Source organism: Pseudomonas sp. B21-009 (genome assembly GCF_024749345.1).
GTDB lineage: Bacteria > Pseudomonadota > Gammaproteobacteria > Pseudomonadales > Pseudomonadaceae > Aquipseudomonas.
This window is the reverse complement of the sequence record NZ_CP087199.1, coordinates 2829918-2945260: the sequence shown is the minus strand read 5'-3', so window position 1 is coordinate 2945260 and position 115343 is coordinate 2829918. Positions and strand designations below refer to the sequence as shown.

Annotated in this window: 99 protein-coding genes and 1 pseudogene (2 of these 100 cut by a window edge); 68 read left to right on the top strand and 32 right to left on the bottom strand. The window is 61.7% G+C overall.

All coding sequences use genetic code 11. From position 1 onward, the window contains the following. A protein-coding gene (locus tag LOY34_RS13375) for a PLP-dependent aminotransferase family protein (protein ID WP_195884110.1) crosses the window boundary here: on the top strand, window positions 1-1168 show its 3' portion. Its footprint begins 224 nt before the window's first position; 1168 of the gene's 1392 nt are visible here — the last part of the coding sequence; the start codon falls outside the window, past its left edge; its stop codon occupies window positions 1166-1168. Between the two features lie 12 nt (window positions 1169-1180). Here LOY34_RS13375 and LOY34_RS13370 read toward each other — a convergent pair whose 3' ends face one another. Further along, window positions 1181-2572 (bottom strand): aldehyde dehydrogenase family protein, encoded by a 1392-nt coding sequence (locus LOY34_RS13370; RefSeq protein WP_195884109.1) that lies wholly within the window; start codon window positions 2570-2572, stop codon window positions 1181-1183. A 103-nt stretch (window positions 2573-2675) separates the two neighbouring features. Between LOY34_RS13370 and ptrR the strand changes: the two genes are divergently transcribed. The 3 genes from ptrR to LOY34_RS13355 all read left to right on the top strand — a co-directional run bounded on the left by ptrR (window position 2676) and on the right by LOY34_RS13355 (window position 5099). Beyond that, entirely contained in the window at window positions 2676-3563 is an 888-nt protein-coding gene (gene ptrR / locus LOY34_RS13365) for a putrescine utilization regulator PtrR (RefSeq protein ID WP_093382780.1), read from the top strand. 83 nt (window positions 3564-3646) lie between these two features. After that, complete coding sequence (locus LOY34_RS13360; protein WP_195884108.1) at window positions 3647-4096, top strand: YMGG-like glycine zipper-containing protein; 450 nt, start codon at window positions 3647-3649, stop codon at window positions 4094-4096. Between the two features lie 49 nt (window positions 4097-4145). Next, a complete protein-coding gene (locus tag LOY34_RS13355) occupies window positions 4146-5099 on the top strand; it encodes a Dyp-type peroxidase (RefSeq protein ID WP_258665071.1) in 954 nt (317 codons plus the stop codon). Window positions 5100-5102: 3 nt separating this feature from the next. On the opposite strand, the gene LOY34_RS13350 is transcribed toward LOY34_RS13355, so the two are convergent. Beyond that, a complete protein-coding gene (locus LOY34_RS13350) occupies window positions 5103-6002 on the bottom strand; it encodes a LysR family transcriptional regulator (RefSeq protein WP_195884107.1) in 900 nt (299 codons plus the stop codon). A 212-nt stretch (window positions 6003-6214) separates the two neighbouring features. On the opposite strand from LOY34_RS13350, the gene moaB reads away from it, so the two are divergent. Together moaB and LOY34_RS13340 are read left to right on the top strand one after the other, a co-directional pair. Further along, entirely contained in the window at window positions 6215-6754 is a 540-nt protein-coding gene (gene moaB / locus LOY34_RS13345) for a molybdenum cofactor biosynthesis protein B (RefSeq protein WP_123566881.1), read from the top strand. Window positions 6755-6792: 38 nt separating this feature from the next. Continuing rightward, window positions 6793-7266, top strand: coding sequence for a GNAT family N-acetyltransferase (locus LOY34_RS13340; protein ID WP_195884106.1), 474 nt, complete (start codon window positions 6793-6795; stop codon window positions 7264-7266). On the opposite strand, the gene LOY34_RS13335 is transcribed toward LOY34_RS13340, so the two are convergent. Continuing rightward, on the bottom strand, window positions 7257-8213 hold the full coding sequence (locus LOY34_RS13335) for a site-specific integrase (protein ID WP_195884105.1): 957 nt from the start codon (window positions 8211-8213) through the stop codon (window positions 7257-7259). The genes LOY34_RS13340 and LOY34_RS13335 overlap by 10 nt on opposite strands. A 178-nt stretch (window positions 8214-8391) precedes the next feature. On the opposite strand from LOY34_RS13335, the gene LOY34_RS13330 reads away from it, so the two are divergent. Further along, window positions 8392-9363 (top strand): DNA-binding protein, encoded by a 972-nt coding sequence (locus tag LOY34_RS13330; RefSeq protein ID WP_195884104.1) that lies wholly within the window; start codon window positions 8392-8394, stop codon window positions 9361-9363. Here LOY34_RS13330 and LOY34_RS13325 read toward each other — a convergent pair. Next, a complete protein-coding gene (locus LOY34_RS13325; protein WP_258665068.1) occupies window positions 9348-9869 on the bottom strand; it encodes a GNAT family N-acetyltransferase in 522 nt (173 codons plus the stop codon). The genes LOY34_RS13330 and LOY34_RS13325 overlap by 16 nt on opposite strands. 216 nt (window positions 9870-10085) lie before the next feature. Here LOY34_RS13325 and LOY34_RS13320 point away from each other — a divergent pair, with 216 nt between their 5' ends. The 12 genes from LOY34_RS13320 (at window position 10086) to LOY34_RS13265 (ending at window position 32846) form a co-directional block, all read left to right on the top strand. Continuing rightward, the gene (locus LOY34_RS13320; RefSeq protein WP_258665066.1) at window positions 10086-18995 is read left to right on the top strand and encodes an Ig-like domain-containing protein; all 8910 of its coding nucleotides are present in this window, start codon (window positions 10086-10088) and stop codon (window positions 18993-18995) included. Beyond that, the gene (locus LOY34_RS13315; RefSeq protein ID WP_258665064.1) at window positions 18995-20269 is read left to right on the top strand and encodes a TolC family protein; all 1275 of its coding nucleotides are present in this window, start codon (window positions 18995-18997) and stop codon (window positions 20267-20269) included. Before LOY34_RS13320 ends, LOY34_RS13315 begins: the two co-directional genes overlap by 1 nt. Beyond that, window positions 20259-22430 carry a type I secretion system permease/ATPase gene (locus tag LOY34_RS13310; RefSeq protein ID WP_045200945.1) on the top strand — a complete coding sequence of 724 codons (2172 nt, stop codon included), beginning with the start codon at window positions 20259-20261 and terminating at the stop codon, window positions 22428-22430. Before LOY34_RS13315 ends, LOY34_RS13310 begins: the two co-directional genes overlap by 11 nt. Continuing rightward, window positions 22420-23607 carry an HlyD family efflux transporter periplasmic adaptor subunit gene (locus LOY34_RS13305; RefSeq protein ID WP_195884100.1) on the top strand — a complete coding sequence of 396 codons (1188 nt, stop codon included), beginning with the start codon at window positions 22420-22422 and terminating at the stop codon, window positions 23605-23607. Before LOY34_RS13310 ends, LOY34_RS13305 begins: the two co-directional genes overlap by 11 nt. 171 nt (window positions 23608-23778) lie before the next feature. Continuing rightward, a complete protein-coding gene (locus tag LOY34_RS13300) occupies window positions 23779-25095 on the top strand; it encodes an NAD(P)/FAD-dependent oxidoreductase (protein WP_093382829.1) in 1317 nt (438 codons plus the stop codon). Next, window positions 25095-25505 carry a RidA family protein gene (locus LOY34_RS13295; protein ID WP_003201555.1) on the top strand — a complete coding sequence of 137 codons (411 nt, stop codon included), beginning with the start codon at window positions 25095-25097 and terminating at the stop codon, window positions 25503-25505. Before LOY34_RS13300 ends, LOY34_RS13295 begins: the two co-directional genes overlap by 1 nt. Before the next feature lie 10 nt (window positions 25506-25515). Next, window positions 25516-26190 carry a DUF1028 domain-containing protein gene (locus tag LOY34_RS13290; protein WP_258665059.1) on the top strand — a complete coding sequence of 225 codons (675 nt, stop codon included), beginning with the start codon at window positions 25516-25518 and terminating at the stop codon, window positions 26188-26190. Continuing rightward, window positions 26183-27346 carry an acetylornithine deacetylase gene (argE, locus tag LOY34_RS13285; protein WP_195884098.1) on the top strand — a complete coding sequence of 388 codons (1164 nt, stop codon included), beginning with the start codon at window positions 26183-26185 and terminating at the stop codon, window positions 27344-27346. The genes LOY34_RS13290 and argE overlap by 8 nt, the downstream gene beginning before the upstream one ends. A gap of 16 nt (window positions 27347-27362) precedes the next feature. Beyond that, on the top strand, window positions 27363-28856 hold the full coding sequence (locus LOY34_RS13280; RefSeq protein ID WP_195884097.1) for an aldehyde dehydrogenase: 1494 nt from the start codon (window positions 27363-27365) through the stop codon (window positions 28854-28856). A 76-nt stretch (window positions 28857-28932) separates the two neighbouring features. Continuing rightward, window positions 28933-30372 (top strand): APC family permease, encoded by a 1440-nt coding sequence (locus LOY34_RS13275; RefSeq protein WP_195884096.1) that lies wholly within the window; start codon window positions 28933-28935, stop codon window positions 30370-30372. Next, window positions 30369-31751 carry an aspartate aminotransferase family protein gene (locus LOY34_RS13270; RefSeq protein ID WP_093382857.1) on the top strand — a complete coding sequence of 461 codons (1383 nt, stop codon included), beginning with the start codon at window positions 30369-30371 and terminating at the stop codon, window positions 31749-31751. The genes LOY34_RS13275 and LOY34_RS13270 overlap by 4 nt, the downstream gene beginning before the upstream one ends. A 54-nt stretch (window positions 31752-31805) precedes the next feature. Next, a complete protein-coding gene (locus LOY34_RS13265) occupies window positions 31806-32846 on the top strand; it encodes an ABC transporter substrate-binding protein (protein ID WP_258665057.1) in 1041 nt (346 codons plus the stop codon). 73 nt (window positions 32847-32919) lie between these two features. Here LOY34_RS13265 and LOY34_RS13260 read toward each other — a convergent pair whose 3' ends face one another. Continuing rightward, complete coding sequence (locus tag LOY34_RS13260; protein WP_045200925.1) at window positions 32920-33831, bottom strand: LysR substrate-binding domain-containing protein; 912 nt, start codon at window positions 33829-33831, stop codon at window positions 32920-32922. A gap of 191 nt (window positions 33832-34022) precedes the next feature. Between LOY34_RS13260 and LOY34_RS13255 the strand changes: the two genes are divergently transcribed. Beyond that, window positions 34023-34235, top strand: coding sequence for a hypothetical protein (locus tag LOY34_RS13255; RefSeq protein ID WP_045200923.1), 213 nt, complete (start codon window positions 34023-34025; stop codon window positions 34233-34235). On the opposite strand, the gene LOY34_RS13250 is transcribed toward LOY34_RS13255, so the two are convergent. Continuing rightward, window positions 34232-34939, bottom strand: a complete 708-nt coding sequence (locus LOY34_RS13250; protein ID WP_195884094.1) for an MgtC/SapB family protein — start codon at window positions 34937-34939, stop codon at window positions 34232-34234. The two genes, LOY34_RS13255 and LOY34_RS13250, sit on opposite strands and share 4 nt — an antisense overlap. Before the next feature lie 459 nt (window positions 34940-35398). Here LOY34_RS13250 and LOY34_RS13245 point away from each other — a divergent pair, with 459 nt between their 5' ends. The 6 genes from LOY34_RS13245 to LOY34_RS13220 all read left to right on the top strand — a co-directional run bounded on the left by LOY34_RS13245 (window position 35399) and on the right by LOY34_RS13220 (window position 40998). After that, window positions 35399-37546: an FUSC family protein gene (locus LOY34_RS13245; protein WP_195884093.1), complete on the top strand. Its 2148-nt coding sequence runs from the start codon at window positions 35399-35401 to the stop codon at window positions 37544-37546. After that, on the top strand, window positions 37536-37736 hold the full coding sequence (locus tag LOY34_RS13240) for a DUF1656 domain-containing protein (protein WP_010226052.1): 201 nt from the start codon (window positions 37536-37538) through the stop codon (window positions 37734-37736). The genes LOY34_RS13245 and LOY34_RS13240 overlap by 11 nt, the downstream gene beginning before the upstream one ends. Before the next feature lie 3 nt (window positions 37737-37739). Further along, the gene (locus tag LOY34_RS13235; protein WP_258665055.1) at window positions 37740-38681 is read left to right on the top strand and encodes an HlyD family secretion protein; all 942 of its coding nucleotides are present in this window, start codon (window positions 37740-37742) and stop codon (window positions 38679-38681) included. Between the two features lie 54 nt (window positions 38682-38735). Further along, window positions 38736-39200, top strand: coding sequence for a sterol desaturase family protein (locus LOY34_RS13230; protein ID WP_195884091.1), 465 nt, complete (start codon window positions 38736-38738; stop codon window positions 39198-39200). 79 nt (window positions 39201-39279) lie between these two features. Beyond that, entirely contained in the window at window positions 39280-40197 is a 918-nt protein-coding gene (locus LOY34_RS13225) for a pyridoxal-phosphate dependent enzyme (RefSeq protein ID WP_195884090.1), read from the top strand. Beyond that, complete coding sequence (locus tag LOY34_RS13220; RefSeq protein ID WP_045200911.1) at window positions 40198-40998, top strand: AraC family transcriptional regulator; 801 nt, start codon at window positions 40198-40200, stop codon at window positions 40996-40998. It begins immediately after the preceding gene. 13 nt (window positions 40999-41011) lie between these two features. On the opposite strand, the gene LOY34_RS13215 is transcribed toward LOY34_RS13220, so the two are convergent. Together LOY34_RS13215 and LOY34_RS13210 are read right to left on the bottom strand one after the other, a co-directional pair. Beyond that, a complete protein-coding gene (locus LOY34_RS13215; RefSeq protein WP_195884089.1) occupies window positions 41012-41908 on the bottom strand; it encodes a TauD/TfdA family dioxygenase in 897 nt (298 codons plus the stop codon). Between the two features lie 25 nt (window positions 41909-41933). Then, window positions 41934-42842, bottom strand: a complete 909-nt coding sequence (locus LOY34_RS13210; protein WP_195884088.1) for a bile acid:sodium symporter family protein — start codon at window positions 42840-42842, stop codon at window positions 41934-41936. Window positions 42843-42968: 126 nt separating this feature from the next. Here LOY34_RS13210 and LOY34_RS13205 point away from each other — a divergent pair, with 126 nt between their 5' ends. Both LOY34_RS13205 and LOY34_RS13200 read left to right on the top strand, forming a co-directional pair. Then, window positions 42969-43850, top strand: coding sequence for a Dyp-type peroxidase (locus LOY34_RS13205; protein ID WP_195884087.1), 882 nt, complete (start codon window positions 42969-42971; stop codon window positions 43848-43850). A 182-nt stretch (window positions 43851-44032) separates the two neighbouring features. After that, the gene (locus tag LOY34_RS13200) at window positions 44033-45934 is read left to right on the top strand and encodes a potassium transporter Kup (protein ID WP_195884086.1); all 1902 of its coding nucleotides are present in this window, start codon (window positions 44033-44035) and stop codon (window positions 45932-45934) included. An 8-nt stretch (window positions 45935-45942) separates the two neighbouring features. Here the strand turns inward: LOY34_RS13200 and LOY34_RS13195 are convergent, their stop codons facing one another. From LOY34_RS13195 to LOY34_RS13185, 3 genes are all read right to left on the bottom strand, one after another. Continuing rightward, the gene (locus LOY34_RS13195) at window positions 45943-47199 is read right to left on the bottom strand and encodes an MFS transporter (protein ID WP_195884085.1); all 1257 of its coding nucleotides are present in this window, start codon (window positions 47197-47199) and stop codon (window positions 45943-45945) included. Between the two features lie 31 nt (window positions 47200-47230). Continuing rightward, entirely contained in the window at window positions 47231-48295 is a 1065-nt protein-coding gene (locus tag LOY34_RS13190; RefSeq protein ID WP_195884084.1) for a TIM barrel protein, read from the bottom strand. 104 nt (window positions 48296-48399) lie between these two features. After that, the gene (locus LOY34_RS13185) at window positions 48400-49896 is read right to left on the bottom strand and encodes a PLP-dependent aminotransferase family protein (protein ID WP_195884083.1); all 1497 of its coding nucleotides are present in this window, start codon (window positions 49894-49896) and stop codon (window positions 48400-48402) included. Window positions 49897-50084: 188 nt separating this feature from the next. Here LOY34_RS13185 and LOY34_RS13180 point away from each other — a divergent pair, with 188 nt between their 5' ends. From LOY34_RS13180 to LOY34_RS13150, 7 genes are all read left to right on the top strand, one after another. Next, complete coding sequence (locus LOY34_RS13180; protein WP_258665050.1) at window positions 50085-51065, top strand: quinone oxidoreductase; 981 nt, start codon at window positions 50085-50087, stop codon at window positions 51063-51065. Window positions 51066-51078: 13 nt separating this feature from the next. Next, window positions 51079-51927, top strand: coding sequence for a TauD/TfdA family dioxygenase (locus LOY34_RS13175; protein ID WP_258665048.1), 849 nt, complete (start codon window positions 51079-51081; stop codon window positions 51925-51927). A gap of 45 nt (window positions 51928-51972) precedes the next feature. Beyond that, complete coding sequence (locus LOY34_RS13170) at window positions 51973-53025, top strand: 3-keto-5-aminohexanoate cleavage protein (protein WP_045200889.1); 1053 nt, start codon at window positions 51973-51975, stop codon at window positions 53023-53025. Window positions 53026-53149: 124 nt separating this feature from the next. Then, a complete protein-coding gene (locus LOY34_RS13165) occupies window positions 53150-54427 on the top strand; it encodes an MFS transporter (RefSeq protein ID WP_195884081.1) in 1278 nt (425 codons plus the stop codon). Further along, a complete protein-coding gene (locus LOY34_RS13160) occupies window positions 54424-55077 on the top strand; it encodes a DsbA family oxidoreductase (protein WP_195884080.1) in 654 nt (217 codons plus the stop codon). The genes LOY34_RS13165 and LOY34_RS13160 overlap by 4 nt, the downstream gene beginning before the upstream one ends. Continuing rightward, window positions 55074-55400 (top strand): Rieske 2Fe-2S domain-containing protein, encoded by a 327-nt coding sequence (locus LOY34_RS13155; protein WP_195884079.1) that lies wholly within the window; start codon window positions 55074-55076, stop codon window positions 55398-55400. The genes LOY34_RS13160 and LOY34_RS13155 overlap by 4 nt, the downstream gene beginning before the upstream one ends. Further along, window positions 55397-56407 carry a YeiH family protein gene (locus LOY34_RS13150; protein WP_258665046.1) on the top strand — a complete coding sequence of 337 codons (1011 nt, stop codon included), beginning with the start codon at window positions 55397-55399 and terminating at the stop codon, window positions 56405-56407. Before LOY34_RS13155 ends, LOY34_RS13150 begins: the two co-directional genes overlap by 4 nt. Window positions 56408-56513: 106 nt before the next feature. Here LOY34_RS13150 and LOY34_RS13145 read toward each other — a convergent pair whose 3' ends face one another. Continuing rightward, entirely contained in the window at window positions 56514-57530 is a 1017-nt protein-coding gene (locus LOY34_RS13145) for an AraC family transcriptional regulator (RefSeq protein ID WP_195884077.1), read from the bottom strand. Window positions 57531-57805: 275 nt separating this feature from the next. On the opposite strand from LOY34_RS13145, the gene LOY34_RS13140 reads away from it, so the two are divergent. From LOY34_RS13140 to LOY34_RS13110, 7 genes are all read left to right on the top strand, one after another. Next, the gene (locus LOY34_RS13140; RefSeq protein ID WP_195884076.1) at window positions 57806-58375 is read left to right on the top strand and encodes an alpha/beta hydrolase; all 570 of its coding nucleotides are present in this window, start codon (window positions 57806-57808) and stop codon (window positions 58373-58375) included. Between the two features lie 74 nt (window positions 58376-58449). Further along, window positions 58450-60405 (top strand): DUF1302 domain-containing protein, encoded by a 1956-nt coding sequence (locus tag LOY34_RS13135; RefSeq protein ID WP_195884075.1) that lies wholly within the window; start codon window positions 58450-58452, stop codon window positions 60403-60405. Between the two features lie 21 nt (window positions 60406-60426). Continuing rightward, window positions 60427-61785, top strand: a complete 1359-nt coding sequence (locus LOY34_RS13130; RefSeq protein ID WP_195884074.1) for a DUF1329 domain-containing protein — start codon at window positions 60427-60429, stop codon at window positions 61783-61785. 32 nt (window positions 61786-61817) lie between these two features. Beyond that, on the top strand, window positions 61818-62894 hold the full coding sequence (locus tag LOY34_RS13125) for a YCF48-related protein (RefSeq protein WP_195884073.1): 1077 nt from the start codon (window positions 61818-61820) through the stop codon (window positions 62892-62894). A 15-nt stretch (window positions 62895-62909) separates the two neighbouring features. Beyond that, window positions 62910-65384 carry an RND family transporter gene (locus LOY34_RS13120; RefSeq protein ID WP_195884072.1) on the top strand — a complete coding sequence of 825 codons (2475 nt, stop codon included), beginning with the start codon at window positions 62910-62912 and terminating at the stop codon, window positions 65382-65384. Then, a complete protein-coding gene (locus tag LOY34_RS13115; RefSeq protein ID WP_195884071.1) occupies window positions 65377-67149 on the top strand; it encodes an acyl-CoA dehydrogenase C-terminal domain-containing protein in 1773 nt (590 codons plus the stop codon). Before LOY34_RS13120 ends, LOY34_RS13115 begins: the two co-directional genes overlap by 8 nt. An 11-nt stretch (window positions 67150-67160) precedes the next feature. Then, a complete protein-coding gene (locus tag LOY34_RS13110; protein WP_195884070.1) occupies window positions 67161-68807 on the top strand; it encodes a fatty acid--CoA ligase in 1647 nt (548 codons plus the stop codon). Between the two features lie 77 nt (window positions 68808-68884). Here LOY34_RS13110 and LOY34_RS13105 read toward each other — a convergent pair whose 3' ends face one another. Together LOY34_RS13105 and LOY34_RS13100 are read right to left on the bottom strand one after the other, a co-directional pair. Next, window positions 68885-70651: a GMC oxidoreductase gene (locus LOY34_RS13105; RefSeq protein WP_093382964.1), complete on the bottom strand. Its 1767-nt coding sequence runs from the start codon at window positions 70649-70651 to the stop codon at window positions 68885-68887. 130 nt (window positions 70652-70781) lie between these two features. Next, window positions 70782-71396: a response regulator transcription factor gene (locus tag LOY34_RS13100; protein ID WP_045200862.1), complete on the bottom strand. Its 615-nt coding sequence runs from the start codon at window positions 71394-71396 to the stop codon at window positions 70782-70784. A gap of 115 nt (window positions 71397-71511) precedes the next feature. On the opposite strand from LOY34_RS13100, the gene LOY34_RS13095 reads away from it, so the two are divergent. Further along, window positions 71512-73128, top strand: coding sequence for a hybrid sensor histidine kinase/response regulator (locus LOY34_RS13095; protein ID WP_195884069.1), 1617 nt, complete (start codon window positions 71512-71514; stop codon window positions 73126-73128). Between the two features lie 7 nt (window positions 73129-73135). On the opposite strand, the gene LOY34_RS13090 is transcribed toward LOY34_RS13095, so the two are convergent. Next, a complete protein-coding gene (locus tag LOY34_RS13090) occupies window positions 73136-73453 on the bottom strand; it encodes a hypothetical protein (protein WP_045200858.1) in 318 nt (105 codons plus the stop codon). Window positions 73454-73643: 190 nt separating this feature from the next. Here LOY34_RS13090 and LOY34_RS13085 point away from each other — a divergent pair, with 190 nt between their 5' ends. Continuing rightward, window positions 73644-74048 carry a DUF2251 domain-containing protein gene (locus tag LOY34_RS13085; protein ID WP_195884068.1) on the top strand — a complete coding sequence of 135 codons (405 nt, stop codon included), beginning with the start codon at window positions 73644-73646 and terminating at the stop codon, window positions 74046-74048. 91 nt (window positions 74049-74139) lie between these two features. Here the strand turns inward: LOY34_RS13085 and LOY34_RS13080 are convergent, their stop codons facing one another. Beyond that, entirely contained in the window at window positions 74140-75051 is a 912-nt protein-coding gene (locus LOY34_RS13080; RefSeq protein WP_258665045.1) for a LysR substrate-binding domain-containing protein, read from the bottom strand. Between the two features lie 308 nt (window positions 75052-75359). Here LOY34_RS13080 and LOY34_RS13075 point away from each other — a divergent pair, with 308 nt between their 5' ends. After that, a complete protein-coding gene (locus tag LOY34_RS13075) occupies window positions 75360-76523 on the top strand; it encodes a serine hydrolase (protein WP_258665044.1) in 1164 nt (387 codons plus the stop codon). A gap of 1443 nt (window positions 76524-77966) precedes the next feature. Continuing rightward, complete coding sequence (locus LOY34_RS13070) at window positions 77967-79265, top strand: site-specific integrase (RefSeq protein ID WP_258665043.1); 1299 nt, start codon at window positions 77967-77969, stop codon at window positions 79263-79265. A 502-nt stretch (window positions 79266-79767) separates the two neighbouring features. Here the strand turns inward: LOY34_RS13070 and drt2 are convergent. The 4 genes from drt2 to LOY34_RS13050 all read right to left on the bottom strand — a co-directional run bounded on the left by drt2 (window position 79768) and on the right by LOY34_RS13050 (window position 85659). Continuing rightward, a complete protein-coding gene (gene drt2, locus LOY34_RS13065) occupies window positions 79768-81045 on the bottom strand; it encodes an antiviral reverse transcriptase Drt2 (protein ID WP_258665042.1) in 1278 nt (425 codons plus the stop codon). Between the two features lie 486 nt (window positions 81046-81531). Next, window positions 81532-82851 carry a hypothetical protein gene (locus tag LOY34_RS13060; RefSeq protein WP_258665040.1) on the bottom strand — a complete coding sequence of 440 codons (1320 nt, stop codon included), beginning with the start codon at window positions 82849-82851 and terminating at the stop codon, window positions 81532-81534. Between the two features lie 234 nt (window positions 82852-83085). After that, window positions 83086-83922, bottom strand: a complete 837-nt coding sequence (locus tag LOY34_RS13055) for a hypothetical protein (RefSeq protein ID WP_258665039.1) — start codon at window positions 83920-83922, stop codon at window positions 83086-83088. Window positions 83923-84496: 574 nt separating this feature from the next. Next, window positions 84497-85659 (bottom strand): IS3 family transposase gene (locus LOY34_RS13050; protein WP_258665024.1). Its coding sequence is split into 2 segments (ribosomal slippage): window positions 84497-85404 and window positions 85404-85659, totalling 1164 coding nucleotides; the frame shifts between segments, so codons are not numbered across the junction. A 144-nt stretch (window positions 85660-85803) separates the two neighbouring features. Between LOY34_RS13050 and LOY34_RS13045 the strand changes: the two genes are divergently transcribed. From LOY34_RS13045 to LOY34_RS13010, 8 genes are all read left to right on the top strand, one after another. Then, complete coding sequence (locus tag LOY34_RS13045; protein WP_195884060.1) at window positions 85804-86481, top strand: thermostable hemolysin; 678 nt, start codon at window positions 85804-85806, stop codon at window positions 86479-86481. Further along, window positions 86471-87952: an AMP-binding protein gene (locus LOY34_RS13040; protein WP_195884059.1), complete on the top strand. Its 1482-nt coding sequence runs from the start codon at window positions 86471-86473 to the stop codon at window positions 87950-87952. The genes LOY34_RS13045 and LOY34_RS13040 overlap by 11 nt, the downstream gene beginning before the upstream one ends. Next, a complete protein-coding gene (locus LOY34_RS13035; protein ID WP_195884058.1) occupies window positions 87949-88623 on the top strand; it encodes a TenA family transcriptional regulator in 675 nt (224 codons plus the stop codon). Before LOY34_RS13040 ends, LOY34_RS13035 begins: the two co-directional genes overlap by 4 nt. Further along, window positions 88610-89419 (top strand): SDR family oxidoreductase, encoded by an 810-nt coding sequence (locus tag LOY34_RS13030; protein WP_195885997.1) that lies wholly within the window; start codon window positions 88610-88612, stop codon window positions 89417-89419. Before LOY34_RS13035 ends, LOY34_RS13030 begins: the two co-directional genes overlap by 14 nt. Next, complete coding sequence (locus LOY34_RS13025) at window positions 89416-90060, top strand: tetratricopeptide repeat protein (RefSeq protein WP_195884057.1); 645 nt, start codon at window positions 89416-89418, stop codon at window positions 90058-90060. The genes LOY34_RS13030 and LOY34_RS13025 overlap by 4 nt, the downstream gene beginning before the upstream one ends. An 11-nt stretch (window positions 90061-90071) precedes the next feature. Continuing rightward, window positions 90072-90734: a response regulator gene (locus tag LOY34_RS13020; protein WP_195884056.1), complete on the top strand. Its 663-nt coding sequence runs from the start codon at window positions 90072-90074 to the stop codon at window positions 90732-90734. Then, window positions 90731-92098 carry a sensor histidine kinase gene (locus tag LOY34_RS13015; protein WP_195884055.1) on the top strand — a complete coding sequence of 456 codons (1368 nt, stop codon included), beginning with the start codon at window positions 90731-90733 and terminating at the stop codon, window positions 92096-92098. Before LOY34_RS13020 ends, LOY34_RS13015 begins: the two co-directional genes overlap by 4 nt. 194 nt (window positions 92099-92292) lie before the next feature. Then, window positions 92293-92865 carry a GNAT family N-acetyltransferase gene (locus LOY34_RS13010; RefSeq protein WP_195885996.1) on the top strand — a complete coding sequence of 191 codons (573 nt, stop codon included), beginning with the start codon at window positions 92293-92295 and terminating at the stop codon, window positions 92863-92865. Here LOY34_RS13010 and LOY34_RS13005 read toward each other — a convergent pair. Genes LOY34_RS13005 through LOY34_RS12995 form a run of 3 tightly spaced genes read right to left on the bottom strand, consistent with a single transcriptional unit; the run spans window position 92854 to window position 95836 of the window. Next, window positions 92854-93507 carry a hypothetical protein gene (locus LOY34_RS13005; protein ID WP_195884054.1) on the bottom strand — a complete coding sequence of 218 codons (654 nt, stop codon included), beginning with the start codon at window positions 93505-93507 and terminating at the stop codon, window positions 92854-92856. The two genes, LOY34_RS13010 and LOY34_RS13005, sit on opposite strands and share 12 nt — an antisense overlap. Window positions 93508-93561: 54 nt before the next feature. Then, the gene (locus LOY34_RS13000) at window positions 93562-94917 is read right to left on the bottom strand and encodes an MBL fold metallo-hydrolase RNA specificity domain-containing protein (RefSeq protein WP_195884053.1); all 1356 of its coding nucleotides are present in this window, start codon (window positions 94915-94917) and stop codon (window positions 93562-93564) included. Between the two features lie 31 nt (window positions 94918-94948). Further along, complete coding sequence (locus LOY34_RS12995) at window positions 94949-95836, bottom strand: universal stress protein (RefSeq protein ID WP_195884052.1); 888 nt, start codon at window positions 95834-95836, stop codon at window positions 94949-94951. A gap of 204 nt (window positions 95837-96040) precedes the next feature. On the opposite strand from LOY34_RS12995, the gene LOY34_RS12990 reads away from it, so the two are divergent. Continuing rightward, complete coding sequence (locus LOY34_RS12990) at window positions 96041-96589, top strand: GNAT family N-acetyltransferase (protein ID WP_195884051.1); 549 nt, start codon at window positions 96041-96043, stop codon at window positions 96587-96589. A gap of 59 nt (window positions 96590-96648) precedes the next feature. Here the strand turns inward: LOY34_RS12990 and LOY34_RS12985 are convergent, their stop codons facing one another. Continuing rightward, on the bottom strand, window positions 96649-97575 hold the full coding sequence (locus LOY34_RS12985) for a universal stress protein (RefSeq protein WP_258665029.1): 927 nt from the start codon (window positions 97573-97575) through the stop codon (window positions 96649-96651). A 268-nt stretch (window positions 97576-97843) separates the two neighbouring features. Between LOY34_RS12985 and LOY34_RS12980 the strand changes: the two genes are divergently transcribed. The 4 genes from LOY34_RS12980 (at window position 97844) to LOY34_RS12965 (ending at window position 101851) form a co-directional block, all read left to right on the top strand. Then, on the top strand, window positions 97844-98917 hold the full coding sequence (locus LOY34_RS12980; protein ID WP_195884049.1) for an NAD(P)-dependent alcohol dehydrogenase: 1074 nt from the start codon (window positions 97844-97846) through the stop codon (window positions 98915-98917). Between the two features lie 79 nt (window positions 98918-98996). Beyond that, on the top strand, window positions 98997-99482 hold the full coding sequence (locus LOY34_RS12975) for an Hsp20 family protein (RefSeq protein ID WP_195884048.1): 486 nt from the start codon (window positions 98997-98999) through the stop codon (window positions 99480-99482). Between the two features lie 255 nt (window positions 99483-99737). Beyond that, a complete protein-coding gene (locus LOY34_RS12970) occupies window positions 99738-100538 on the top strand; it encodes a helix-turn-helix domain-containing protein (RefSeq protein ID WP_195884047.1) in 801 nt (266 codons plus the stop codon). Window positions 100539-100609: 71 nt separating this feature from the next. Next, on the top strand, window positions 100610-101851 hold the full coding sequence (locus LOY34_RS12965) for a DUF4010 domain-containing protein (RefSeq protein WP_195884046.1): 1242 nt from the start codon (window positions 100610-100612) through the stop codon (window positions 101849-101851). A gap of 51 nt (window positions 101852-101902) precedes the next feature. On the opposite strand, the gene LOY34_RS12960 is transcribed toward LOY34_RS12965, so the two are convergent. The 3 genes from LOY34_RS12960 to LOY34_RS12950 are packed head-to-tail and all read right to left on the bottom strand — an operon-like array spanning window position 101903 to window position 103061. Beyond that, window positions 101903-102322: a DUF6691 family protein gene (locus LOY34_RS12960; RefSeq protein ID WP_115086608.1), complete on the bottom strand. Its 420-nt coding sequence runs from the start codon at window positions 102320-102322 to the stop codon at window positions 101903-101905. A 2-nt stretch (window positions 102323-102324) separates the two neighbouring features. Beyond that, a complete protein-coding gene (locus LOY34_RS12955; protein WP_115086607.1) occupies window positions 102325-102759 on the bottom strand; it encodes a YeeE/YedE family protein in 435 nt (144 codons plus the stop codon). Next, entirely contained in the window at window positions 102756-103061 is a 306-nt protein-coding gene (locus LOY34_RS12950; RefSeq protein ID WP_115086606.1) for a metalloregulator ArsR/SmtB family transcription factor, read from the bottom strand. Before LOY34_RS12950 ends, LOY34_RS12955 begins: the two co-directional genes overlap by 4 nt. Window positions 103062-103457: 396 nt before the next feature. Between LOY34_RS12950 and LOY34_RS12945 the strand changes: the two are divergent. Together LOY34_RS12945 and LOY34_RS12940 are read left to right on the top strand one after the other, a co-directional pair. Beyond that, window positions 103458-104403, top strand: a pseudogene (locus LOY34_RS12945) (IS3 family transposase). A gap of 51 nt (window positions 104404-104454) precedes the next feature. Further along, a protein-coding gene (locus tag LOY34_RS12940) for an IS3 family transposase (RefSeq protein ID WP_258665024.1) occupies window positions 104455-105617 on the top strand; the annotation gives its coding sequence in 2 pieces (ribosomal slippage) (window positions 104455-104710 and window positions 104710-105617; 1164 coding nt in all). Window positions 105618-106431: 814 nt separating this feature from the next. Here LOY34_RS12940 and LOY34_RS12935 read toward each other — a convergent pair. Continuing rightward, window positions 106432-107331: a MerR family transcriptional regulator gene (locus LOY34_RS12935; protein ID WP_195884045.1), complete on the bottom strand. Its 900-nt coding sequence runs from the start codon at window positions 107329-107331 to the stop codon at window positions 106432-106434. A gap of 156 nt (window positions 107332-107487) precedes the next feature. Here LOY34_RS12935 and LOY34_RS12930 point away from each other — a divergent pair, with 156 nt between their 5' ends. From LOY34_RS12930 to LOY34_RS12900, 7 genes are all read left to right on the top strand, one after another. Beyond that, window positions 107488-107934: a PAS domain-containing protein gene (locus tag LOY34_RS12930; protein WP_115089621.1), complete on the top strand. Its 447-nt coding sequence runs from the start codon at window positions 107488-107490 to the stop codon at window positions 107932-107934. 108 nt (window positions 107935-108042) lie between these two features. Beyond that, entirely contained in the window at window positions 108043-108465 is a 423-nt protein-coding gene (locus LOY34_RS12925) for a nuclear transport factor 2 family protein (protein ID WP_195884044.1), read from the top strand. After that, window positions 108462-109214: an SDR family NAD(P)-dependent oxidoreductase gene (locus LOY34_RS12920; RefSeq protein WP_195884043.1), complete on the top strand. Its 753-nt coding sequence runs from the start codon at window positions 108462-108464 to the stop codon at window positions 109212-109214. The genes LOY34_RS12925 and LOY34_RS12920 overlap by 4 nt, the downstream gene beginning before the upstream one ends. Window positions 109215-109219: 5 nt before the next feature. After that, window positions 109220-110467, top strand: coding sequence for an NAD(P)/FAD-dependent oxidoreductase (locus LOY34_RS12915; protein ID WP_195884042.1), 1248 nt, complete (start codon window positions 109220-109222; stop codon window positions 110465-110467). Continuing rightward, a complete protein-coding gene (locus tag LOY34_RS12910) occupies window positions 110464-111273 on the top strand; it encodes a DUF1365 domain-containing protein (protein ID WP_115089617.1) in 810 nt (269 codons plus the stop codon). The genes LOY34_RS12915 and LOY34_RS12910 overlap by 4 nt, the downstream gene beginning before the upstream one ends. Then, entirely contained in the window at window positions 111248-112507 is a 1260-nt protein-coding gene (locus tag LOY34_RS12905) for a cyclopropane-fatty-acyl-phospholipid synthase family protein (RefSeq protein ID WP_195884041.1), read from the top strand. The genes LOY34_RS12910 and LOY34_RS12905 overlap by 26 nt, the downstream gene beginning before the upstream one ends. Window positions 112508-112524: 17 nt before the next feature. Then, a complete protein-coding gene (locus LOY34_RS12900; protein ID WP_401293958.1) occupies window positions 112525-112998 on the top strand; it encodes a DUF2878 domain-containing protein in 474 nt (157 codons plus the stop codon). On the opposite strand, the gene LOY34_RS12895 is transcribed toward LOY34_RS12900, so the two are convergent. The 4 genes in view from LOY34_RS12895 to LOY34_RS12880 are tightly spaced (at most 23 nt apart) and all read right to left on the bottom strand, a layout consistent with a single transcriptional unit that may run on beyond the window. Continuing rightward, the gene (locus LOY34_RS12895) at window positions 112939-113118 is read right to left on the bottom strand and encodes a DUF2256 domain-containing protein (protein WP_115089615.1); all 180 of its coding nucleotides are present in this window, start codon (window positions 113116-113118) and stop codon (window positions 112939-112941) included. The genes LOY34_RS12900 and LOY34_RS12895 overlap by 60 nt on opposite strands. Further along, a complete protein-coding gene (locus LOY34_RS12890; protein WP_408980908.1) occupies window positions 113115-114626 on the bottom strand; it encodes a cryptochrome/photolyase family protein in 1512 nt (503 codons plus the stop codon). The genes LOY34_RS12895 and LOY34_RS12890 overlap by 4 nt, the downstream gene beginning before the upstream one ends. A gap of 23 nt (window positions 114627-114649) precedes the next feature. Then, a complete protein-coding gene (locus LOY34_RS12885; protein ID WP_195884039.1) occupies window positions 114650-114955 on the bottom strand; it encodes a DUF6482 family protein in 306 nt (101 codons plus the stop codon). Then, a protein-coding gene (locus LOY34_RS12880; protein ID WP_195884038.1) for a DUF3833 domain-containing protein crosses the window boundary here: on the bottom strand, window positions 114952-115343 show its 3' portion. It continues 145 nt past the right edge of the window; only the last 392 of its 537 coding nucleotides appear in the window; its start codon lies beyond the right edge, outside the window; the stop codon is at window positions 114952-114954. The genes LOY34_RS12885 and LOY34_RS12880 overlap by 4 nt, the downstream gene beginning before the upstream one ends.

The following is a 115343-nucleotide window of genomic DNA, read 5'->3' as shown; positions in this document are numbered from 1 at the left end:
CGCCCCGTCGCTCAGTACCAGGGCGGTTGATGCCGGTGTGCCGGGGCCAGCGCTGGCCCCGGAGCCGCAGACATCTTTACCAATGCCCTTGCAGATCGGCTTGCCGGCGCTGGACGCCTTTCCGCGCAAGCTGTGGACGCGCCTGGTGGGGCGTACCTTGCGCCAAAGCGGGGTGGAGGGCCTGGCGTACCCGGACCCTCAAGGGCAGCTTGCCCTGCGCCATGCATTGGCGGGTTACCTGGCGGTGTCGCGGGGCATCAGCTGTACTGCGCAACAGGTTTTCATCTGCGCAGGCTACCGTGCCTGTCTCGACCTGATCTGCTCCAGCCTGCTGGAGGACGGTGACCGCTGCTGGTTCGAAGACCCGGGTTACTTCCAGGCCAGGCGTTTTCTTGAGCACGCCCGGGTGCAGTTGGTGCCGGTGCCGGTGGATGGCGACGGCCTCGATGTCGACGCCGCTATCGCTCGGGCTGCTGATGCGCGCTTTGCCCTGGTCACGCCCCATCACCAGAGCCCTCTTGGCGTCACGCTGTCGCTGCCGCGGCGCCAGCGCCTGCTGGACTGGGCCAGTAGCCAGGGCAGCTGGATCATCGAGGACGACTACGACAGCGAGTACCGTTACCGCGGCCGGCCGGTGCCGGCACTCAAGAGCCTCGACAGCGAGGGGCGGGTGCTGTACTGCGCGACCTTCAGCAAAGTACTGGCGCCGGGCATACGCCTGGCCTATCTGGTGGTGCCCCAGGCCCAGGTAGAGCGCTTCGCCAGCGTGGCCCGGGACATGCACAACCACTGCCCGCAGTTGTTGCAGGCGACGGTGAGCGCATTTATCGAAGAAGGCCATTTTGCCCGGCACTTGCGCAAGATGCGCAGCCTCTATGCCCAGCGGCGCCAGCAACTGGTCGAGGCCTTGCAGGCCGAACTCGGTGAGTATCTGCACCTGGACAATCAGGCAGGCGGCATGCACCTGGTGGCAGATGTGCGCGGCGGCTTCGACGATTGTGCGATTGCCCGCCGCGCGCGGGTGCTTGGCCTGGCGATCGAGCCGCTTTCAGGCTGGTACCGACAACCCGGGCAACGGCGCGGGTTGTTGATCGGCTTTACCAATGTCACCAGCCGCGAACAAGCCGTTGCGCTGGCCAGGCAGTTACGCCTGGCGATGGGCCTTTAGCCGTGGCGGCTGTCAGTTGCGGTCCACCCACACCGTCTGCGCATTGCAGAACTCGCGTACGCCGAAGTGCGACAACTCACGGCCAAAGCCGCTCTTCTTGACGCCGCCGAAGGTCACCCGCGGGTCGCTGGCGCAGTAGCCGTTGATGAACACGCCGCCGGTGTCCAGCTCATCGGCCAGTTGCTCGGCCAACGCAGCATTGGCAGTGTAAATAGTCGAGGCCAGGCCGAATTCGCTGTCGTTGGCCAGTTGCAGGGCATGGCGGGCATCGCGGGCGGTGATAATCGAGGCCACCGGGCCGAACAACTCCTGCTTGAACGAAGTCATCTGGTCGGTGACGTCGGCCAGCACGGTGGGCTGGTAGTAGTTGCCGTTGCCTTGCACCTTGCCACCGCCAAGCAGCAGGGTCGCGCCCTCGGCCAGGGTTGCCTGGACTTGCTGGTCGAGCTCATCGCGCAGGTCGAAGCGGGCCATCGGGCCGATGTAGGTCTCGCTGGCATGCGGATCGCCCATGACCAGCGCCTGGGTGGCCTCGACGAATTTGCGGGTGAAGGCCTCGACCACGCCTTGCTCGACGATCAGGCGCTTGGCTGCGGCGCAGACCTGGCCGGTGTTCTGGTAACGGCCGATGACGGCGGCTTTGACCGCTTCATCAAGGTCGGCATCGTTGAGGACAATGAACGGGTCGGAGCCGCCCAGCTCCAGCACGCACTTTTTCAGCGCGGCGCCGGCCTGGGCGCCGATGGCGGTACCGGCGCGTACGCTGCCAGTCAGGGTCACGGCGGCAATGCGCGGGTCGGCGATGGCCTTGGACACGCCCTCTGGGGTGACGTTGATCACCTCGAACACGCCCTCGGGGAAACCTGCGCGCTGGAACGCTTCGAGCAGCAGGTAGGCGCTGCCCATCACGTTCGGCGCGTGCTTGAGTACATAGGTATTGCCGGCCAGCAACGCCGGCACCGCGCCGCGCAGCACCTGCCAGATCGGGAAGTTCCACGGCATCACTGCCAGCAGCGGGCCGAGTGGACGATATTCGATGCGCGCCTGGCCGACGGGCACCGGGGCCGCTTCAGCCTCGAGCATGGCCGGGCCGTTGGCCGCGTACCACTCGCAGAGCTGCGCGCATTTCTCGATTTCACCCCTGGCCTGGGCCACCGGCTTGCCCATTTCGTCGGTGATCATCCGCGCCATGGCCTCGGCGTTGTTGCGCAGGGCGCCGGCCAGGGCCAGCAGCAATGCGGTGCGTGCCGCTACCGGCGTGCGGCGCCAGGCAGCAAAGCCCTGGGCGGCGCGACTCAGGGCGGCGTCGAGGACAGCGTCGCTTTCGTAGGCATAGTGGCCGATCTGCTCGCCATTGGCGGGGTTGATCGACAAGGCGTGGGTGTGCAAGTTGATCGCGGTCATCACGGCGGTCCTGAGGGGAGGGGAACGGTTTCAGACTACTGCGTTGTGCCTTTGCCTTAAACTGAATAATACTGAGCAAAACATTCACGCAGAGAGAATGACTATGGATCTGGTGCAACTGGAGATGTTCAAGGCGGTGGCCGAGCAGGGCAGCATCAGTGCCGCGGCCCAGCACATCCATCGGGTGCCGTCGAACCTGACCACGCGGATCAAGCAGTTGGAACAGGAGCTGGGTGCCGAGCTGTTCATCCGCGAAAAAAGCCGTTTGCGCCTGTCGCCGGCGGGCTGGAATTTTCTCGACTATGCCCGGCGTATTCTCGACCTGGTGGCCGAGGCGCGGCTGACCGTGGCGGGTGACGAGCCGCAAGGCGCCTTCGCCCTCGGCTCGCTGGAAAGCACCGCCGCGGTGCGCATTCCGACGCTGCTGGCGGCTTACAACCAGGCCTATGCCAAGGTCGAACTGGACCTTACCACCGGGCCGTCCGGGGCGATGATCGACGGCGTGCTGGCCGGGCGCCTGAGCGCCGCCTTCGTCGACGGCCCGGTGTTGCACCCGGCGCTCGAGGGGGTGCCGGTGTTCGTCGAAGAGATGGTGCTGATCGCACCGCTCAACCACACGCCGATCACCCGCGCTGGGGAGGTCAACGGCATGACCATCTACGCCTTTCGCGCCAACTGCTCATACCGTCATCACTTCGAGAACTGGTTTGCCCAGGACCAGGCGGTGCCGGGCAAGATCATTGAGATGGAGTCGTACCACGGCATGCTTGCCTGCGTCAGCGCCGGCGCCGGTCTGGCGCTGATGCCGCGCAGCATGCTCGAAAGCATGCCCGGCTGCAGCACGGTCAGTGTCTGGCCGCTGTCCCAGCGCTTTCGCTACCTGCGCACCTGGCTGGTGTGGCGGCGCGGCACGGTATCGCGCAGCTTGAGGACCTTCGTGCAACTGCTGGAAGAGCGTGGCGAGGTACTCAAGGTCGAGGAACCGGTGTGACCTGATGTGCTGGCCTCATCGCTGGCGAGCCAGCGTCTACAGGCCAGCTACACTGTTGCTACTGTCCGATCCCGGAGTCCATCATGAACAGGTTGTCCTCCATTGGCCTGTGCCTGGCGTTATCGACTGTATGTGCGCAGGGCTGGGCCGAAACCGTGGTGCCGCTCAAGGGCCAGAGCGCCCAGCAGGTGCAGGTCGATATCAACGATTGCCATAACGTCGCCGCCAGTTCCGCCAGCAGTGATGCCCATGTCGGTGGGCGGGTGCGCGGAGCTGCCGTGGGTGCGGCCGCCGGCGCCGCGGGCGCCGAGGTACGGGGACGCCAGCATGATGAGGTCTACGACCGTGTCGATGATGACGTCAAACAGCAATACCGGCAGAACCGTGCCGGTGAAACCGCCGCTGCCGGCGCGGTTGTCGGTGGCGCCCGCCAGCGCCAGGAGCGTCGGCAGGACCGGCGCAGCAATGAGGCCAGCAGCGCTTCGGCCTATACCAGCTGCCTGCAGAACAAGGGTTACCAGGTCACGCCATAGCCGCTGCCGATCTGCTAGGCTGCTGGCTTTGACCCGTGTGCAGGCAGCCATGAACAACGATATTCCCGAACCCCAGGCGGTGGGCATTCCGATCACCAGCAGCGCGATTTTCATGGTCGCCACCCTGGCCCCAGGCAGTGAGGCACTGCAAACCGTGCGTGAGTGGTGCGCCGATATCGCCGGCCTGACCCGCTCAGTGGGCAAGCGCGTGCCGGCTGGCAACCTGTCGTGCGTCTGCGGCTTTGCCTCCAGTGCCTGGGACCAGCTGTTCGGCGGGCCACGGCCACAGGCCTTGCACCCGTTCCGCGAGTTTGGCGTCGATGGGCGTCGCGCGCCGGCGACCCCCGGCGATATCCTCTTGCACATCCGCGCCGAGCAGATGGACCTGTGCTTCGAACTGGCCAGCCAACTGATCACGGCCCTGGGCGATGCGGTCAAGGTGGTGGATGAAGTGCAGGGCTTTCGTTACTTCGACATGCGCAGCATCATCGGCTTCGTCGATGGCACCGAGAACCCGGTCGGCCGCCAGGTGCCCAAATTCACCCTGGTCGGCGACGAAGACCCGGCCTTCAGCGGCGGCAGCTACGTGCTGGTGCAAAAATACCTGCACAACATGAGCGCCTGGAACGCGTTGCCGGTCGAGGCGCAGGAACGGGTGATCGGCCGCACCAAGCTGTCGGACATCGAGCTGGGTGACGAAGCCAAACCCAGCAACTCCCACAGCGCACTGACCACCATCACCGACGCGAACGGCGAAGAGCTGAAGATCCTGCGCGACAACATGCCGTTCGGCCGCCCCGGCGCCGGTGAGTTCGGCACTTACTTCATTGGTTATGCGCGCTCGCCGGCGCCGATCGAGCAGATGCTCGAGAACATGTTCGTCGGTCGCCCGGCAGGCAATTACGACCGCTTGCTGGACTTCAGCAACGCGGTCACCGGCGGCCTGTTCTTCGTGCCGTCGGCCGAGCTGCTCGAAGACCTGGCCGAGCGCACCCCGGGCTAGTGCTCATGCCGGTTTCAATTCACTGTCGAGCAGTGATCGAACTTCGGCAAAACACTTCTCGGCGATGGCCGAACGCGGCTCGGTACGCCGCAGCAGCAAGCCGATCGGTGCATGCACGCTGGCAGCACTGATCGGCACGATATGCAGGTGCTCGCTGAGGCCTTCGAGGCCGTAATCGAGCGGCATGATCGCGCAGCACATCCCGGCGCACACGGCCTGGATCAACTGGTAGCTGGAGTCGCTTTCGAGCACCGCATGGGGCTGCAGGCCGCGGCTGCGAAAGCTCAGGTCGACCGACTGGCGATAGTGCATGCCCTTGCTCAACAGCCCCAGCGGCACGGCGCTGACCGCTTCCCAGGGCAGTTCAGCCTGCTCGAACTGAAAATGGCGCACGTCATACAGCAGGCCCATGCGCGTGGTGCCCAGTTCGATCACTTCGAAATAGGCGCTGTTGATCTGGTCCAGATAGCAGATACCCAGGTCCAGCTGGTTACGGCTCAGGCCATCGGTGATCTGTTCGGAGCTCAAGGACGACAGCTGGAACTGCAGCTCCGGATAGCGCTGGGCCAGGGGCTGGAGAAACTGCATGGGGTTGAAGCTCGACAGCGGCACCATGCCCAGGCGCAGGCTGCCGACGATCTGCCCGCGGCAACTGGCGGCTTCAGCCTGCAGGCCGTCATAGGCGGCCAGCAGGGTGCGAGCCCAGGCCAGGATGCGCTCGCCGGCCTCGGTAAAGCCTTCGAAACGCTGGCCACGGGTTACCAGCACCAGGTTCAGTTCGTCCTCAAGGTTACGCAGGCGCATCGACAGGGTCGGCTGGGTGATATGGCACAGCGCGGCGGCCTGGCCGAAGTGGCGGGTCTGGTCCAGGGCGAGCAGAAACTTCAGTTGTTTGATATCCATGGCGCAGCCTGGCAAGTCAGTAGGGCGGGTGGCAAAACGGTAAAGCAATGCCCCCGGGCCGTCCAATGGGCATTAGTGACCGGCTGATAGAGGCGCTTGATCAATAGACGATAGACCACCTCGATAAGCCGGTCGGATCTATCGATTGGACGCTAATGGTGTTTGCCTCTAGCGTTGGCCGCAACTTCCTGACTGCTGCCAAGGGGCTGTGCATGAGTATCAAACTGGATGCGGTGTTCGTGCCGCTGAACATCGCCGTGCTGACTGTCAGCGACACCCGCAGCTTCGACACCGACACCTCCGGCGAGCTGCTGGCCAGCCGCGCGGTGGAGATGGGCCACCGCCTGGTCGAGCGGGTGCTGCTCAAGGATGACCTGTACAAGATTCGCGCCCAGGTCGCCGGCTGGATTGCCGAGGACGACGTGCAGGTGGTGCTGATCACCGGCGGCACCGGCTTTACCGGGCGCGACAGCACCCCGGAAGCTGTGGCCTGCCTGTTCGACAAGCACATCGATGGCTTTGGCGAGTTGTTCCGCGCCTTGTCGATCCTCGATATCGGCACTTCCACCGTGCAGACCCGTGCCCTGGCCGGCCTTGCCAATGGCACCCTGGTCTGCTGCTTGCCGGGCTCCACTGGCGCCTGCCGCACTGCCTGGGAAGGTATCCTCGCCGAGCAACTGGATGCCCGCCATCGTCCGTGCAACTTCGTTGCCCACCTCAAGCCTGGCACACTGTGCAATACGCGAAACTGATACGCCAGGCAGTCCACATAAAAGCAGGGAGCGGGTAGATGAGCGCGATTGTACTTCGCCAGGCCAGGGCCGCCGATGCGCAGGCCATTTTCAACGTGCACAAGGACTCGGTCGAGTCTCAGTGTGGCGAGCATTACAGCGTCGAGCAGATTCAAATGTGGCTCGATGGCCGCTCACCGGCGACTTATCTGCCGGCCATCGAGCAGGGCAACCTGTGGGTCGCGCAAGCCGGGAGCATTCTCGGCTTCGTCGAGATCGACGGCTTTGAACTCAGCAAGCTGTTTGTCTGCGGTGCGGGTGCCGGGCAGGGCATTGGTGGGCGACTGCTGAACCTGGCGATCGAGCGCATCCGCGCGACGAAGGCCAGCAGCGTTTACCTGGAAGCCACGCGCAATGCTCAGGGCTTTTATCAAGCCAACGGCTTTGTGCCTATCGGCAACGGCACCTTCAGCCGCGGCAACAGTCGCGCGGTGATCGAGATCGTCAAGATGCAGCGCCCGCTTCAGGACTGATCCGTCAGTTGCCCCGGGGCGCTGCCGTCGAGCAGCGCCAGCTCGCCAAACGACACCGACGCATCGATATAGCGCAGCGCCGACTTGGCGTCTTTCCAGCCGACATGGCTCATCAACGCCTTGAGCTCCCAGCCATTGCTGGTGGCCCAGGTGGCAAAGCCGCGGCGCAGCGAGTGCCCAGTATATAACGCTGCCGGTACGCCTGCGCGTTCGAGGATGCGCCGCAACAAGCCGATCAGGCTGTTGCTGTTGAGCGGCTGTTCGCCGAGGTTGCCCCAGCGGTCGAGTTTGCGAAACACCGGGCCGCGGGCAATGCCTGCCACTTCAAGCCATTGCAGGTAAGCCTGGACCGGGCACAACACTTTGAGTGCCGGCGTCCGATGGCGCACGCCCAGCGCCTGGCGGTCGCCCTTGCTGCGCGGCAGGTAGATCGACAGGCCGATACCCGCCTGGGCCTGGATATGCTCGACCTGCAGGCGCGCCAGTTCATCGCCGCGAAACCCGCGCCAGAACCCGATCAACAGCAAGGCCTTGTCGCGGCTGGCGCGCAACAGTGCCGGCAAATCGTGCCCGGCGCGGGCCTGGGCGGCTTCTTGCTCAAGTACGCCAACGGCAGTTTGCAGGTGCTGGATCAACAGCGGCGCCGCCTGTTTGGGTTCGGCCGGGTGCAGGGTGCGGATGCCCTTGAGCAACTGGCGCACCATCGGTGCCTTGGTCGGGTCGGGAAAGCCCTGGCTGACATGCCATTGCCCCAGCGCTGCCAGGCGCTGCTTGAGGGTGCTGATCGAGTGGCTGTGCGCATGCTCGGCCAGGTAGCGGACGATGCTGTCGGCGGTGGCCGGCAGAAAGCCTCCCCAGCTCACTTCGAAGTGCTCGACCGCAGCCTGGTAACTGCGTCGGGTGTTATCGCGCACTGCGGCCTGCAGGTAGCGCTCGATCGTGTTCATTGCCGCGTTCCCGCCAGGCGTACCGCTCTGGGCACATTTACCCGCCATTCTAGCGTTTCACATGCGATAAGCCGTGATTATTTTATCTCAGAACTTGATTGTTTGAGCGTGAGGAAGATCAATAGGATAGTATGTAAATACATGGTACGTATCACAGTACGAAATAGTAGGAGCTGGCATGGCCCGTGGCGGTATCAACAAGGCATTAGTGCACAAGGCGCGGCAGGCGCTGCTGGCCCGGGGCGAGCATCCGAGTATCGATGCCGTACGTATCGAGCTGGGTAATACCGGCTCGAAAACCACCATTCATCGTTACCTCAAAGAGCTGGAAAGCCTGCAACCGGCGGCACCCGCCAGCACGGCAAACCTCAGCGATGCGCTGGCGGCAGTGGTCGAGCAACTGGCCGCGCAGCTGCAGGAGGAGGCTGAGGCGCGTATCGACTTTGCCCGTAGTGCCTTTGAACAAGAGCGCCAGACCCTGCTGGCGCAGGTGCAGATCAGCCAGCAGGCGCTGGCCGCCTTGCAACAGCAACATGAGATCCAGACGGCGGCGCTGGCCAGCGAGTCAGAGGCCCTGGCCACCGCCCGCACCAGCTTGCAAAGCGAGCAGACCCGCAACGCCACCCTCAACCAGGCGGTGGGCGAACTGAACCTGCGCCTGGCCGATAAGGACGAGCAGGTCCGCTCGCTGGAAGACAAGCACCAGCATGCCCGCGATGCCCTTGAGCATTACCGCAACGCCAGCCGCGAACAGCGCGACCAGGATCAACGCCGGCACGAGGCGCAGGTACAGTTGCTGCAGGTGGAAGTGCGCCAGTTGCAGCAGAGCCTGATCGTCAAGCAAGACGAACTGACCCGCCTTAACCGCGACAACGAAGGCCTGCTGGTGCAGGTTCGCACCCTCAAAGAAGCCCAGCGCGGCCTCAAGACCCAGGGCGATCGCCAGCAGGCGAAAATTCACGGCCTGGAGGTCAAGCTTGCGCAGCTCAGCGGTTCACGCGATGAGCTGGAGAAGCAGAACCAGGACCTGGCCTTGAGCCTGGCCGAACGGGTGTCGGAATTGCGCCGCCAGCTGCAGCTGATCGGCAAGCAGGAAGCACAGTTGCGCCAGGCCGAGCGTGCCCGCGAACAGCCTCAGGACAACGGCTGAAGTTTCATGCGCATGGCGCAGCGGCCGATCAGTCCCTGCAGTTGTTCGCGGTTCAACTGTTGGTGCAAAGCCTGGCTCAGTTGCTGTTCAGCGAGTGTCTCGAAGCCCAGGCGGGCATAGAAGGGCGCGTTCCAGGGAACGCAGGCAAAGGTGGTCAGGCTCAGGGCTTCGAAGCCGTGTTCGCGGGCCCAGTCAGCGGCGGCGCCGATCAACCGGCGGCCATAGCCCTGACCTTGCGCAGATTGCGCAACCGAGAGTTCATGAATGAACAGGTCGCGGCCTGCGGGTTGCGCGCAGAGGAACCCCTGCGGCACGTCGTCGGCGTCGGCCAGCACCCACTCATGGCCCTGGTCGATGAACTGGCGGTGCTCGTCGCTGCTCATCACCGGCCCCGTGGCAATCCACTCAAGACCTGGCTGATCGGCAAAAAACCGGGCGGCAGAACGTTCGACGGCGGGTAGCAGTTGCGCGTCTTCGACGCGGGCAAGGCGCAGGGTAACTGACATGGCGAAGGCTATTGAAGGTGGCTTTGCAGTGTCGTCAATCGCCGTTTTTTTCGCAACTGCAAGGGCGCTGCAAGCCTTTTGGACTAACGCCAAAAACGTTTAAGTGCGCTTAGGTATTAAGCCTAAAGCCAGAATCGTTTTTTTTCCCAGAACTGCTATTTCTTCAGGCAGCAGTGTGACCCCTTCGGTCATCTATGGGCAAAAGGACTGTCTAGCATGTCGATCCAGGCGCAGGTTTCCCCCCTCAATCAAAATGTCTCGTCCGCCGCTGTCACTGAAATCCCTACCAACGGCATCCTGAAACTTACCGAAAGCAGCGAAATCGCCCTCGACATCGATCCCGAGGCGGTTGCCAGCTATTCGAAAAGCGATGCCGACCTGGTGGTGCAGCTCAAGAACGGCGAGAGCGTCCGTATTGCCAATTTCTATGCCGAAGGCCAGCCACCCAGTGAGCTGTTCCTGGTCCATGAAGGCAAGTTGGTGGCGGTTAGCCTGCCGCCGGTTGCCGCAGAGGGCATCCTGGCGGCCACCTATGTCGCCCAGGAAAGCGCTGCAGGCTTTGACTCGCTGACCGCTGCCGGGGGCGCCGGTGCCGGTGCGACCGCAGGCGGCCTGGGGGTAGGGGGGATGCTGCTGGCGGGCGCGGCGGTGATTGGTGCGGGCGTTGCGGTGTCGAACAGTGGCGGTGGCGGCGGTGGTGGTGGCGGCGGCAGTGAAACCCCACCGGTGGATACCACCGCGCCGGGTGCAGCGTCGGGGTTGCAGGTGGCCACCGACGGCAGTTCGGTGAGCGGCAAGGCCGAGCCGGGCGCTACCGTCGGCATCGACACTAACGGCGACGGCAAGCCTGATGCAACCGTGGTGGTCGGCGCCGATGGCAGCTTCCAGGTACCGTTGAACCCGCCACTGACCAACGGTGAAACGGTGACCGTGGTGGTCACCGACCCGTCCGGCAACAGCAGCCCGCCGACCCAGATCACCGCACCGGACACCACCGCACCGGCGCCGGCAAGCGATCTGCAAGTCTCCCCCGATGGTACCCTGGTCAGTGGCAAGGGCGAGCCGGGAGCCACGGCGGGCATCGACACCGATGGCGACGGCCATCCCGACATCACGGTGATTATCGGCCCTGACGGCAGCTTCCAGGTGCCGCTTAACCCACCGCTGACCAATGGCCAGACGGTGACCGTGGTGATCACCGACCCGTCCGGCAACAGCAGCCCGCCAGCCCAGGCCAGCGCACCGGACACCACCGCCCCGGCGGCGCCCACGGATGTCGAAGTGGCGCCCGACGGCAGCAGCGTCAGCGGCAATGGCGAGCCCGGTGCCAGCGTTGGTGTCGACACCAATGGCGATGGCCAGCCGGATGTCACGGCGGTGATCGGCAGCGATGGCAGCTTCCAGGTGCCGCTTGATCCACCGCTGACCGATGGCCAGACCGTCACCGTGGTGGTCACTGACCCTGCCGGCAACAGCAGCCCGGGCGTCAGCGTACAGGCCCCCGATTACCCGGATGCACCCCAGGTCAATGCCAGCAATGGCAGCGAACTGTCGGGTACTGCCGAGCCCGGCGTAACCCTGGTGATCACCGACGGTAATGGCAACCCGATCGGCCAGACGGTCGCCGACGGCAATGGCAACTGGAGCTTTACGCCAGGCACGGCGCTGGCCGATGGCACCGTGGTCACTGTGGTGGCCCAGGATGCCAGCGGCCACAGCAGCCCGCCGGCGTCGATCACCGTCGACGGCGTGGCGCCGGCTGCGCCGCAGATCAACCCGAGCAACGGTAGCGAGATCAGCGGTAGCGCCGAAGCCGGGGCGACCATCACCCTGACTGACGGCAGCGGCAACCCGATCGGCCAGGCCACTGCCGATGCCAACGGCAATTGGAGTTTCACCCCGGCCACGCCGTTGCCCGATGGCACCGTGGTCAATGCCGTGGCCCAGGATGCCGCCGGCAACATCAGTGGCCCGGCCAGCGCCACCGTCGACGGCGTAGCGCCTGGCGCACCGACGGTCAACCCGAGCAATGGCAGCGAGCTTAGCGGCAGCGCCGAGCCAGGCAGCACGGTGATCATCCGCGACGGTAACGGCAATCCCATCGGCCAGACCAGCGCCGATGGCAGTGGCAACTGGAGCTACACCCCCAGCACGCCAATTGCCGATGGCACCGTGGTCAGTGTGGTCAGCCAGGATGCGGCGGGCAACACCAGCGCGCCGGCAACGGTCAGCGTCGACGCTGTAGCGCCCGCGGCGCCCGTGGTCAACCCGAGCAATGGCGGTGTCATCAGCGGTACTGCCGAACCCGGTTCGACCGTCATCCTGACCGACGGCAGTGGTAACCCGATTGGTCAAACCAGCGCCGACGGCAGCGGCAACTGGAGTTTCACCCCGGGCAGCCCGTTGCCCGACGGCACCGTGGTCAACGTCACCGCCACCGACGCCAGCGGCAACACCAGCGCCCCCGGCGGTACTGTCGTCGATGCCCAGGCACCGGCCGCACCGCAGGTCAATCCGAGCAATGGCGCGGTCATCAGCGGTACTGCCGAAGCCGGTGCCAAGGTCATTCTCAGCGACGGCAGTGGTAACCCCATTGGTGAAACCACTGCCGACGGCAGCGGCAACTGGAGCTTTACTCCGGGCGCCGCGTTGCCCGATGGCAGCGTGATCAATGCCGTGGCCCAGGACGCCGCAGGCAACAGCAGCGGCCCGGCCAGCGTCACTGTCGATGCCGTCGCGCCACTGGCGCCGACCATCAATCCGAGCAATGGCAGCAGCCTCAGTGGCACCGCCGAAGCCAACAGCAAGGTGATCATCAGCGATGGCAACGGCAACCCGATTGCCGAGGTGACCGCCGATGGCAGCGGTAACTGGAGTTACACCCCGGGCACGCCAATCGCCGATGGCACGGTAATCAATGTGCTCGCCCAGGACGCGGCAGGTAACAGTAGCCCGCCGGCGAGCGTAAGCGTCGACAGCTCGGCACCTGCGGCTCCGGTACTCAACCCGAGCAATGGTAGCGTCATCAGCGGCACCGCCGAAGCCGGCGCCACGGTGCTGCTCAAGGATGGCAGCGGCAACCCGATCGGCCAGGTCACGGCCGACGGCAGCGGCAACTGGAGCTTCACCCCGGGCAGCCCGTTGCCCAACGGTACGGTAGTGGTGGCCACGGCCACCGACCCGACCGGCAACACCGGTGCTCCAGCGGCGACCACGGTAGACAGCGTCGCTCCGGGCGCGCCGCTACTCAACCCGAGCAATGGCAGCGTCATCAGTGGTACCGCCGAAGCCGGCGCCACCGTCACCCTGACCGATGGCAGCGGCAACCCGATTGGCCAGGTGACCGCCGACGGCAGCGGCAACTGGAGCTTTACCCCGGGCAGCCCGCTGCCCAACGGCACCGTGGTCAATGCGGTGGCCACCGACCCGGCCGGTAACACCGGCGCACCGGCTTCTGCCGTAGTGGATGCCGTCGCGCCGCCGGCCCCGACGGTCAACCTGAGCAACGGCAACAGCCTGAGCGGCACCGCCGAAGCCAACAGCAAAGTCATTCTCACCGACGGCAGCGGCAACCCGATCGCCGAAGTCTTTGCCGACGGCAGCGGCAACTGGACCTACACCCCGGGTTCGGCGCTGGTCGATGGCACCGTGGTCAACGTTGTCGCCCAGGATGCTGCCGGCAACCTCAGCGCACCGGCCAGCGTCACCGTCGACAGCTCGGCGCCTGCGGCCCCGGTCATCAACCCGAGCAATGGCGCCACCATCAGCGGCACCGCCGAAGCCGGTGCCACGGTTGTCCTCAAGGATGGCAGCGGCAACCCGATTGGCCAGGTGACCGCCGATGGCAGCGGCAACTGGAGCTTCACCCCGGGCAGCCCGCTGGCCAACGGCACCGTGGTGATTGCCACCGCCACCGATCCGACTGGCAACACGGGCCTGCAGGCCGCCATCACCGTGGACAGCGTTGCCCCGGGCGCACCGGTCATCAATCCGAGCAATGGCAGCACCATCAGCGGCACTGCCGAAGCGGGGGCCAGGATCATCATCACCGATGGTGGTGGCAATCCGATCGGCCAGACCACCGCCGACGGTAGCGGCAACTGGACGTTCACGCCTGCTGCGCCATTGGTCAACGGCGTGGTGATCAATGCCGTGGCCCAGGACCCGGCCGGCAATACCAGCGGCCCGGGCACCACCACGGTGGATGCCGTACCGCCGCCAGCGCCGGTGGTCAACCCAAGCAACGGCAATACCCTCAACGGCACCGCCGAGGCCAACAGCACCGTTACCCTGACCGACGCCAGCGGCAACCCGATCGGCCAGACCACCGCCGATGGCAGCGGCAACTGGACGTTCACCCCCGGTGCGCAACTGCCCAACGGCACCGTGGTCAATGTCACCGCCACCGACGCGGCCGGCAACACCGGCGCGCCCGCTAGCACTATCGTGGATACCTCGTTGCCGTCGATCCCGCAGATCGACCCCAGCAACGGTTCGGTCATCAGCGGCAGCGCCGATGCCGGCAACACCCTCATCATCACCGACGGCAACGGCAACCCGATCGGCCAGGTGACGGCCGACGGCAGCGGCAACTGGAGCTTCACCCCCGGTGTGCCGCTGCCGGACGGCACCGTGATCAATGTCGTGGCGCGCAACCCCAGCGGGGTCGACAGTGCGGCGGCGGTTGCCACGATTGATGGCGTTGCGCCCGCGGCGCCGGTGGTCGAGCCGAGCAACGGCGCCGAGATCAGCGGTACTGCCGAAGCCGGCGCGACCATCCTGCTCACCGATGGCGGCGGCAACCCGATTGGCCAGACCAGCGCCGATGGCAGTGGCAACTGGAGCTTCACCCCGGCCAGCCCGTTGCCCAACGGCACGGTGATCAACGCCGTGGCCCAGGATGCTGCCGGCAACAGCAGTGGCCCGGGCAGCACCACGGTGGATGCCGTGGCGCCTGCCGCGCCGGTGATCAACCCGAGCAATGGCGCGGTCATCAGCGGTACCGCCGAGATGGGTGCCAAGGTCATCCTTACCGATGGCAGCGGCAACCCGATTGGCCAGGTAACGGCCGACGGCAGCGGCAACTGGACGTTCACCCCAGGCAGCCCCTTGCCCAATGGCACGGTAATCAATGCCGTGGCCCAGGACGCGGCCGGCAACACCAGCAGCCCGGTCAGCACTACCATTGACGCGGTGGCCCCGGCTGCGCCGGTGATCGACCCGAGTAACGGCGCGGTCATCGTCGGCACTGCTGAAGCCGGTGCCAAGGTTATCCTCACCGACGGCAGCGGCAACCCGATTGGTCAGGTGACGGCCGATGGCAGCGGCAACTGGAGCTACACCCCGGGCTCGCCACTTGCCAACGGCACGGTGGTCAATGCCGTAGCCCAGGACGCTGCCGGCAACACCAGCCTGCAAGGCAGCACCACGGTCGACGCCGTGGCCCCCGGCGCACCGGTCGTCAACCCGAGCAATGGTACAGCGATCAGCGGGACCGCCGAGGCGGGTGCCAAGGTCATCCTTACCGACGGCAGCGGCAGCCCGATTGGTCAAACCACTGCCGATGGCAGTGGTAACTGGAGCTTCACCCCGGCCAGCCCGTTGCCCAATGGCACCGTCGTCAATGCCGTGGCCCAGGACGCTGCCGGCAACAGCAGCGGCCCGGCCAGCACCACGGTGGATGCCGTGGCGCCTGCGGTGCCGGTGGTCAACGTCAGTAACGGCGTGGTCATCAGCGGCAGCGCCGAAATCGGCGCCAAGGTCGTTCTGACCGATGGCAGTGGCAACCCGATTGGTGAAACCACCGCCGATGGCAGCGGTAACTGGAGCTTCGTGCCAGGCACGCCGCTGCCCGATGGCACCGTGGTCAACGCCGTGGCCGAGGACGCCGCAGGCAACAGCAGCGGCCCGGCCAGCACCACGGTGGATGCCGTGGCACCGGCAACACCGGTGATCAATGCCAGCAACGGGGCAGTTGTTGTCGGTACTGCCGAAGCCAATGCCACGGTGATCCTCACCGATGGCAGCGGCAACCCGATCGGTCAGACCAGCGCCGATGGCAGCGGCAACTGGAGCTACACACCGCTGCCGCCGTTGGCCAATGGCACGGTGGTCAACGCCGTCGCCCAGGACGCCGCTGGCAACAACAGCGGCCCGGCCAGTACGGTGGTTGATGCCGTGGCGCCCGGCGCGCCGGTGGTCAATCCGAGCAATGGTACAGCGATCAGCGGCACCGCCGAAGCGGGCGCCAAGGTCATCCTTACCGACGGCAGCGGCAACCCGATTGGTCAAACCACTGCCGATGGCAGTGGTAACTGGAGTTTCACCCCGGCCAGCCCGTTGCCCAATGGCACCGTCGTCAATGCCGTGGCCCAGGACGCTGCCGGCAACAGCAGCGGCCCGGCCAACACCACAGTGGATGCCGTGGCGCCTGCAACACCTGTGATCAACCCGAGCAATGGTGCGGTGATCACCGGCACCGCGGAAATCGGCGCCAAGGTCATTCTTACCGATGGCAGCGGCAATCCGATTGGTCAAACCACCGCTGATGGCAGCGGCAACTGGAGCTTTGTTCCGGGCTCGCCATTGGCCAATGGCACGCTGATCAATGCCGTGGCCCAGGATGCTGCCGGCAACAATAGCGGCCCGGTCAGTACCACGGTTGACGCCGTAGCGCCGGCCGCACCGGTAATCGAGCCGAGCAACGGCGCGATCATTGTCGGTACCGCCGAAGCCGGCGCCAAGGTCATTCTCACCGACGGCAGCGGCAACCCGATCGGTCAAACCACTGCGGATGGCAGCGGCAACTGGAGCTTCACCCCTGGCGTGCCACTTGCCAACGGCACCGTGATCAATGCGCTGGCCCAGGATGCCGCTGGCAACAGCAGCGGGCCGGTCAGCACTACCATTGACGCGGTGGCGCCTGGCGCACCGGTGATCAACCCGAGCAATGGCGCGATCATCAGCGGTACCGCCGAGATCGGTGCCAAGGTCATCCTTACTGACGGCAGCGGCAACCCGATTGGTCAAACCACTGCTGATGGCAGCGGCAACTGGAGCTTCACCCCCGGCGCGCCACTTGCCAACGGCACGGTGGTCAATGCCGTGGCCCAGGACGCCGCCGGCAACAACAGCGGCCCGGCCAGCACCACAGTGGATGCCGTGGCGCCTGCCGCACCGGTGATCAACCCGAGCAACGGCGCAATCATCAGCGGTACTGCCGAAATCGGCGCTAAGGTCACGCTCACCGATGGCAGCGGCAACCCGATTGGCCAGACCACCGCCGATGGCAGCGGCAACTGGAGCTTCACCCCGGCCAGCCCGCTGGCCAACGGCACCGTGGTCAATGCCGTGGCCGAGGACGCCGCCGGAAATGACAGCGGGCCGGCAACCACTACGGTCGACAGCGTGGCACCGGGCGCGCCGGTGCTGAGCATCAGTGCCGACGGCGCGTTGCTCACCGGTACCGCCGAGGCCAACAGCCAGGTGCGCATCGTGGTCAACGGCGACAGCGCCAACCCGATCACGGTCAACGTCGATGGCAGCGGCAACTTCAGCCTGCCGTTCGCGCCGCCGCTGATTACCGGCGAGCTGCTGTCGGCGGTGGCGGTGGATGCGGCCGGCAACGTCAGCGGCCCGGGCAGCGTCGTTGCCCCGGACCTGGCGCCGCCAACCATCAGCGTGCCGGAAGCCGCCGATACCTGGATCAACGCTGCCGAAATCAGCGATGGCATCCAGGTCAACGTCACGGTGCGGCCGACCATGCAGGCCGGCCAGGTGGTCACCGTCAAGTTCGCCGGCCAGAACGGCTACGAGGCCGAGGTCAGCCATACCCTGACCGCCGGTGATATCAGCGCTGGCAGCGTAATCTTGACCCTGACCCCGCCAGGCGGGCAGGGGCCGTTCCCGCAGGGCGCCTCAACCGTCACTGCCGACATCAACGGCGGCGCCGCCTCGACGCCGGCACCGTTCACCATCGACACCGTGCCACCGGCCACCCCGGTGCTGTCGCTGGTCGGCAACCTGCTGACCATCTCTGCCGAACCTGGCACCGAGCTGACCGTCAACCTGACCGTCGGCGGGGTAGTCGCTACGGTAACGGTAACCGCCGACAACAGCGGGCTGGCGTCGCTGAACCTGCTCACTGACCTGGACATCGACTTCAGCTGGGACCAACTGCTCAGTGCCCAAGTCTCGGTGGTCGGCCGCGATCCGGCCGGTAACCCCAGCAACGTCGCCAGCATCGGCATTGGCGCTAGCATCGAGCAGCCGGTGACCATCGGCGGCTTCGGGGTTGATGTCAGCCTCAACCCGCTGAACCCCAGGTTTGGCTTCAGCGGTACCACCGAGGCCGGTTCCAGCCTGGTGATTCGCGTCATCACCCCGGTGCTGAACGTCGAACTGCTGCCAATCAACGCCGATGGCACTGGGCACTTTGCTCTGAACCTGCTGAGCCCGAGCGTCCTCACCCAGCTGGGGCTGAACATTACCGACATCCTCAACCTTGGCTCGCAGATCTCCTTCAACGTTGTCTCAACCGATGGTCAGGGCAACGACAGCGCTGCCTATGGCATCACCCTGGTGCCCAACGGCCTGTCGCTGAACATTGGTCAGATCGACGTCAACGGCACCGTCGGCGACGACGTGATGGCGGGGGCCAACGGCAGCTCCGAGCATATCAATGGTGGGGCCGGCAGCGACCTGATCTTCAACGTCGGCACCGGTGATCATGTGGTGGCGGGTGACGGCAACGACACCATCCAGATCACCGCCACCAACTTTGTCAGCATCGACGGCGGGGCGGGCTTCGATACCCTGTTGTTCGCCAACGGCATCGACCTGGACTACAACGCGGTGGGGGTCGGAACGCTGAGCAATATCGAGCGTATCGACCTGGGCAAGGGCGATTCGGGCAGTGTGCTGACCCTGACCGCAGCGGAAGTCAACGCCATTACCGATGCCAACAACACCCTGCAGATCACCGGTGAAAGCAACGACACCCTGAACGTGGTCGGGGCGGTGAACACCGGGACCAGCCAGGCGATCAACGGCGTCAACTACGACGTCTACACCTTTGGCGCCAACATCTTGCTGGTCGAGGACAATACGGTTCAGGTTGTCGTGTGATGGCAGCGCGCATGCAGTACGCGCGCAAGGGACGGCGGCAAGCGCAAGTGGCCCTGTGGCTGCTGGCGCTGGGCCTGCCGATGGTTGCGCCAGCCATGCCACTGGACCAGGCGGTCCGGGCAGGGCTGGCGATTCACCCTGAGGTGCGCTCGGCGATGGCCGAAGCCGATCGCGCCGGAACAGAAGTGGAGATTGCCAAAGGCGGCTACTACCCGTCGGTGTCGGTGTCTGGCGGGCCGCAGGAGTTCGATTTTGGCGATGTGGTCTACGACCTGACCGCCTCGCAGATGCTCTATGACTGGGGCCGGGTCAACAGCAAGGTCGACAGCGCCAGCGCCACCCAGCGCAAACTGTCGCAGGCACTGTTGGTGGCCCGCGACGATGCCGCGCTGGATATCGTCGAGACCTACCTGGATGTACTGGCGGCCGAGCGCCGGGTCGAGGCGGTGCGCGAGCACCTGCAGCGCCTCGGCGGCATCCGCCAGATGACCGAAGACCGTGGCGGCGACGGCTATGCCGACCGCAGCGAGCTGGACCGCGCCAACCTTGAACTGGCACGGGCCCAGGAGCAACTGGCGCTGGAGAAGGGCAACCTGCAGGATGCCCGCAACCAGTACGCCCTCCTGGTTGGCCAGGAACCCGATGCCCTCAGCGACCCCGAGCCGCCGTCGCTCAAGCGCTACCTGGCCTCAAGCGACCTGACCCGGGTGATCCACGACGCGCCCTTGCAACGCAAGGCGCTGGAAGACGCCAACGTTGCCGAAGCCCAGGTTCGCGAGGCCAAGGCGTCGTTGCTGCCGCAGCTGAATATCGAAGCCACAGCCTTGCGCCGGGAAGTCGGCGGGCATCCGGAAAGCGACTCGGTGGTGGCCCTGCGCTTGCGCATGGACACCTTCCAGGGCCTGTCCAACTTCCGCCGCCCGACCGCCGCGCAGCAACGCCTGGAGTCGGCGCGCTTTACCGCCGATGCCATGCAGCGCGACATCCGCCGCCAATTGCAGACCTTGTTCGACAACAGCGAAACCCTGGGTTGGCGGGAGAAGTCGCTGCAGCAGCAGGTCACCGAGTCGGCGCAGGTCAGCGAGCTGTACCGCGAGCAGTTCGAGGTGGGCCGGCGCGATGTGATCGACCTGCTCAACGTCCAGCGTGAACGCTTCGAGGCCGAGCGGCAACTGATCAACCTGCACATCGAACGCAAACGCATCGAGTACCGGGCGGCCGCACAGGTCGGCTTGTTGGGCCCACTGGTGGAGAATCGCTTGAATGGAAGCTGACAACAGGATTGCCGACAACGTCGTGGTGCTCAACCACGACCCTCTCAACGATCCGCTGCGCGAGGGCTTGCTGTTGCTGTGCCGGCAATTGGGGCGGCCGCTGGGCGATGCCGAGCTGGTCGACGGCTTGCCGTTGGAGCACGGCCGCCTGCCGCTGCGCATGGTCGCCCGGGCGTTGCGCCGCGCCGATATCACCGCGCGGGTCGATCAATTGCCGCTGGCGCAGATGGACAACTACCTGCTGCCCGCGCTGTTGCTGCTTAACGACGGGCGCAGCCTGGTGCTGGTCAAGCTCGACGCTGAGCACGCTCAGGTGCTGGTACCGCAGAGCGATGGCGGCGGCGAGCGTTTGCCCCTGGCTGAACTGGCGGCGCTGTACAGCGGCACGGCGGTGTTCGCCAAGTGCCGGTTTCGCGCCGACGAGCGGGTAGGGGATTACGCCAGGGCGGTGCCCGAGCACTGGTTTTTCGGCCCGCTGAAAAAGCTCTGGCGTTCTTACGCCGAAGTGGCCGCCGCCGCCCTGGTGGCCAACGTCCTGGCGATTGCCTCGGCGCTGTTCGCCATGCAGGTGTATGACCGCGTGGTGCCCAACGCCGCCTTCGACACCCTGTGGATTCTGGCCAGCGGCGTGGCCCTGGCGATTGTCCTCGACGGCGTGCTGCGGATCATGCGCGGGCATTTGCTCAACGTGCTGGGCAAGCGCCTCGACCTGCAGCTCTCCAGCCTGTTGTTCTCGCGGGTGCTGAGCACGCGGATCGCCGCCAAGCCGGCGTCCATGGGCGCCTTCAGCACCCAGGTGCGCGAGTTCGAGTCGGTGCGCGAGTTCTTCACCTCATCCAGCGCCGCGCTGATCAGCGACTTGCCGTTCGTACTGATCTTTTTGTTGATCATTGCCCTGATCGGCGGCCAGGTGGTCTGGGTACCGATCGTCGCCTGTGTGCTGATGGTACTGCCGGGGCTGCTGACCCAGCGCCTGCTGGGTAATCTGTCGCGGCAGAACCTGCGCGAAGGGGCGATGAAAAACGGCGTACTGCTGGAAGCCTTCGAGCACCTGGAAACGGTCAAGGCCACCCGCGCCGAAGGCCGTTGCCTGCAGCAGTGGGAAACCCTGACCGGCGAGCTTTCGAGCACGGCAATGAAAACCCACGCCCTGGCCTCGAGCCTGAGCTACGCCTCGAGCATCGTCCAGCAATTGTGCTATGTCGGCGTGGTGGTGTTCGGTGTCTACCGCATCAGCGAAGGGGCGATGACCGTCGGTGCCCTGGTGGCCTGTTCAATCCTCGCCTCGCGAGCCATTGCGCCGCTGTCCCAGGCGGCTGGCATTCTCGGGCGCTGGCAGCACACCAAGGTGGCCATGGAAGGCCTCGACCAGTTGATGGCCGCCGAGCAGGAGCGGCCCCAGGGCAAGCGCTTCGTGCACAAGCCGCACTTGCACGGGCACTTTCGCCTTGAAGGCGTGCGCCTGAGCCACGGTGACAGCCCGCCGGTGGTGGACATCCAGGCACTGACCATCCAGGCCGGCGAGCGGGTAGCGCTGCTGGGCGGCAACGGCGCCGGCAAGTCGACCCTGCTGCGCCTGCTCAGCGGCTTGCTCGATGCCCAGGCCGGGCGCCTGCTGCTCGATGACGTCGCCCTCAGCCAGATCGACCCGGCCGACCGCCAGCGCGGTATTGGCTACCTGCCCCAGGAGGTGGCGTTGTTCCAGGGCAGCCTGCGCGACAACCTCAACCTCGAAAGCGCCGCCCTGAGCGATGACGAACTGCTGGAAACCCTCGACGGCGTCGGCCTCGGCGCTTTCGTGCGCAGCCATTCGCTGGGCCTGGACATGCCGCTGCAGGGCAACGCCAGTTTGTCTGGCGGCCAGCGCCAGGCCGTGGGCCTGGCCCGGGTACTGCTGCAAGACCCGCCAATACTGCTGCTCGACGAACCCACCGCAGCCTTCGACCAGACCAGCGAAAAACAGGTGATCGACTACCTGCAGCAATGGCTGGGCAAACGTACCCTGATCATCACCACGCACAAAAAAAGCATGCTTGCCCTGGTCGAGCGCGCGGTGGTGCTGCGCCAGGGCCGGGTGATCATGGATGGCCCGCTGGACCAGGTGGTGCAGGGCAGTCAGGTACAGGCCCCACAGGCCGCAGGAGGTGCACATGGACTCTGAGCGCAAGGCGGCGAAACTGCGCCGCGAGCTGGCCGACCCGCTGCTGGCGGTGACCCACCCGGTGTACCGGCCGCTGTTGTGGCTGTTGCTGGCCTGCATCCTCATCGCTATCGCCTGGGCGGCCTGGGCCGAGCTCGACGAGGTCACCCGTGGCGATGGTCGGGTGGTGCCGTACAGCCGCATCCAGAAGATCCAGAGCCTGGAAGGCGGCATCCTCGACCGCCTGCTGGTCAAGGAGGGCGAGCTGGTGGAGGTTGGCCAGCCGCTGGTGCGCCTGGATGAAACGCGTTTTCTGACCAACGTCCAGGAGTCGACCAACCAGGCCGACGGCCTGCGCGCGGCGATTGCCCGCCTGGATGCCGAGGTGCTGGGCAAGGAACGCATTGAGTTTGGCCCCGGGGTCGACCCCGACAGCCCGTTGGCGCGCTCCGAGCGCGAGCTGTTCAAGTCGCGGCGCGGCAAGTTGCTGGAAAACACCCGCTCGATCCAGGCGCAGATCCGCCTGGCCCAGAGCCAGCTCGACCTGGTGCGCCCGCTGGTGGCCAAGCGCGCGGTCAGCCAGATGGAGGCATTGAAACTCAGCCAGGACATCGCCACCCTCAACGGCAAGCTCACCGAGCTGAAGAACACCTACTTCCAGGACGCCTACACCGAACGCTCGCAGCGCAAGGCCGACCTCAGCGCCCTGGAGCCGATCATCCAGCAGCGCCAGGACCAGTTGCGCCGCACCGAGATCCTGTCGCCGGTGCGCGGGCGGGTCAACACCGTGCTGATCAACACCCGCGGCGGGGTGATCCAGCCGGGCGAGGCGATCATGGAGGTGATCCCGGTAGAAGAGCGCCTGCTGGTCGAGGCGCGAATCAAGCCGCGGGACGTGGCCTTCCTGGTGCCGGGCATGCCGGCCAAGGTCAAGATCACCGCCTACGACTTCTCCATCTATGGCGACCTCAAGGGCACCCTGGAGCAGATCAGCGCCGACACCATCGAGGAAGACACCCCGCGCGGCAAAGAGTCGTACTACCAGGTGCTGATCAAAACCGACGGCAGCCAGCTGAAGAAGGGCGATGAGGTGCTGCCGATCATCCCTGGCATGGTTGCCGAGGTGGATATCCTCAGCGGCAAGCGCACAGTGCTCAATTATCTGATCAGGCCGCTGGTCAAAGCGCGCCTGTACTAGCGAGTCCCTGTGGGAACCGGCCTTGCCGGCGAAGGGCTGCAACGCAGCCCTTAGTTTTTTACTCTCCAACAACCACAAAAATCATAATTTCGCCTTTCTTCGCGCTCTCCCAGAATGCGACCTACACCCTCCCACGGCCACCCGCGTGGGACAACTCAGTAGGGCGCAGACATGACAACCAATAAAACCAAGATCGATACGCTCGTAGTGGGCGCCGGGCAAGCCGGCGTGGCCATGAGTGAACACCTGAGCCGCCTGGGCGTGCCGCACCTGGTGCTGGAGCGCAACCGTATCGCCGAAGCCTGGCGCACCGGTCGCTGGGATTCGCTGGTGGCCAATGGGCCGGCCTGGCACGACCGCTTCCCGGGCCTGGAGTTCGACGGCCTCGACCCGGACGCCTTCGCTGGTAAAGACCAGGTGGCCGATTACTTCGAAGCCTACGCGCGCAAATTCAACGCACCGATCCGCACTGGCGTCGAAGTTACCCAGGTACTGCGCAACAGCGATCGTCCGGGGTTCACCGTGCACACCAGCGATGGCGTGATCGAGGCCCAGCAGGTGGTGGTTGCCACCGGCCCGTTCCAGCGCCCGGTGATCCCGCCGATTGCGCCGAAGCAGTCGAACGTATTGCAGATGCACTCGGCCGCCTACCGCAACCCGCAGCAGTTGCCTGAAGGCGCGGTGCTGGTGGTTGGCGCCGGCTCATCGGGGGTGCAGATCGCCGATGAACTGCAGCGTGCCGGCAAGCAGGTGTACCTCTCGGTCGGCGCCCACGACCGGCCGCCACGGGCCTACCGCAACCGTGACTTCTGCTGGTGGCTGGGGGTGCTCGGCGAGTGGGATGCCGAGACCATGCAGCCGGGCAAGGAGCACGTGACCATCGCCGTCAGCGGTGCGCGCGGCGGCCACACCGTGGATTTTCGCCGCCTGGCCCAACAAGGCATGACCCTGGTCGGCCTGACCAAGGGCTTTGATAACGGCGTGGTCAGCTTTGAAGCCAACCTGGCCGAAAACATCGCCCGCGGCGACGAGAACTACCTGGCGCTGCTCGATGCCGCCGACGCCTACATTGCCCGCAATGGCCTGGACCTGCCGCAAGAGCCGCAAGCGCGGGAAATTCTCCCTGACCCGCAGTGCCTGACCCAGCCGTTGCTGGAACTCGACCTGGCCAAGGCCGGGGTCGGCACCATCATCTGGGCCACCGGCTATTCGGTGGACTACAGCTGGCTGCAGGTCGACGCCTTCAAGGACAACGGCAAGCCCCGGCACCAGCGCGGCGTGTCCAGCGAGCCGGGGGTGTACTTCGTCGGCCTGCCTTGGCTGTCGCGGCGCGGCTCGGCGTTTATCTGGGGGGTGTGGCACGACGCCAAGCACATCGCCGATCACATCGCCAAACAGCGCACCTACCTCAATTACCGCGACGCTTCGCAGCGCCAGGCCGAACAGCAAGCGTCCAGCCAACCAGCCAGCCTCATGGGAGCCCGTTGATGCCTACTCATACCCGTATTCGCATGTTCAATACCAAAGACACCTACCCCAACCAGACCCTGGACAACGACCTGTGCCAGGCCGTGCGTGCCGGCAACACCGTGTATGTGCGCGGCCAGGTGGGTACCGACTTCAATGGCCAGCTGGTCGGCCTGGGTGACCCGCGGGCGCAAGCCGAGCAGGCCATGCGCAACGTCAAGCAACTGCTGGAGGAGGCCGGCAGCGACCTCAGCCATATCGTCAAGACCACCACCTACCTGATCGACCCGCGCTATCGCGAGCCGGTGTACCAGGAAGTCGGTAAATGGCTCAAGGGCGTGTTCCCGATCTCCACCGGCCTGGTGGTCAGCGCCCTCGGCCAGCCGCAGTGGCTGATGGAAATCGACGTGATCGCGGTCATCCCCGAATAAGGAGCGTGCCATGACCTTCTCCATCGTTGGCCGCTGCGCCGAAACCGGCCAGCTGGGCATTGCCATCAGCTCTTCAAGCATCGCCGTTGGTGCTCGCTGCCCGTGGCTGCGCTCAGGCGTCGGTGCGGTGTCGAGCCAGAACATCACCTTGCCGGCCCTCGGCCCGCAGATCCTCGATGGCCTGGACGAAGGCCTGGCGCCGCACCAGGCCCTGGACCGCGCCTTGACCCGCAACGGCTACAGCCAGTACCGCCAGGTGGCAGTGGTCGATGCCCAGGGCCGCACCGCGGTGTTCAGCGGCAATCATGCGCTGGGCATCAACCATGCCGTGGCCGGCGAACAATGCGTGGCCGCCGGCAACCTGCTGGCCAACAGCGCGGTGATCGAGCGCATGGTCGAGGCCTTCGAGCGTAGCGAAGGCTGCCTGGCCGCGCGTTTGCTGACCGCCCTTGAGGCCGGCCAGGACGCTGGCGGCGAAGCCGGGGCGGTGCATTCGGCGGCGCTGTCGGTGGTCGGCGAGCTGGTCTGGTCGATCGTTGACCTGCGCGTCGACTGGGCTGAGGACAACCCCATCGGCGAATTGGGCAAGCTCTGGAACGCCTATGAGCCGCAGTTGCAGGACTACCTGACCCGCGCCCTCAACCCGACCCTGGCGCCACGCTACGGAGTGCCGGGCGATGAGTGAGCTGCGCAGCCGTGCATTGTTGGCCAGCCTGATCGGCTTTGCCACGGTCAGCCGCGATTCGAACCTGGCCTTGATCGAGTTCGTCCGCGACTACCTGCACGGCCTGGGTGTGAGCTGCGAGCTGATCTACAACACGCAGCGGACCAAGGCCAACCTGCTGGCCAGCATTGGCCCGGCAGTGGCGGGCGGCGTGGTGCTGTCGGGCCATACCGATGTGGTGCCGGTGGACGGCCAGGCGTGGACCGTCGAGCCGTTCAGCCTCACCGAGCGCGACGGCAAGCTGTACGGCCGCGGCGCCGCCGACATGAAAGGCTACCTGGCTTCGGTACTGGCAGCGGTGCCGCTGTTTCTTAAAAGCCCGCTGCGCCGGCCGGTGCACCTGGCGTTCTCGTATGACGAGGAAGTCGGCTGCCTGGGCGTACGCAGCCTGCTCGAGGTGCTGCCCCAGCGCATCGCGCAACCGGCCTTGTGCCTGATTGGCGAGCCGACCGAGCTCAAACCGGTGCTTGGCCACAAGGGCAAGCTGGCCATGCGTTGCCATGTACACGGCGCGCCGTGCCATTCGGCCTATGCGCCGTATGGCGTCAACGCCATCGAGCAGGCAGCGCGACTGATCGCTCGCCTGGGCGAGATCGGCCAGCGCCTGGCCGCGCCGCAGCATCACGATCAACGCTTTGACCCGGCGTTTTCCACCGTGCAGGTCGGGGTGATCCAGGGCGGTACGGCGCTGAACATCGTCCCAGCCGATTGCCGCTTCGACTTTGAAGTGCGTGCCTTGCCGGCGTTCGAACCGCAGGCGGTGGTGGACGAGCTGCACACCTACGCGCAGCACACCCTGCTGCCGGCCATGCAGGCGGTCAAGGCTGACACGGCGATCCGCTTCGAAGCGATCTCGGCCTACCCGGGCCTGGCCACCGCACCTGAGAGCGGCGCAGCGCAACTGGTCGCGCAGCTGTGTGGCAGCGATGCCTTCAGCACCGTGGCCTTTGGCACCGAAGGCGGCCTGTTCGATGAGGCCGGAATCCCGGCGGTGGTGTGCGGGCCGGGCAGCATGGAGCAGGGTCACAAGCCGGATGAATTTGTCAGCGTCGAGCAGATGGCGGCCTGTGACCGCCTGATGGATCGCCTGGCCGAATACCTCTCCAACAACGGATAACAACAAGGAGTCTGCAGTGAACGATTTCAACCAGTGGACCAGCCTGGCGCAACAGCAGCGCCTGATCGACAGCGCATTTATTCAAGGCGAGGCCTGTCAGGCCGCAAGCGGGGCGCGATTCGATGTCATCAACCCGGCCACCGGCAAGCTGCTGGCCCAGGTCGCCGCCTGTGGCCAGGCTGAAGTTGACCAGGCGGTAAGCAGCGCTCGCCAGGCGTTCGAACAAGGCCCCTGGGCGAAGATGGCACCCGGCGCGCGCAAAACCGTGCTGCTGCGCCTGGCGCAGTTGATGCTTGAGCACCGCGCCGAACTGGCCTTGCTCGACTCGCTGAGCATGGGCAAGCCGGTGATGGATGCCTGGAACATCGACGTGCCCGGCGCGGCCCATGTGTTCGCCTGGTACGGCGAAAGCCTCGACAAGCTCTACGACCAGGTGGCGCCGACCGCCAGCAATGCCCTGGCGACCATCACCCGCGTGCCGCTGGGGGTGATCGGGGCGGTGGTGCCGTGGAATTTCCCGCTGGACATGGCCGCCTGGAAACTCGCCCCGGCGTTGGCCGCCGGTAACAGCGTGGTGCTCAAGCCCGCCGAGCAGTCGCCGTTCTCGGCGCTGCGCCTGGCAGAGCTTGCAATTGAAGCGGGCCTGCCCAAGGGCGTGCTCAACGTGGTGCCGGGGCTGGGCGAGCAGGCCGGTCGCGCCCTGGGCCTGCACATGGACGTCGATGCCCTGGTGTTTACCGGCTCCACCGAAGTCGGCAAGTACTTCATGCAATACGCCGCGCAGTCGAACCTCAAGCAGGTGTGGCTGGAATGCGGCGGCAAAAGCCCGAACCTGGTGTTCGCCGATTGCCAGGACCTGGACCTGGCGGCCGAGAAAGCCGCGTTCGGCATCTTCTTCAACCAGGGCGAAGTCTGCTCGGCCAACTCGCGCCTGCTGCTGCAGCGCTCGATCGCCGACGCGTTCATCGAGCGGCTGATCGGCAAGGCGCGCCAGTGGCTGCCGGGCAATCCGCTGAACCCGGCAAGCCGGGCCGGGGCCATTGTCGACAGCCGCCAGGCGCAGCGGATCATGCACTACATCGAGCAGGCCCAGGCTGAAGGCGCGCAACTGGTGTGTGGTGGTCGGCAGCTGAGTTTCGACGGTTCGAGCAACTTCATCGAGCCGACGATTTTCACCGGCGTCACTGCCGACATGACCCTGGCCCGCGAAGAAGTGTTCGGCCCGGTGCTGGCGGTCAGCGTGTTCGATGACGAAGACCAGGCGGTGGCCATGGCCAACGATCACATCTATGGCCTGGCGGCGTCGCTGTGGACCGACGACCTCAACCGCGCCCACCGGGTTGCGCGGCGGCTGAATGCCGGCACCGTGTCGGTCAATACCGTCGATGCCCTGGACGTCTGCGTGCCCTTTGGCGGCGGCAAGCAGTCGGGCTTTGGCCGCGATCTGTCGCTGCATTCGTTCGACAAGTACACGCAGTTGAAAACGACCTGGATTCAGCTGCGCGGCTGATGGCCTGTGGGAGCGGGCTTGACCCGCGATGAGGCCAGCACAGGCAACACCTAATAACAACAATTCGGAGCACCCGATGAACAGCAATGCAAGCGTGCAAACCGGCGCCCTGGCGCCGCCTGCAAGTCGCAAGAAACTCGGCCTTACCGCGCTGCTGGCGGTGGCCATCGGCCTGGTGGTGTCTCAGGGCGTCATGGTGCTGATGCTGCAAGGCGTCGGCATCGCCGGCCTGGGCTTCATCGTGCCGCTGGGCCTGGCTTACCTGCTGGCCCTGAGTTACGCCTGTTCGTTCTCGGAACTGGCGCTGATGATCCCCCGCGCCGGCAGCCTGAGCAGCTACACCGAAGTCGCCATCGGCCAGTTCCCGGCGATCCTCGCGACCTTTTCCGGCTATATCGTGGTGGCGATGTTCGCGCTGTCGGCCGAGCTGTTGCTGATGGAGTTCATCATCGACAAGGTCTACCCACACTCGATGCCACCGCTTACCGTGGCCCTGGGTGTACTGGCGCTGTTCACTGTGCTCAACCTGTTCAACATCGACATCTTCGCCCGCCTGCAAACCGTGCTGGCGGTGGTGATGACCGTGGTGCTGCTGGTGATGGGCCTGAGCGCGATGAACAGCGACATCGTCGCGCCCAACCCGGCGCTGTTCGACAGCGCCCACTGGAACCCGTTGGGCCTGGGGGTGATCGCCCTGACCGCGATGGCGGTGTGGGGCTTTGTCGGCGCCGAGTTCGTCTGCCCGCTGGTAGAAGAAACCCGCCGCCCGGAGCGCAACATCCCGGGCTCGATGATGCTCGGCCTGACCATCATCTTCGTGATCATCTGCCTGTACGGCCTGGGCGCCTTGCTCACCGTGCCGCAGGCGGAGCTGGCCAGCAACGGCCTGCCGCATTACCTGTTCGCCACCACGGTGTTCGGGGAGGCCGGCAAAGTGTTTTTGGTTACCGCCGCGATCACCGCCACCTGCAGCACCCTCAACAGTTCGCTGGCGGCGATCCCGCGCATGCTTTATGGCATGGCCCGCAACGGCCAGGCCTTCGGCGTGTTCAAGCGCCAGGGCAAGCGCACCGGCGCGCCCTGGGTGGCGGTGCTGTTCATTGCCGCGGTCACCGGCCTGCCATTGCTGCTGATGCACGACCATGCCGATGCCATCAATCAGCTGCTGTTGTCGGCCGCCCTGGCCTGGCTGCTGGCCTACATCATCACCCACGTCAACGTCATTGCCCTGCGCCGGCGCTACCCGCAGGTGGCGCGGCCGTTCCGCACGCCGTTCTACCCGCTGCCGCAGCTGTTTGGCATCGCCGGCATGCTGTTTGCGATCTGGAACGTCTCGCCCAGCCCGGACATGACCTTTTCGATTTTTGCCTACGCAGGCCTGGTGCTGCTGATCGTCTCGATCATCGCCGTGCTGTGGATCAAGGGCGTGATGGGCAAGCCACTGTTCAAGCCCGAGCCGCTGGCAAGCGTGCTGGGCACTCAAACCGATAAAGACCCGCAAGGAGATTCGCAATGACCGCTCACGTCAAACCTGCCCGTAGCACCGGCGATTACCAGGCAGCGGATGCCGCGCACCACATTCATGCCTTTCTCGACCAGAAGGCGCTGAACGCTGAAGGCCCGCGGGTGATCGTCCGTGGCGAAGGCCTGGCATTGTGGGACAACGATGGCAAGCGCTACCTGGACGGCATGTCGGGGCTGTGGTGCACCAACCTCGGCTATGGCCGCAAGGACCTGGCCGCAGCCGCCAGCCAGCAGCTGGAGCAACTGCCGTACTACAACATGTTCTTCCACACCACCCACCCGGCGGTGGTCGAGCTCTCGGAGCTGCTGTTCAGCCTGCTGCCGGCGCACTACAGCCACGCGATCTACACCAACTCCGGCTCTGAAGCCAACGAGGTGCTGATCCGTACCGTGCGCCGCTACTGGCAGATCCTCGGCAAGGCGCAGAAGAAGATCATGATCGGCCGCTGGAACGGCTACCACGGCTCGACCCTGGGCGCCACAGCGCTGGGCGGGATGAAGTTCATGCACGACATGGGCGGGGTGATCCCCGATGTTGCGCACATTGACGAGCCGTACTGGTTTGCCCACGAGGGCGACCTGACCCCGGCCGAATTCGGCCTGCGCGCGGCGCGCCAACTGGAAGAGAAGATCCTCGAACTTGGCGCCGACAACGTCGCCGCGTTTGTTGCCGAACCCTTCCAGGGCGCCGGCGGCATGATCTTCCCGCCAGAAAGCTACTGGCCAGAAATTCAGCGCATCTGCCGGCAGTACGACGTGCTGCTGTGCGCCGATGAAGTCATCGGCGGCTTTGGCCGCACCGGCGAGTGGTTCGCCCACCAGCATTTTGGTTTCGAGCCCGACACCCTGTCGATCGCCAAGGGCCTGACCAGCGGCTACATCCCCATGGGCGGCCTGATTCTGTCCAAGCGCATGGCCGAGGTGCTGGTGGAGCAGGGCGGGGTATTCGCCCACGGCCTGACCTATTCCGGTCACCCGGTGGCGGCAGCGGTAGCAATTGCCAACCTCAAGGCGCTGCGCGACGAAGGCATCGTCAGCCGCGTCAAGCACGAGACCGGCCCCTACCTGCAGCGTTGCCTGCGCGAAGTGTTCGGCAACCACCCGCTGATTGGCGAGGTGCAGGGCGCAGGCCTGGTTGCGGCCTTGCAGTTCGCCGAAGACAAGGCCAGCCGCAAGCGCTTTGCCAACGAAAACGACATGGCCTGGCGTTGCCGCACCCTCGGCTTTGAAGAGGGCCTGATCATTCGCTCGACCCTGGGCCGGATGATCATGGCCCCGGCCCTGGTGGCCAGCCACGCCGACATCGATGAACTGGTCGACAAGACCCGTACCGCTGTAGACCGTACCGCCCGCGAATTCGGTCGCCTGTAAACCCAAAAGTGGCCGGCGCGCGCGGGCGTGCCGGCCTATTAGAGGAACCGCTTCATGTCCAGATCCTTGCGTTGCTGTGTTCCCTTTGCCCTGGTTGTGCTGTGCAGCGCGGTGTCGGCTGCGCCGCAGAACCTCACCGTCATCTCCTTTGGCGGCGCCACCAAGCAGGCCCAGAACAAGGCCTACTTCCAACCTTTCAACGCCAGCGGCGCAGGACGCGTGGTTGCCGGCGAGTACAACGGTGAGCTGTCGAAAATCAAGGCCATGGTCGATGTCGGCCATACCAGCTGGGACGTGGTCGAGGTCGAGAGCCCGGAGCTGTTGCGCGGCTGCGACGAAGGCCTGTTCGAGCGCCTCGATCCGGCGCGCTTCGGTGACCCGGCGCAGTTCGTCCCGGGCACCCTCAGCGAATGCGGGGTGGCCACCTACGTCTGGTCGATGGTCATGGCCTACGACAACGGCAAGCTGGCCAAGGCGCCGAGTTCCTGGGCGGACTTCTGGAACGTTGCCGACTTCCCTGGCAAGCGCGGCTTGCGCAAGGGTGCCAAGTACACCCTGGAGATCGCCTTGCTCGCCGACGGGGTCAAGCCCGAGCAGCTGTATGAAGTGCTCGGTACGCCGCAAGGGGTGAGCCGGGCCTTTGCCAAACTGGACCAGATCAAGGGCAATATCCAGTGGTGGGAAGCCGGCGCGCAACCGGCGCAGTGGCTGATTGCCGGTGACGTGGTCATGAGCGCGGCCTACAACGGCCGGATCGCCTCGGCGCAGAAAGAGGGCATGAAGCTCAGTATCGTCTGGCCGCAAAGCCTGTACGACCCGGAATACTGGGCGGTGGTCAAGGGCACGCCGAACAAGGCCCTGGCCGAGGACTTCATTGCCTTTGCCAGCCAGCCACAAACCCAGAAGGTGTTTTCCGAGGAGATACCCTACGGGCCGGTGCACCGCGAGGCGCTGAAGCTGCTGCCGGCGAATGTCCAGCAACAGTTGCCGACCGCCGAGGCCAACCTGGCCGGGGCGCGGGCGGTGGATGCCGGGTTCTGGGTGGACCATGGCGAGGAGCTGGAGCAGCGCTTCAACGCCTGGGCGGCGCGCTGAGGCTGATTGGCAAGGCCAGCTCCTATAGGTCAACCGCTGTGGGAGCGGGCTTGACCCGCGATGCGGTTGAACCCTAAGCCAGCCAGGCCGCAAACTGCTCCTTGCAGTAATCGACAAACAGCTGCGCAGGCTTGGTCAGCTGCGCACGCTTGAGCCAGCCGGCCACCAGCGCGGAGCCGGTGACATCCTCGGCAATCTCCACACAGACCACTTCCTGGCCATCATAGGTGCTGTGGCCATGGGGCTTGGTCACCAGCAGGGCGAAGCCAAAGCCCTGGCCGACCATGCCGCGGACCATCTCGATCGACGGCGAACTGAAGACGATGTTCGGGCTCAGTTGCAGTTCTTCGAAAATACTCACGAAATAAGTGCGGCTGGGCTGCACGTCGAGGAGGATCATCGGCTCCAGGGCCAGGTCCCTGATCGAGACCTGCTTCTGCCCGGCAAAGCGATGGCCCGCCGGCACTAGCGCATAGGGGCGCTGGGGCGCGGTCAGGGCTTCGGTTTCAATGGTGCTGTCCAGGTCATGTTCGTAGAAGATCGCCAGGTCGAAGCGCCCGCCGGTCAGGCCTTGCACCAGTTCCTGCTGCTCGCCGTCCTGCAGGCGGATCTCCACCCCCGGAAAACGCTGGCGAAAGCCTGCGATCAAGCGCGGCAGGTAGAGCGGGGCGACGGTCTCGAAGCAGCCGATGTCGATCTGGCCACAGACCACGTCGTTGTCGGCCAGGGCGTTCTGCTCGAACTCGCGGGCCATACGCAGCAGTTCCTGGGCCTTGCGGTAGAAGCGTGCGCCACCGGGGGTCAGCGACACGCCCTGGGCGTGATGGCGGATGAACAGCTGCACGCCGAAGCTGTCTTCCAGGCCCTTGACCGCCGTGGAAATCGACGGCTGGGCGATGTACAGCTTGCGCGACGCCTCGGCGACGCTGCCGCATTCAACGGTGGTGACGAAATACTTCAGTTGACGCAAGGTATAGGACGCCACAGTGCACCTCTGGCTGATTATTTTGCTACACGATACCCCCAGGACGGCCCGGTGCTGCAGCGGATTTTGCTGGCGATTGAGCATATTTACCCGGGCCTGCCGTTGATCGCCTGGGTGGCACTGCGGACCCGCGCACAGCCTCGAACCTGTACGGCGCGCATTTCTTGCGCCGCTCTTGCGAGGTAACTGCCATGAGCCAGCCACGTCCCGACGATGAACCCCTGTGGAAAGATCCGCTGAACAACCCGCAACGCGAGCACGATCCGCTCAGCGACCCGAATGTCTCTGACCCGCAGCGGCGCGACCTGCCCGAGGACGTCGAGCGGGTGCCCGACGACCAGCCCCTGGACGATCGCCTGCCCGAACCCGACCAGCCGACCCCGCTGTCGGACGAACGCCGCTAATCGGCGCTCAGCTCGTGCACTTGCCAGCGCACCGAGCTGACGCCTTTCTCCAGGCTCACCCGGCTGACCAGGCGTTCCAGCTGGGTGGGCGCATCGGGGCTGCCCATCAGCTCGGCGCGTACTTCCAGCTTGGCCGGGTTGTCCAGGTCTTCACTGTGCAGCGACTGCAGGCGCAGGCCGCCGTTGCCGAAGCTGTGCAGCATCAGGCTGCGCACCTGGATTTCATCTTCGGCGCGGCAGGTGATGCGCACCTCGAAGCGCTGCTCGGCCTCGTTGGCCGGCAGCACGTCCTGATGATTCAGACGCTGGGCGATGTCGCGCAGCAGGATATTGGCGCAGAGCACCACGCAGCTGCCCAGCGCCGCCTCCAGCAACAGCCCCAGGCTGCACAGCACGCCAATGGCGGCGGTGCACCAGAGCGTCGCAGCGGTGTTCAGCCCGCGTACGTTGAGGCCGTCGCGCATGATCACACCACCGCCCAGAAAGCCAATGCCCGAGACCACATAGGCGGCAACCCGTGAAGCGTCGGTGGCGGCCATGCCCGGCACTGCCTGGGTCATCAGCACGAACAGGCAGGCGCCGGTGCTGACCAGGGCATTGGTGCGCAGGCCGGTCAGGCGCTGACGCAGTTGACGTTCGGCGCCAATCAGCGCCCCGAGTACCAGCGCGACGGTGACGCGCAGCAGAAATACTTTCCAATCCATAGCAAACCTCGAATCCACGGCAATACGCCGCGTTGTCATCGCCAGTGGGCGATGTACGTGAACAAAGAGAATGCGCAGGGCCACGGGCCTTCAACACCGGTGAAGGTGCAAGGTGTGCGGGAAGGAGAATGAGGATTTGTCATCCACAAGGGATGCGAATCGCCACTGACCGCCATGTTCGGCGTGCCAGTGACAGGGGGAACCTGCTGAACTAGCGCGCCGTGTGGACCTGTCGCAATCGACTAGGGCTACTGTCCAATGCAGGACTCCTGTGTAGGCATGCAAAAATGCGGGCGAGAAACTAACCCTCGGGCAGCGCAGGGTCAAGGGTAAAAACATGACAATTGTTGCATTGGCAGCGGATCGTTGCAGATATGCAACGCTGTGGGTCATCGTGTTGTCTTTCCCAGGTGCGCTTCAAAAGCTACTGTTCCCTGAAAGGACTTTCGAGAGACCTGTGTGCAACCTTTGATCAATTACTGGCGGCTGGTGCTGCATCCCGGTGCGGATACCCTGCGCTTCGCCTTGCGGACCATCGTTGCCTGCCTGTTGACCCTGTACCTGGCGTTCATCTTCGACCTCGACCAACCGAAGTGGTCGGTGATGGCGGTGTTCATCGTCAGCCAGCCGCTGGGCGGCATGACCCTGCAACGCAGCTTCGCCCAGGTGCTCGGCACCACCCTCGGCGCGGCGGTGGCGGTGCTGATCATGGCGGTATTCGCGCAGGCGCCATTGCCGTTCATTATCACCCTGGCCCTGTGGCTGGCCCTGTGTACCGCCGGCGGCACCTTGCTGCGCTACACCAGCTCGCATGCCTTCGTGCTCAGCGGCTTTACCGCCGTGGTGGTGGCGATGCTGGCGATTCCCGAGCAGGACAACACCCTGATGCTGGCCATTACCCGGGTCACCGAAACCCTGCTGGCGGTGGCCTGCGTGTGTGCGGTGAGCCTGCTCAGTGCACGGCCGCAGGCAGTGGCCACGGGCTATTTTGCCAAGGTCGACAACCTCATCAAGCTGATGGCCAGCCATGCCGCCGCGGCGATTCGCGGTGAAGAGAGCGCGGCCGAGTTCAGCAAGCGGCAGATGCAGATCCTTGGCGAGATCAGCGCCCTGGAAGGCCTGCGCCGCCACCTGTACTTCGACGCCCCGCATTTGCGCGGGGCCAACGGCCTGGTGCAACTGCTCGGCAACCAGTTGGTGCTGCTCAGCTCGCGGCTGACGGTGCTGCGTAACCAGAAGCTGATGATCGCCGAGCGCTGGCAGGGCAGTTACCCGGAGTTCATCAGCCGCTTGCTGGCCGACGAGCTGGCTTTTCTCGACCAGCTGGCGCGGCAGGGCCGGGCCTTGCCAGCCGAGGCACGCGAGCATTTCAGCGCCTTGCAGCGGCGTTTCGACCAGGCCGCGCTACAGGCCGAGCAGCTGCAAAGCGACCTGCCAACGCCGCTTCGCTCATTGGCCTGGGCCTTGCGCTGGGAGCAGGCGCGGCTGCTCGAACAGCTCGGCGAAATGCTCGAACTCAGCGATGCCATCCAGGAAGGCCGTGCCGGCGACTGCCTGTACCGCCAGGGCCGCAGCAATCCCTTGCACCTGGACTGGCGCCTGGCGGCGATGAACGCCAGCCGCGCCTTTATTGCCCTGGTCGCGGCCGGGCTGATCTGGATCGAAACCGCCTGGGACGGCGCCCGCGCCGGGATGATTCTGGTGGGCATCCTCTGCTCGTTGATGGCGACCTTTCCGCGCCCGCTGATGGCGGCGCAGAACTACGCCCGCGGCCTGGGCCTGGCGCTGCTGGTGTCGGCGCTGTACCAGTTCTGGCTGATCCCGCAGGTGGTCGATTTCGAAATGCTCGCGCTGTTGCTGTTGCCCTTGCTCTATGTAGTGGCGGTGGGGCTGTCGGGGCCGATGACCGCCGGCATCGGCATGGGCCTGGGCTTGTCGAGCTTCTTGCTGTTCGGCCCGCAGAACATCGGCGCCTGGCAGAACACGGCGATGCAATGGTTCGAATTCGCCGGTGCCTATGTGTGTGGCGCGGCGTTGTCGCTGATGGTGTATGCGTGGATTTTCCCGTTCAACCCGCAATTGCGCATCGAACGGCTGTTTCGTGAAACCCGCGAACAGGTGTATGCCTTGCTCAAGGGCCCGGCCTCGGACGCGCGCCAGTTCGCTTTTGAGAGCCGCATGCTCGACCGCCTGACCCTGATTATCGGCCTGCTGCCAGCGACCCGTGATGAGCGCTCGCGGGGGCTGTTCGAGGTCAACCTGGCGTGCATGGCCCTGGGCGTGGCCTTGCGCCAGTTGCAGGAGCAGGGCAGGGCCAACCCATTGCTGCCCGAGGCCCTGCGCGCGCAGCTTGAGCAGGTATTGCGCAACACCGGCCGCTATATCGCCGGGCGCACCGCGCTGGTGCTGCCAGACTTGCTGCAGACCCTGCAGGCGTTGGGCGAGCGCCTGGACAACCTGCACGGCGAACAACTGCAGGCGCCGGCCGAGCAGTTGCGTTCGTTGTTTCGCATTCGTGTGGCCTTGCTGGTGATCGCAGGCTTTTTGCGTCACTACAGCCCCTACCTTGAACCCGCTGCCGAAGGAGCCCCGGCCCTTGCCCATTGATTTCGAGATTGGCGGCGTCTACCTGCCGCCGATCGCCCAGGCCCTGCTGCTGGCCATACCGCTGTTGATCGCCGTGCTCTGGCTGCTGCAAAAGCTTGGGGTGATGCAGCGGGTCTGGCATCCGGCATTGTTTGAAGGCGCGCTGTACGCCTGCCTGTGCGCCTTGATCATCCTGTACATGGGGAGCTGAACCTTGAACAAACTTGTGGCCCAGGTTTCGACCCTGGTTGTGGTGGTGCTGGCGCTGCTGCTTGGCTGGTTTGCCTGGGAGCATTACACCCGCGCGCCCTGGACCCGCGATGCGCGGGTGCGCGCCGACGTGGTGACGCTGTCGGCGGATGTCGCCGGGCGCATCGTCAGCCTCAAGGTGGCGGATAACCAGCACGTCGAGCAAGGCCAGTTGCTGCTGCAAATCGACCCCGAGCGCTATGCCCTGGCGGTCGAACATGCGCGCCGCGCCATCGAAGTGGCGCGGGCCAGCGAAGGCCTGGCCCAGGCGGCGATCATCTCAAACCAGGCCTTGCTCAAGCAGCGCCAGAGCGAAGAACAACGGCGCCGCACCCTCAAGCAGGGCTTTGCCATCTCCGGTGAAGAATGGGAGAAATCCAGCACCGACGTGGCCGTGGCCCAGGCCGAACTGATGCGCGGCCAGGCCAACCTGAGCCTGGCCACCGCCAACGTGCAACTGGCCACTGCCGCCTTGACCCAGGCCGAGCTTGACCTGCAACGCACACAGATTGTTGCCCCGGTCAGCGGTTATGTGACCAACCTGCTGACCCGCCAGGGCGACTACGCCACGGCCGGCGGACCTTTACTGGCCCTGGTCGACAGCGGCTCGTTCCATATCAGCGGCTATTTCGAGGAAACCAAGCTGCCGCGCATCCACCCGGGCAGCAAGGTCGACATCGCCCTGATGAGCGGCGAACGCTTCCAGGGCACGGTGCAGAGCATCGCCTACGCCATCACCGACCGCGAAAACGCCCCTGGCAACCGCCTGCTGGCCAACATCAACCCCAGCTACACCTGGGTGAAGCTGGCCCAGCGGGTGCCGGTGCGCATCGACATCGACCCAGGCTTTGCCGGCAAAGCCGACCTGCGGGCCGGTACCACGGCGACGGTGACGGTGCGCGAATAGGGTCGAGGTGGTAGGCTTTGCGGCGTTTCTGCCCAGCCACGCGAAGCTCGACGCATGATCCTCAACCTCGCTGTATTTCTCTGCACCCTGACGGCCATGGAGGGCATCGGCTACCTGGCGCATCGCTACATCATGCACGGCTGGGGCTGGTTCCTGCATCGCTCGCACCATGAGCCGCACCTGGGGGCGCTGGAAACCAACGACGTCTATCTGCTGGCCCTGGCCCTGATCGCCTTGGCCCTGGTGGCCATCGGCCGCGCCGGGCATGCGCCGTTGCAGTGGGTAGGGGCGGGCGTGGCGGCGTTCGGGGTGATCTACGTGTTCGTCCATGACGGCATCGTCCACCGCCACTGGCCGTTTGCGCCACGGCCGCGCAACCGTTACCTCAAGCGCTTGTACCGCGCGCATATGCTCCACCATGCGCTGAAGGGGCGGGATAACAATGTCTCGTTCGGGTTCCTGTATGCACCGCCCATGCACAAGATCAAGCAGCAATTGCGCGCGCGGCGCCGGGGTTGAGCCGCAGGCGCGCAATTTCATACAAGATTGTCCGGTGCCGCATGCGTAAGGTAGTAGTGTTCTGTACATGGAGAAGCGTATGAGCCTGCACATCGAAACCCCGTTGATCGCCTCGCGTCCGTTGAGCCTGGCCAGTGGCCTGGAGGTCTGGCTGAAGCTCGACGCGCTGCAGCCCTCCGGCTCGTTCAAGCTGCGCGGCATCGGCGCTGCCTGTGAAGCCTATGCCCAGCAGGGCAAGCGCCGCTTCGTGTCGTCCTCGGGCGGTAATGCCGGCATCGCCGTGGCCGTGGCCGGGCGCATTCTCGGCCTGGCGGTGACCGTGGTGGTGCCGGAAACCACCACCGAGCGGGCCAAGCAACTGATTCGCCAGGAACAGGCCGAGGTGATCGTGCATGGCAAGGCCTGGCACGAGGCCAATGCCCTGGCGCTGTCGCTGATGGGCGAGGATGACGCCTATATCCACCCCTTCGACGACCCGCTGCTGTGGCAAGGCCACGCGAGCATGATCGACGAAGTCGCCGCTACCCGCTTCAAGCCCGATGCGGTAGTGGTCGCGGTCGGCGGCGGTGGTTTGCTGTCGGGGGTCTGTGAAGGCCTGGCGCGCAACGGCTGGGGCCAGGTGCCGGTATTTGCCGTAGAAACCAGCGGCGCCGCCTCACTGGCCGCGGCCATGGCGCAAAAGCAACTGGTGGCCCTGGACGGGGTCAACACCGTGGCCACCTCACTGGCGGCCAAGCAGGTGTGCCAGCGCGCCTTCGAGTGGAGCCAGGAGCGGCCGGTGGTCAGCCATGTGGTCAGTGACCAGGCGGCGCTGGACGCCTGCGAGCAGTTCCTGCTCGACCAGCGCATCCTGGTCGAGCCCGCCTGCGGTGCAGCCCTGGCCCTGGCGTACGCGCCCACGGCCGAGCTCAAGCAGCACCAGAAGGTGCTGGTGATCGTGTGTGGCGGCGTCACCGCAACCCTCGACCAGATCCGCCAATGGCGCGCGGCCTGCTAGTTGGATAGCGTCGTCCATCAGGCTCCCGGGCATCCAGGCGTACGCCTGATCGATGCCCGTTACCAGCAATTTGCCTTTCCCCGGCATTTTCACCTGGAGTACCACATCGGCCTGATCGTCACCGGCCAGCAGCGCTACGCCGCTGGCGGCACGCGCCAGCTGGCCGGGGCCGGGGACATCCTGCTGATGGCCCCGGAGCACGTGCACGACGGCGCCAGTGCCGATGACCAGGGCTATGGCATCCGTATCCTGACCCTTGATCCTGGCTGGCTGGCCGAGGTCAGCCGTGACCTGAGCGACGGCCGCCAGGGCCTGCCCAACCTCAATGCCTTGCAACTGCGCCACCCGCAGTTGCAGCAGCTGCTTAATGGTTTGCACCAGCAGCACGACCCGCTGGCGTTTGCAAGTCACCTGTGGGAAACCCTGGCGCTGCTGCTCGGGCTGGGTTCCACCCTCAAAGTGAACGAGCACAGCAACGGTTTTGATCCACAGCGTTGGCGGCAGTTGCGTGAATGGCTGGAGTCGCGCCTGGATCAGCCGCCGAGCCTGGAAGAAATGGCTGCATTCGTTGATTTGAGCCCGTGGCAGCTATTGCGCCGCTTTCGCAATCACTGCGGCTTGCCGCCCCAGCAATGGTTGACCCACCTGCGTCTGGAGCGGGCCTTGCCGCGGGTGCTGGCCGGGCAGCCCTTGAGTGAAATTGCCCTGGACCTGGGCTTCTACGACCAGGCCCATTTCAGCCGCCTGTTTCGCCGCACCTACGGCGCGCCACCGCGGGGCCTGAAGGTGCTGAAACGCTAACCCGGGCGGATTCTCAGCGCCTGGGCACATCACCGGCAACCGTGGTCCGGAACATCTCGCGGCGCATGCCATGGTAGTCAGCGATCGGCAGGTGCCAGGTGCTGCGGTTGTCCCAGATCGCCAGGGTTCCCTGACGCCAGCGCATGCGGCAGGTAAAAGCGGGTGCGCTGGCCAGGTTGAACAGGTAGTCGAGCAGCGGCCTGGCTTCTTCGCTGCGCAAACCCTGGATGCCAACGGTGTAGGCAGGGTTGATGAACAGCACCTTCTCGCCGGTTTGCGGATGACGGGTCACCAGCGGGTGGCTGCGCATGTCCTGCGAGGTGTCGCTGCCATAGTGGATGGCCATGTTTTCCAGCAGGGCGTTGTGGTTGGCGCCGACCCCGTAGGCCCGCTCGGGGCTGTGCAGTGCATCGAGAGTGTCCAGCAGCGCCTGCATGCCCGCTGACAGCCATTGATAGGCCAGTGCCAGGTTGGCGTAGCAGGTATCGCCACCGTAAGGCGGGATGTCGTGGCCGTAGAGCAGGGTGTAGGCCGGTGGGCGCTGCTGGAAGGTCCAGTCGCTGTGCCAGGCGCCACCGAACACGAAGGGTGCCTTCTCGTCGGCCTCCTTGACCACGTGCACCACGTGCGGATGGTCGGCCATGGTGGTCACGTAGGGCTCGCGGCCGAATTCGCCGAACTGTCGGGTGACCCGTTCAAGGTCGGCAAGGCGCAGGTTCTGCTCGCGAATGAACAGCACCTTGTGTGCCAGCAGCGCCTGGCGCAGTTCGACCCAGCCTGCGTCCTCCAGGTGGTTCAAGTCGAGGCCCTCGACGTCGGCACCGAGGGCGCCGGTGCTGGGCAAGACGCGCAAGTGGCGGTAATCGGCTGCGCGGTTGTGGTCGGGATGGCAGTAGATGAATTCGCTCATGACGGACACTCGTGTGGGCCTGCTGTCATCGGGATTGCAGTTCATCGCGCACTGCGGCTGCAACCGGGTCGGGGTCATGTCCACGGCTCACCCACCAGCCAAAGCCTGCCGCCGTAAAGAACATGATCAAGCTGTAGATTGCCGCCGGTATGGCCATGGTCGAGTTGTTCAGCAGGGTCGGGCTCAGCGCCAGGGCAATGGCCAGGGTGCCGTTATGGATGCCGATCTCCATGCCGATGGCAATCGCCTGGCGCTTGGGGATTTTCAGCAGCCGTGGCAGCCAGTAGCCGATGCCCAGGCTCAACAGGTTGAACAACAGCGCCGCGCCGCCTACCACCGGGGCATAGTCGACGACGGTCTGCCAGTCCTTGACCATTGCCAGGACAATCGTGAATACCAGAAACAGCGCGGCGATGATCTTCATCGGCCGCTCCATGCGCGCGGCAAAGCCCGGCGCCAGGCGGCGGATCAGCATGCCGATGGCCACCGGCACCAGGACAATGGCAAACACCTGCAGCACCTTGGCAAACTGCAGCGGGATGGCCTGGTCGGCGGCCATGAAGTAGGCCAGCGACAGGTTGACCAGCAGCGGCATGGTCAGGATCGCAATCAGCGAGTTGACCGCCGTCAGGGTCACGTTCAAGGCCACGTCACCATGGGCCAGGTGGCTGAACAGGTTGGCGGTGGTGCCGCCAGGGGATGCGGCCAGCAGCATCAGGCCTACCGCCAAAGCAGGGGCCAGGCCAAAGCCCTTGGCGATCAGAAAGCAAATGAACGGCAGCAGCAGGATCTGGCAGGCCAGGCCGATCAGCACCGGCCGGGGGAACTTCACCACCCGGGCAAAATCGGCCAGGGTCAGGGTCAGCCCCAGGCCGAGCATGATGAAACCCAGGGCGATGGGCAGGAAGGCACTGAGCAAGGGCGATGCAGTCATGGCGCGGACTCACAAGAAGGCGGTGTACGCCAGTGTAGGCAAGGATTTCGATATCCATTACGGATCTTGCGGTTTATGCCCGGCAAACAGTAGCATCGGCGCTTTTGCCCCAGGACCCGATACCCGATGCAGTTTCAGCCAGGCATTCTCGCCGCCCCCGTTCCCGCCCAGGCCCGCCACCTGTTCTTCACCTTGCACTCGCCCGCTGCATTGCCGGGCGTGCTCGATGCGCTGCTGCAGCAGGTTGATGGCAGCCGTGTGGTAGCCGGTTTCGGCGCGCCGCTGGTGCAGGCCCTGGGTGGCAGCATCGACGGCCTGCGCGGGTTTCCGCAGCTGACCGCGGCAGTCGACAACCCCTGCACCCAGCACGACCTGTGGCTGTGGCTGCGCGGTGAAGACCGTGGCGAGCTGTGGCTGCACAGCCAGGCGCTTGAGCAACTGCTGGCCCCGGCCTTGAAACGGGTCGAGGCCACCGATGCCTTCCGCCACAAGAGCGGCCACGACCTGACCGGTTATGAAGACGGCACCGAGAACCCGGTAGAAGACGCCGCCGTCGAAGCGGCGATTGTTGCCAGCGAGGTTCCGGGTTTGAACGGTTCGAGCTTTGCCGCGTTCCAGCTGTGGCGCCATGATCTGAATTGTTTCAAAGCTTTGCCGCAAGCCGAACAGGACGACATCATCGGCCGGCGCAAGGCCGATAACGAAGAACTCAACGACGCGCCGCAGTCGGCCCACGTCAAGCGCACCGCCCAGGAAAGCTTCGCCCCTGAAGCCTTTATCGTCCGTCGCTCGATGCCCTGGGCGGATGAGCGTGGTGCCGGCCTGGCGTTCCTGGCCTTCGGTCACTCGTTTGATGCGTTTGAAGTGCAACTGCGGCGCATGAGCGGCCTGGAAGACGGCGTGGTCGATGCCCTGTACCGCTTCAGCCGGCCGCTGACCGGCGGCTATTACTGGTGCCCGCCGCTGGGCGAGCATGGGTTGGATTTGAGCGCTGTGCTCGGGCGCTGAATCAATCGCGGGTCAAGTCGAGTCGTCGCACCGCCGCTCCCACAGGATTGATGCAGACCTGTAGGAGCGGGCTTGACCCGCGATGAGGCCCGTACAAGTGTAAGAAAATTTTACGGACTTTTTACGAAGGTGCGTCAAGCACAAAGCCATACTGCCGGCGCATTTCTTCGAGACGTCTGACCGTGAGCCAAGCCGCAACTTCCGCAAGCGCCCATTCCCCCGTAAAAACTTCGTCACTGAGCCTGTTGATCGCCGCCGCCGGCGTGGTCTATGGCGATATCGGCACCAGCCCGCTGTACACCTTGAAGGAGGTCTTCGCCGGTCATTACGGCGTGCAGGCCAACCATGACGGTGTGCTCGGCATCCTCTCGCTGGTGTTCTGGTCGCTGATCTGGGTGGTGACCATCAAGTACGTGCTGTTCGTGCTGCGCGCCGACAACCAGGGCGAAGGCGGGATCATGGCCCTGACCGCCCTGGCGCGGCGGGCGGCGGCGCCGTACCCGCGCTTGAGCCGGGTGCTGGTGCTGCTCGGGCTGTTTGGCGCGGCCTTGTTCTACGGCGACAGCATGATCACCCCGGCGATTTCCGTGCTGTCGGCGGTGGAGGGGCTGCAACTGGCCTTTGACGGCATCGACCATTGGGTCGTGCCCTTGGCGGTGGTGGTGCTGGTGGCGCTGTTTCTGATCCAGAAGCATGGCACCGCACGCATCGGGATCATTTTCGGCCCGGTCATGGTGCTGTGGTTCAGCGTGCTTGGCGCGCTGGGCATCTATGGCATCGTCCAGCGCCCGGAAGTGCTGCTGGCGATGAACCCGGCCTGGGCGGTGAACTTCTTTATCGTCCACCCGGGCATGGGCGTGGCGATTCTTGGCGCGGTGGTGCTGGCCCTGACCGGCGCCGAGGCGCTGTATGCCGACATGGGCCATTTCGGCCGCAAGCCGATTGCCCGCGCCTGGATCCTGCTGGTGCTGCCGGGGCTGGTACTCAACTATTTCGGTCAGGGCGCGCTGATCCTCGGCAACCCCGAGGCGGTCCGCAACCCGTTCTACCTGCTGGCCCCGGACTGGGCGCTGCTGCCGATGATCGCCCTGGCCACCCTGGCGACCATCATTGCCTCCCAGGCGGTGATTTCCGGCGCCTTCTCGCTGACGCGCCAGGCGATTCAGTTGGGCTACGTGCCGCGCATGTTCATCCAGCACACCTCAAGCCAGGAGCAGGGTCAGATCTACATCGGCACGGTGAACTGGGCGCTGATGGTCGGCGTGGTGCTGCTGGTGATCGGCTTCGAGTCGTCCGGCGCCCTGGCGGCAGCCTATGGCGTGGCGGTCACTGGCACCATGCTGATCACCACCTTGCTGTCGTCGGCGGTGGTACTGCTGCTGTGGAAGGCTCCGCGCTGGCTGGCGCTGCCGTTGCTGTTGGGCTTCTTGCTGGTCGACAGCCTGTACTTTGCCGCCAACGCGCCGAAGATCTTCCAGGGCGGCGCCTTCCCGGTAATCGCCGGTATCGCCTTGTTCATTCTGATGACCACCTGGAAACGCGGACGCAAGATCATCGTCGAGCGCCTCGACGAATCGGCCTTGCCGCTGCCGCTGTTCATCAGCAGCCTGGCTGCGCAACCGCCGCACCGGGTGCAGGGCACTGCGGTGTTCCTCACCGCCCGCGCCGACGCCGTGCCCCACGCGCTGCTGCATAATCTGCTGCACAACCAGGTGTTGCACGAGCGGGTGGTGCTGCTCACCGTGGTGTCCCAGGACCGGCCGCGGGTGCCGGTGGCCCAGCGTTTTGAAGTACAGGCCTTTGGCGAGGGCTTCTATCGGGTCAACCTCAACTTCGGTTTTATCGAAGAGCCCGACGTACCGGCGGCGCTGCAACTGTGCCCCCTCAAGGAGCTGGACTTCAGCCCGATGGCCACCACCTACTTCCTCAGCCGCGAGACGGTGATCCCGACCAGGCGCATCGGCATGGCGCGTTGGCGCGAGGCGCTGTTCGCGTTCCTGCTGAAGAACGCCAACAGCAACCTCAAGTACTTCAACCTGCCGCTGAACCGGGTGATCGAGCTGGGCACCCAGGTCGAGATGTAGCCCGGGGCCTAGGCGGTGGCCGCTGCGGCCAGCGGCGCCGCCTTGCGCACCAGGCGCTGCAGGCGGCTGGCGATGGCAAAGCCGATCAGCGCCAGCAGCATCATGGCGACGAACACATAGTTGTAGCCTTGCTGGCCGGGGAAGTGGTCAAGGAGCGCGCCGTAGCCGACGTAGGCGAACATCCCCGGCGCATAGCCGATCAGGCAGCCGATGCCGAAGGCGGAACCGGTGATGTGCGGGGCGATCCCGACTTCAGCCATCGGCGCCCAGAACACCCCGCGCATGGAAAACACGATGAAAGCGAACGACAGCGTCGCGGCCATGCCGGCATAGATGAAGCCCGGGCTCTTGGGCACCAGAAGGATGATCGCCATCATCGGCAGCAGCGCCAGGAACGCCCACTTCAGGTAGCGGCTGGGGCTCTTGAAGTGCTTGTCGGCGATAAACCCGCCGGCCGGCCCGCCGAGGATCTTCAGCATGTACTGGTTGATGATGCCGTAGGCGCCGACCAGTGCCACCGGCAGGCCGTAGACTTCCTTCAGGTAGGGGATGAAGTAGGTCAGGCCGCAGTAGACGATGTAGACCATGAACACGTTGAAGCTGACCAGCCAGATCGCCGGCACCTTGATTGCCTCCATAAGGTTGGCCAGCGGGTTCTTGGCGCTGGTCTGGGCCTGGGCCTGATTGCCTTTGAGCAAGAACCAGGTCAGCACCCCGGCGGCGATGTCGATCAGCGCGTAGAACAGGATCGCCGCTTTCAGGCCGTGTTCGCCGCTGCCCAGGGCAACGAACACGCCCAGCGCACTAAACGCTACCAGGGTGTCGACCACCCCGCGGCCGCCTTCGAGCAGGCCAAACATGCGCCCTTGCTCCTGATCGTTGCCCAGGCCGCGAATGGCCTTGAGCAGCGCCGGCCAGTAGATGCAGTCGGCGCACACCGCCAGCAGGCAGAACACCAGCATCAGGCTGCTGAACGGCGGGAAGGTGGCCAGGTACAGGCCCAGGGCGCCGGTACCGATCAGGCCCAGGGGGATCAGCTTGCGGGTATCAAAACGGTCAGCGAGCATGCCGCCGACCACGAACAGGCCAGTGGCGATGATGGCGTTGGCGCTGAGCAGCAAGCCGATCTGGGTGTGCGAGAGGCCCATGAACTCCTGCATGGGTACGTAGAACGCATCCTTGAGGTTGGCCAGTTTGTAGACGGTGCCGCCACCGAGGATCAGTATCAGGAACTTGAACCATTTGGCCTTGTTTTGCGCAGTCATTGTTATTCTCCAGGCGTAGTGGGGTAGGGGCTCAAAGGCTGGCAGGGCTGGCCAGGGTCAACTCGGCGAGGGTGCGCAACTCGGCCAGCAAGGTTTTCACGTAGCTGACCTGGTTGTTGGCCCAGCGCTGTTCGCCGGCCAGCATCTGCTCGAGGGTCAGGCCGGCGGGCAGCGGCGTGTCGCTCATTTCCCGGTAGGCAATGAACGGGTCGGCCGGCTCGTTGCGCTGGCGGAAGGCCGGGGCGAGGTAGTGGTTTTCCTGTTCGAGGATGAAGGCGATCACTTGCGGCTGCTGTTCACCGAGCATCAGCAGCTCGAACAGCATGCGCGCGCCGGGCAGCTCGTCCTCGGCGCTGCCCTGCAGTACCCCGCAGTGGCCAAAACCCTGGTCTTCGGCCACCACCCGCACGCCCTTGAGGTGGCTCTGGCGGATATGCGGGGCGAGGTTGTGCAGGGCCTGCAGCGGTTGCTCGCAGGCATTGATCATGTTGCCGAAGTCGAACAGGGCATTGAGCCGCGGATGATTGACCTGGCGCAGCAACTGGGCGATCTCGTCGCTCTTGAGCTCTTCATGCTGCTCGAAATCAAAATGCAGGTCGTGGGCATCGGCCAGCCGGGCCAGGTACAGCAGGTCGCCACCGATCTGGTCCATGACCTGCGAGAGCAGGCCTTCATAACGCGAGTACACGCGAATATTGCGGCTGCCGATGACCTTGGCCACAGCCACCACCGCATCGACGTCGGCCTTGCGCGTGCTGCTGATTTCCAGGTGCACGTCCAGTTGCAGGTCCCGGGCCTTTTCAGCAAACGCGCACAGTTGCGCCGTGTTCATTTGCCCCAGGCTGTTGTGCTCGCCGTCGAGCATGTGCAGGCTCAGGCCAGCCAGTTCATGGCGGTAGGCGAAGTCGAGCAGGTCAAACGGCGTGACGCGGCCGTGGGTGAGGTTGGTCAGCAGCGGATAGGCGTGGGCAAACAGCCGCGCCTGGTCGAGGCGCTCAAGCAGGCGGCTGGCCAGCTCGCGGGTCAGCAGCGGCGCCTGGGCACCTTGCGCATTGTGGTTCAGTAACGTAGCGAAGCGTTCTTGTAGTGTGTTCATTCGAGTCGTTCCTGGTGCGGGCACCGGTTCTACCGGCGCCGTCTTTATCGCGCCGGCAAGGAACACTCGATAGATCCATTACGGATCATTTGATAAGGCCACTTTCAGACCCGGTGGCCAATCGCCCGCAGCGCCTGGACCAGCGCCTCGACCTTGGCCTCGGCCTGGTCCTGTGGCGTGCCGGCAAAGCCGAGCAACAGTGCCGGCGGCAAGTAGCGGTTCAGGCAGTAGTCGCTCAGGGCGTAGGTGTGCACGCCATGCTCGGCCAGTTGCCGCGCCAGGGCCTGGTCATCGAGCTGCGGCGCAAGCCAGGCGATCAGGTGCATGCCGGCCTCGACCGGGGCCACCTGGAAAAAACCGCCCAGGCGCCGCTGCAGCACCTCGAGCAGGCACTGCTGGCGGGCCTGGTACAGCGCCCGCATGCGGCGGATATGGCCAATGAAGTGGCCTTCGCTCATGAAATCGGCGGTCACCGCCTGCAGCAGGGTCGGCGGGCTGCGGTCGAGCACTGCGCGCAAGGTGCAGAACGGCTCGACCAGGGCCTGGGGCAGAATCACATAGCCCAGGCGCAAGGAGGGGAACAGCACCTTGCTGAAGGTGCCGACATAGATCACCCGTTCGCTCTGGTCCATGGCATACAGCGCCGGCAACTGCCGACCGGCGTAGCGCAGCTCGCTGTCGCAATCATCTTCAATGATCCAGCTGCCGCTGGCAGCCGCCCAGGCAATCAGCGCCAGGCGCCGGTTGTGGCTGAGGGTCATGCCCAGCGGGTGCTGGCGCGACGGGGTGGTGAAGGCCAGGCGCGCTTCGGGGCAATCACGAATACCGTGTTGCACGTCGATACCCTGGTCATCGACGCGCACCGGCACCACCCGGCAGCCGTGGGCCTGAAAGGCGATGCGCGCAGCGATGTGCCCCGGGTCTTCCATCCACAGCGGCTCGTCGGGATTGAGCAACAGCATCGCCAGCAGGTTGAAGGCCTGCTGCGCGCCGGAGACGATCACCACCTGCTGCGCGTCGCAATCGATACCGCGGGCATCGAACACGTACTCGGCAATGGCCTGGCGTAGCGTCTGCAGGCCTTGCAACTCGCCATAACCGAGCAGGGCCTTGCTCGGCTTGTGGCCGTGGCGGTTGAGCAGGCGTTTCCACAATGCCTGGGGAAAGGCCTCGAAAGCGCCATGGCTGGGCAGGAACGAGGTCGGCGCCTGATCACCGCAATGGGCGTAGGACACCCCGCGAAAATGATCGCTGCGCAGCGACAGCATCGTCTGGGTCAGGTCCGACAGTTTGGGCGGCGCAGGTGCTGACGGCTCGGCATCGGTACTGCGCTGCCACTCATCACCGACATAGGTGCCAGCGCCGGTGCGCGAGACCAGGAAACCCTCGGCAATCAGCTGGTCGAAGGCATTGAGCAGGGTGATGCGCGAAACCTGCAATTCCTGGCTCAAGGTGCGCGTCGACGGTAGGCGAATGCCCCCTTGCAGACGGCCGGTGAGGATCTGCTTGCGGATCTGCAGGTACAGCTGGCGATAAAGCGGGGTGGCGCTGTCGCGATCGAGGTCGATACCTGCAAACAGCAAACCGGCGGGGGACTTCATCGAGCTCTCGCAGACACTAGGAAGGGCCTGGACATGCTACGAGAAAGCCCGCCAGGCGGCCAGCCCAGGGCGCTTGTCATCAAATGAAAACAGCTTGTCGTCCGATGCGAAGCACCTGCCTGGCGTAGGGCATAGAGTCCAGTCAACAAGAATTGACGCACGGCGTCAGGATGACTGGAGTGACATGCATGGCCAAAGTCGTACGCTTCTATGAAACCGGTGGCCCCGAGGTCCTGCGCTACGAGGACGCCGAGGTCGGCGAGCCGGGCCCGGGCCAGGTGCGCCTGCGCCAGGTGGCGGTGGGGCTGAACTACGCCGACACCTACTTTCGCAACGGCACCTACCCGATCCCGCTGCCCAGCGGCATGGGCGTCGAGGCCTCGGGGGTGGTACAGGCAGTGGGCGAGGGCGTGACCCAGGTGGCGGTGGGCGACCGGGTGACCTACACCGGTTTTCTCAACACCCTGGGCGCCTATTGCACCGAGCGGCTGATTCCGGCGGCAGCCTTGATCAAGCTACCGGAAACCATCGCCTTCGAAACCGCCGCAGCAATGACCATGCGCGGCCTGACCTCGGCCTACCTGATGCGCCGCCTGTATGACTTCAAGCCGGGTGACAGCGTGCTGCTGCACGCCGCCGCCGGCGGTGTCGGCCTGATTGTCTCGCAGTGGGCGCGCCTGCTCGGGCTGACGGTGATCGGCACGGTGTCCACCGACGCCAAAGCCGAAGTGGCCCGCGCCCATGGCTGCAGCCACTCCATCAACTACAGCCATGAAGACGTCGCCAAGCGCGTGCGCGAGCTGACTGACGGGGTTGGCGTCAACGTGGTGTTCGACAGCGTCGGCAAGAGCACCTTCATGGCCTCGCTCGATTCGCTCAAGCGCCGCGGGCTGATGGTCTGCGTCGGCACCGCCTCGGGCACTGTCCCGCCGTTCGACCCGCAGATCCTGGCGATCAAGGGCTCGCTGCACCTGACCCGCCCGGCCCTGGCCGACTACATCGCCGACCCGGCGGAGAAGGCGGACCTGGCCGGCGAGCTGTTCGAGCATGTCAGCAGCGGGCGGATCAAGATCGAGATCAACCAGCACTACGCATTACAGGATGCGGTTCAGGCCCACCGTGACCTGGAAGCGCGCAAAACCACCGGCTCGTCAATCTTCGTCATCTGAAGAGGGCAACAGCATGCACATCGAACAACTGACCTGCGCCATCGGTGCCGAAATCACCGGGGTCAATCTGGCAGATGCAATTGATGACGACGACCTGTTCGAGCAGCTGCGTGCGCAGTTGCTCAAGCACCGGGTGCTGTTCTTGCGCGATCAGACCTTCAGCCGCGCCGAGCATGTGGCCTTTGCCCAGCGCTTCGGCGAGCTGGAAGACCACCCGGTGGCCGGCAGCGACCCCGAGCACCCGGGCCTGGTGCAGATCTACAAGCGCCCGGACCAGCCGGCCGATCGCTACGAGAACGCCTGGCACTCCGACGCCACCTGGCGCGAGGCGCCGCCCATGGGTTGCGTGCTGCGCTGTGTGGAGTGCCCGCCGGTGGGCGGCGACACCATGTGGGCGAACATGGCGCTGGCCTACCAGAACCTGCCGGATGACGTGAAGGCGCGGATCGAGGGCCTGCGCGCCCGGCACAGCATCGAAGCCAGTTTTGGCGCGGCGATGGCGCTGGAAAAACGCCTGGCGCTCAAGGCGCAGTTCCCCGACGCCGAACACCCGGTGGTGCGCACCCACCCGGACACCGGCGAGCCAGTGTTGTTCGTCAATGCCTTCACCACCCACTTCAGCAACTACCACACCCCGCAGCGAGTGCGTTTTGGCCAGGACGCCAACCCCGGTGCCAGTGACCTGCTGCGCTACCTGATCAGCCAGGCCTACCTGCCCGAGTACCAGGTGCGCTGGCGCTGGAAACCCAACAGCGTGGCGATCTGGGACAACCGCAGCACCCAGCATTACGCGGTGATGGACTACCCAGCGTGCCACCGCAAGATGGAGCGCGCCGGCATCAAGGGCGAGCGCACCTTCTGAAGGCCAGCAACACCCCAGGACAATAACAAGACCGAGGACTACAGCATGCAATTCTTCGACGATTCGTTGCACCCGGAAAACATGGAAAAGGTGGTGATCACCGTGGCCCCCTATGGCCCGGAGTGGATGCCCGAGGACTTTCCCGAAGACATCCCGCTGACCATGGACGAGCAGGTGCAAAAGGCAGTCGACTGCTATGAAGCCGGCGCCACGGTGCTGCACCTGCACGTGCGCGAGCTGGACGGCAAGGGCTCCAAGCGCCTGTCGAAGTTCAACGAACTGATTGCCGGCGTGCGCGAAGCGGTGCCGGAGATGATCATCCAGGTCGGTGGCTCGATCTCGTTCGCCCCGGAAAGCGACGGCGAGGCGGCCAAGTGGTTGTCCGATGACACCCGGCACATGCTCGCCGAGCTTACGCCCAAGCCCGACCAGGTCACCGTGGCGATCAACACCACGCAGATGAACATCATGGAGCTGCTGTACCCGGAGTACCTGGAGGGCACCTCCCTGGCCCATCCGGCGATCCACGCCGCTTACAGCGAAATGACCGTGCCGGCCGGCCCGGCCTGGGTGCGCGAACACCTGCGCCGCCTGCAGGCCAGCAACATCCAGCCGCACTTCCAGTTGACCGGCATGCACGCCCTGGAAACCCTCGAACGCATCGTGCGCAAGGGCGACTACATGGGCCCGCTGAACCTGACCTGGATCGGCATTGGTGGCGGCTTCGACGGCCCCAACCCGTTCAACTTCTTCAACTTCATTCACCGTGCGCCCAACGGCTGCACGCTGACCGCCGAATCGCTGCTGAAAAACGTGCTGCCGTTCAACACCATGGCCCTGGCCATGGGGCTGCACCCGCGTTGCGGCAACGAAGACACCATTATCGACCAGCACGGCAAGCGCTTCGGTTCGGTGCAGCAAATCCAGCAGACCGTACGCGTGGCCCATGAACTGGGCCGTGAGATCGCCAACGGCAAGGAAGCGCGGGCCATCTACCGCATCGGTGAGCAGTACAGCAGCATCGAGCAGACCCTCAAGGCCAACGGCATGGCGCCTAACCGCCAGCCGGGCCAGAAGGGTGTGCCGCAGCGCGCCTGATTGGCCTGGCCCGGCACGTGGTTACGTGCCGGGCCGGCGATCCACAGCGCTGACCGTCGGGCTTTTCAGCTTTTCAATAAAAACAATAAGTAAGTCTCATGCCAGACAACCCCAAGGAGGCAGCATGGCCGCCTATCTCGCCAGCGCCACAGACGATGGCGCCGACACTTCACGAGGCATTTCCCGGCGATATGCCTGGATTGTCTTTGCCCTGACCTTTGGCCTGCTGATTTCCGACTACATGTCGCGGCAGGTACTCAACGCAGTCTTCCCGTTGCTCAAGGCCGAATGGGCCCTGAGCGACAGCCAGCTGGGCCTGCTCAGCGGCATTGTCGCGCTGATGGTCGGGCTGCTGACCTTCCCCTTGTCACTGTTGGCCGACCGCTTCGGGCGCATCCGCAGCCTGGTGCTGATGGCCGTACTCTGGAGCCTGGCCACCCTCGGTTGCGCCCTGGCCGACAACTACCCGCAGATGTTTGCCGCGCGTTTTCTGGTCGGTGTCGGCGAGGCCGCCTATGGCAGCGTCGGCATTGCCGTGGTGGTCGCGGTGTTCCCCCGTGACATGCGCGCGACCCTGGCCGGGGCCTTCATGGCCGGCGGCATGTTCGGCTCGGTGCTGGGCATGGCCCTGGGCGGCTTGATGGCCCAGCACTTTGGCTGGCGCTGGGCGTTCGCCGCGATGGCCCTGTTCGGCCTGTTACTGGCATTGCTGTACCCGCTGATCGTCAAGGAGGCGAAGATCGCTCCGCAGCGGGTCAATGCCGCCTGCAAGGTCGCCCGGCCACTGCACACCCTGTACGGCAGCCGCTCGGTGATCGCCGCTTACGTGGGCAGTGGCCTGCAGCTGTTCGTCGGCGGCACGGTGATTGTCTGGATGCCCAGCTATCTCAATCGCTACTACGCCATGGGCACCGACCAGGCCGGCGTGGTCGCGGCCATCATCGTGCTGTGCAGCGGCATCGGCATGATCCTCTGCGCCATGCTTTGCGATCGGCTTGGTCGGCAGCGCCCGGACCGCAAGATCAGCCTGGCCATCGGCTACTGCCTGGGCAGTTGCCTGTTGCTGTCGCTGGCCTTCGCGCTGCCCTCGGGCACCGCGCAACTGGTGCTGATCTGCCTGGGGATGATGGTTGCCGCCGGCACCAACGGCCCGTCCAGCGCCATGGTCGCCAACCTGACCCATTACTCGGTGCACGGCACCGCCTTTGCCACCCTGACCCTGGCCAACAACCTGCTCGGGCTTGCGACCGGGCCGTTGATTACCGGCCGCGTCTCCGACCTGATCGGCCTGCCGGCCGCCTTCCAATTGGTGCCGCTGATCAGCATCGCGGCGGCGGCAGTGTTTTTTATTGCCAAGCGTCATTACCACCGTGACATGGCCCGCCTGGAGTTGAATCCGTGAAGCACGTTTTGTCGATCGAAGTGTTCTTCGACTTTATCTGCCCCTGGTGCCTGATTGGCCAGGCGCATCTGCAGCGGGCGCTGGAACAACTGCGTCGCGAGCGGCCCGAGGTCGAGGTCAAGCTGCTCTTGCGCGGCGTGCAGTTGCTGCCGCAGATGGCCAGGACCGGCCAGCCGTTCGAGGCCTTTTACCGCAAACGCCTGGGCGGCGATGAGGCGGTACGCCTGCGCCAGGCGCAGGTGCGCAGCGCCGCCAAGGCCGCGGGGGTGGAGATCGATTTCAGCCGCATCAGCCGCATGCCCAACACCGCCGACGCCCATCGCCTGCTGCAGCGCGCGGTGGCACTGGGTTCGCCGCAGCAGGCCGAAGCGCTGCTGGCCAGGCTGTTTGCTGCCTATTTCCAGCAGGGCAAGGATTTGGGCGACCCGGTGACCTTGATGCACATCGCCAGCGCCTGTGGCCTGGAGCCTGGGCGGGTTGCCGATTGCCTGCGCGGTGATGCCAGCCCGTTCATCGGCGCCAATGACCAGGCTGCCGACGGCGTGCCGTGCTTTCGCTTCAACCAGCGCCTGCGGGTCTCGGGGGCACAGCCGGTCGAGGTGTTGCTGCAGGCCATGGCCCAAGCCCTGGAACATGAGGTGGCGGCATGAGCGGGGAGTATCCGGTACCGGCCGACAAAGTCCCACCCCGTGGCGGGCGGGTGTTGCTGGAATGGGCGAACAGGAGCGTGGCGCTGTTCAACGTTGCCGACAGCTTCTACGCCATCGACGACAGTTGCCCGCACCAGGGCGCCTCGTTGTGCGGCGGGCGCCTGGACGGACGGGTGATCCAGTGCTGCGCCCACGGCCTGCGTTTTGATCTGGCCAGCGGTTATCTGCTCAACTCGACGCAGCTCAAGGTTGCCAGCTACCCGGTCGAGCAACGGGATGGGCAGCTGTTCATCGTGCTGGCGAGCAAGGAGGCGGGCCAATGAGCGTGGTCGCAATTGCCGCCGCCAACCACCGCGCCCGGGAACTGGCGCCGGGCTTTATCGTCAGCCTGATTGCCGCGGCGGCGGCGAGTTTTCTCAGTGAGCATTACGATGCCCCGGTGATGCTGTTTGCCTTGTTGCTGGGCATGGCCCTGAACTTTCTGGCCAGCGATGGCCGTTGCAAAGCCGGGATCGAATTCACCGCACGCACGGTATTGCGCCTGGGCGTGGCGCTGCTGGGCATGCGCATTACCCTGGGCCAGATCGCCAGCCTTGGCTGGAGGCCGGTAGCGCTGGTGGTGATTTTGGTGGTGGTGACCATCCTGGTCTCGGTGGTGGCGGCACGGGCCCTGGGCTTTCAGCGCTTGTTCGGCATGCTCACCGGTGGTGCCACGGCGATTTGCGGGGCCTCGGCGGCGCTGGCCCTGGCCGCGGCCTTGCCCCATCACCCGCAAAAAGAGCGCGCCACCCTGTTTACCGTGATTGGCGTGTCGGCGTTGTCGACCCTGGCGATGATCCTTTATCCGATGATTGCCAGCTGGCTGCAGCTGTCGCCGCAACAGGCCGGGGTGTTTCTTGGCGCGACCATTCATGATGTGGCGCAGGTGGTGGGCGCGGGGTACAGCATGTCCACCGAGACCGGCGACATTGCCACGGTGGTCAAGCTGATGCGCGTGGCCATGTTGCTGCCGGTGATTGTCTGCGCGGCGATGATCACCCGCCGCGCCGGCGGTGATGCCGGTGGGCAGCGGCCACCGTTACTGCCGTGGTTTGCGGTGGGTTTTGTCCTGTTGGCGTGCATCAACAGCACCGGCTGGGTATCGGCGGCGGTGCAGGGCGGGGTCAACGACCTGTCGCGCTGGTGCCTGGTGGTGGCGATCAGCGCCCTGGGCATGAAGACTCAGTTAAAGGAGCTGGCGGCGGTGGGCTTCAAGCCGATTGCGTTGATGGTCGGGGAGACGGTGTTCCTGGTGCTGCTGGTAGTGGCATTGATGCACTGGGGGTTGTAGACGGTTGCCCCCAACCGTTCTGCATGCTCCCACAATGTATCTGTGTACGCCGAACCTGTAGGAGCGGGCTAGACCCGCGATCGAGCGCGCAGCGGTCGCAGTCCGGTCAGTGCTGACTGTGCCGGCGCTCATGCTGCGCCCGCCAACTGGCCGGCGGCATGCCGAACTGGGCGATGAACCAGCGGGTAAAGGAGCTGGGCATCGAGTAGCCGAGCATGTCGGCAATGCGCCCCATTGTATAGCTGGGGTTTTCCAGGTAGCGGATCACCAGGTCGCGGCGCACGCCGTTGATCAAATCGCTGAAGGTCACCCCGCATTCCTCCAGGCGCCGCTGCAAGGTGCGCACGTTCATGCCCTGGGTTTGCGCCACCTGCTCGATGGTCGCCCGGCCCATGGGCAATAGCAGGTAGATGGTTTTGCGCATTTCCAGTTCCAGCGACAGCTTGCCACTGGCCTGCAGGGTGTCCAGGTAACGCTGCGCCAGGCGCGCCATGGCCTGGTTGGCCAGCGGGTTGGCGGTGTCGAGGTCGGCGGCCGGGCAGACGATACCGTTGAACTCGCTGCCAAACACCAGCTTGCAGCCAAAAATCCGCCGGTGAATGGCCAGGTCCGCCGGCGCCGCATGGGTGAAGTTGGCGCTGATCGGGTGCCAGTGGGCGCCAAGCAGGGCGGCGCACAGGCGCAACATCACGCCAATCGCCAGCTCTGTGGCCTGGCGCCCGCGCTGGGGCTGATCGGTGACCACTTCTTCCCGAATGATCACGGTCTTGCCGGCTTCTTCGATATGAATGGCCAGGGCGTCGTTGAGCAAATGCCGGTACTGGACGATCACCTGCAGGGCGTCGCGCAGGGTGCGCTGGTGGCTGAGCAGCAGGCTGATCTCGCCAAAATCCGACAACTGGCGCAGCTCGGCCATGCGCAGGCCGAAGGTTTCGCAGCCACTGACCCGCGCCGACTCCTCCAGCAGGGTCACCACGCTGGACACCGCGATACGCTGGTTGGGGTCGTCGAGCAGGCTGGCGCTCAGGCCCACCTGAGCCAGCAGGGCATGCGGGTTGAGCCCCAGGTGCCGGGACACCTCAAGGTAGTTGGTCAGGCTTGCAGCACGTACGAGGGCGGTCATTTTATTGTTTTCCACGCATTCATCAGGCGCCCCGCTTCTATGGCGGGTGATTCGTTATAGCGTGGGTGTCGTCAAATGAGAAGCCGTTTTCGGCGGCTGAAAAAAGCCCGATGACCCGCACCCCCAGGCCACTCGGACATACGCCACAAACCCTGTCATCAAATGAAAAGTCGCTGACGCGCAATGTAAAGCGCCAGCGGGGAGGGCTGATTACTGTGGCTGTGCAAGCGCTCGGGATTACCTTCGAGCGGACTGTCCTGAGCCTAGGTGCCGACGTGGAAAAACTGCATACCACCGCTACTGTCCTGATCGTCCCCGGCCTGCGCGAGCATGTGCCCGAGCATTGGCAGACCCGGCTGGCCGAACGCCTGGCCAAGGTCCATACGCTGGCGCCGCTGCAGGTCGATGGCCTGGACTGCAACGCCCGGGTCGACGCCATCCAGCGTGCGCTTGAACAGATTGAAGGCGAAGTGTTGCTGGTGGCGCACAGCGCCGGGGTGCTGATGGTTGCCCACTGGGCGGCGCGTTACCAGCGGCCGATCAAGGGCGCGCTGCTGGCGGCGCCACCGGACCTTGCGGCCAGCTGGCCGGCGCACTACCCAAGCCCGCAAACCCTGCGCGCCAATGGCTGGAGCCCGCTGCCGATGACGCCGTTGCCGTTCCCGAGCATCGTCGCCGCCAGCAGCGACGACCACCTGGCCAGTCTCGACGCGGTCAGGGCCATGGCCCGCAACTGGGGCAGCCAGTTGCTGGAACTGGGCGCTGTCGGCCACCTCAACCCGGCCGCAGGCTTTGGCCCCTGGCCACGGGCCGAACAACTGGTCCAGGCCCTGGACCTGCAGTAACGCACGGACGCTTGAACCACGCCCGCATTCGACGGGCGGCGATAACAACAATAACAATAAGTGGAGCCATCGCGATGTCCAACCCTCGCATTCACCGTGCTGTGAAGCCACAGCGCTGCCTGCTCGCCTGCGCCATCGGCTTGCTGGCGCTGCCAGGCGCCCAGGCGTTCGAACTCGATACCGGCAGTGAAGACTGGGCCGTGCGCCTGGATAATACGGTCAAGTACAACTACGGCGTACGCACCGAAAGCGCTGACAAGCGCCTGCTGGCAACCCCCAACAACAACGACGGCGACTACAACTTCCGCAAGGCCGGGACCACGGTCACCAACCGTATCGACCTGCTCAGCGAGCTGGACGTGATCTACCAGGGCAACATGGGCTTTCGCGTCAGCGCCGCCAGCTGGTACGACAAGGCCTACGACAACACCGGCTCCAACGCCAACCCGTTCGTCAACGGCAACGGCGGCCAGTCGGGCATCAACCCCAGCCTCAACGGCTTGCCCGGCACCGGCGTGCCGCTGGGCAGCCCGCACCTGAGCAACTATGCCCAGCGCTACTACAGCGGCCCGTCCGGTGAGGTACTGGATGCCTTCGTGTTCATGCGTCGCGAAGTGGGCGAGGCCTCGCAGATCAGCGCCAAGCTCGGCCAGCACAATTTGTTCTGGGGCGAAACCCTGCTCAACCCGGTGCATTCGCTGAGCTACGGCCAGTCTGGCCTGGACCTGGCCAAGCTGGCCGCCTCACCCGGCACCGAAGCCAAGGAGCTGTTCGTGCCGCGCAACCAGCTGTCGGCGGCGTTGCTGGTCAACCCCGAGCTGACCATCGGCGCGCAGTACTTCCTCGACTGGGACGCCGCGCGGCTGCCGGAAGCCGGCACCTACTACGGCGGTTCGGACCTGGTGGGCGAGGGCGCACAGAGCTTTCTGCTCGGCCACACCGGCACGCCCGGGCTGATCCCGGTGCGCGGTGCGCTGACCAACATCCGCCGCGGCCACGACCTGACCCCGGACAAACGCGGCGACTGGGGCGTCATGGCCAAGTGGTCGCCCGAATGGCTGGGCGGCACCCTGGGCGTGTATTACCGCAAGACTTCGGAGATCCTGCCCCAGGCCTGGCTCGACGCCCGCGGCCTGACCGTCGCCAACGGCCCGTTCGGCAGCCCGCCGGGCAGTGCCCAGGGCGCGGTCGGCAACCTCTACAACTCGCTGCAAAGCGCCACCTACCAGTTCGCCTACGCCGACAACATCGACATCTACGGCCTGAGCCTGTCCAAGGATGTCGGCGGTATCAGCGTCGGCAGCGACCTGAACATCCGCCACAACATGCCCCTGGCGAGCATTCCAGCAATCCTCAGTGCGCCGGGCCAGGCCGGCCTGGGTGGCGGCTTCGGCCTGCTGCCGGCGCGTTTGCCCAGCAGTGGCGTGGTCTATGAAGCGCCGTCCGACGGCGACAGCATGAGCGCCACCGGCGACACCCTGCACTGGACCCTCAACGGCCTGATGACCATTGCCGATACGCCGCTGTTCGACTCGGCGACCCTGCTCGGCGAGCTGTTCTACAGCAACCTGCTCAAGCTCGATAACCACAACGCGGCCTTGTACAAGGGTAAAAGCAGCTACCGCGGCATCGACCAGCCAACCCGCGACAACTGGGGCATCGCGGTCAACTTCACCCCGACCTGGTACCAGGTGTTGCCGGGCATGGACCTGAGCATGCCGCTGTCGATCAACGTCGGCCTGGACGGCGTATCGCCGGTGCAGGGCGGCGGCGCCGAGAACACCGGCAACTACGCCGTGGGCCTGAGCGCGGCGATCTACAACCAGTACTTCGTCGACCTCAAGTACGTCGATGGCTTCGGCAAGACCCAGTCCTGCAACAACGGCCAGACCGACGGCAGCACCCCCAACGCCCTGGACGGCGAGCAGGACTACACCTGCTACGGCGGCGGTTACGCCGCGTTCTCTGGCGGCGCCGCCACCACCGAGGACCGTGGCGCGCTGTACCTGACCCTGAAAACCACCTTCTGAGTCACACAGGAAAACAACAACATGAACTACGTGCACACCCTGTTGGCCACGTGCCTGTCGCTGGCTGCCCTGAACCCGGCCCATGCCGCCGTCTCCAACGACCAGGCCGCGCGCCTGGGCACCAGCCTGACGCCGATAGGCGCAGAAAAGGCCGCCAACGCCGACGGCTCGATTCCCGCCTACCAGGGCGGCCTGCTGACCCCGCCAGCGGCATACCAGAGCGGTGCGAGTATGCGCCCGGACCCGTTCGCCGCCGAGCAACCGCTGCTGGTCATCGATGGCAAGAATGCCGAACAGTACAAGGCTCAACTGACCGCCACCACCCAGGAACTGCTCAAGCGCTTCCCCAGTTTTCGCGTCGATGTCTATCCCACTCATCGCACCGTGGCGCTGCCGCAGCCGGTGCTCGACAACACCCTGAAGAACGCCGTAGGTGCGCGCAGCCAGGAGGGCGGTAGCGCGGTCGACAATGTGCTGCCGGGCATTCCCTTCCCGATTCCGCAGAGCGGTGCCGAGGCCATGTGGAACTTCCTGTTGCGCTACCAGGGCGTGAGCATGACCGCCAAGTACGACTCGTGGAACGTCGATGCCGCCGGCAACGCCACCCTGAGCACCACCGGCCAGGCCAACATCAGCTACCCGATCTACGAGGACATGAGCAAGCCGATCGGCGCCAAGGACACCTACTACCAGATGAAACTCACCTACACCGCGCCGGCCCGCCGCGCCGGTGAAGCGATGATGCTGCGCGATGCCGCCAACCCGCTGGTGCAACCACGCAGCGCCTGGCAGTACCTGCCGGGCCAGCGCCGGGTCAAGCTGGCGCCGAACCTGGCCTACGACACGCCCAACCCGGGCACCTCGGGTTCGGGCACCTACGATGACGTGTTCGTCTTCAACGGCGCCCTCGACCGCTACGACTGGACCCTGGTCGGCAAGCAGGAGATGTACGTGCCGTACAACACCTATCGGCTGACCTACAACACCGACGTCAAGCAACTGACCACCGCCAACCACCTCGCGCCGCAATTCGTGCGCTGGGAAAAGCACCGGGTCTGGGTGGTCGAAGGCAAACTCAAGGACGGCGCCCGGCACATCTACCACAAGCGCCGCTTCTACCTCGACGAGGACAGCTGGATCGCCCTGGCCTCAGACCAGTATGACGCCCGTGGCCAGCTGTACCGCGGCAGCTTCGCCTTCCTCAGCCAGAGCTACGACAAACAGACCCCGGATGCCACGCCGTTCATGATCTACGACCTGATCGGCGGCACCTACAACCTCAATGGCGTGGTCGGGGCCTACGGCGGCATTCGCTACATCGAGCCGCTGTCGCGCACCCAGTGGTCGCCCGAGTCCCTGGCCGGGGCCGGCATTCGCTGAGCCTGTCGAGCACGCACCGAGGAGGATCAGGGATGGCTTTTATTAAACGCTGCAGTGTGATGCTGCTGGCCTGGGCCGCGCTGCAGGGCGCGGCCCGGGCCGAGCCTTACGTCGACGTGCTCGACCTGCCGGCGCAGCCCAGCGCCCTGGCCGTCACCAGTGCCTTGCGCGATGTCAGCGTCGCCGGCACGCGCCTGGTGGCGGTGGGGCCACGGGGGCACATCCTCTACTCGGATGACCAGGGCAGCCACTGGCAACAGGCGCAGGTGCCGGTCAGCGCCGACCTCAATGCGGTGAGCTTCGCCACCGCGCAGCTGGGCTGGGCGGTGGGCAACGACGGGGTGATATTGCACAGCCGCGATGGCGGCCAGCGCTGGGAAAAACAGCTGGACGGGCGGGTGCTCGGCGAGCAGGTGCTGGCTTATTACCAGGCACGGGCGCAAGCGGGCGGCGATCAATGGGCACGCTGGGTGGGCGAGGGTGAGCGCCTGGTCGCGGAGGGCGCCGACAAGCCGTTGCTGGATGTCTGGTTCAGCGACCCGCTGCATGGTTTTGCGGTGGGCGTGTTCAACCTGCTGCTGCACACCGTTGACGGCGGCCAGCACTGGACGCCGTGGCTGGAACGCAGCGACAACCCGCAAGGCTTGCACCTGACCGGCCTGGCCAGCGTCGACGGCGCGCTGTACATCAGCGGCGAGCAGGGCCTGCTGCTCAAGCTGAGCGCTGCGGGCGACCATTTCGAGCGCCTGAGCACCCCCTATGCCGGCAGTTATTTTGGCGTCATTGGCAAACCTGGGGCGCTGCTGGCCTACGGGTTGCGCGGCCACGTACTGCGCAGCACCGATGGCGGTGCCGGCTGGCAAGTGATCAAGACCGACCTGAACACCAGCATCACCGCCGCCAGCCTCGACGCCCGCGGGCGGTTCTGGCTGGCCAGCCAGGCCGGCGATCTGCTGGTCAGTAACGATGACGGCGCAAGCTTCAGCCCGCTGGCGCAAACCCAGCGCGCGCCGGTCAGCGGCGCAGCCTTTGATAGCGGCGCCGCGCTGGTGCTGGTCGGTGAGCGCGGCATCCGCACCCTGGCCCCCGACCAACCGCAGCAGCCATAACAAGAGAAAACCCTGATGGCCGACATCCAACAAGACACCTTGCCGGTGATCCGCAACCTCGGCGACTTCGATGCACGCTCCGGCAATCGCCTCGAACGCCTGGTGTTCAACCACCGGCTGGCGTTCATGCTGTGCATGCTGCTGGTTACCCTGGTGCTCGGCAGCATGGCCATGACACGCCTGGAGCTGCGGCCCAGCTTCGAGAAGATGATCCCGCAGAGTCATCCCTACATCCGCAACTACCTGGACAACCGCCAGGCGCTGCGCGGCCTGGGCAATTCCCTGCGGGTGGTGGTAGAGAACACCCGTGGCGATATCTTCGACCCGGCCTACCTGCAGACCCTGCGCCAGATCAACGACGAGCTGTTCCTCAGCCAAGGTGTCGACCGCGCCTGGATGAAGTCGCTGTGGAGCCCGGCGGTGCGCTGGACCGAAGTCACCGAAGAGGGCTTCCAGGGCGGCCCGGTGATGCCCGATGCCTACCAGGGCTCGGCCGCCGATATCCAGCAACTGCGCCAGAACATCGAACGGGCCAATATTGTCGGCAGCCTGGTCGCTCGCGACTTCACCTCAAGCATGCTCATCGTGCCGCTGCTCGACCAGGCCTCGGCGACCGGCGCCGGCATCGACTACCACGGCTTTTCGCAAAAACTTGAGCAGTTGCGCCAGCACTACGAAGCGGGCGGCGTCTACAAACTGCATGTGATCGGCTTTGCCAAGCTGATGGGCGACCTGATCGACGGGCTGCTGCAGGTGATGCTGTTCTTCGCCCTGGCAGTGCTGACCACGCTGCTGATCATCTACCTCTATACCCGCTGCGTGCGCAGCACCTTGCTGGTGGTGCTGTGCTCGTTGACGGCGGTGGTCTGGCAACTGGGGATCGTCGCCTGGCTGGGGTATGCCATCGATCCGTATTCGATCCTGGTGCCGTTTTTGATCTTCGCCATCGGCGTGTCCCATGCGGCGCAGAAGATGAACGGCATCATGCAGGACATCGGCCGCGGCACCCACCGCCAGATCGCTGCGCGCTACACCTTCCGGCGCTTGTTCGTCGCCGGGGTCACCGCCTTACTGGCCGATGCGGTGGGCTTTGCCGTACTGATGCTGATCGACATCCCGGTAATCAAGGACCTGGCGATTACCGCCAGCATTGGCGTGGCGGTGCTGATCTTCACCTCGCTGCTGCTGATGCCGGTGGCGTTGTCGTATGTCGGCGTCGGGCGCAAGGCCGCTGAACGGGCCTTGCGTATCGACCTGCGCGCCGCCGAGCATCGCGGCTTTGGCAAACTCTGGGACCTGCTCGATCGCTTCACCGAACGCAAGTGGGCAACCGGCGCCGTGCTGGTGGCCGCTTTGCTTGGTGCCGGCGGTTTCTGGCTGAGCCTGCAACTGAAAATCGGCGACCTCGACAGCGGCGCACCGGAGCTGCACGCCGACTCGCGCTACAACCGCGACAACGCCTACATCACCGGCCATTACGCGCTGTCCAGCGACACCTTTGCGGTAATGATCAAGACCGCCCCGGAAGGCTGTCTGCGCTACCAGACCCTGGTGCTCGCCGACCGCCTGGCCTGGGCGCTGCAACAGAACCCGCAGGTGCAGACCACCTTGTCGCTGACCAACGCGGTACGCCAGATAACCGCCGGCACCTACGAGGGCAACCCCAAGCTGAGCAGCATCCAGCGCAACCAGGACGTGCTCAACTACGCCGCCCAGCAGGCCTCGGTGAACGCCCCGGAGCTGTTCAACAACGACTGCTCGCTGATGCCGGTGATCGCCTACCTCAAGGACCACAAGGCCGACACCCTCGACCAGGTGGTGGCGATTGCCGAGCGCTTTGCCCAGGCCAACAGCAGCGAGGACCGCCAGTTCCTGCTGGCGGCCGGCAGCGCCGGGATCGAGGCGGCGACCAACATCGTGGTGCGCGAGGCCAACCGCAGCATGCTGTTGCTGGTGTACCTGGCGGTGACGCTGTTCTGCCTGATCACCTTTCGCAGCTGGCGCGCAACCCTGGTGGCGGTACTGCCGCTGATGCTCACCTCGATACTCTGCGAGGCGCTGATGGTGATGATGGGCATCGGCGTCAAGGTCGCCACCTTGCCGGTAATCGCCCTGGGCGTGGGCATTGGCGTCGATTACGCGCTGTACCTGCTCAGCGTGCAGCTGCATTACCAGCGCCAGGGCCTGTCGCTGGCGCAATCCTACAAGAACGCCGTGGCCTTTACCGGGCGGGTGGTCGGCCTGGTCGGCATCACCCTGGCCGCCGGCGTGGTTGGCTGGGCCTGGTCGCCGATCAAGTTCCAGGCCGACATGGGCATCCTGCTGACCTTCATGTTCCTCTGGAACATGCTCGGTGCGCTGGTGCTGATCCCGGCGCTGTCGCACTTCCTCTTGCCCGCCAGCCAGGCGCGGGCGCCTTCACCCAGCCCCGGCAGTGTCGAGGGGCTGAACCTTAACAGCCAAAAAGCCGAGTGTTCATCGCATGTCTGATTACCTACCGCCGTTGCGTGACATGGATTTTCTGTTCAACGAAGTGTTCGACATTCCTGGCCAGTGGGCGCGCATTCCGGCCCTGGCCGAGCAGGTCGATGCCGACACCGCGCGGGCCATCCTCGAGCAGGCCGGCAAGCTCATCGCCCGGCAGGTGGCACCGCTCAACCGCAGTGGCGACGAGCAGGGTTGCCAGTGGCATGAGGGCCGGGTGAGCACCCCGGATGGTTTTGCCCAGGCTTATCGCAACTATGCCGACGACGGCTGGGTCGGCGTTGGCGGGGCTTGTGAATATGGCGGCATGGGCATGCCCAAGGTGATTGCCGCCCAGGTCGAGGAGATGCTCAACGCCGCCAACCTGTCGTTCGCCCTGTACCCGATGCTGACCGCCGGCGCCTGCCTGTCGCTGCTCAACCACGCCAGCGAGGCGCTCAAGGCGCGCTACCTGCCGCCCATGTACGAAGGGCGCTGGTCGGGGTCGATGTGCCTGACCGAACCCCATGCCGGTACCGACCTGGGCCTGATCCGTACCCGAGCCGAACCCCGGGCTGATGGCAGCTACCGGGTCACGGGCACGAAGATCTTCATCACCGGCGGCGAACAGGACCTGACCGAGAACATCATTCACCTGGTGCTGGCCAAACTGCCGGACGCACCGGTTGGCGCCAAGGGCATCTCGCTGTTCCTGGTGCCCAAGCTGCTGGTGGAGGAGGACGGCGCACTGGGCGAGGCCAACGCGGTGAGCTGTGGCTCGATCGAACACAAGATGGGCATCAAGGCCTCGGCCACCTGCGTGATGAACTTCGACGGCGCCGTCGGCTACCTGGTGGGCGAGGCCAACAAGGGCCTGAATGCCATGTTCACCATGATGAACTACGAGCGCCTGGGCGTCGGTATCCAGGGCCTGGCGCTGGGCGAGCGCTCGTACCAGAACGCCGTGGCCTACGCCCTCGAACGCTTGCAAAGCCGCGCTGCCACTGGCCCGGTAAACGCGCAGCAGGCGGCCGACCCGATTATCGAGCACGCCGATGTGCGGCGCATGCTGTTGACCATGAAGGCGTTGAACGAAGGCGGGCGGGCGTTCTCCACCTATGTGGCGCTGCAGCTGGACCTGGCCAAGTACAGCGAAAATGCCGATGAGCGCAGCCAGGCGCAAGCGCGGGTAGCGCTGCTGACGCCGGTGGCCAAGGCGTTCTTGACCGACATGGGCCTGGAAACCACCGTGCACGGCCAGCAGGTGTTCGGCGGCCATGGTTATATTCGCGAATGGGGCCAGGAACAGCTGATTCGCGATTGCCGCATCACCCAGATCTACGAAGGCACCAACGGCATCCAGGCCCTGGACCTGCTCGGGCGCAAGCTGGTCGCCGACGGTGGCCGCAGCTACGCGGCACTGGCCCAGGAGATCAAGGCTTACGCCCAGACTCTGGCGGCCTCACGCGCCGAGTTCAAGACCCCGCTGTTGCTGGCGCTGGCCAATCTCGACGACCTCACCGCCTGGGTGCTCGACCGCGCCCAGGGCAACCCCGAGGAAATCGGCGCGGCGGCGGTGGAGTACCTGCAGGTGTTCGGCTACACCCTGTATGCCTATTTGTGGACGCGCATGGCCGATGTCGCCCTGCAGCACCACGGCGCCTTCTACCAGAGCAAACTGGGCACCGCACGCTTCTATTTCGCCCGCCTGCTGCCGCGCATCGATTCGCTCAGCGCCAGTGTCAAGGCCGGCAGCCACAGCCTGTTCCTGCTCAAGGCCGAGCAACTGTGAAGGACACGCCCATGACCCGCACCCGCATCATCGAACCTGCGCCCGGCGCCTACAGCTACCCGTTGCTGATCAAGCGCCTGCTGTTGTCGGGCGTGCGCTACCAGCCCGGCCAGGAGATCGTCTACGCCGACAAGCTGCGCTACAGCTACAGCACCTTGCTTGAACGCATCCAGCGCCTGGCCAATGTGCTGAGCGCTGCCGGGGTCAAGCCTGGCGACACCGTGGCCTTGCTCGACTGGGACAGCCACCGCGCGCTGGAGTGCTTTTTTGCCGTGCCGATGCTCGGCGCCGTGCTGCACACCGTCAACGTACGGCTGTCGCCCGAGCTGGTGCGCTACACCATGAACCACGCCGAGGATCACCTGGTGCTGGTGCATGACGACTTCATGCCGCTGATGACCCAGTTGCGCGAGCAATTACCGACGGTCAAGGGTTACCTGCGCCTGAGTGACGGCGCTGAAGTGCACACGGAACTGCCGCTGCTGGGCGAGTACGAAGCGCTGCTGGCCGGTGCCGACAGCCACTTCGACTTTGCCGATTTCGACGAGAACTCGGTGGCCACGCTGTTCTACACCACCGGCACCACCGGCAACCCCAAGGGGGTGTACTTTAGCCATCGGCAACTGGTGCTGCACACCCTCAACGAACTCGGCACCTTCGCCGCCTGCGGCGGTGAGCCGCTGTTGCGTTCGGGCGATGTGTACATGCCGATCACGCCGATGTTCCATGTGCATGCCTGGGGCGTGCCCTACGTGGCCACGGCCCTGGGCATCAAGCAGGTGTACCCCGGCCGCTACGAGCCCAACCAACTGGTGCGGCTGATGCGCGAAGAGCAGGTGAGCTTCTCGCACTGCGTGCCGACCCTGTTGCAGATGATGCTCGATTGCGACGAAGGCCAGCGCACCGACTTTAGCGGCTGGAAGATGCTGCTCGGCGGCAGCGCGCTAACCCAGGGCCTGGCCGCGCGGGCCAGCGCCAGGGGCATTCGCGTGCACTGCGGCTATGGCATGTCCGAGACCTGCCCGCTGCTGTGCGTGACCAGCCTTGGCGCCGCTGACCTGGCGTTGCCGATGCAGGCGCAACTGCCGTTGCGGATCAACGCCGGGGTGCCGATCCCGCTGGTGGACCTGCGCATCGTCGACGAACAGGGCAAAGACGTGGCCCACGACGGCGCAAGCCTCGGTGAAATCGTCGTGCGCGCGCCATGGCTGACCCAGGGTTACCTCAAGGAGCCGGAGCAGGGCGCCGCACTGTGGGCCGGCGGCTGGCTGCACACCGGCGACATGGCCTGCATCGATGAGCGCGGCGCGGTGCAGATTCGCGACCGGATCAAGGACGTGATCAAGACCGGCGGTGAGTGGATCAGCTCGGTGGAGCTGGAAAGCCTGATCAGCCAGCACAGCGGGGTCGATTCGGTGGCGGTGGTGGGGGTGGCGGATGCGCAGTGGGGCGAGCAGCCGCTGGCCCTGGTGGTCTGCGTTGCCGGCGTCGAGCTGGATCAGCCGGCGCTGGCCCGGCACCTGCAGCCATTTGTCGACAGCGGGCGCCTGAACAAATGGGCGATTCCGCGCCTGGTGCGCTTTGTCAGCGAAATTCCCAAGACCAGCGTCGGCAAGATCAACAAGAAGCTGATTCGCCAGAGCCATTGTGGCGTCTGAGTAAAGCAAGTGGGCATTCGACTTGCGCCGCGATGGGCTTGACCGGCCTCATCGCGGGGCAAGCCCGCTGCTACCTGTCAGACTTCAGTGAGGTCCGAGGTGGGCGGGGTGGGGGTGTTGACGCTGTCCAGTTGCTGGTCGGCCAGGTCCTGGGCCAGGGCAACCATGGTCATGGTCGGGTTCCACGAACCACTGGCCGGCCACAGCGCACCGCCGGTGACGTAGACGTTCTCCACGCCATGGGGACGGTAGTCCAGGCCAACCACGCCTTCGTCCTTGTCGCCGATCCACAGGGTCGAGCCCTCGTGCACCAGCCCGGCCACCCGCCGTTCAGGGATGCTTGGCCGTTCGCCGGTCCAGTGGCCCAGGTTCGGGTCACCGTGCCAGTACTCGACCTTGCCTTCGGGGGCGAACACCCGCTCCATCATCTGGAAAGTGCCTTCGTCCATGGTGTCCCAGGTTTGCTGGTCGGTTTTGCTGGCCAGCACCTGCAGGTTGACGTTGGTGGTCGGGTCGGCCTGGTCGTTGAGGTGGAAGTGGTTGTCGGGGTTTCGGAAGTCGATCTCGCCAAGCACGGCGCAAACGAACACCAGATGGTCCTTCGACGATTCCAGTTGCGCCATCGACGCCGTGGCGACCACGTCCGGCATATAACGCGCGGCTTTCTGCGCGTTCTTTGCAGGCTCGCGGTCTGACAGCACCGACAACTGCACGTGGTACTGCATGCCGCTCTGCTTGTTCTTGCCGGCCAGGTAAATGGCCGCGAGCTCAAGCTCGGCCAGCTTGTCGGCGAACGGGTAGTCCTTGCGCGGCACCCGCGCCACCACCGAGGTGATGAAGTGGGCGGTGAAGCGATCGCCGGCACGTTTGATTTGCGGGAACGAGTTCATCAGCAAGGTCGCCGGCGGCAGGGTGCCCATGGCCAGGATCAGCTTGGCGTTGCCGATGTTGATCACCCCGCGCGAGGTTTGTAGCGCCGTGGCCGCGCCGTCCTGCTGGTGGATGCGCTCGACGATGCACTCGGTGATGATCCGCAGCGGGCTGCCAGTACCGGCAGCGGCGCGGTCGGCCTGTTTGCCGGCCAGCTCCATGATTGCCGCCGGGGTCGAGAACTTGGCAAAGTCCACGCCACCGGCGCGATCGGCCGCGGCGGCCAGGGGCGCCGACAACCAGCGGGTGGCCGAGTCGATCTTGCCGATGTTGTGCTCGAGCATGTTTTGCAGCTCAAGCTGCAGGGTGCCGTAGACCGGGCGTTGCTCGGTGACATGGGCGCGCACCTGCGGGTCGAGCTGGGTGTCGATCTTGTCGGCCGGGATGACGTTGAGCAGCTTTTCGGCCGACTCGAAGCGGGCCTCGGCGGCGGCGATAGTCTGCTCGGGCCAGTAGGCCATTTCCTCCTTGGTCGGCCGAGGGCACCAGGCGCTCCACATGATGCTGCGGCCACCGAAGAACGGCACCATGCCGTGCTGCCAGCCGATGTTGCCCGGTGGCTGGCTGGCGGTACGCGCCGAGAGGGTCCAGGGGAAGGTTTCGGAGAAACCGCCAAGGGTTTTCTGGTAAGGGATCGGCAGGTTCTGGAAGTGCTCGGGGAGGAAGAACGGCCCGCGCTCGACCATCAGGATCCGCGCCTTGGGCTGGCTTTCGAGGATGCGTTCGGCGAAGGCCAGGGAACAGAAACCGGTGCCGATGATGATGAAATCGAACTGTTCTTCTTCGCGGACCTGCTTCCAGGCCGACTCGGAGAGAAAGAACACGTGGTCCAGCACCTTCTGGGCGTTGGGTGTTTGCGGACCGGGGGTAGGGTAGCCGTGACCGAAGTTGGTCGAACTGGTGACTGCGCTCATTGTTGCCTCCAATCATTGTTGGCAGAGGGTCTATCGTCCTTGTGCAGCGTGCAGCCGGGTGGCTGCGCTGCTAACGCTAGCAGAGCGAAGTGGCAATTCAAGATCACTTGGTCGGGGGGAATCGCGGGCCTCAGGCAACCCCGGAGTACTTCACCGCAGCCGCCGCCCGCGACGGCACATTGAGGGTGCGCAACAACGACGACACATGAATGCGCACGGTAAACGGCGAGATGTCCAGCGCGCGGGCGATTTCCTTATTGGTCTTGCCCTGGGCGATCAGGCGCAACACCTCTTGCTGGCGTGCGGTCAGGGTTGTGGCGACGGCGCTGCTGTCCAGCGGCAGGAGCCCGGAGGGGGCAAAACGCACCAGCACTTCACCTTCACGGATGGCCAGGATCGCCTGGCCGATCTCGTCCGGGGCGATGTTCTTGCCGATGAAGCCGTCAATGCCGGCGGCCATGACCTCGCCGATCAGTTCCTCGTCATCGACCATCGATACCACGATCAAGGTGGTGCGCCGTAATTGCTGACGCAGCTCGACCAGCTGGCTGATGCAGGTCAGCCCCGGGAAGCGCAAGTCGAGGATCAGGGTGTCCGGTTCCGGGCCGTTGGCGACCAGCTTCAGCACCGTGTCGAAATCACCGGCCTCTTCGCTCCGGGCATCGGGCAGCAGGCGCTGGACCGTACGCAGCATCGCTTCGCGAAACAGCGGATGGTCGTCGGCTATGATGATCCGGCATGCCATGGTGAGTGCCTCCCTGGGCCTGGCGTTCCTTTCGGACGTGCTACTTTACCACCGGGTACGGGCACCGCCCCGGTGTTCATGCTGGATATGACGACTGTCGCACAAGGATGTTCCGATGAAGTTCGAGAAAAACTCCGAGCTCGACCAGGCTAACCTGCGCATCATTGTCGCCTGTATTGCCGTGGTTTATATCAGTGTGCTGGGCTTTCTGCCCGGGCAGCATTTTGAAACCTACCGGCCGATCGTGATCTACATCATCCTGTTCCTGCTGCTGTCGGTGGTTATACGCCAGGTTATCGTGCGCTGGCCGGGGGTGTACCCGGCGCGGCGCATTTTCAGCATGGTCCAGGACTACACCGGTACCTGTTTCGGCCTGGTGGTGGGCGGTGAGGCGGCGTTGCCGCTGTACGCGGTGATGGTCTGGGTCAACCTGGGCAATGGCATGCGCTTCGGCTCGCGCTACCTGGCGATCGCCACCGCCCTGGCGTTGCTGGCGCTGCTGTGCGTCTACCGCCTGACGCCGTACTGGCAGGCGCAACCGTTCATGGTGCTGATGCTGATGATCACCAGCACGGTCATCCCCATGTACGCGCACCTGTTGCTTGAACGTACGCGCAAGGCTTCGGAGGAGGCCACCGCCGCCAACCTGGAAAAATCGCGCTTTCTGGCCCAGGCCAGCCACGACCTGCGCCAGCCCATTCATTCCATCGGCCTGTTCACTGCCTGCCTGCGTGAAGCGCGCCTGGGCGATGAAGAACGCCGGCTGGTCGACAACATCGACCGCTCGTTGCTCAACGTCTCGCAGCTGTTTCGCTCGATCCTCGACCTCTACACCCTCGACAACGGCCGCCTGCAGCCGCGCCTGCAGCCTGTGCAACTGGGCGAGTTTGTTCACGACCTGCTGCGCCAGAACGCCGAGGCGGCGCGCTGGGCAGGCGTCGAGCTGCGCTTGCGGGCCTGCGCGCACTGGGTGCAGATTGACCCGGCGCTGTTGGCGACCATGGTCCAGAACGTGCTGTCCAACTGCTTCAAGTACGCGCCGCAGCGCCCGGTGCTGATCGGCGTGCGCAAGCGTGGCGAGGGCCTGGCCATTGTCATCTACGACCAGGGCAGCGGCATCGAGGCGCAGGAACTGCCGAAGGTTTTCGAAGAGTTCTACCGCGTGCGCCAGTTGCGCGACAAGGACATCGAGGGCGTGGGCCTGGGCCTGTCGATTGTCCGGCGCCTGGGGCAGATGATGGGCATGCAGGTGACGATACGTTCGCGAGTGGGCCATGGCACGGCCGTCAGCCTTGAAGGTTTGCGCGAAATTTCCGCGCCCAAGCGCCAGGCCTACCGTGAAGACCCGAGCCAGGTCGGCCTGCTGACCGGTTTGAAAGTCTGCCTGGTGGAGGATGATCGCAACGTGCTGTTGGCCACCAAGGCCTTGCTCGAGCGCTGGGGCTGTGACGTCCAGGCCGAACTGAGCGGCAAAAACCTCGCCAGCGACTGCGACATCATCGTCGCCGACTATGACCTGGGTAACCACGCCACCGGTATCGAGTGCATTGACCTGTTACGCGCGCAACGGGGCAGGGCGGTGCCGGCGCTGATTCTTACCGGCCACGAAGTGGAGAAGATCCAGGCGGCCCTGCACGACCGCCAGATCGCGATCCTGTCCAAACCGGTGCGCCCGGCCGAGCTACGCGCTACCCTGCGGGCATTGCGCGAAGCCTCGGCAGCGCCGGTTTAGCGCGCAATCAGTAGCGTTGCAGCGGATTTTGCGGGCGGCCACTGTTCTTGTTGTAGCATTGCGCGCCCATGCCCATGCCCATCGAGGCGATACCGACCATGACGCCGCTGGGCAGCTCGCAGTTGTAGTCACCCGATGCGGTGCTGGCGATGTAGTAAGTGGAGCTGTGGTCGCTGCGCACGTTGGAAATCTTCGTCACCGGCTCGCCGATGGTGGTCTGCGCGGTGGACTTGAGACGGTCTTCGTTGGGTTTCATGGTCTGGCAACCGGCGACGGCGACCAGCAGGGCGCTGAGCAGGGTGATCTTGCTGAATGCTGATTTCATGGTGCATCTTCCTTGGTGTTGTTCTGTTTTACCGGCACAACGATCCCGCACGCCGCATAGGCGCGGCGTTGGGGAACACTGGGGGTTGCCGGGGAATATAGCGCCAGGGAGGAGGGGGGTCGATTAGCACAAATGGGCTAATGGCATATTGATATAATTTTTTATCTATCGTTGTGACAAGGATATCCGCATGCCCATTTATCTCGCAGCAGAGCAACAGCTGAACGTAGGACACGCCACCGTCATCGAGGCACCGGCGCAGGAGGGGCCTTTTGTCGTGGTCTTCGAGGACGATGAAAATACCGCCTATTTCTACGCCCTGGACAGCAGTGCCAGTGACAACCCGATCCAGGATGCGCTGCATATCTATAACGTCGAGGATATCTCCGACCGGGAGAAGCCCTCGACAGTGAAGATCGGCTGGTCCATGGACCACAGCAAGGCGGTGCTGCTGATCAATGAGTATCCCCATGCCGTGTTTGATTTTACCGGCAAGCAGGGTTACTGCCATTCCGGCTTTCCGCCGTCTGTGGGGAAGGGCTGGTCGCTGCAGGGGCATGAGTGGCAGGAAGACGTACTCAAGCTGTTTGCCTGAGGCGTGAATATATAACTCAACTAAATAGTTATTTAGTTGAGTTATATTTTAAGGCTATAAAAAAGAGCAGGGCAGTAGCGTACTTCCAGGTTCACCTTTGTTCAATGGCCGCGTGGGGAAACTCCTCGCGCAACGCCTGGCTCAACCATTCGATAAACCATGCGGCATCTTCCGACAGCGGCTGTTGCGGTGTCAGCACTTGATAGCTTTCAAGTGCAACTTGCGCATCGGTACAGCGCACCAGCGAGCCGTCTGCCAGTTCATGTTTGACCAGCACTTCGGTGGCCAGGGCAATCCCGTGCCCACGCCGGGCCAGGTTCAAGGCAATGTCGTTGCTCATGTGCGAGGTATTCGACCTGACCTTGAGCGGTAACTGTTGCGCCGCAAACCAGCTGTTCCACCAGGTGCCGTCGTCGACGTGAATCAGCTCGCAGTTCGGCAAGTCCTGCACCTGCAGGGCTTTATTCGGCAATTTTGCCAGGTACGTCGGCGAACAGACCGGGAAAACCGGCGGTTTGATCATCCTCAGAAGCACCCCTGAATGCTCGCCCGGCAGGCCAAAACCGATACCCAGGTCAGCCTGACGGGCATCCACTGACGTGAACGAGGCATTGGGTTCAATGGCCAGCTTCAGGCCCGGGCGCAGGCTGCGCACTGCACCGACATGCGGCGTCAACCAACGCGAAGCGAACGCCGGCACGCACAGAATACGCAGCCAGCGCTCCTGCTGGCGACTTGCAACCCGCGAGCCGGCATCGGCCAGAATCTTCAGGGCCTGGGTCGCGGCCCGGTGAAACTCAAGCCCGGCCGCGGTCAGAGTAACGCCGCGGGGCGTACGCTCGAGCAGTTGCACGCCCAGCCAGTCCTCAAGGTTTTTCACGTGGCGGCCAATGGCCGGCTGGGTCACGTGCAGCGCCCGCGAAGCGGCTACGTAACTGCCCAGGCGCGCAGCCGCCTCGAAGGCACGAATGGCATTGAGCGGAGGCAGACGGTCGCTGGGCATGGCGTTCACTGTTGTTAGTTTTTGTAATATCGACCCGGACTTTATTGTTCTTTTCCCGCCCCGGCAAGTTGATAAGCTCGAAATCGACTGACGCAATTTCACTGGATGTCGAGGAAGTACCGATGTTACGCAGAACAATAAAAAAACAATCCACCCAGGTTTTTTCGCTGTTGGCATTGAGCATTGCCGCACTGGGCTTGATCCATAGCGGTATCAGCCTGGCTAGCGACCAAGGCGCACACTGTGGCGTTCCAGGGCTCAGCGTTTGCCCGCAACCCTTTGATAAAACGCTGCCCGACCCGCACAACATGCTGACCTGGGACCAGGCCACACGGGTAGTGGGTTTTCGTAATACCTACCGCCTGTACGAAGGCGATGTATTCAGCACCCAGGGCGCCAAACCATCGCCATTAATGCCGGCCAGCAGCCCATTGCCAGCCATTGACTATGCAATGAACGGCAAGCACTTCAGCATCGATAACTACATCGCCAACCAGAGCGTCACCGGCCTGTTGATCCTCAAGGACGGCAAGATTGCCTACGAGTACTACGGCAAGGGCAACAGCGAAAACACCCTGTGGACCTCGCGTTCAGTGGCCAAATCGGTGGTCAGCGTGCTAGTGGGCGTGGCGATAAAAGAAGGCAAGATCAACTCGGTAGACGACAAGATCACCCGGTACATCCCGGAACTCAAAGGCACGGCCTGGCAAGAGGTGACCTTGCACCAATTGCTGCAGCACACCTCGGGCGTGGTCTGGGATGAAAACTACGCGTCAGCAGACTCCGATTTCTCCCACATGACCCAGTGCGAAGCCAAGCCTGCGCCGTACGACTGCGTGCTCAACCTGGTCAAATCGGTGAAACGCAAACCCGGGGTCAAACCGGGCGAAGTCTGGTCCTACAACACCGGCGGCGCGTGGCTGGTGGGCCGCGTGCTGGAAAACGCCACCGGCATGACCCTGGCCAAATACCTCGAAAGCCGCATCTGGAGCCGTTACGGCATGCAACAGGATGGCGTCTGGCATGCCTTGGTCAAAGACAAAGTCGACATGGGCGGCCACGGCTTCAACGCAGCGTTGCGTGACTGGGGCCGCTTTGGCCAGTTCGTGCTCAGCGGCGGTCAGTTGCCGTCCGGCGAGAAGATCCTGCCGGATGACTGGATTGCACGCTCGACACACTGGACCACCGCCAAAGGTTCGGTCACGCCATCGGCACCGAACGGACAGTACGGCTATCAATGGTGGTACTCGGCGCCGGCGCCTGATGCCAATGCCGAACCCAAGAAAACCGCCACCAGCGAACAAACGTTCTGGGCGCTTGGGATTTACGGCCAGACCATTGCAATCAACCCGGCGGAGAAACTGGTGATGGTGCAATGGTCGACGTGGCAGAACGCAGAGACACCGAGTTCGCTGTATGACGAGCAGGCGTTGTTTGTGAATGCGGTGAGTGAAGCGTTGCACGGCAAGTAACGGTGTAAGGCTGAAAACGGGTGGTGCCAGGCTTGAAATCTGTCCTGGCACTGCCCGTGAGCTGCTATAGATGACTACGCATAATGTATATTATGTTAAACGAGGTGCTATGTCACAGATGTTCATAAGCCACCTAAACCACTGATTCGACAAAACCACTTCAACCGTCCTGATGCGTTCACGAATTTAGGAGAATTTCGCCCTTCGCTGCCCTGGAGGCCGCGCCAATCAACGCATCCAGCTCCTCTGTAGACTTTGCACTGGTCGTCGATTTTGCAAAAATTAGGAGACACTGAAAATGGCGCTTAAATGCGCCAGAGCCCTTGAATCTAAAGGCTTTTGGCAGGGTTTTATGGTGCAGATAGGCTGGTACCTAGCTATACCGACCATTGTGCAGAAATTACGATAAGCCTCAGGCGCGACAACTACTTCAGGAAAGCCCTCTAACCCAGAGAATACAAGGCCTCCAGCCATTTTTTTCAGAAATCAGGAGAAACGCCTCCGTTTGCAGAAATGAGGAGAAACGTCGTGTTCCTGATTGGCCACTCTGCCGAGCTCTCACCCGGTACTCGATCTGGACTCCCGGGGCCCGTAAGCCAAGTATTTCGTGGTCTCAGGGCAATTGCTTCGCGTCACGCGAACCCAAAAAGCTTAGCCTCCAGGCTCACCGAAGGCTTGGCAGACGTCCGGAGATACGTAATACGTCTTTGCAGGAATCAGGAGAAACGCTGAACAAGGGCTTGCAGAAATCAGGAGAAACGTCATCGACTGCCACTATTCGCGGTGGCTTGACCCAGTAATAACGGGCTCTGCATCAGCTTGTTTTCACAAATCTGGAGAAAAGTAAGGTTTCCATTAATTAGGAGAAACGTAGAGTTTTTCATTAAATCGGAGAAACGCTCTAAAGGTGGGTGTCATTTCTTCATTTTAATGAGAGAAACACAGATGAGAGCATCGTGTGATTTCACACCGAGTTGACACCGCCAGATCAAACAGTAACAAATTAGCTGCCCAGCCAAGCCACAAATCCAAGGGGCTTTGGATTGCTCGTGAGTGTTCAGGGAAAATGCCGGGCTGGTGGGAAGCGGATGCAGCTGATTGGCCATCTGGCGGCGCCTAGCCCCAGCGGTTCGGCAGAAAATCACCTCAAGCCCAATATCTAAATTAATCGCTAATAATTAAATGAAGTGCAGTTACAATATTAGGTTAATTCGATCACAAGTAGTTGCTTAGTGCTAAATACTACTCTAGTCAAGAGTAATCTGACTGTCGGTGATACTTCGAACTCGCTGTTGCGCAATGCCATGTGTGGGGCTACCATCTGGCATTGTCAATCATTAAGCGTCGGGGAGAGAGGAATCATGAAGCGCCCTCCTCTAACTTCCAGTTACTCCCAATACTGGAAGTCTACGAATAGCGTTAAACCGATCGGTAAGTCTCTAGATGTCTAACCAGCCACGACCGATCTTTGAATCTTATGAGATCTTCATTGATCAGGACTTCAGTCTGTACGAGCCGAGTATGGCGTGCGTCCGGGCATACATTGAGTCCTTTGAACCGTCAGTCGAAGCCCATAAAGGCTATCTGCTTGCCCGGAATTTTCTTCGTGCGTACTCGGATAACAGCCTGACCTTTACGTCGTACCGTACGCATGTAGAGCGGCTGCTCCTATGGGGCATGATCATCAAGCGTAAACCCTTCAATCAGCTCAAGCGCCAAGACGCCGAGGAATACCTTCAGTTCTGCCGGCATCCGCCGGCAGACTGGATCGGGCCCATCGTTCGAGGCCGTTTTGTCACCAGCGACCACTCGGAGTCCACCTGGGGTGAGCCAACGATGCCCAATGAAAAATGGCGTCCTTTCAGCTTGAAGGCCTCCAAAGCCGTGAAACATGAGCATGAAGGTTCTGAAAATGGAGCCCCGCCACAGTACAAGGCGTCTCAAGGCACCATCAACCAGGTGTACTCGATCAGTACACGCTTCTTCGAGTACCTGGTCGAAGATGGGGCCGTGCCTGGTAACCCTTTCCGATTGATCAAGAAAAAAGGTATGAGCGCCGGCACGCCGCAGGATGAAGGGTCTCATAGAGCCCTAACACCTCTGCAATGGGACTATGTTTTGGAGACCGCCGAGCTGATGGCTTCCGCTGAGCCTGCTCGTCACGAGAGGACACTCTTCATTCTCGCCACGCTTTTCGCTATGTACCTACGGGTCTCTGATATCGTTGGCAGATCCAACTGGACGCCAGTCATGGGGGATTTTCGGCAAGACCCTGAGGGTAATTGGTGGTATCACGTGATCGGCAAAGGTAACAAAGCCGGTAAGATTGCCATGCGCGATGAGTACATTGAGCACTATCTCAAGCGCTATCGTCGTTTTCTTGGGCTATCTGAACTGCCACTGTGGGACGAAAGAACACCCTTGCTCACGACCTTGAGTGGTCGTTCCGGGCTCTCTGGGCGGCAGGTGCGCGCCCTCCTCCAGGCTGTGTTCGACAATGCACTTAGCCGGATGCGTCATGAAGGCCGTCAGGCGCACGAGATGAACAGTCTCAAGGCTGCATCTGCACACTGGCTGAGACATACCTCGGCGACGTTCGATGCGCCATTGCGCAGCGCTAAAGATCTTCAGCTTGATCTGCGGCACAGCAATCTCAGCACGACTCAGAACGTCTACTACCACTCGCATGACCAACAACGAGGCAAATCGATCAAGAGTGTGCCGATGCGAGACCGTGGTTAGTACATCCACTATGCCTAGCATGACTTGGTGATCAGACTGTCCAACCAGCCGAAGTCCTTGCGCAGCTGCCGACCGACAAGCAAGTTAAACAGGTTGCCCTGCTCAACCGTATCGCTCTGGCCAACGCTTCAGTGAAATCTTTCCAGACTCTGCCGTCATCGAGACCTGATCGGTGCTTTGTACATGAGTCGACGAAGTCCTTCTGGCATTCTGCCTACCCGGCCTGCGCTACCATAGCCTCAGCGCCTTCAGACCTCGCTCTCTGAGTTTGTAAAGCGGGCCTGCAGGATTGAAACCGTCCGCTGGCCACGCAGCGCACGGAGCTGCTTCTCAAACTCTTTCCTTCATGCGAGGAAGTACAGTATCAGGGCGAAGGGTCGATGTTGCTGGCCATGTTTAAACGCCCTCCAGCGCACTGGATCGACATGGACGTCTGCAATGGGCATAGTTCCCCCTTCTCTACCGGCCATGTCTTTATAGCGAGGAGGCGAAGGTTACCCCCTTACGCCTGGATTTCTGCCTGAATTTTCCGCCAGTGAGAGCGAAGCTGCTGGCGAATGGTTTTTGACTCCATGATCTTTGCGGCGCGATAACCATAAGTGATGAAATTGCGCCGACCCAGATGGGTATAGCCGTTGTAGATCGACTTGAGGAAGAGATCCCGGTCTGACTCGCCGCGCTTTCTGCGCAACACGTTGATTCGATCTCTCGATTTCTTCGCTAATCTGACCTTTACCTTCATCTTTCGGTAGTAGCGCGTCAGTGACGCCGGGCGGATGAAAGTACGCTCGCCGTCAAACATGAAACCGAGGTACTGAATGGCTTTTTTAGCGCTCAATTTCCCCCGGTAATCCCGAGTAAATTGCTGAATATCGGTCTTCTTGTGCTGGATGTCTAAGAGAAGCTTTTTGATCTCCGCTTCGACAAAATCCTTCGCATTGGCCTCCAGGTTGATGGGGCAGATGATCATGATGTCGTCGCAATAACGGTAATAAACGGATTGCGATGCGGATAGAAATGAGATCATTGCTCGATCGAATTCGAGCATATAGAAATTGGAGATGATCGCGCTGATTGGCGACCCTTGCGGAATACCAAACGCATCAGGGTTTGTAGCAACCAGCTTATCGCCGCGTATCAGATTGCGAAAGTCGGCTGCCTCGCACAAGCGACTATCATGAACCGCTGGGTTGTGCACGGAAACGTTGAGTGCCTTGAATGCCTGTTCCCTATCTACCCAAGAATGCTTCGTAATCGCTTTGAATACTGCATAGTGGTCAGCTGGTAACTCAGACAACCCTAGAACGCTTTTCCATGCTTTCTTGACCAGTTTATGGTCTAGCTTGTCGAAGAACTTTTCAATATCAAAGCAAAGGACGCTGCAGTCCTTGCGCGACTTGATTTCTTCAAATGCCGCGCGGGCATGGTGGATATTACTCTTTCCGTCGAGCGATCTAAACGCAAGAACAGAGGCGCCCAAATCGTAGGCTAAAAGCTTCTTTTCGTAAGCTTCATTTAGTACGGACGAGTAGTACGCATAAATATGGGAATCCATATGGGCGGCGTAAGAGATGTGGCGTTCTTTCTTAACGCTCTCGAACTTACTCAAATGGTCGTCATGTTTTGTTTTGACGGTCAGTGCGGTATTGCGAATGAAAGGATAGAATGAGTGAGCACGAACCTTATCGGGATTGCTGACGTAGTCAGTCGCTGTTTTCTCGCCCACTGGTCGGTCGAAGTGAAGATATCGTCTTGCTTTGTACCAGTTGCTGATTAGCATGAATTCTATATATCCATACATTAAGCCAACCGGTGGGGCTAGGATGGCGGCAGTCCACTACTACCCCACCGGCTAATCTTAAATGTTCCGCACACTATCCACTCACGAAGTCAATCAACTGACGCCGACAGACTGCGCAAACTAGGCCGCAACTGCTAGGGATGACGTATAATGTCAGGATCACGATAATTGTTACGCTTGGAGGTGCTCAATGAAGAGTTTCCGCACGGTCGCACTCTGCCTGTGGGTAGCGTTAGCTCCGCACATGATAGGGGTTGACAATCTGTGATTCACCTTGTGATCTAATTACCACAAGCGGGCAGGAATCTATCAGACTGAACCAGGCAAAACAAGCGCTGGGTTTTGCTTGGATGGTCACTCAAAAGATTTCACTTTGAATGGAGAGCCCAGAGAATTTACACTCGACATACTGACGTCAAAAAACTGGCCGTAAGTGAAACGTTACATCAGCATCATTTTTTACTGTCAAAGCTCGCTAAACACTTCAGGGTTACGTTTGACCAACTCTGTCAAGGCATCATTTGTATCCAAACCCTGGCGCACGAGCTCTGCAAATTTGCTGATTGTCCAGTGAGAAATATTGGAGCTCAGGGCAGTTTCCAGTACGGAGGTCGCTAAGTTCTCTATGTCCAATACGGGAGCAGGGTTGCACTGGACAAATTTGGCTCGAACCTGCCTGCCAGTCGTAAGCTCATTGATATCAAAAACACTGATAAACTCCATGCCAAGCGCACCACTAATGTGATGTTCGGGGCGATTCCAGTATTTATCGATGCCGCCCTCCTTATCAGCTTTCTCGATCTGCTTGCGCACCTGATTCGGGATCGTCGCGGCAGCTTTGTTGCGGTTCCAGTACTGACGGTTCGCCAGGCTGGAAGTGTCTTTCACAACCTTCCACATGACGAACCACAGTTGGGCAACGCTGTAGTTTTCAAGACCATGACGGACGGAAGATTCGATCTTCTCAATCTCTTCACGATTAAGATCGAGATTGAAGGTGTGGCAATTATCCACGAGGTAACGAATCACGTCGCCAACCGCATAGTCGAACCAGAGATTCGTTAGCGACTCAGCATCCGTGAATGGCTTTTCTTTGAGGTGGTCGAGCCCCTCGATACCACGCCCCCAAAACTGATCTGGTGGAAGGAAGTATTGGATGCTTTGCCATTGCGCATGCAACTTGCCGTCGTGCAAGTAGTAGGTGCCCTTCCTTGCTTGAGATGGATCATCCAGAATCACACCACTGTTGTAGAGGCGCGTTAGATATGATCCAGCATTCCAGGGAGACAGATCTGCGATTTCTCGTTCGCGGAAGGCCTCAAAGGCCAGGCGAGGCCCCAGTAGCGTATCCATGGCCATCAAAATGAATCGTTGGTCATCCTTGAGACCGTTGTACGAGATCTTGGTGGCGCGAGCGCGTTCGGCGTGTTTAGCCAGCTGCTTTTGCAGTTCGATCTCTTCCAGGTGCTGCGCCTCCTGTTTCTTCTGCCTGATCTCCAACGCGCAGGGTTCACATGGGCCCGATTCCTGGAAAGTTTTTTTTACCTCCGCCCGACTGCCAACTGTGATTGGCCCGCCGCAGTTGCGGCACATCTGATTTTCATCGATCGCTTGGCACAAAGCTCGGACGTATTTGGCAATGGCCCCAGACTGAGTGACCTCTCGGAACGGGACAAGCGTGTTCACCTTCTCTAAGAACACCCCTTCCTCATCCATGGCCCAGTAACGCGTTACCAATGCAACCTCTTCAGGGTCTTGCGTCAAAAACTCCAATCGAACTGCCATCTACAATATCCCTCAGTCGAGCTGCGCATACGTGCGGCACGCGTGTTTGTACAAGTAATGGCGGCAAGGCTAGCCGGTCGACGCCTTATCGCACCTGCAGGTCAGTCTTGCCAGGTCGTACATCTGAACGTCAAAACAGATGTCCCAGCGATTCGAGATTACCCAGGCCACCATCTTGCCACCATATGGATGCCCCCCGATATTCGAGGTGTGCCGTCCGAGGTGTTGAGGCGCTTAATAAGAATGGTCACTTTCTAAGGAGGTCGTTTCAGGTCTTCCGAGAGGATCGATCGCATCCACCTGCGCCCTCGCCCACTCCAGCCACGCCTCGATCTGACGCCCCTCCTCCTCACTACAATTCTTGGCACCAGCAGCCACTGCATCGATGAAGCTCTGAAGACGCACGGCCTTCTCCCATTTCTCCATATTTTCCACCAAACGCAGTTGCAGCGTCCGTTGATGCTCCGCAGCCATGATCGCCTGGCGTCGAATCCTATCTTCCTCATCGCGCTGACGGTGCCACTCCTCCATGCGTGCCCGATATGCCCTCATACGCCCTATCAGCTTGGTGAGGCCGATGCAGAACAGATGAAGTTTGTCTTCAAGCTGGCTGGTTTTTCTGTCAGTCCAGGTTGTCTGCGATCCAACGTCCGGCTTTTCCTGGGCAATCAGGGTCAATTCGCCGGTGGAGTTGTACACGTATACCTCGCGAGGCCCCAGCCAGAGTACCGGCTCCCGAGTTAAACGATGCTTGGGCTTGGGCTCAGGTGGTGGCGGTGGTTTTACTGCTTTGCCTACACGCTCTCGCAGCGTTATGTAGACAGTCTCCCCATCGAATGTGACCGTGGTGCGGCTGTGATCATCCACCGCCCACCTACATCCTTTCTTCTCGGTGTCCTTGATCAGGGTGTCCAGGAGCAGTGCGGAGCGATCGACCAGGTCACGTGAGATCCTGGTGTTCAACACACTCATTCGACGTAGCTCTACCCGCCCCTCAACATCCTTGGCCTCTTTCACAGCCTGTAGCCATTTCCGCACGAGCAGATGAGGTTCGGTCAGCTTGGTAGGCATCGTGAGCTTTGGAGGGGGCTGAGTACCTGTCGACTTGGGCGGCGTCGCAGGAAGCAGCGACCTGTCCAACACACGAAATGTAATCGATTCATCAGGGGGTGGGGGGCGGGCTTCTCAGGACGCTTCCCGACTGGCTTTGCCCAATGGCCCCGGCGAGGGAGTGAAACGCCCGCCTTCTTGCAGGCCTTGCTCAGTGCGACATCGGAAACACCAATCTCCCGCGCCAGCTGCAAAACCGGCGTCGACCAAGCCCGATCAAACAGCTCACGGGCTGTATAGGTGACGTTCTTGTACATGCAGGCTCCTTGAACGACGCATGTGGGATCGGTGACGAGCGAAGTCAGCATCACTGTTGATGCGTCAATGGGTTCCACGGCTTTAGACGCTAAGGCGGCGTCGGTGAGAGCACAGTAGGGGCGCGCTAGTATTCCCTTTGACCAAGTCAAAGACTGCGTCCTTGGTGATGTAAGGCGACAGGTTAGTTAGAGGATTGTCGGTATTACGCTTTGTGTTGGATCACATCGACGATAACAAGAAGGTGCCTGTCGCCCAGATATGGCGTTGGATGTAGTGGTCAACTAATCCCGGACACTGTGTTAAGTTTTTCCTCGGCCACAGCGGGCGCCAGCCCGCTGTTAAATTGATGTGGCCGTTGCCAGTTGTAGCGCTGCATCAAAAACCGGCCGATATCCTGCTGTGCTAGCGAAGCGCTCATGTAGCCCACGGTCGGTACCCATTCCGTTTTCAGGCTGCGAAACAACCGTTCCAACGGTGCATTGTCGTGGCAGTTTCCACGCCGACTCATGCTCTGCTTGAAGCGATAGCGCCACAGTCGCTGACGGAAGCTTCGGCTGCCGTATTGGCTTCCTTGGTCGCTGTGAAACAGCACGCCCTGAGGCCGACCACGCTGCTCATAGGCCATGTCCAAGGCCTTGATGACCAGGTCGGCATCGGGCCTCGATGAAAACGCCCAGCCCACCACGCGGCGGGCGAACAGATCGATCACGGCCGCCACATAGTGCCAGCGACCTTGAGCCCAGACATACGTGATGTCACCGCACCAGACCTCATTCGGTGCCGACACGCTGAACTCTCGATCCAGCACGTTCGGGATATCCGGCCGCTCCACCGTCGCCTTCTTGTAGGCATGTGAGCCGGGTTGCTTGCTGATCAACTTCATCTCGCTCATCAGCTTGCGCACCTTGAAGCGCCCAATCGCTATGCCGTCCTCGCGCATCATCAACATGATGCTTCGGCTGCCCGCTGCGCTGCGGCTTTGGGTAAAAAGTTCGTTGACTCGACTGCGCAAAATCAGCCGATTAACGTCTGGAGATCGGTGCTTGCGACAGTGCGCGTAATAGCAGGATCGGGTGACTTCAAATACCGAGCACAACAGATCAACAGGCTCTTCAGCGCGGAGTTGATCAATTAACGCGAACGCTCGTGTTCCTCGGCCATCAAGAGCGCGGTGGCCTTTTTTAATATACTTTTTTCCCGTTCCAGCCGATTGATCCGAGCTTCCAGCTCCTGGATTTTCTGCTGCTCGGGTGTCAGCGCTTTACTGGACGGAGTCACACCATTTCGCTCCTCCTGAAGCTGGTTAACCCATCGACGCAGGGCCGACTCCACCAGCCCAAGCGAACGGGCTGCTTCGATGTGGCTGTAGCCCTGGTCGAGCACGAGACTGGCAGCTTCGCGTTTGAACTCGGGCGTAAAGGAACGACGTTGCTTGGTCATCGGACACCTCTCTATAGCGAGCATTCTCGCCTAAATGGGTGTCCGGAATCATTAGACCACTACATAAGTGAGCCTCACCTTCAGATTTCGTTAAGAAATACCTTGGATACTCCTCCCCAACCTATACAGGGAGGCAATCTGCCCATGCCCCATTTCGACTGGAACACCCCCCTGCCCCTGCGCTTCGGCCAAGCCGAGACGCCGCAGCTGACATTGACCGGTGCCATGCTAGGCGACAGCCTGCGACCCGCATTCGAAGCGTTTATTCAGCAACGCTTTCGCAAGGCTCACGGCGCCGACATCCGTCATTTCATGCCACAGCTGTTTGGCATGAGCAAAGCCTATGGCGAGTTATGTGCGGTCGCCGGGGTGCGCCTTGCACATCACGAACCACTGTTCCTGGAACGTTACCTGGACGAGCCCATCGATCCGCTGATCAGTGCTACTGCCGGATACTCGGTGGGGCGGGCCAGCATTGTCGAGGTCGGTAACCTGGCTGCCTGCGATACCGGCAGTGCACGACTGAGCATCATCGCCATCACCTGGCTACTGGCCATGGGCGGCCTGGAATGGGTGGCATTTACCGGCAACATCGGTTTGGTCAATAGCTTCCATCGCCTCGGTCTGAAACCGGTGACGTTGTGTGCAGCCGACCCGGGCCGACTGGGTGACGATCGCTACAGTTGGGGCAGCTATTACGAGAGCAAACCCTGGGTACACGTCGGTAACATTCGCGCGGGATTCATCCATTTGCGCAACAGTGGTCTGTTCACTCGGCTGGGTCTGCCGTCATCCATTGAGGGCACTAGCCATGTCGCTTGAGTTACAACGTTTCCAGAAGATCCTGCACAGCCATATGGAGCGCAACCCACACGCGATTGCACTTTGGGATGATCGGGTGAGACTCGATTACGCCACTCTTTACGCCGAAGTGTCGTACCGCCAGCAACGCCTACGCGACGAACACGCTCAGATTATAGCCCTGGCACTGGATAACGGCGTTGAAGCAATACTCTGGGATCTTGCCGCGCTGTTCGAGGGCTTGACTTGCGTAACCTTGCCGCCCTTCTTTAGCCCAACACAGCGCGCCCATTGCCTGGAGCAAAGTCAGGCGGCAAGGGTGATTTCGGAACCGGAGCAGGATGCTGAATTTCTTACCTTGGGCTATGAAAAAAGCGGCGAGTTCTGGCGCCGTACATTCGCCGGCCCGAACCGGATGCCCCCAGGCACGGCCAAACTGACCTTCACCTCCGGTACCACCGGTACCCCTAAAGGCGTGTGCCTGAGTGCGGAAAACCTACTACAAGTAGCAAGAGAGCTGGATCAAGCCAGTAAACCTGCTGACCCGCAGCATCACTTGGCATTGTTGCCACTAGCAATCCTGCTGGAAAACCTCGGTTGCTACGCCGCACTGTACGCTGGCGCAACCTTGAGCTTACCGAGTCAGAAAGCTTTGGGCATTCAAGGCGCCAGCGGCGTCAACTTACCCCGGCTACTCGAGCACCTTACCAAGCGCGCACCCGAGAGTCTGATTTTGGTGCCGCAGTTGCTGCAGATGTTGGTCAGCGCCACTGAGCAGAAAGCCTTCGACCCACAGAAATTGCGCTTTGCTGCTGTAGGAGGAGCGCGCGTCTCTGAGGACTTGTTGCTCCGAGCTGAGCGCGTCGGTCTGCCGGTTTACGAAGGTTACGGATTATCTGAGTGCGCCTCGGTGGTGTGCCTAAATCGTCCCGGTGCCCAGCGATCGGGAAGCGTTGGTAAACCCTTGCCTCACATCCAGGTGAAGTTGGCAGAAGATGGTGAAGTACTGATCAAGGGCTCGGCACTGCTCGGCTATCTGGGCGATGTACCTTACGCCGAGGATTGGTGGCCCAGCGGCGACCTGGGAGAGCTAGATCCGGAAGGCTTCCTTTACCTCAAAGGTCGCAAGAAGCATCAGTTTGTCACCAGTTTCGGACGCAACGTCAACCCGGATTGGGTAGAGGCCGAACTCACCCAACGCCGCCACATTGCCCAAGCCTTTGTGTACGGGGAATCGCTTCCACGCAATCACGCTCTGTTGTGGCCCCATCGTACCGATTGTACTGATGCAGAACTTGCTGGGGCTGTAGCGGAAGCTAACGACGCATTGCCCGACTACGCCCAAGTTCATAGCTGGACGCGCCTGCCCTATCCCTTCACGGCTGCCAACGGCCTGCTGACTGCCAATGGCCGACCGCGCCGCGACGCTGTTGTCGAGACGTTTCACGCGCAACTTACCGAATCTGCCGTATCTGAGGAGTCTGCATCATGAGTTTTTTCGACACGCTTCAAGAAGCTTCACATCAGGAGCGCCACGAATTGTTCAACCTGCCGATAATCCTCGACGCACTTGAAGGTAAGGTCAGCCTTGAGAGCTATCGGGCATTTCTTGCGCAAGCCTACTACCACGTCCGCCACACTGTGCCACTGATGATGGCCTGCGGCGCGCGACTACCAAGCCACCTCGAATGGCTACGTAAAGCGGTATGCGAGTACATCGAAGAAGAATACGGCCATGAACAGTGGGTGCTTAACGATATAGCAGCCTGCGGCGGTGACCGTGACGCCGTGCGTGACGGCCAACCCTCAATGCCGATTGAACTGATGGTCAGCTTTCTGTACGACTTGATTGCCCGAGGCAACCCGGTAGGCCTGTTCGGCATGGTCAATGTGCTGGAAGGCACAAGCATTGCCCTCGCCACCCATGCAGCAGGCAGCATCCGCGAGCATCTGGGTCTTCCAGAAAGCGCCTTCAGCTATCTCAGTTCCCACGGTTCACTGGATATCGAGCATATGCAGACCTACCGCCGGCTGATGAACAGGCTGGAAGACCCCGCAGACCAGGCGGCTGTCATCCATGCGTCAAAAGTGGTGTATCGGCTGTACATCGATATGTTTCGGGGCTTGCCCCGGGCTGCGGAGGTTCATGATGCAGCTGCATGATGCCCGGGTAGTTTTGACTGGCGCCAGCGGTGGGATCGGCCAGGAAATTGCCAGGGATCTGTGCGCCGCCGGCGCCCAGGTGCTGGCGGTAGCTCGACATCAAGAATCCCTGAAGCCGTTGCTTGAGCGCTATCCGCAAAACTTGTTCTGGGTAGCCGCCGACCTCACGCTCCTCAATGATCGTCGCAAAGTACTGGCCGCCGCCGAAGCCACTGATGGCATCAACTTGTTGATCAATGCTGCCGGCGTCAACCACTTCGCCATGCTCGAACAGCTGGATGACAATGAAATCAACGCGATGTTGAGCGTGAACGTCAGCGCCCCAATTTGCCTGACCAAACTGCTTCTACCGTTGCTCAAGCAGGCCGACAGCGCCATGGTGGTCAACGTCGGTTCAACCTATGGCTCGATTGGCTACCCTGGATATGCCAGTTACTGTGCCAGCAAGTTTGCACTTCGCGGCTTTTCCGAAGCCCTGCGCCGGGAGCTTGCCGACACCCGGGTCGGCGTCCTCTATGTCGCACCACGCGCCACCCGTACCTCGATGAACAGCTCTGCCGCCCAAGCACTCAACGATGCACTCAAGGCAAGCGTCGATGATCCACAGGCGGTGGCAGCGGCGGTGATCCACGCCATTGCTGGTGACCGTCGCGATCTCTATCTGGGGTGGCCGGAGCGATTTTTTGTGCGGTTGAACAGCCTGTTGCCCAACTTGGTGGATCGTGGCCTGCGCAAGCAATTGCCGCTGATCCGGCGTCTTAGTCACACCCACGAAAATGAGCACCTCAAACCATGAAAAAGACCGTTGCCTGCCTGCTGCTCGGCATGTTGAGCCAAGGCGTCTGGGCGCTCGACAACGCGGATCAGCAACGCCTTAATGGCATTCAGCAAAGCTGGGCGCACATACAATATGAACTGCCAGAGCAACAGCGCGTAGCGGCGTTCGCGCAATTGGCGGCACAAACATCGTCGTTCACGCGAGATCGCCCAGTGTTAGCCGAAGCGTGGATCTGGTCAGGAATCGTCACCAGCAGTTGGGCGGGTGCTCAAGGCGGGCTGGGCGCCCTAGGCAAGGTCAAAGATGCCAAGGCCGATCTGGAAAAAGCCCTGACTCTAGACGCCGACGCCTTGCAAGGCTCGGCCTATACCAGCCTTGCTGCACTCTACGACAGAGTGCCCGGCTGGCCGATCGGTTTCGGTGATGCTGACAAGGCAGAGCAACTGCTTCAGAAAGCGTTGCAACTCAATCCTGCCGGCATCGATAGCCTATATTTCTGGGGCGATCACCTCTACCGCCAGAAGCGCTACGCTGAAGCGAAGGTTGCCCTGCAAAAAGCACTACAAGCGCCTCCAAGGCAGGGCCGGGAAAGTGCTGACGTTGGACGGCGCAAAGAAATCGCCGCACTACTGGAAGACGTTAACAAGAAACTCGATTGACTGGAGTTTGCGTGCGTTTATTACTGATCGAAGATGATGTCGCCCTGGGCGAGGGTATTCATCAAGCGCTAGGGCGTGAAGGTTACACTGTCGATTGGCTCAAGGATGGGAGTAGTGCTCTGCACGCCATGCTCAGTGAGACCTTCGACTTGGCAGTGCTTGACCTTGGTTTGCCACGTATGGACGGACTAGAAGTACTCAGTCGCCTGCGCTATAGCGGTTCCAACCTGCCGGTGCTGATCCTCACGGCCCGTGATGCAACAGAAGACCGTATCGCAGGGCTGGACGCAGGCGCCGATGACTATTTGATCAAACCGTTCGACCTGGCCGAACTGAAGGCCCGTTTACGTGCTTTGTTACGCCGCAGTGCCGGGCGAGCACAGATGTTGATCGAGCATGCGGGCATCTGTCTGAACCCTGGCACTCAGCAAGTCAGCTACCAGGGCCTGCCTGTAGCCCTGACACCCAAGGAATATCAGTTGCTGCATGAATTGCTGTCACCCCCTGGTCGCGTGATGACCCGAGATCAACTGATGCAATTGTTGTACGGCTGGAACGAAGAAGCCGAAAGCAACACGCTGGAAGTACACATCCATCACCTGCGCAAGAAGTTCTCGACTGATCTGATTCGCACAGTTCGCGGCGTGGGATATCTGGTGGAGGAGCGTCGATGACGTCAATCCGACGTCGCACACTCACCCTGATAATCGGCTTGATGCTCTTGGGGTTTGCGGTGATCAGTGCGCTTAATTTTCACGACAGTAATTACGAAATTACGGAAGTCTACGACGCTCAGCTCGCACAAAACGCACGGCTTCTACAGGGTGTCATGCGCATGCCGCTACAGAGAAAGGAGTACGCCGAGCTCTATCAGGCCTTCAATACAGCATTAGGCGAAGCCGTACCCAGAGTCGACGGACATCCTTATGAAAGCAAAATCGCGTTCCAAGTCTGGAACAGCCAAGGTGAGCTCCTTGTGCATACGGCGAGCGCCCCCTCTTTTCACACCCTGCCTGGCAAGCCCGGTTTCAGCGATTTCGTGGATCTGAACAATCGGAATTGGCGCGCTTTCATGCTGGAAGACAAACGCAACGGTATGCGGATTTGGGTGGGCGAGCGCGATGATGTGCGAGCTGACCTCGTTGAGCGTATTGTGCGCCACACCTTGTGGCCCAACGTTTTGGGCAGCTTGATTCTTGCGGCAATGGTTTGGCTTGCCATTGGATGGGGTCTCAGGCCGCTCGCGAATATGGCTTCTACCCTTCGTGCTAGACACAGCGGGTCACTGGAGCCACTTCAATTGACCCCCCTTCCGAGCGAGCTGGAGCCAATGCAGGCAGCGCTCAACCGTATGCTGGCGCAAATTCAGGAAGTGCTTGGGCGTGAGCGACGTTTCATTGCCGACGCTGCGCATGAAATGCGCACCCCCCTGGCGGTGCTAAAGGTACATGCCCAGAACTTGTTGGAAACACAGAGTGAAGAAAGTCGGCGCGAGTCACTAGAGCATTTGATTGCAGGTGTGGATCGTACCAGTCGATTGGTCAACCAGTTGCTGACGATGGCTCGCATCGAGCCGCAATCAGTATCCACTACGCCATCAACCATTGATCTTGCAGCCACCGTCCGCGACAGCCTGGTTCAATTGACGCCTTGGCTGCTGAGCCAGGGACTTGAACTGGTATTCGATGTCAGCGACGACACCTACAACGTCAGAGTTGATCCGACTGCCATTAATATTGCGTTAAACAATCTGGTAACCAATGCGGCAAATTTTTCTCCGGCACACGGCCTGATCATGGTGCGTCTTGGTAGAAAAGGCGACCACTACGAACTGTCTGTCGAAGACGACGGCCCGGGTATCGATGAGTCCGAGCATGGCCGGCTCCTTGAACGTTTCTATAGTCGAGGTAATGACCAGGGAGCAGGACTGGGGCTCGCTATCGTGAAAACAATTGCAGATCGTATGGGAGGGCAGATAACGCTAGAAAATCGTAGTCAGGGAGGTATGCGTGCAACGTTAGACCTACCCTTCAAGTAATACTCTCGGATTCGCAATCAGTCTCCCATCGGTGGGCCCAGTGCCTGGGCTCCCGTCGGACAAAGCCTTGAAAGTAGCCACCCGTAAATTGGTTGGGAAGACTCATGTTTGACATACATCAAACGGGGGCGCCCCGGCAGGTGTAGATAAGAATGGTGATTTACGAACCTCTCCATCCCGTCGGAGTAAATCCCATGGCACCTGTTCAATCTAACGCGCAAACACCATCTACTCCCGCCTTTCCTCCTGAAAAAGGCGAACACTGGATCGAGCCGCTAAAGGATGGTGGGCACGTCCTCATCAGACCTCTGCGGGCAGAGGATCGCGAGCGAGAAAGGGCCTTCATCATGCGTCTTTCACCAGAGTCGCGACACTTTCGCTTTTTGTGCCAAATCAAAGAGCCAGGAGAAGCCATGCTTGATCAGTTGATGACCGTCGATCAGCGGGAGAAAATGGCATATGTGGCTTTGGCACACGTCAAAGGCGAACTCCTAGAGGTCGGTATCAGTCGTTATGCAGCAGGCGCCCAGCCAGATGAATGTGAGTGCGCGGTTACCGTTGATGATCAATGGAAGCATCGCGGCCTAGGAGCGCTGTTACTTAGCCACCTAATCGATAAGGCTCGGGCGAATGGGTACCAAGAGATGTACTCAATCGACTCGGCGGCCAATACGGCGATGCATGACCTAGCTCGTGATTTCGGCTTTTCGACTGCGCGTGATCCCAGCGATGCCTGCCAGGTTATCCATCGCCTTTCATTGATTTGATGAGCGCTGCGAAGCTGCAGACTGCTCACCTGAAATCACACGGTTCAAACATTGCTGCTCGTCCTCCTCAGTGATGCCTTGGAAATCACTTACTTCAAAGACTGAAGTGTTGAACAGGGCGAGCCGCAATACACCATTTCTGTCCAGAAATACCTCAGACAAACACAAGCAGATGGGCGAAGAAATAGATACCGACCTCCCATCCTCCCCCGGGAACGCAAGCTGATCGTTGAGGTTCGTTTCACAGGCAGCAACGATGGTACGAATTGATCGAGCCGCGTAGTACAACGTTGTGGGATACCCCACCCCTATGGTTATCAGAAAACACAAAACCAAGTTCGATTCCTTAGCGTAGGTCGAAATACGATCAACCTTATGCCGCCACCCTGTAGAACCAGGATTGAAAATAGCTTTACCAACAAGCAGGGTGTAACGATGTTGCACAATGCCCCCAACGCACAGACTGATCGCAACAAAGCCCAGTAAGATCCAGGGCTTGGCCGTAAGCAATTCAATAGCGCCATCGAACCAGCCGGCAATAGATACCAACACTACGAAGCTCACCACTCCAGCAATTATGCCGAAGCTAGCTCGTGGCCTTTTCAACCAGGCTTTAAGCTTCTCTTTACTGGTTGCGTTCATGGTCAATACCCTCACATTAGTCCGTGCCAAAGTAGGCTATACGGTGCTGGGCAACTAAAGCTCTACGGTTTCAAGGTGCTCTGGCACCGAGACCGACCAACCAAGCTCAAGGCTGATTCGGCGCCGCAGCGTATCAGCTGCATGGGGTTCACCATGCACCACAAAGGTATGCCGAGGGGGCCTCTTGAAGCCTCGCAACCACTGCATGATTTCATCAGCATCGGCATGCGCCGACAGACTCTCCATGGCAGAAACCTGAGCGCGTATAGGGACATCCTCACCGTGCATACGGATTGTCCTAACTCCAGCAGTGATGTCCGCTCCGCGAGTACCACCGGCCTGAAACCCAGAAAACAACAACGTATTGCGCGGGTTGGGAGCCAGCGCCTTCAGGTGATGCAGTACCCTACCCCCGGTTGCCATGCCACTGGCTGCGATGATCACCGCAGGGTCGCGAAGCTGGTCAAGGTGTTTTGATTCGTCGACTGTACGAATGATATGGGTGCTACGGCACATCGCTGCGCACTCCTCGGCAGACAGGCGATGCTCTTGGTGAAAGCGCTGATACAGCGCGGTGGTATCTGATGCCATTGGACTATTGAGGTAAACCGGAATGTCTGGGATTCGATGCTCTCTTTTGAGCGCATACAGGTAGTACATCAATAATTGCGCACGCCCAACGGCAAATGACGGAACCAGGGTGATGCCGTGCCTTAGCAGTGTTTGATTAATGACATTGGCGAGATACGTCTCAGGAGCCTCCTTCGGGTGCTGTCGGTCACCATACGTAGATTCGACCAAAAGAATGTCTGCGTTCTCGATCAGCTCCGGGGTTCGCATGATAGGGTCGTTGGGGCGCCCTAGGTCACCAGAAAACACAATGGTTTGGCCTCCTGCATTTATTTCGACAGTCGCGGCACCTAAAATGTGACCTGCAGAACGAAGATAGACCTGCAGACCGTCGACGATTTCAACCGAGTGATGTAGTTCCAGTGGGCGGAGATGTGCAAGTGCTCGCTTCGCCTCCTCTTCCGTGTATAGCGCCTGGGCGGGGTGGTGCTTGGAGTAGCCACGTCGGTTTGCATAGTCGGCTTCCTCTTCCTGTAGGCGACCACTGTCGAGCAACAGGATCCTCACCAGCTCACAAGTGGCCGCAGTCGCATAAATAGGCCCACGAAACCCATTCCGAACCAGAACTGGAAGGTAACCGCTGTGATCGAGGTGCGCATGGGTAAGGACTACCGCATCGATTTCATCCACTGGTATAGGCAAAGATTGCCAGTTGCGTAAGCGCAGCTGCTTGTATCCTTGGAACAGTCCACAATCGACAAGCACCTGCGTCGAGTTGTGCTGGAGTAGATACTTGCTTCCGGTAACCGTACCCGTCGCACCGAGAAATGTGAGCTGCATGATTCTGACCTCGATAGCTGGCTGGAGGGCTCTAGTTGCTGGAATTAACTGCCAGTACGCTGCAATGTGCCGAATTCACTATCCGGTCTGTCGTATCACCGAGCAGTTTGCCCAAGCCTTTAGGTTGCACTATCCCCATAACCACAACATCAACAGCCAAATCGCGCACCAGATCGCTGATAGCGGTCACTGGCGGCCCTTGGACAAAATGTCGACATTCAACAGCAACGCCGTAGAAGTCGGCCAGTTCATCATAAGGTTCGCGTAACACAGCAATTAACTCCTCAACCCAGTCCAAAGCCGCATTCGAATCGGCAACAAAGATTGGTGAAATGTCATAGGCAGAAAGTAGGTGCAACTGAGCATTGCATTGCAGCGCCATGGCCGTGGCTGCGCGGATTATTTTGTGATTGAAGTCGTTTCCTTGCTCCGAATTGGCCGTATCGACGGCTGCGAGGATTACGTTGGGAAGAGGCACATTGCCATGCTGGACAAAATGTACAGGTACCGGACTGGCGCGCATCAGCTCGCTATCGAAAGAGACCCCAAACACCCGCTTGAGCGCTGAAACCTCATCAATGTCCTTGATGACCATGTCGGGACGAAGCGTGTGAATGCAGTCAGCCACGTCCTTGACGGGATCGTCGGTCAATGCTGCCTGGTTGGTAGCGCACGCATCGTCTATATGTATTGCCCCAACCGTTTCCGTCAATCGATCACGGTATCGTGAGAACTGCTCGGCGATTTGCTGTTCAACCTCTACTTCTTCTCGCCAGTTGCTAAGCCCATGAGGTTCAAATAAACCCAAGACATGCAACCCTGCCCCCGTCGTTTTAGCCAACGCTTTGGCGCGTTGTGCCGCTGGCGAGTTCAAATCGGCATCCAGGGCAAGCAGCAACAATTGTTGGTACTGACTCATCGCAAACCTCCAATCATGTCATCGCCTACCGGGAATCGAAGCTCAGGTACTAAATTCTGTGCCTTGACCCCGCTTCAGACTTGATTCAGATCAGAAAGGCTGCGACACGCAACGAACTTGATTCAAGTCAGAACGAGGATGCTGGTGAGCAGTACAACAGTAATCGGCAAGCTCCCTTTGATGACTGTAAGCCCGGAGAGCGCGATGAATAACGATATCGATTTTGGCGATCTGTCCAAGGAACACTGGATAGAGTCGTTGAACGACGGTACTCCTGTACTGATTCGACCACTGCGTGAGCCCGACCGTGAGAGGGATCATGAGTTTGTAGGGCATGTGTCATACGAGTTGAGACGCTTTCGCTTCCTAGCAGGGTTTAGCGGGGAGGCATCATCGTTTTTCGAACGGTTGATGGATGTGGACTACCACCACCGCATGGCTTACGTCGCGTTGATGTATGACGGTGGCCAACTGCGTGAAATCGGCGAAAGCCGCTATGCGGCAGTCCCCGACAGCAAGAACTGCGAGTGTGCGGTTGCCGTGAGCGAGCAATGGCAGCGCAAAGGCTTGGGTAGACTGTTAATGAATCACCTGATCAGCGCCGCACGCAGCAATGGCTATGAGCACATGATTTCACGTGATCTCTCAAACAACTACGGGATGCATCGACTTGCGAAAACACTCGGTTTTTCCTCACGCTACCTGGCTGGAGATGTAACTGAGATCATCCATGAGCTCGACCTACATGGATGATCATTTACCTCCGCGCGGTATTATCCGAGCTCCGAAACCGCGCTGAGGCAGGTTCTTTATCAGACCACCGGAGTTTCCGGGGTGATGACCAGGACACTGCTAGGCATTTTGTAAAGTACCCTTTCAACCGTGCTGCCGATGTACTTGGCTAAACCACGGTGGTGCACCCGCCCCATCACTACGATATCGGTACCTTGGGCTTCGCAGAAGATGCTCAAGACTTTTGCTGGGTCGCCCATGATCATATGGCAACTCTCCGGATCAATGCCGTTGCGCTCAGCCAGCTCGCGAAAGGCATCGCTTTGGGCTTCATGCAAACTTTCGGCAACATTTGAGCCAAACAAAAATGATTTACGCCCGAGGTTCTCCGCATCCGTTTGCATAGAGGTCAGATCATAGGCATACAAGATCTCCACCTGCGCCTTACATTGCATGGCCAATTTCAACGCTTCATTGATGATGCGGTCATTGAACCCTTGGTACTGATCCTCTGGACGCGATAGGTCAACGGCAGCGAGGACTTTGCGAGGCATAGCATGGCTGGCCTTGTCGACAAAATGCAGTGGCTCCGAACACTCCCGTAACAGCCGGATATCAAGTGTCGTGAACATCGCCCGCATCAGGCGCGACTCATGCTCTATGTCCTTGACCACCATTGCAAACGGCTGCTCCCTTAGATGGGTCAGGATTTCATCCAGGACATCGTTCACCCAGACAACCTCTGTGGTTACCGTAAGCCCGTTCCTACGCAGGGGTACGGCTTGGGTTTCAAGCCACTGGCGGTGCTTTTCGACATAGGCCTGGCGCATCGCTGCCAGTGCCTGTTCATTGACCAGCCCTGCGGTGGCAAGCCCCTCAAGGTAATCAAAAGCCACTATATGTAATGCAATGCCTTTGGCTTTTGCCAAAGCAGCAGCACGGTCAAAGGCGTCAGTGCGCTGCATCAAAGGGGGGGCGATGAACAACAAGCGTTGATAGTCGGACATGACACACCTCGCACTAAGCGATGAGTAGGTACGCACCATCCTGCATCCGTCCAAGGCTGTGTGTTTGACTTGCATCAAAATCGGATGCACACCACCTCAAAAGGACACGGCGATTGGGTGTAGCACACGACCATCGGCGCAGTCCGACGCACGGTAACCTAACTACAAAAAATGGATTTGATTCCTTGATCCCAGTCAATTGATTCGATGATTTTCAGCGCACGCTAAGCAGAAGTGAATGCCACGATCCCAAAGAGGAACCGCTGCCATGGCTACCATGAAAGCTGCAATTTTTGTGGAGAAAAACCGGATAGTACTGGACGAAAAGCCAATTCCGGACATTGGCCCCGCCGATGCGTTGGTGCGGCTCACAACCACGACGATCTGCGGAACCGACATCCACATCCTCCGTGGTGAATACCCTGTCGCCAAAGGGCTGACCATAGGTCATGAACCCGTTGGTATCATTGAAAAGCTCGGCGCCCAGGTTCAAGGCTTTAGCGAAGGACAGCGGGTCATTGCTGGCGCAATAACCCCAAGCGGCCACAGTAATGCGTGCCTGTGTGGATGCTCATCTCAGGATGGGCCGGGCACCCTTCATGGATTCAAAGCTATTGGTGGTTGGAAGTTCGGCAACACGATTGATGGCTGTCAGGCCGAGTATGTTCGGGTGCCTGACGCCATGGCCAACCTTTCACTGATTCCCGATAACCTTAGTGACGAACAAGTTTTGATGTGCCCAGACATCATGTCTACCGGGTTCAGCGGTGCAGAACGGGGTGATGTAAAAATCGGTGATACGGTCGCCGTATTTGCGCTAGGGCCCATTGGTCTTTGCGCGGTGGCCGGTGCCCGCTTGAAAGGTGCAGGCACGATCATCGGTGTCGATACCGTAAATACGCGTATGACCGTTGCCCGTCAGCTAGGTGCTACACACGTAATCGACTTCACACAAGGCAATGTCGTCGAGCAGATCATGGCGATAACTTACGGCCGTGGGGTCGATGTCGCGATTGAAGCACTTGGAACCCAATCGACATTTGAATCAGCGCTGCGGGTGCTACGTCCCGGAGGAACCTTATCCAGCCTTGGCGTTTACTCTTCAGACTTGCGCATTCCACTTGATTCCTTTGCTGCTGGCCTAGGCGACTACAACATCGTGACCACACTGTGCCCAGGTGGCAAAGAGCGTATGCGACGCTTGATGGAAGTCATCGCCAGCGGGCGCATTGATCTGGCGCCACTGGTGACGCACCGGTTCAAGTTGGACGACATTGAAGCCGCCTACGAACTATTTGGACATCAACGGGACGGTGTCATGAAAGTAGCCATTACGCCCTGAATTACACGTGCTTTTAGCAGCTTGAACACCTGATGGCATGGACGCCGTTCCTGATTCGATCGAATGTGGAGCGCGTCAAATGTTCAAATTACTCCTTCTGTCCATCCTGCCGCGACTAGCCCCTGGTGCAATGCTCAACCAGACTAGAAAACGCTTGCTCGGTCTCGTCGGCGGCAAACGGAGCTACCGCGCCCCAGACCTGGAACTCATGTTGCGCCGCGAAGTGGGATTGCCCTACCAACCTGTCCTGTTCGCCAGGAACATCGGGGATCAGTTCATCGTCACCGCGGACTTGCAGTCTGTAGGTATCGACAGCTTGCAGATTGGGATTACAACGCAGCAATTCACCTTAAGCGGTTGGGTGATGCCGGATGCTGCCGACGCCTCGATGACAGCTATCTCATCTGAGTGTGGGTGGTTTAGTTCTTCACGAACCATTCCGCCGTCAATGGATCTTGACCATTTCACTCTCAATTACCATCAGGGTTTGTTGGTATTCAGCGTACCTAGAAAGCACTCACAAAACCGGCGTCCTTTGCATTCCACTGCATCGATTACGGAGTAGCATCAATGAACGTCTACATTGAAAATAATCCACGTCAAAACCGTTGGTGGGTTCACCTAGACGTATGGATGGTGAGTTTTCGCAGTATTGACGAAGCGACAGCATTCGTTGATCGACTTAATACTCGATTGAACGCCCCACACTCCCTGGCGATGATTGCTAGCTATCCTCTGGTACCTGGCAAGCTCATAAATCGCGACCTGCATGACCCTATTGCCCCATCAGGATCTGCTACCCCGGTATCGGAGGTGAGAAATGCATAGCCTCCTGAACGTCGCCGCTGACCTAGAGGAACGTAATCCCATAGGAGTGGTATCACCGATTAATGTAAACCCATACAGGGCGGCTTGCTTGGATTGCAGGGTCGGTTCGTTGTGTCTTCCAACTGGCTTGTGCAAACACGGAAACGACCGTTTCAGTGAGCTGATCAGGCAGCGCATACGGATCAAGAAAGGTTACGGCTTGTATCACGCCAACGACCCGTTGGAATACCTCTATGCAGTACGCCTCGGCAGCTTTAAGACTTGCTTTGCAAATGCGGAAGGACAAGGGCTGGTAACCAACTTCTGGATGCCAGGAGACACAATGGGGTGCGATGCGATCAGCACCAACCGGCATGTATGCAGTGCGTTTGCTCTTGAGGACAGTGAAGTTTGCCTTATTCCTTATCAACGCCTGGAGTCGTTAGCCCATGAGTTCCCGTTCCTACAACAAAGCCTCAATAGGCTGCTCAGCAGTGAAATTGTTCGAGAGCATAAGCGGCTTTTAATGATGTGCAACCTCACCGCAGAAGAACGAATGGCCAGCTTTCTACTAGGCTTGTCCAAACGATACGTAGAACGCGGGTTTTCCGCCCATAGCTTTGTTTTGCGCATGTCGAGAGATGACATTGCGTCCTACCTGGGGTTGAGACTTGAAACCGTCTGTAGATGCATAGCACACCTGCGCCACCTGGACATAGTGCAGTTCAGCGGACGTACAGTGGAAATTTTGAATTTGCCTGGCTTGAAGGCTCTAGAACATGGCTACGGTAAAGGCCCAGCGGCAAATCAGTAAGTCGGGATGTATTTCAGCCCATCCCAAGCAGCCTCGACACTTGCCCTACCCCGCACATCGATGCGGCTGTCATGCTTGAAACCCTGGACATTACCCATCTCGCCGCTGCCTTGGGTATAGGTATGCTCGTAGGCCTGGAGCGTGAACGCAAAAAAGGTACCGGGGAGCATCGTGCATTTGCCGGACTTAGAACCTTTGCCATCACGTCTGTACTGGGTTACGTATGCATGGCCGTCGCGGGTGCGATGTTGGTCGCCATCATGAGTATTGCCCTGGCAATCATCGTTGCAGTCGCCTACTGGAAACACTCTGGCAAGGATCCAGGCATCACCAGTGAAATTGCTCTGCTTTTCGTCTTGCTACTCGGCGCCTTGAGTTATGACCAGCCCGAACTGGCTGTCGCTGTCGGGGTCGTGCTTACGGTTGTTCTCGCATTCAGGCAAGAACTGCATCGATTTGTCCGCAATCAACTGACTGAAAGCGAAGTCCGCGATGGGTTGGTACTGCTGATAGCCGTGTTGGTCATTCTCCCCTTGGCACCCGATCGCTTCGTCGGCCCATTTGGTGCCATCAATCCCCGCACAATCTGTACCCTGACCGTACTGCTGATGGGGGCTGGGGCATTGGGTCATATTGCCTTACGTGTGGTAGGCAAGCGCTATGGCTATACCCTCAGTGCCATCGCATCTGGGTTTGCTTCAGGCTCGGCGACCATCGCCCTGATGGGACATCTGGCCCGAAGTGAACAGTCGTCTGTCAAAGCGTTCAGCGCCGCAGCGATATTCTCTAACCTAGCGACTATCGCGATGTTGGGTCTGGTGCTGGGTACAGTCGATCCGGCTTTTTTGGGGGAATTATGGGCTTCTATTTTGCTGGCTGCGTTCACAACAGTGGCATATGGTTCGCTGCTCCTCGCCCCATGGAACCCTGCGCTTGTGCAGGCCGCAACCCAAGTGGGCGACAGTGCTTTCAATCTCAAGGTCGCCCTCGTTGTGACTGTGGCCGTAACGGGCATCACGTTGCTGTCCTCGGCACTGCTGCATGCCTTTGGACACAATGGTGTACTGATTGCGTCGGTATTTAGCGGCCTGGCTGATGCTCACGCAACGGCAGCATCTATCGCGTCGGTGGTAAAGTCCGGGCAACTATCAATGGCCGACATTGCGGTGCCCGCGCTGACCGCAATGAGCAGCAATACACTTACCAAATGTGTTCTAGCCTGGATCAGCGGGGGCGCAAAATTTGCCGCTTATGTCATAGTCGGTCAGTTGGCGATTATTACTTCGATGTGGGCTGGATTGCTGCTCCAGTAAAGGATCCGCCCCCTTCTCTCAAGGCTGAGACACGATGGCACTCATGGATCTTTAACGAGCACGCCAGCTTTCAAGCAGGCTGAAGAGCGCCATTCCCACCAACATCGCAAGTACGAATACTAGTATTTGCCAGTGGCCACTTAACACCAGGGCGAGTGCAGGCCCCGGGCAGATACCGGCAATACCCCAACCGACACCAAATACCAGGCTGCCCACCACCAACTGCCGATCTAGTGCCCGCATCCGAGGCATTTGCATCGGCAAACCAAGCATCGAGCGTGTTTGTTTGCTGCTCCACTGCATGGGCAAAAGTGCCACCCCGATAGCACCCACCATTACCAACCCGAGTGATGGATCCCAGCTTCCTGCCAGATCCAGAAAGCCGATTACCTTGGCTGGATTAACCATGCCCGCCAACAACAAGCCAAGGCCAAACACCACACCGCAGATAAAAGCCATTACCCATCGCATGCTCATACTCCTGCCAGGTGACGGCTAACGAATACAACTGCAAATCCAGCGCACATAAAGCACAGTGTTGCGACAAGTGAACGAGGCGACAGACGCGCCAGTCCACAGACACCATGCCCACTGGTGCAACCTGCCGCGTAACGTGTTCCCAGGCCAACCAGCAAACCGGCCACAAGCAACCCTACCCAGTCTGTCTGAAACTGTACGACCGGCCGACCCGCAAATAACCACCACACTAGGGGGGCGACCAACACCCCCAGGAGAAACAGTGCTTTCTCGCCTCTGCCCTCGCCCTTCTTTTGCAGCAAACTGCCCAGCAGCCCGCTAATACCGGCAATACGGCCATTCACAAGTGCAAACAGGCTCACGGCAAGCCCGATCAACGCACCGCCGAGCAAGGCCGACCAAGGTGTGAAATTGACCCAGTCGATAGTCATTTCGGCTCCTTCGCACAGAACCATTGATACAAGGTTTTAATCACCGCCAGGGCAGCTGGACTATCGATGCGATAGAAAATCTGCTTACCTTCACGCCTTGTCGCCACCAGATCTTCGCGCCTCAAAACCCCTAATTGCTGAGACAAGGTGGGCTGCTGAATGCCAAGCAGGGACTCCAGCTCACTTACACTGCGCTCACCTTCAGACAACTGGCATAGCAACAGCAGTCGCTCTGGATTTCCCAGGGTTTTAAGCAACTGAGCTGCTGCTTCGGTGTTGCCGCGTAACTGCTGAACATCCATCGCCAGTCCTTCTATGACTGTAATCTCGCTCACATGATACATCTAAATATATTATATAAAATAATCTAATATTATACAAAACCTGCAAGTACCACGACCGATCAGGTTCCGACGATATGCCCCGGCGACGTTGGTGCCGAAGGTCTCAAAGGGCCTGCCCATGCCTTGGAACGCCAAAAGAAATTAGCGCAGCCAACAGCACGAATGCCGAGGAAACCAACCTTCCGAGGCACCGGGTATCGAGCGTGTCCTCGCCGGCTTGAGAGAGTGCATCGGCGATGTCGATCAACTGACAACTGAATCGCCCCGGGCTTTCTAGACACCTTGCAAGCTCTTTGGACTGCCCCCGGAAAGGTGGACATCCCCGGCCTATGCTTTGAGCATAGGAGGAAGTCTATGAGTACCCAGCGATACACCCAGGAATTCAAGGCGGAAGCCGTCAGGCAGGTGGTTGAACGCGGATATTCAGTCGCGGAGATTGCCGCACGCCTCGGCGTCTCGACTCACAGCCTCTACAAATGGGTGAGCGCCGTCACCCCTGATAAATCAGAAAAGCAGGCCAGCGAACTGCTCGAAGCCAAGAGCAAAATCCTGCGGCTGAGGGCCCAGATGCGCCGCATTGAAGAAGAGCGAGATATCCTAAAAAACCGCCTCCCCGGCGCGCCGCGTCCCACTGGACTAGAAACACTACGTACTACATTGGATTCGCTGGACAGTGGTCGCTGGCTTTTGGGAGGCTAAGTCCCCGTCAAAAAACTTGACCCAGGGAAACCTGCGGCAAGCATCGTGTTGCTCGTTTGATGCGCGTCCACAAGATCAAGGCGCTACGCGGATACAAGGCACCCCGCCCGATCGCTGGGCGCCCCTCAATCATCGGCCCCAACCATCTCAACCGAGAGTTCACCGTCGATGCGCCCAATAAAGCCTGGGTGACCGCTGGCAAGGCTGCCTGTACTTGGCTGTGTTAGTGAATCTTTATGCACGCAAGATGGTTGGCTGGTCGATGAAGCCGACTCTAGCCCGCGAGTTGGCCTTGGATGCATTGCTCATGGCCCTCTGGCGACGCAAGCACAAAAGTCGGGTCATCGTTCACTCGGATCAGGGCAGCCAGTACGGCAGTGATGAATGGAAACGATTCTGTGCTCCCAACAACCTAGAACCCAGCATGAGTCGGCGCGGCAACTGTTGGGATAATGCTCTGGCTGAATCCTTTTTCAGCAGCTCAAAGAAAGAGCGCATAAGCAAGCGCATCTATAAAACCCGCGATCTGGCTCGGGCCGATGTGTTCGATTACATCGAAGTGTTTTACAACCGTACTCGCCGTCATAGTGTAGTGGTCTAATGATTCCGGACACCCATTTAGGCGAGAATGCTCGCTATAGAGAGGTGTCCGATGACCAAGCAACGTCGTTCCTTTACGCCCGAGTTCAAACGCGAAGCTGCCAGTCTCGTGCTCGACCAGGGCTACAGCCACATCGAAGCAGCCCGTTCGCTTGGGCTGGTGGAGTCGGCCCTGCGTCGATGGGTTAACCAGCTTCAGGAGGAGCGAAATGGTGTGACTCCGTCCAGTAAAGCGCTGACACCCGAGCAGCAGAAAATCCAGGAGCTGGAAGCTCGGATCAATCGGCTGGAACGGGAAAAAAGTATATTAAAAAAGGCCACCGCGCTCTTGATGGCCGAGGAACACGAGCGTTCGCGTTAATTGATCAACTCCGCGCTGAAGAGCCTGTTGATCTGTTGTGCTCGGTATTTGAAGTCACCCGATCCTGCTATTACGCGCACTGTCGCAAGCACCGATCTCCAGACGTTAATCGGCTGATTTTGCGCAGTCGAGTCAACGAACTTTTTACCCAAAGCCGCAGCGCAGCGGGCAGCCGAAGCATCATGTTGATGATGCGCGAGGACGGCATAGCGATTGGGCGCTTCAAGGTGCGCAAGCTGATGAGCGAGATGAAGTTGATCAGCAAGCAACCCGGCTCACATGCCTACAAGAAGGCGACGGTGGAGCGGCCGGATATCCCGAACGTGCTGGATCGAGAGTTCAGCGTGTCGGCACCGAATGAGGTCTGGTGCGGTGACATCACGTATGTCTGGGCTCAAGGTCGCTGGCACTATGTGGCGGCCGTGATCGATCTGTTCGCCCGCCGCGTGGTGGGCTGGGCGTTTTCATCGAGGCCCGATGCCGACCTGGTCATCAAGGCCTTGGACATGGCCTATGAGCAGCGTGGTCGGCCTCAGGGCGTGCTGTTTCACAGCGACCAAGGAAGCCAATACGGCAGCCGAAGCTTCCGTCAGCGACTGTGGCGCTATCGCTTCAAGCAGAGCATGAGTCGGCGTGGAAACTGCCACGACAATGCACCGTTGGAACGGTTGTTTCGCAGCCTGAAAACGGAATGGGTACCGACCGTGGGCTACATGAGCGCTTCGCTAGCACAGCAGGATATCGGCCGGTTTTTGATGCAGCGCTACAACTGGCAACGGCCACATCAATTTAACAGCGGGCTGGCGCCCGCTGTGGCCGAGGAAAAACTTAACACAGTGTCCGGGATTAGTTGACCACTACATAGTCACTTGGGCGGCGTCAGTCCTGAGGCCTTTGAAAGCGCCTCGTTATGAGACCGGAAAATGTCTATCGTAATGGGGGTAGTCCAGTTTAAGGCAAAGAGGTGTCTACGAAACCCGGGGGGGATTCAGACCGATGGATGGCTTAATAGCAAATCAGGAGCCCTGAGGGCATTTTTTAGTACCCCGGGATTCAGTCCTTGGCACCCTAGATGCACTGCAGTTACGTTAAAAATGGCTTATCTACGGACAGTCCCCAACGCACCCAAGACGTTTGTCAAGAACCATCAGACCCGCTGGGAGCAGGTTCCTGCCCATGACCTCCTACTCGCCTCGCCCTGCAGCCGGGGCCACTCTAACGCCCGCGGCAAAAAGTCGAGAACACTGAGCACGATGCCTCGCGCTCGACGGCCTGGGCCCCGGCGTCGTAGCTGGAGTTCCACCGGCCACATGCGGCACTAATTGACGACGTGTCGGAGTTCACCGACTGAGTGCTGTACCTGGGATGGTGCAGGCTACACAGGCATTGGGATATCAAGCCTCGCCGCACATTGTGGACTGCGCCGTCCTCGACGTACCGGAGAACCAGGTACGCGTGGTCATGGTGCTGACGCGCGCCAAGGCACCGCTGATGCAGTAATTCTCGCAGATACCAGATCAATAGACCGAAGATGAGCGACTCTTTCCCCGCTCACACTACACTCCGACAATCCGCTATGTTCAACGCGCGAGCACTAAACAGTAGAACGGGTTGAAGAACATAGTCAGGCAACAGGCAGCGCAACGTCTAAGGCCCTTGAGCGGTCAGTCAAAGCTCCAAAGCGCCCCTGAGCAATGCATCCAGTTTCAAACTAGCTCCAACGTTTCGCTGATCCAGAAGCGCGATCGGAATGTCGTGCAGAACTGCAATCGAGTCAGGCAACCCGTCCCCAATCAATGCAAGTGGACAGGCAATGTCCATCTGTAAGGAACATAGCTTCTTCGCCAGTGCCGTGTTTACGGGCCCCTGGAGTGCGAGCACAAGTGCTGCAGGCTGGAGGGTCGCGCACAACAATGGCAGTTCCTCGAGCGGCTGCCCACTGCCTAACACCTCGATACGCCACCGCTCACTACTGAGAAGTAAGCCGTTGCTCAGCAAATCCAGCTCAGCGCTTCCTTCAATGCCGGCCAGTAACACACATGGGGCACCGAGTTGATTTAGTTGCAGACGTAGCAATAGGCGAGCTCGCAGAAAAGTATCGAGGAACAGCCATTGGCTACGCTGACCGAAAGCGCTGCCAGACAACAGACTGCGCCAGACCGGCATCAGCACATCGAGCAACACCGTAGCCTTGGGGTACAAGGTGAAAAGCTGACCATGAATGCCCTCGAGCGCCTGCCGGTCGAATGCTTTCGTCGCTCGTAGTACAGCAGCGCGCCAATGCTCAATGGAATCGGTCTGCGGCCCGGGCAGGCGGGCGACTTCGTCGTGCTGGCGTGCGAGCAACTCACCCACCTTGCTGATCGGCAAGCCACTACCGGTCCAGCGCAGTATGTCGCGTATGCGCTGTACATCCTGGGCCGTGTACAGGCGGTGCCCGCCTTCGGTGCGTTGGGGGCGAATCAAACCATGACGACGTTCCCAGGCGCGCAGGGTCACTGGATTTATACCAGTCAAGTTGACGACATCGCGCATGGGCAGCAAATCGGTGGAGGTCGCTTCAGTCATCGCAAGTGATCATCAGGGCGGTTGCACATTCTAAACCCATACCAACCTTCTACGGCGATCGTTCTTCCATCATGATATCGACAACCGCACCTTAGCCTTCCAGCACAAAGGTCTACGCTGCGCATACCGAAAACGCTACTTGAGTGGGTGGGCCACATGATCGACGCAAAACTCTTGCAATTAATGGTCGAGAGCTCCAACGATGGCATCGTCGTCGCCGAGCAGGAAGGCGACGACAGCATCCTGATCTACACCAACCCTGCCTTCGAGCGCCTCACCGGCTACGCCACGGACGACATCCTCTATCAGGATTGCCGCTTCCTCCAGGGCCAGGACCACAACCAACCAGGTATCGCAGCCATCCGCGAGGCAATTCGCGAAGGGCGCCCGTGTTGCCAAGTGCTGCGCAACTATCGCAAGGATGGCAGCCTGTTCTGGAATGAGCTGTCTATCACCCCCGTACACAACGATGCCGATGAACTGACTTACTACATCGGCATCCAGCGTGATGTTACGGCACAGGTCTTCGCCGAAGAGCGGGTCCGCGAACTGGAAGCAGAGATAGTCGATTTGCGTCGACAACTCGCATCAGGCAACGGCTGACCTTGCAACAAATCTATACAGGGCCGTTGACTTGTATAGATTTAGACGTAAGCTCCTCTTATACCTGTACAGAATTTCACTGTTGTACAGGATTTTCGGGAGCCTTGCATGTCCACTTATCTGCAGTATTTCGCGGAGCGCTTCTCCAGCCTTGATGGGCGGAGCCTCGATAGCCTCGAAAAACTGTATAGCGATAACGTAACGTTCCGTGATCCGTTGCATCAGATCGATGGCCTGGCAGCGCTTCGTCGCTACTTCACCGAGCTTTACGCCAACGCACAGGACATTCGTTACGTTATCGCCGGCGCGGACGAAGTTCAGCCGGGCCAGGGCTACCTGCGCTGGACGCTAGAGTTCCGCCACCCCCGACTCGCCAATGGCAGGCTGATCAGTCTGCAGGGCTGCAGTTTTCTCAAGTGGCAAGAGCGTGTTCACTTCCACCAGGACTACTTTGACGCAGGTGCACTGCTTTACGAGCACGTACCAGTCATGGGCGGCGCTATCCGCTTGCTCAAGGGCCGGCTGGTATGAGCCGTTGCTGGCTGACGGGGGCAAGTAGCGGAATCGGCGCTGCCCTTGCCGTCCAATTGCTGGACCAAGGGCACCGGGTTGCCTTGGGTACACGTGATGCCAACCGCTTATTGCACTTGATGCAACGATATCCGGGGCAGGTATTGGCGGCCGTCGGCGATGTCGATTGCGCTGAGCAGGTCTCCAGGATCACCGCACAGATCGAGCACACCTGGGGGGCGCTGGACCTGGTCATCCTCAATGCCGGAACGTGCGAATACCTCGAACCAGGACTCTTCGACCCGGCACTGGTCGAACGTGTGGTGCGCACCAACCTGTTTGGTGTAAGCCACTGTATTGCAGCGGCCCTCCCTTTGCTGCATCGCGGTGAGCGCCCGCACCTGGTCGTAATGGGCAGTGCGGTGACCTGGTTGTCGCTCCCTCGTGCCGGAGCCTATGGCGCCTCCAAGGCGGCCGTGCGCTACCTGGTGGAATCGCTTCGCTTCGACCTGATCAATGAAGGTATTGCCGTAACGCTGGTCAGCCCTGGATTCGTCGATACGCCGTTGACCCGTCGCAACGACTTCCCCATGCCTCAGTTGTGGACCACCGAGCGTGCCGCCGCACATATCACTGCACGCCTGCCGCGACGCCCGCTGGAAATTAACTTCCCCACTGCATTTACGCTGGGCCTGCGCGTGATCGGCGCCCTGCCGGTGCGCTGGCGACTGAAGCTTTGCCAGCGCCTGGTGCGTGCCCCAAAGGACTAAAACTCATGCGTATCGCCATCATCGGCACCGGCATCGCTGGACTAACCTGCAGCTACCTGCTGTCCCGCCGGCACGAGGTGACGGTATTTGAGGCCGCCGATTGGATCGGCGGCCATACCCATACAGTCGATGTGCAATGGCAATGCCAGCGGTACGCGGTGGATACCGGGTTCATCGTGTTCAACGACTGGACCTATCCAAACTTCATCCGCTTGCTCGACCATCTAAAGGTTGCCTCGCAGCCCACGCAGATGAGCTTTTCAGTGCATGACCCACGTAGAGGTTTCGAATACAACGGCCATGGCTTGGACACGTTGTTCGCGCAGCGTCGTAACCTGGTGTCCCCCGGATTCTGGGGCATGCTGAAGGATATCCTGCGTTTTAACCGCGAGGTTCTGGCCGATCTGGACAACCAGCGCATTGATAGTGAAACGACCCTCGGTATCTACCTTAAGACACAGGGCTATGGGCAACGCTTCATCGACCATTACATCGTGCCCATGGGCTCGGCAATCTGGTCTATGTCACTTGCCGACATGCTCGCTTTTCCCTTGCAGTTCTTTGTGCGCTTCTGCCGAAATCACGGCCTGTTATCGGTGAGCCACCGTCCGCAGTGGCGGGTGATCGAGGGCGGCTCACGCAGCTATGTGGCGCCGTTGTGCCGGCCCTTTGCCGAGCGCATCCGCTTGAACTGTCCGGTCAAGCGGGTCGAGCGTGACGAAGGCGGCGTAACCCTCTTCAGCGCGGCGGGCATGGAGCGTTTCGACAGCATTGTGTTTGCCTGCCATAGCGACCAGGCCCTGGCCCTGCTGGGAAGACCCAGCGTGGCCGAACGCTCGGTGTTGAGCGCCATCACCTATGCCAGCAATGACGTAGTGCTTCACACCGACACCCGACTGCTGCCGCGCCGGCGCAAGGCCTGGGCCAGTTGGAACTACCGCCTGGGCGGCGAGGAACAGGCCCCCGCGGCTCTGACCTACAACATGAGCATCCTTCAAGCAATCGAAGCGCCGGTAACGTTCTGCGTGAGCCTCAATCAGACCGCGCTGGTGGATCCCGCGCAGATTCTGGCCCGCTTCAAATACGCCCACCCCCAATACAGCCTCGCAGCATTGATAGCCCAGGCCCGCCACGGCGAACTACAGGGCAGGCAAAACAGTTACTACTGCGGAGCCTACTGGGGCAATGGCTTTCACGAGGACGGGGTGCTCAGCGCACTTAAAGTGGCCGAGCACTTTGGAGAGCGCCTGTGAACAGCAGTTTGTGCCAGGGCTGGGTCAGCCACCGCCGGATGGCCCCGCACCACCATGCATTCCGCTACCGGATCGGCTTGTTCTACCTGGATCTGGATGAGCAGGCCTGGCTAACAGGTCTCTCTCCCTGGCTGGGCCGGTCGCGGTTTGCGCCCCTGAGCTGGCGCGAAACCGATTACCTGCCGGGGCTGACCCGTGATGGAGAATCATTGGCGCAGGCCGCGCGTCTATTAGTGGAGCAAGCCACCGGACAGCGCCCCGAAGGTGCCGTGCAATTGCTCGCCCAACCACGCTGCTGGGGGCTGTCGTTCAACCCTGTGAGCTTCTATTTTTGCCATGACGTTGACGGGCACCTGGCAGCAATCCTGCTGGAGGTGCGTAACACACCTTGGCGCGAACGCTTTCACTACGTGCTGCCGGTACAGGAGGGTCAGGGACGCTCATTCGCCATGGCCAAAGCGTTCCACGTCTCGCCGTTCATGCCGCTGGATATGGATTATCGCCTGCATTTCTTCCTCGATGAGCAACGCGTGCGCATCCATATGGAGAACTGGCGTGCGGGGCACAAAGTGTTCGAGGCCGATCTAGCATTGCAACGCCAGCCGCTCAATCGCGCCACCTTGCATCGGCACATTTTGGCTTTTCCGTGGATGAGCCTACGCACCGTTTCATCCATCTATTGGCAAGCCTTGCGCCTCTTGCTCAAGCGCACCCCCATTCACGACCACACTGCCGGCCAGGGCAACCTAGTGCTCGGTAAACCCTGCAAGGACCCCGATCATGTCCAATCCCACTCTGAGCGTTAGCAAGTCAACAGGCATCACCCCATTCCTGGGCGGCCTCACCCGAAACACCGTGCTCGCTCAGTTACGGCGGTTGAGCCAAGGACATCTACGCGTGCTCAGCAAGGGTCAGCAGTGGAGCTTCGGCGACCCGGCGAGTCAGTTGCAAGCCGAGGTGGAGATCCTCGAAGACGCGACCTGGAACCTGATCGCCGGTAATGGCTCGATTGGTGCTGGGGAAGCGTATATCCACGGCTATTGGCGCAGTCCTGACCTAGCGGCTGTGACCCGTCTGTTCGTTGCCAACCTCGATGTCCTCGACGCCATGGAGGCAGGCCTGTCTCGACTCGGGCGCCCGGTCCTGCGCTTGCTGCACCGGCTCAACCGGAACAGCCGACGAGGCGCTCGACGCAACATTCTCGCCCATTACGACATGGGCAACGCCCTGTTCGAGCGTTTGCTCGACCCGACTATGATGTACTCCGCCGCACAGTTCGACAGTGCCGAACAGACCCTTGAAGCGGCCCAGCTGAACAAGCTGGAACGCATCTGCCAGAAGCTTGAGCTCAAACCCCACGAGCATCTTCTGGAGATTGGCAGCGGCTGGGGCAGCCTGGCCATCCATGCCGCTACCCGCCACGGCTGCCGCGTTACCACCACGACACTCTCCGACGCGCAGTACGCTTATACATGCCAACGTGTGAAGGCGCTGGGCCTGGAGCAACGTATTACGGTGTTGCGCGAGGATTACCGTGATCTGCGCGGACGTTTCGATAAACTGGTATCGATCGAGATGATCGAGGCCGTCGGACACCGCTATCTACCCACCTATTTTCGCCAGTGTGAGTCGTTGCTCAAAGACGATGGCCTGATGCTGTTACAGGCCATCACCATTCGCGACCAGCGCTATGCACTGGCCCGCCGCTCGGTGGACTTCATCCAACGTTACATCTTCCCCGGAGGCGCGCTACCTTCGCTGAGCGTGATGCTCGAAACCGCTAGCCGCCAGACCGCGCTGAACCTGGTACACCTCGAAGACTTCGGTCTGGACTACGCGCGTACCCTACGTCATTGGCATGACAACTTGCGTCAAGCGCGGACGGTGCTGACGGAACTGGGCTACGACGACACCTTCCAGCGCTTGTGGGAGTACTACCTGTGCTACTGCCAAGGCGGCTTTGAAGAGCGCGCGATCGGCGTGGCGCAGTTACTGTGGGCTACGCCGCGGGCTCGCCGGGCGCCATTGCCGGGCACGTAAAATTGGGCCGCGGGTGGATGATCGGCAATGCCCTTTGGCTTCAGGTCGGCTGGTGGGCATGCGTCTTGGGTGCACACGTTCAATGGCTTCTGCTCATTGTGCCGATCGGACTAGCTCTACATCTGCGCCTTTGTCAGGAGCGTAGCGCCGAAGTGCGTGCGCTTTTGCGCGTGGCACTTGCAGGGTGCTTGCTGGACACTCTGTTGGGCTCTGTGGGGGTGTTCAGCTTTGACCAGCGGCCCTTGCCTGTGTGGCTGGCATTACTGTGGCTGGTGTTAGCCAGCGGCTTGCGCCATAGCCTGGCTTGGACAGGACGCCCCTACTGGCGGGCGGCTCTGGTGGGCATGTTCAGTGGCCCGCTGGCATATCTGGCCGGTGCCAGGCTCACAGGTGTTGATCTGCCGATGGGGCACGTCGGCACAGGCCTGCTGCTAGCGCCGATCTGGGCGCTGGTCTTGCCCCTCGCCGTGCGGGTCGCGTCGTGGCGCTGAGCGGCGACAGCGCTCAGAACAGTAGCGAACGTGCTCCCAGCAGCGTGCCCAACGCTTGCGCCAGGTGAACGGCAAGCCACACACGACGCAGAACTTGCTCGGCAACAATCGCTTGTTCATATCGACTCCCCCGCATCCAGGTGTGCCAACAGCCTCTGGCCACGTAGCCACACCGCATCGCGCCGGGTCGACGACATGCCATCCAGACTGCGATAGACCAATGCCAGTCGAGGGTTTTTCGACAGTAACTGGCGATGACGGATGAGGAAATGCCAATAGAGTGCATTAAACGGACAAGCGTCCTCCTCCACGGCGTGTTCGACTTTGTAGCTGCAAGATTTGCAATGGTCGGACATGCGCTGAATATAACGGCCGCTGGCGCAATAGGGCTTCGAGCCAAGGTAACCACCATCTGCATGCATCACCATGCCCAGTGTATTGGGCAGCTCGACCCAGTCGAAGGCATCCATGTACACGGCCAGGTACCATTCGCATATCGCGGGCGGCGCGATGCCGGCCAGTAACGCGAAATTACCGGTGACCATCAGTCGCTGGATATGATGCGCGTAGCCCAACTCCAGGGTCTGATCAATCACCTGGGCCATGCAGCGCATGCGGGTCTGCCCCGTCCAATAAAATTCGGGCAGCGATCGGTCGTTGCCCAAGTAATTCAGCGCCGAGTATTCGGGCATGCGTAGCCAGTAGATACCCCGCACAAACTCACGCCAACCGATCAACTGGCGGATAAAGCCTTCGGCGGCGTTGAGCGGTACCCTCCCCTGGCGCCAGGCTCGGTCGACATCGTCACACAGCCGGCGCACATCCAGCAGGCCGATATTCAGTGCTGCACTGATGCGTGCATGAAAAAGGTATGGTTCGCCCTCAGCCATCGCATCCTGATAGTCACCGAAGGCCGCAAGACTGAACTCAAGAAAGTGCTCCCAGAGCTGCTGTGCTTGGTCATGAGTGACCGGGTAGTCAAAGGTATCGACTGCACCATAATGGTCGGCAAAACGCTCACGTACTAATGTCACCACCGCCGCTGTGATCGCATCATGAGCAAATTGAGCGGGAATTGGCCCGCGCAGACCACGCGGCAGTGGCTTACGGTTGTCGCCATCAAAATTCCAGGCACCTCCGGCAGGGCTTCCTTCAGGTTCCAGCAGCAGGCCACAACGCTTGCGCATTCCCCGATAGAAGTGCTCCATTCGCAAGTGCTTGCGGCCAGCGGACCAACGCGCGAAGGCTTCGCGCGAACATAGAAAGCGGGTGTCACGATGCCACACAAGCGGCAACCCGGCATCACGTAACGCCTGTTCTAGCCGCCACTCGCCACATTCGGTTACATGCACTTCGTCTGCATGCAGTAACGCCTGCCACCGCTGTAGCTCCCCGGCGATACTACCGCTGTTGCCCGGCGTATCCAGTTGCTGGTAGTGCACATTCCAGCCTCGCTCGCGCAGGGCCTGAGCGAAATGGCGCATTGCGCTGAGTATCAGCACAATCTTCTGCGGATGATGCGGCACATAGCGTGCTTCACCCTCGACCTCAGCCATCAGCAGAACGTCGCGTGCCGGGTCCAGGGCGCGCAGCACCGCCAGGTCAAAAGACAGCTGATCGCCCAGCACCAAACCCAGGCGCCTCCCCTGCGCTACCACTGGCTGGTTAGCGTAAACGGCACCCGCAGCGGGGCAACAGGACCGCCGCGCTGGCCGCATATTTCCTCGTGCACCAAATACTGCACCAGCATGCACGGCACTGGAGGCACATCGGCCAGAAATTGCCGCAGCTCGGTGGTCGAGCGCAGGCGCAAAACTTCGCCGTTCGCGTCGCACAAGGAATAGGGCCCGGTGTCGGTCAACACGCGCAACACGTTAAAGCCCCCTTCAAGTAACAGAACTTCAAGCTCATTGATATCGCGAGCGCTCGCCGACTTGATCAGCTGCTTCAGGTTCATGGTGTGCCCTCCGGCAAGCGGCGGAAGAACAAGGTTATCTGCCCAATCTCCACACCGAGTTTGCTCATGCTCGAGCGGTTTAGGAGGGTGTCATCGTCCATCAGGTACATCCAGTCATCCAGGTCCACCTCCCAGTTCCGCCCATCAACAGGCAGGTCCAGACGGTAGCGCCAGCGCAATGTATTACCCGCTACTTCACCGATGGCCTCGCCAATCACGTCACCAGCGGTGCCGCGCCAGCGATTGGGGCCGTCCGGGGTTAGGGTCCAGGTTCTCTGCTGGCGCGTACCGTCGCTGTACAGAAAATGCTCGTCGAGGATCAGTCGTTCGCCCTCGCGGCGGCTGTCGATACGCACATGGAAGCGCTTGACTACCTCCCCCGAGCGCT

Bases quoted from the DNA above. Each gene is read 5' to 3' on its own strand.
- LOY34_RS13370 (WP_195884109.1), bottom strand. From the start codon at position 2,572: ATGACCGCGATCAACTTGCACACCCACGCCTTGTCGATCAACCCCGCC.
- ptrR (WP_093382780.1), top strand. From the start codon at position 2,676: ATGGATCTGGTGCAACTGGAGATGTTCAAGGCGGTGGCCGAGCAGGGC.
- LOY34_RS13360 (WP_195884108.1), top strand. From the start codon at position 3,647: ATGAACAGGTTGTCCTCCATTGGCCTGTGCCTGGCGTTATCGACTGTA.
- LOY34_RS13355 (WP_258665071.1), top strand. From the start codon at position 4,146: ATGAACAACGATATTCCCGAACCCCAGGCGGTGGGCATTCCGATCACC.
- LOY34_RS13350 (WP_195884107.1), bottom strand. From the start codon at position 6,002: ATGGATATCAAACAACTGAAGTTTCTGCTCGCCCTGGACCAGACCCGC.
- moaB (WP_123566881.1), top strand. From the start codon at position 6,215: ATGAGTATCAAACTGGATGCGGTGTTCGTGCCGCTGAACATCGCCGTG.
- LOY34_RS13340 (WP_195884106.1), top strand. From the start codon at position 6,793: ATGAGCGCGATTGTACTTCGCCAGGCCAGGGCCGCCGATGCGCAGGCC.
- LOY34_RS13335 (WP_195884105.1), bottom strand. From the start codon at position 8,213: ATGAACACGATCGAGCGCTACCTGCAGGCCGCAGTGCGCGATAACACC.
- LOY34_RS13330 (WP_195884104.1), top strand. From the start codon at position 8,392: ATGGCCCGTGGCGGTATCAACAAGGCATTAGTGCACAAGGCGCGGCAG.
- LOY34_RS13325 (WP_258665068.1), bottom strand. From the start codon at position 9,869: ATGTCAGTTACCCTGCGCCTTGCCCGCGTCGAAGACGCGCAACTGCTA.
- LOY34_RS13320 (WP_258665066.1), top strand. From the start codon at position 10,086: ATGTCGATCCAGGCGCAGGTTTCCCCCCTCAATCAAAATGTCTCGTCC.
- LOY34_RS13315 (WP_258665064.1), top strand. From the start codon at position 18,995: ATGGCAGCGCGCATGCAGTACGCGCGCAAGGGACGGCGGCAAGCGCAA.
- LOY34_RS13310 (WP_045200945.1), top strand. From the start codon at position 20,259: ATGGAAGCTGACAACAGGATTGCCGACAACGTCGTGGTGCTCAACCAC.
- LOY34_RS13305 (WP_195884100.1), top strand. From the start codon at position 22,420: ATGGACTCTGAGCGCAAGGCGGCGAAACTGCGCCGCGAGCTGGCCGAC.
- LOY34_RS13300 (WP_093382829.1), top strand. From the start codon at position 23,779: ATGACAACCAATAAAACCAAGATCGATACGCTCGTAGTGGGCGCCGGG.
- LOY34_RS13295 (WP_003201555.1), top strand. From the start codon at position 25,095: ATGCCTACTCATACCCGTATTCGCATGTTCAATACCAAAGACACCTAC.
- LOY34_RS13290 (WP_258665059.1), top strand. From the start codon at position 25,516: ATGACCTTCTCCATCGTTGGCCGCTGCGCCGAAACCGGCCAGCTGGGC.
- argE (WP_195884098.1), top strand. From the start codon at position 26,183: ATGAGTGAGCTGCGCAGCCGTGCATTGTTGGCCAGCCTGATCGGCTTT.
- LOY34_RS13275 (WP_195884096.1), top strand. From the start codon at position 28,933: ATGAACAGCAATGCAAGCGTGCAAACCGGCGCCCTGGCGCCGCCTGCA.
- LOY34_RS13270 (WP_093382857.1), top strand. From the start codon at position 30,369: ATGACCGCTCACGTCAAACCTGCCCGTAGCACCGGCGATTACCAGGCA.
- LOY34_RS13265 (WP_258665057.1), top strand. From the start codon at position 31,806: ATGTCCAGATCCTTGCGTTGCTGTGTTCCCTTTGCCCTGGTTGTGCTG.
- LOY34_RS13255 (WP_045200923.1), top strand. From the start codon at position 34,023: ATGAGCCAGCCACGTCCCGACGATGAACCCCTGTGGAAAGATCCGCTG.
- LOY34_RS13250 (WP_195884094.1), bottom strand. From the start codon at position 34,939: ATGGATTGGAAAGTATTTCTGCTGCGCGTCACCGTCGCGCTGGTACTC.
- LOY34_RS13230 (WP_195884091.1), top strand. From the start codon at position 38,736: ATGATCCTCAACCTCGCTGTATTTCTCTGCACCCTGACGGCCATGGAG.
- LOY34_RS13225 (WP_195884090.1), top strand. From the start codon at position 39,280: ATGAGCCTGCACATCGAAACCCCGTTGATCGCCTCGCGTCCGTTGAGC.
- LOY34_RS13215 (WP_195884089.1), bottom strand. From the start codon at position 41,908: ATGAGCGAATTCATCTACTGCCATCCCGACCACAACCGCGCAGCCGAT.
- LOY34_RS13210 (WP_195884088.1), bottom strand. From the start codon at position 42,842: ATGACTGCATCGCCCTTGCTCAGTGCCTTCCTGCCCATCGCCCTGGGT.
- LOY34_RS13205 (WP_195884087.1), top strand. From the start codon at position 42,969: ATGCAGTTTCAGCCAGGCATTCTCGCCGCCCCCGTTCCCGCCCAGGCC.
- LOY34_RS13195 (WP_195884085.1), bottom strand. From the start codon at position 47,199: ATGACTGCGCAAAACAAGGCCAAATGGTTCAAGTTCCTGATACTGATC.
- LOY34_RS13190 (WP_195884084.1), bottom strand. From the start codon at position 48,295: ATGAACACACTACAAGAACGCTTCGCTACGTTACTGAACCACAATGCG.
- LOY34_RS13185 (WP_195884083.1), bottom strand. From the start codon at position 49,896: ATGAAGTCCCCCGCCGGTTTGCTGTTTGCAGGTATCGACCTCGATCGC.
- LOY34_RS13180 (WP_258665050.1), top strand. From the start codon at position 50,085: ATGGCCAAAGTCGTACGCTTCTATGAAACCGGTGGCCCCGAGGTCCTG.
- LOY34_RS13175 (WP_258665048.1), top strand. From the start codon at position 51,079: ATGCACATCGAACAACTGACCTGCGCCATCGGTGCCGAAATCACCGGG.
- LOY34_RS13170 (WP_045200889.1), top strand. From the start codon at position 51,973: ATGCAATTCTTCGACGATTCGTTGCACCCGGAAAACATGGAAAAGGTG.
- LOY34_RS13165 (WP_195884081.1), top strand. From the start codon at position 53,150: ATGGCCGCCTATCTCGCCAGCGCCACAGACGATGGCGCCGACACTTCA.
- LOY34_RS13155 (WP_195884079.1), top strand. From the start codon at position 55,074: ATGAGCGGGGAGTATCCGGTACCGGCCGACAAAGTCCCACCCCGTGGC.
- LOY34_RS13150 (WP_258665046.1), top strand. From the start codon at position 55,397: ATGAGCGTGGTCGCAATTGCCGCCGCCAACCACCGCGCCCGGGAACTG.
- LOY34_RS13145 (WP_195884077.1), bottom strand. From the start codon at position 57,530: ATGACCGCCCTCGTACGTGCTGCAAGCCTGACCAACTACCTTGAGGTG.
- LOY34_RS13135 (WP_195884075.1), top strand. From the start codon at position 58,450: ATGTCCAACCCTCGCATTCACCGTGCTGTGAAGCCACAGCGCTGCCTG.
- LOY34_RS13130 (WP_195884074.1), top strand. From the start codon at position 60,427: ATGAACTACGTGCACACCCTGTTGGCCACGTGCCTGTCGCTGGCTGCC.
- LOY34_RS13125 (WP_195884073.1), top strand. From the start codon at position 61,818: ATGGCTTTTATTAAACGCTGCAGTGTGATGCTGCTGGCCTGGGCCGCG.
- LOY34_RS13120 (WP_195884072.1), top strand. From the start codon at position 62,910: ATGGCCGACATCCAACAAGACACCTTGCCGGTGATCCGCAACCTCGGC.
- LOY34_RS13115 (WP_195884071.1), top strand. From the start codon at position 65,377: ATGTCTGATTACCTACCGCCGTTGCGTGACATGGATTTTCTGTTCAAC.
- LOY34_RS13110 (WP_195884070.1), top strand. From the start codon at position 67,161: ATGACCCGCACCCGCATCATCGAACCTGCGCCCGGCGCCTACAGCTAC.
- LOY34_RS13105 (WP_093382964.1), bottom strand. From the start codon at position 70,651: ATGAGCGCAGTCACCAGTTCGACCAACTTCGGTCACGGCTACCCTACC.
- LOY34_RS13100 (WP_045200862.1), bottom strand. From the start codon at position 71,396: ATGGCATGCCGGATCATCATAGCCGACGACCATCCGCTGTTTCGCGAA.
- LOY34_RS13095 (WP_195884069.1), top strand. From the start codon at position 71,512: ATGAAGTTCGAGAAAAACTCCGAGCTCGACCAGGCTAACCTGCGCATC.
- LOY34_RS13090 (WP_045200858.1), bottom strand. From the start codon at position 73,453: ATGAAATCAGCATTCAGCAAGATCACCCTGCTCAGCGCCCTGCTGGTC.
- LOY34_RS13085 (WP_195884068.1), top strand. From the start codon at position 73,644: ATGCCCATTTATCTCGCAGCAGAGCAACAGCTGAACGTAGGACACGCC.
- LOY34_RS13080 (WP_258665045.1), bottom strand. From the start codon at position 75,051: ATGCCCAGCGACCGTCTGCCTCCGCTCAATGCCATTCGTGCCTTCGAG.
- LOY34_RS13075 (WP_258665044.1), top strand. From the start codon at position 75,360: ATGCTGACCTGGGACCAGGCCACACGGGTAGTGGGTTTTCGTAATACC.
- LOY34_RS13070 (WP_258665043.1), top strand. From the start codon at position 77,967: ATGTCTAACCAGCCACGACCGATCTTTGAATCTTATGAGATCTTCATT.
- drt2 (WP_258665042.1), bottom strand. From the start codon at position 81,045: ATGCTAATCAGCAACTGGTACAAAGCAAGACGATATCTTCACTTCGAC.
- LOY34_RS13060 (WP_258665040.1), bottom strand. From the start codon at position 82,851: ATGGCAGTTCGATTGGAGTTTTTGACGCAAGACCCTGAAGAGGTTGCA.
- LOY34_RS13055 (WP_258665039.1), bottom strand. From the start codon at position 83,922: ATGCCTACCAAGCTGACCGAACCTCATCTGCTCGTGCGGAAATGGCTA.
- LOY34_RS13045 (WP_195884060.1), top strand. From the start codon at position 85,804: ATGCCCCATTTCGACTGGAACACCCCCCTGCCCCTGCGCTTCGGCCAA.
- LOY34_RS13040 (WP_195884059.1), top strand. From the start codon at position 86,471: ATGTCGCTTGAGTTACAACGTTTCCAGAAGATCCTGCACAGCCATATG.
- LOY34_RS13035 (WP_195884058.1), top strand. From the start codon at position 87,949: ATGAGTTTTTTCGACACGCTTCAAGAAGCTTCACATCAGGAGCGCCAC.
- LOY34_RS13030 (WP_195885997.1), top strand. From the start codon at position 88,610: ATGCAGCTGCATGATGCCCGGGTAGTTTTGACTGGCGCCAGCGGTGGG.
- LOY34_RS13025 (WP_195884057.1), top strand. From the start codon at position 89,416: ATGAAAAAGACCGTTGCCTGCCTGCTGCTCGGCATGTTGAGCCAAGGC.
- LOY34_RS13015 (WP_195884055.1), top strand. From the start codon at position 90,731: ATGACGTCAATCCGACGTCGCACACTCACCCTGATAATCGGCTTGATG.
- LOY34_RS13010 (WP_195885996.1), top strand. From the start codon at position 92,293: ATGGCACCTGTTCAATCTAACGCGCAAACACCATCTACTCCCGCCTTT.
- LOY34_RS13005 (WP_195884054.1), bottom strand. From the start codon at position 93,507: ATGAACGCAACCAGTAAAGAGAAGCTTAAAGCCTGGTTGAAAAGGCCA.
- LOY34_RS13000 (WP_195884053.1), bottom strand. From the start codon at position 94,917: ATGCAGCTCACATTTCTCGGTGCGACGGGTACGGTTACCGGAAGCAAG.
- LOY34_RS12995 (WP_195884052.1), bottom strand. From the start codon at position 95,836: ATGAGTCAGTACCAACAATTGTTGCTGCTTGCCCTGGATGCCGATTTG.
- LOY34_RS12990 (WP_195884051.1), top strand. From the start codon at position 96,041: ATGAATAACGATATCGATTTTGGCGATCTGTCCAAGGAACACTGGATA.
- LOY34_RS12985 (WP_258665029.1), bottom strand. From the start codon at position 97,575: ATGTCCGACTATCAACGCTTGTTGTTCATCGCCCCCCCTTTGATGCAG.
- LOY34_RS12980 (WP_195884049.1), top strand. From the start codon at position 97,844: ATGGCTACCATGAAAGCTGCAATTTTTGTGGAGAAAAACCGGATAGTA.
- LOY34_RS12975 (WP_195884048.1), top strand. From the start codon at position 98,997: ATGTTCAAATTACTCCTTCTGTCCATCCTGCCGCGACTAGCCCCTGGT.
- LOY34_RS12970 (WP_195884047.1), top strand. From the start codon at position 99,738: ATGCATAGCCTCCTGAACGTCGCCGCTGACCTAGAGGAACGTAATCCC.
- LOY34_RS12965 (WP_195884046.1), top strand. From the start codon at position 100,610: ATGCTTGAAACCCTGGACATTACCCATCTCGCCGCTGCCTTGGGTATA.
- LOY34_RS12960 (WP_115086608.1), bottom strand. From the start codon at position 102,322: ATGCGATGGGTAATGGCTTTTATCTGCGGTGTGGTGTTTGGCCTTGGC.
- LOY34_RS12955 (WP_115086607.1), bottom strand. From the start codon at position 102,759: ATGACTATCGACTGGGTCAATTTCACACCTTGGTCGGCCTTGCTCGGC.
- LOY34_RS12950 (WP_115086606.1), bottom strand. From the start codon at position 103,061: ATGGATGTTCAGCAGTTACGCGGCAACACCGAAGCAGCAGCTCAGTTG.
- LOY34_RS12935 (WP_195884045.1), bottom strand. From the start codon at position 107,331: ATGACTGAAGCGACCTCCACCGATTTGCTGCCCATGCGCGATGTCGTC.
- LOY34_RS12930 (WP_115089621.1), top strand. From the start codon at position 107,488: ATGATCGACGCAAAACTCTTGCAATTAATGGTCGAGAGCTCCAACGAT.
- LOY34_RS12925 (WP_195884044.1), top strand. From the start codon at position 108,043: ATGTCCACTTATCTGCAGTATTTCGCGGAGCGCTTCTCCAGCCTTGAT.
- LOY34_RS12920 (WP_195884043.1), top strand. From the start codon at position 108,462: ATGAGCCGTTGCTGGCTGACGGGGGCAAGTAGCGGAATCGGCGCTGCC.
- LOY34_RS12915 (WP_195884042.1), top strand. From the start codon at position 109,220: ATGCGTATCGCCATCATCGGCACCGGCATCGCTGGACTAACCTGCAGC.
- LOY34_RS12905 (WP_195884041.1), top strand. From the start codon at position 111,248: ATGTCCAATCCCACTCTGAGCGTTAGCAAGTCAACAGGCATCACCCCA.
- LOY34_RS12900 (WP_401293958.1), top strand. From the start codon at position 112,525: ATGATCGGCAATGCCCTTTGGCTTCAGGTCGGCTGGTGGGCATGCGTC.
- LOY34_RS12895 (WP_115089615.1), bottom strand. From the start codon at position 113,118: ATGAACAAGCGATTGTTGCCGAGCAAGTTCTGCGTCGTGTGTGGCTTG.
- LOY34_RS12885 (WP_195884039.1), bottom strand. From the start codon at position 114,955: ATGAACCTGAAGCAGCTGATCAAGTCGGCGAGCGCTCGCGATATCAAT.